Source organism: Streptomyces aureocirculatus (genome assembly GCF_000720475.1).
In the GTDB taxonomy this organism is placed as follows: Bacteria; Actinomycetota; Actinomycetes; order Streptomycetales; family Streptomycetaceae; genus Streptomyces; species Streptomyces aureocirculatus.
This window is the reverse complement of the sequence record NZ_JOAP01000001.1, coordinates 285,381-399,715: the sequence shown is the minus strand read 5'-3', so window position 1 is coordinate 399,715 and position 114,335 is coordinate 285,381. Positions and strand designations below refer to the sequence as shown.

The 114,335-nt window shown below is 72.7% G+C and carries 95 protein-coding genes and 5 pseudogenes (1 of these 100 only partly in view); 51 read left to right on the top strand and 49 right to left on the bottom strand.

Annotated elements, in window-relative coordinates:
• Positions 1-811 precede the first annotated feature (811 nt).
• From IG78_RS0101730 to IG78_RS0101720, 3 genes are all read left to right on the top strand, one after another.
• Positions 812-1,219 carry a hypothetical protein gene (locus IG78_RS0101730; RefSeq protein WP_030559169.1) on the top strand — a complete coding sequence of 136 codons (408 nt, stop codon included), beginning with the start codon at positions 812-814 and terminating at the stop codon, positions 1,217-1,219.
• A 454-nt stretch (positions 1,220-1,673) separates the two neighbouring features.
• Positions 1,674-3,047, top strand: a complete 1,374-nt coding sequence (locus IG78_RS0101725) for an integrase (RefSeq protein WP_157855735.1) — start codon at positions 1,674-1,676, stop codon at positions 3,045-3,047.
• A complete protein-coding gene (locus IG78_RS0101720) occupies positions 3,044-4,087 on the top strand; it encodes an NUDIX hydrolase (RefSeq protein WP_030559167.1) in 1,044 nt (347 codons plus the stop codon). Before IG78_RS0101725 ends, IG78_RS0101720 begins: the two co-directional genes overlap by 4 nt.
• A 12-nt stretch (positions 4,088-4,099) precedes the next feature.
• On the opposite strand, the gene IG78_RS0101715 is transcribed toward IG78_RS0101720, so the two are convergent.
• Both IG78_RS0101715 and IG78_RS0101710 read right to left on the bottom strand, forming a co-directional pair.
• Positions 4,100-5,095, bottom strand: a complete 996-nt coding sequence (locus tag IG78_RS0101715; protein ID WP_030559165.1) for an ArsR/SmtB family transcription factor — start codon at positions 5,093-5,095, stop codon at positions 4,100-4,102.
• A gap of 402 nt (positions 5,096-5,497) precedes the next feature.
• Complete coding sequence (locus IG78_RS0101710; RefSeq protein ID WP_030559164.1) at positions 5,498-6,853, bottom strand: dipeptidase; 1,356 nt, start codon at positions 6,851-6,853, stop codon at positions 5,498-5,500.
• A gap of 142 nt (positions 6,854-6,995) precedes the next feature.
• On the opposite strand from IG78_RS0101710, the gene IG78_RS0101705 reads away from it, so the two are divergent.
• From IG78_RS0101705 to IG78_RS0101695, 3 genes are all read left to right on the top strand, one after another.
• Positions 6,996-8,198, top strand: a complete 1,203-nt coding sequence (locus IG78_RS0101705) for a geranylgeranyl reductase family protein (protein ID WP_030559163.1) — start codon at positions 6,996-6,998, stop codon at positions 8,196-8,198.
• A gap of 812 nt (positions 8,199-9,010) precedes the next feature.
• The gene (locus IG78_RS0101700; RefSeq protein WP_037684700.1) at positions 9,011-10,222 is read left to right on the top strand and encodes a sensor histidine kinase; all 1,212 of its coding nucleotides are present in this window, start codon (positions 9,011-9,013) and stop codon (positions 10,220-10,222) included.
• Complete coding sequence (locus IG78_RS0101695) at positions 10,219-10,884, top strand: response regulator (RefSeq protein ID WP_030559159.1); 666 nt, start codon at positions 10,219-10,221, stop codon at positions 10,882-10,884. Before IG78_RS0101700 ends, IG78_RS0101695 begins: the two co-directional genes overlap by 4 nt.
• Here the strand turns inward: IG78_RS0101695 and IG78_RS50945 are convergent.
• Positions 10,845-11,231, bottom strand: a complete 387-nt coding sequence (locus tag IG78_RS50945) for a DUF6332 family protein (protein ID WP_037684697.1) — start codon at positions 11,229-11,231, stop codon at positions 10,845-10,847. The genes IG78_RS0101695 and IG78_RS50945 overlap by 40 nt on opposite strands.
• 101 nt (positions 11,232-11,332) lie before the next feature.
• A complete protein-coding gene (locus IG78_RS0101685; RefSeq protein ID WP_030559156.1) occupies positions 11,333-12,865 on the bottom strand; it encodes an MFS transporter in 1,533 nt (510 codons plus the stop codon).
• A gap of 86 nt (positions 12,866-12,951) precedes the next feature.
• Here IG78_RS0101685 and IG78_RS41550 point away from each other — a divergent pair, with 86 nt between their 5' ends.
• On the top strand, positions 12,952-13,401 hold the full coding sequence (locus IG78_RS41550; protein ID WP_051852277.1) for a MarR family winged helix-turn-helix transcriptional regulator: 450 nt from the start codon (positions 12,952-12,954) through the stop codon (positions 13,399-13,401).
• Between the two features lie 60 nt (positions 13,402-13,461).
• On the opposite strand, the gene IG78_RS0101675 is transcribed toward IG78_RS41550, so the two are convergent.
• Positions 13,462-14,190 carry a maleylpyruvate isomerase family mycothiol-dependent enzyme gene (locus tag IG78_RS0101675; RefSeq protein WP_030559153.1) on the bottom strand — a complete coding sequence of 243 codons (729 nt, stop codon included), beginning with the start codon at positions 14,188-14,190 and terminating at the stop codon, positions 13,462-13,464.
• Between the two features lie 139 nt (positions 14,191-14,329).
• A complete protein-coding gene (locus IG78_RS0101670) occupies positions 14,330-15,661 on the bottom strand; it encodes an MFS transporter (RefSeq protein WP_078964694.1) in 1,332 nt (443 codons plus the stop codon).
• Positions 15,662-15,885: 224 nt separating this feature from the next.
• Here IG78_RS0101670 and IG78_RS0101665 point away from each other — a divergent pair, with 224 nt between their 5' ends.
• Positions 15,886-17,118: an ROK family protein gene (locus tag IG78_RS0101665; protein ID WP_030559150.1), complete on the top strand. Its 1,233-nt coding sequence runs from the start codon at positions 15,886-15,888 to the stop codon at positions 17,116-17,118.
• Between the two features lie 33 nt (positions 17,119-17,151).
• Here IG78_RS0101665 and IG78_RS0101660 read toward each other — a convergent pair whose 3' ends face one another.
• Together IG78_RS0101660 and IG78_RS0101655 are read right to left on the bottom strand one after the other, a co-directional pair.
• Positions 17,152-18,351: an MFS transporter gene (locus IG78_RS0101660; protein ID WP_030559149.1), complete on the bottom strand. Its 1,200-nt coding sequence runs from the start codon at positions 18,349-18,351 to the stop codon at positions 17,152-17,154.
• 125 nt (positions 18,352-18,476) lie between these two features.
• Positions 18,477-19,076: a TetR/AcrR family transcriptional regulator gene (locus tag IG78_RS0101655; RefSeq protein ID WP_030559147.1), complete on the bottom strand. Its 600-nt coding sequence runs from the start codon at positions 19,074-19,076 to the stop codon at positions 18,477-18,479.
• A gap of 152 nt (positions 19,077-19,228) precedes the next feature.
• On the opposite strand from IG78_RS0101655, the gene IG78_RS0101650 reads away from it, so the two are divergent.
• A complete protein-coding gene (locus IG78_RS0101650) occupies positions 19,229-20,194 on the top strand; it encodes an NAD(P)/FAD-dependent oxidoreductase (RefSeq protein WP_030559146.1) in 966 nt (321 codons plus the stop codon).
• 256 nt (positions 20,195-20,450) lie between these two features.
• Here IG78_RS0101650 and IG78_RS0101645 read toward each other — a convergent pair whose 3' ends face one another.
• The 4 genes from IG78_RS0101645 to IG78_RS0101630 form a co-directional block, all read right to left on the bottom strand.
• Positions 20,451-21,431 (bottom strand): phosphotriesterase family protein, encoded by a 981-nt coding sequence (locus IG78_RS0101645; protein ID WP_030559144.1) that lies wholly within the window; start codon positions 21,429-21,431, stop codon positions 20,451-20,453.
• A 29-nt stretch (positions 21,432-21,460) separates the two neighbouring features.
• Positions 21,461-22,057: a DUF4865 family protein gene (locus IG78_RS0101640; RefSeq protein ID WP_030559143.1), complete on the bottom strand. Its 597-nt coding sequence runs from the start codon at positions 22,055-22,057 to the stop codon at positions 21,461-21,463.
• Between the two features lie 71 nt (positions 22,058-22,128).
• A complete protein-coding gene (locus IG78_RS0101635) occupies positions 22,129-22,527 on the bottom strand; it encodes a (R)-mandelonitrile lyase (protein WP_030559141.1) in 399 nt (132 codons plus the stop codon).
• A 134-nt stretch (positions 22,528-22,661) separates the two neighbouring features.
• The gene (locus IG78_RS0101630; protein ID WP_030559140.1) at positions 22,662-23,237 is read right to left on the bottom strand and encodes a TetR/AcrR family transcriptional regulator; all 576 of its coding nucleotides are present in this window, start codon (positions 23,235-23,237) and stop codon (positions 22,662-22,664) included.
• Between the two features lie 200 nt (positions 23,238-23,437).
• Here IG78_RS0101630 and IG78_RS0101625 point away from each other — a divergent pair, with 200 nt between their 5' ends.
• The 3 genes and pseudogenes from IG78_RS0101625 to IG78_RS0101615 all read left to right on the top strand — a co-directional run bounded on the left by IG78_RS0101625 (position 23,438) and on the right by IG78_RS0101615 (position 27,425).
• The gene (locus IG78_RS0101625) at positions 23,438-23,713 is read left to right on the top strand and encodes an SHOCT domain-containing protein (RefSeq protein WP_030559138.1); all 276 of its coding nucleotides are present in this window, start codon (positions 23,438-23,440) and stop codon (positions 23,711-23,713) included.
• A pseudogene (locus IG78_RS0101620) lies at positions 23,710-24,498 on the top strand (ABC transporter ATP-binding protein); the annotation flags it as partial. The gene IG78_RS0101625 and the pseudogene IG78_RS0101620, both read left to right, overlap by 4 nt.
• A gap of 239 nt (positions 24,499-24,737) precedes the next feature.
• Entirely contained in the window at positions 24,738-27,425 is a 2,688-nt protein-coding gene (locus IG78_RS0101615) for an ABC transporter permease (RefSeq protein ID WP_078968700.1), read from the top strand.
• 62 nt (positions 27,426-27,487) lie between these two features.
• Here IG78_RS0101615 and IG78_RS0101610 read toward each other — a convergent pair whose 3' ends face one another.
• Positions 27,488-28,012, bottom strand: coding sequence for an ATP-binding protein (locus IG78_RS0101610; RefSeq protein WP_030559134.1), 525 nt, complete (start codon positions 28,010-28,012; stop codon positions 27,488-27,490).
• Positions 28,013-28,205: 193 nt separating this feature from the next.
• Positions 28,206-28,532: a hypothetical protein gene (locus IG78_RS0101605; protein ID WP_030559133.1), complete on the bottom strand. Its 327-nt coding sequence runs from the start codon at positions 28,530-28,532 to the stop codon at positions 28,206-28,208.
• 366 nt (positions 28,533-28,898) lie between these two features.
• Between IG78_RS0101605 and cds1 the strand changes: the two genes are divergently transcribed.
• On the top strand, positions 28,899-30,020 hold the full coding sequence (cds1, locus tag IG78_RS0101600; protein ID WP_051852299.1) for an L-cysteine desulfhydrase Cds1: 1,122 nt from the start codon (positions 28,899-28,901) through the stop codon (positions 30,018-30,020).
• Here cds1 and IG78_RS0101595 read toward each other — a convergent pair.
• Positions 30,017-30,502 (bottom strand): SRPBCC family protein, encoded by a 486-nt coding sequence (locus IG78_RS0101595; protein WP_030559131.1) that lies wholly within the window; start codon positions 30,500-30,502, stop codon positions 30,017-30,019. The genes cds1 and IG78_RS0101595 overlap by 4 nt on opposite strands.
• A gap of 64 nt (positions 30,503-30,566) precedes the next feature.
• Positions 30,567-31,502, bottom strand: a complete 936-nt coding sequence (locus IG78_RS0101590) for a DeoR/GlpR family DNA-binding transcription regulator (protein ID WP_078964692.1) — start codon at positions 31,500-31,502, stop codon at positions 30,567-30,569.
• 223 nt (positions 31,503-31,725) lie between these two features.
• On the opposite strand from IG78_RS0101590, the gene IG78_RS0101585 reads away from it, so the two are divergent.
• Positions 31,726-34,110, top strand: a complete 2,385-nt coding sequence (locus IG78_RS0101585; RefSeq protein WP_051852274.1) for a hypothetical protein — start codon at positions 31,726-31,728, stop codon at positions 34,108-34,110.
• On the opposite strand, the gene IG78_RS0101580 is transcribed toward IG78_RS0101585, so the two are convergent.
• The 4 genes from IG78_RS0101580 to IG78_RS0101565 form a co-directional block, all read right to left on the bottom strand.
• Positions 34,070-36,472, bottom strand: coding sequence for a right-handed parallel beta-helix repeat-containing protein (locus tag IG78_RS0101580; protein ID WP_030559126.1), 2,403 nt, complete (start codon positions 36,470-36,472; stop codon positions 34,070-34,072). The two genes, IG78_RS0101585 and IG78_RS0101580, sit on opposite strands and share 41 nt — an antisense overlap.
• 144 nt (positions 36,473-36,616) lie before the next feature.
• On the bottom strand, positions 36,617-37,222 hold the full coding sequence (locus IG78_RS0101575; protein ID WP_030559125.1) for an Rv1733c family protein: 606 nt from the start codon (positions 37,220-37,222) through the stop codon (positions 36,617-36,619).
• 87 nt (positions 37,223-37,309) lie between these two features.
• Positions 37,310-38,134 carry an MOSC domain-containing protein gene (locus IG78_RS0101570; RefSeq protein WP_030559123.1) on the bottom strand — a complete coding sequence of 275 codons (825 nt, stop codon included), beginning with the start codon at positions 38,132-38,134 and terminating at the stop codon, positions 37,310-37,312.
• A 45-nt stretch (positions 38,135-38,179) separates the two neighbouring features.
• The gene (locus IG78_RS0101565; protein WP_030559122.1) at positions 38,180-38,677 is read right to left on the bottom strand and encodes a DUF6643 family protein; all 498 of its coding nucleotides are present in this window, start codon (positions 38,675-38,677) and stop codon (positions 38,180-38,182) included.
• A gap of 361 nt (positions 38,678-39,038) precedes the next feature.
• Between IG78_RS0101565 and IG78_RS0101560 the strand changes: the two genes are divergently transcribed.
• Entirely contained in the window at positions 39,039-40,376 is a 1,338-nt protein-coding gene (locus IG78_RS0101560; protein ID WP_078964691.1) for a TerD family protein, read from the top strand.
• Between the two features lie 42 nt (positions 40,377-40,418).
• Here IG78_RS0101560 and IG78_RS0101555 read toward each other — a convergent pair whose 3' ends face one another.
• Positions 40,419-41,603 (bottom strand): glycosyltransferase, encoded by a 1,185-nt coding sequence (locus tag IG78_RS0101555; RefSeq protein ID WP_030559119.1) that lies wholly within the window; start codon positions 41,601-41,603, stop codon positions 40,419-40,421.
• Positions 41,604-41,661: 58 nt separating this feature from the next.
• On the opposite strand from IG78_RS0101555, the gene IG78_RS0101550 reads away from it, so the two are divergent.
• Complete coding sequence (locus IG78_RS0101550) at positions 41,662-42,534, top strand: glutamate racemase (RefSeq protein ID WP_030559118.1); 873 nt, start codon at positions 41,662-41,664, stop codon at positions 42,532-42,534.
• Positions 42,535-42,726: 192 nt separating this feature from the next.
• Positions 42,727-43,275: a hypothetical protein gene (locus tag IG78_RS0101545; protein WP_030559116.1), complete on the top strand. Its 549-nt coding sequence runs from the start codon at positions 42,727-42,729 to the stop codon at positions 43,273-43,275.
• Here the strand turns inward: IG78_RS0101545 and IG78_RS0101540 are convergent.
• On the bottom strand, positions 43,232-44,233 hold the full coding sequence (locus IG78_RS0101540) for an O-antigen ligase family protein (RefSeq protein WP_030559115.1): 1,002 nt from the start codon (positions 44,231-44,233) through the stop codon (positions 43,232-43,234). The genes IG78_RS0101545 and IG78_RS0101540 overlap by 44 nt on opposite strands.
• A gap of 322 nt (positions 44,234-44,555) precedes the next feature.
• Here IG78_RS0101540 and lnt point away from each other — a divergent pair, with 322 nt between their 5' ends.
• The 8 genes from lnt to IG78_RS0101500 all read left to right on the top strand — a co-directional run bounded on the left by lnt (position 44,556) and on the right by IG78_RS0101500 (position 52,382).
• Positions 44,556-46,148 carry an apolipoprotein N-acyltransferase gene (lnt, locus tag IG78_RS0101535; protein WP_030559114.1) on the top strand — a complete coding sequence of 531 codons (1,593 nt, stop codon included), beginning with the start codon at positions 44,556-44,558 and terminating at the stop codon, positions 46,146-46,148.
• A gap of 9 nt (positions 46,149-46,157) precedes the next feature.
• Complete coding sequence (locus IG78_RS0101530; RefSeq protein ID WP_030559112.1) at positions 46,158-46,628, top strand: NUDIX hydrolase; 471 nt, start codon at positions 46,158-46,160, stop codon at positions 46,626-46,628.
• A 206-nt stretch (positions 46,629-46,834) separates the two neighbouring features.
• Positions 46,835-47,542 carry a hypothetical protein gene (locus IG78_RS0101525; protein ID WP_051852273.1) on the top strand — a complete coding sequence of 236 codons (708 nt, stop codon included), beginning with the start codon at positions 46,835-46,837 and terminating at the stop codon, positions 47,540-47,542.
• 10 nt (positions 47,543-47,552) lie between these two features.
• Positions 47,553-48,179, top strand: a complete 627-nt coding sequence (locus IG78_RS0101520; RefSeq protein WP_051852272.1) for a hypothetical protein — start codon at positions 47,553-47,555, stop codon at positions 48,177-48,179.
• 61 nt (positions 48,180-48,240) lie between these two features.
• The gene (locus IG78_RS0101515; protein ID WP_030559108.1) at positions 48,241-49,443 is read left to right on the top strand and encodes a methyltransferase; all 1,203 of its coding nucleotides are present in this window, start codon (positions 48,241-48,243) and stop codon (positions 49,441-49,443) included.
• Entirely contained in the window at positions 49,440-50,186 is a 747-nt protein-coding gene (locus IG78_RS0101510) for an alpha-ketoglutarate-dependent dioxygenase AlkB family protein (RefSeq protein ID WP_078968699.1), read from the top strand. The genes IG78_RS0101515 and IG78_RS0101510 overlap by 4 nt, the downstream gene beginning before the upstream one ends.
• Positions 50,187-50,232: 46 nt before the next feature.
• Positions 50,233-50,814: a heme-binding beta-barrel domain-containing protein gene (locus IG78_RS0101505; RefSeq protein WP_051852271.1), complete on the top strand. Its 582-nt coding sequence runs from the start codon at positions 50,233-50,235 to the stop codon at positions 50,812-50,814.
• A gap of 65 nt (positions 50,815-50,879) precedes the next feature.
• Positions 50,880-52,382 (top strand): FG-GAP-like repeat-containing protein, encoded by a 1,503-nt coding sequence (locus IG78_RS0101500; protein WP_030559104.1) that lies wholly within the window; start codon positions 50,880-50,882, stop codon positions 52,380-52,382.
• 40 nt (positions 52,383-52,422) lie between these two features.
• Here IG78_RS0101500 and IG78_RS0101495 read toward each other — a convergent pair whose 3' ends face one another.
• From IG78_RS0101495 to IG78_RS0101485, 3 genes are all read right to left on the bottom strand, one after another.
• Complete coding sequence (locus IG78_RS0101495; protein ID WP_030559103.1) at positions 52,423-53,160, bottom strand: 2OG-Fe(II) oxygenase; 738 nt, start codon at positions 53,158-53,160, stop codon at positions 52,423-52,425.
• Positions 53,161-53,387: 227 nt separating this feature from the next.
• A complete protein-coding gene (locus IG78_RS0101490) occupies positions 53,388-53,966 on the bottom strand; it encodes a methylated-DNA--[protein]-cysteine S-methyltransferase (protein WP_078964689.1) in 579 nt (192 codons plus the stop codon).
• A 149-nt stretch (positions 53,967-54,115) separates the two neighbouring features.
• Positions 54,116-54,730, bottom strand: a complete 615-nt coding sequence (locus IG78_RS0101485) for a LysE family translocator (protein WP_030559100.1) — start codon at positions 54,728-54,730, stop codon at positions 54,116-54,118.
• A 137-nt stretch (positions 54,731-54,867) separates the two neighbouring features.
• Between IG78_RS0101485 and IG78_RS0101480 the strand changes: the two genes are divergently transcribed.
• From IG78_RS0101480 to IG78_RS0101470, 3 genes are all read left to right on the top strand, one after another.
• Positions 54,868-55,320, top strand: a complete 453-nt coding sequence (locus IG78_RS0101480) for an Lrp/AsnC family transcriptional regulator (protein ID WP_030559098.1) — start codon at positions 54,868-54,870, stop codon at positions 55,318-55,320.
• Between the two features lie 154 nt (positions 55,321-55,474).
• On the top strand, positions 55,475-57,496 hold the full coding sequence (locus tag IG78_RS0101475) for an NADPH-dependent 2,4-dienoyl-CoA reductase (protein ID WP_030559097.1): 2,022 nt from the start codon (positions 55,475-55,477) through the stop codon (positions 57,494-57,496).
• A gap of 83 nt (positions 57,497-57,579) precedes the next feature.
• Positions 57,580-58,116 carry a PadR family transcriptional regulator gene (locus tag IG78_RS0101470; protein WP_037684690.1) on the top strand — a complete coding sequence of 179 codons (537 nt, stop codon included), beginning with the start codon at positions 57,580-57,582 and terminating at the stop codon, positions 58,114-58,116.
• 21 nt (positions 58,117-58,137) lie between these two features.
• On the opposite strand, the gene IG78_RS41545 is transcribed toward IG78_RS0101470, so the two are convergent.
• The 4 genes from IG78_RS41545 to IG78_RS0101450 all read right to left on the bottom strand — a co-directional run bounded on the left by IG78_RS41545 (position 58,138) and on the right by IG78_RS0101450 (position 62,195).
• Entirely contained in the window at positions 58,138-59,448 is a 1,311-nt protein-coding gene (locus IG78_RS41545) for a Gfo/Idh/MocA family protein (RefSeq protein ID WP_037684688.1), read from the bottom strand.
• Complete coding sequence (locus IG78_RS0101460) at positions 59,445-60,197, bottom strand: sugar phosphate isomerase/epimerase family protein (protein WP_030559093.1); 753 nt, start codon at positions 60,195-60,197, stop codon at positions 59,445-59,447. The genes IG78_RS41545 and IG78_RS0101460 overlap by 4 nt, the downstream gene beginning before the upstream one ends.
• 255 nt (positions 60,198-60,452) lie before the next feature.
• Positions 60,453-60,974, bottom strand: a complete 522-nt coding sequence (locus tag IG78_RS0101455) for a hypothetical protein (protein WP_030559092.1) — start codon at positions 60,972-60,974, stop codon at positions 60,453-60,455.
• Positions 60,975-61,241: 267 nt separating this feature from the next.
• Positions 61,242-62,195, bottom strand: coding sequence for a LysR family transcriptional regulator (locus IG78_RS0101450; protein WP_030559090.1), 954 nt, complete (start codon positions 62,193-62,195; stop codon positions 61,242-61,244).
• Between the two features lie 107 nt (positions 62,196-62,302).
• Between IG78_RS0101450 and IG78_RS0101445 the strand changes: the two genes are divergently transcribed.
• Entirely contained in the window at positions 62,303-62,881 is a 579-nt protein-coding gene (locus IG78_RS0101445; RefSeq protein ID WP_030559089.1) for a TetR/AcrR family transcriptional regulator, read from the top strand.
• A complete protein-coding gene (locus IG78_RS0101440; RefSeq protein WP_030559087.1) occupies positions 62,878-64,215 on the top strand; it encodes an aldehyde dehydrogenase family protein in 1,338 nt (445 codons plus the stop codon). The genes IG78_RS0101445 and IG78_RS0101440 overlap by 4 nt, the downstream gene beginning before the upstream one ends.
• A gap of 52 nt (positions 64,216-64,267) precedes the next feature.
• Here the strand turns inward: IG78_RS0101440 and IG78_RS0101435 are convergent, their stop codons facing one another.
• A complete protein-coding gene (locus tag IG78_RS0101435; RefSeq protein ID WP_030559086.1) occupies positions 64,268-64,720 on the bottom strand; it encodes a nuclear transport factor 2 family protein in 453 nt (150 codons plus the stop codon).
• Between the two features lie 177 nt (positions 64,721-64,897).
• Here IG78_RS0101435 and IG78_RS0101430 point away from each other — a divergent pair, with 177 nt between their 5' ends.
• Positions 64,898-65,470 (top strand): PadR family transcriptional regulator, encoded by a 573-nt coding sequence (locus tag IG78_RS0101430; RefSeq protein WP_030559085.1) that lies wholly within the window; start codon positions 64,898-64,900, stop codon positions 65,468-65,470.
• On the opposite strand, the gene IG78_RS0101425 is transcribed toward IG78_RS0101430, so the two are convergent.
• The 7 genes and pseudogenes from IG78_RS0101425 to IG78_RS52550 form a co-directional block, all read right to left on the bottom strand.
• The gene (locus IG78_RS0101425; protein WP_030559083.1) at positions 65,437-66,444 is read right to left on the bottom strand and encodes a fibronectin type III domain-containing protein; all 1,008 of its coding nucleotides are present in this window, start codon (positions 66,442-66,444) and stop codon (positions 65,437-65,439) included. The genes IG78_RS0101430 and IG78_RS0101425 overlap by 34 nt on opposite strands.
• Before the next feature lie 255 nt (positions 66,445-66,699).
• The gene (locus tag IG78_RS0101420; protein WP_030559082.1) at positions 66,700-66,882 is read right to left on the bottom strand and encodes a hypothetical protein; all 183 of its coding nucleotides are present in this window, start codon (positions 66,880-66,882) and stop codon (positions 66,700-66,702) included.
• 387 nt (positions 66,883-67,269) lie between these two features.
• A complete protein-coding gene (locus tag IG78_RS0101410) occupies positions 67,270-68,202 on the bottom strand; it encodes an anti-sigma factor RsbA family regulatory protein (RefSeq protein ID WP_030559080.1) in 933 nt (310 codons plus the stop codon).
• Positions 68,199-68,489 carry an STAS domain-containing protein gene (locus IG78_RS45145; protein WP_225881899.1) on the bottom strand — a complete coding sequence of 97 codons (291 nt, stop codon included), beginning with the start codon at positions 68,487-68,489 and terminating at the stop codon, positions 68,199-68,201. The genes IG78_RS0101410 and IG78_RS45145 overlap by 4 nt, the downstream gene beginning before the upstream one ends.
• Positions 68,490-68,706: 217 nt before the next feature.
• Positions 68,707-69,818, bottom strand: a pseudogene (locus IG78_RS52555) (ATP-binding cassette domain-containing protein); the annotation flags it as partial.
• A pseudogene (locus IG78_RS45135) lies at positions 69,803-70,520 on the bottom strand (ATP-binding cassette domain-containing protein); the annotation flags it as partial. The pseudogenes IG78_RS52555 and IG78_RS45135, both read right to left, overlap by 16 nt.
• Before the next feature lie 48 nt (positions 70,521-70,568).
• Positions 70,569-70,748, bottom strand: a pseudogene (locus IG78_RS52550) (cysteine peptidase family C39 domain-containing protein); the annotation flags it as partial.
• Between the two features lie 506 nt (positions 70,749-71,254).
• Here IG78_RS52550 and IG78_RS0101375 point away from each other — a divergent pair.
• Positions 71,255-72,880 carry an AMP-binding protein gene (locus IG78_RS0101375; protein WP_225881898.1) on the top strand — a complete coding sequence of 542 codons (1,626 nt, stop codon included), beginning with the start codon at positions 71,255-71,257 and terminating at the stop codon, positions 72,878-72,880.
• Positions 72,881-73,051: 171 nt separating this feature from the next.
• On the opposite strand, the gene IG78_RS0101370 is transcribed toward IG78_RS0101375, so the two are convergent.
• Positions 73,052-74,086, bottom strand: coding sequence for a hypothetical protein (locus IG78_RS0101370; RefSeq protein WP_157855734.1), 1,035 nt, complete (start codon positions 74,084-74,086; stop codon positions 73,052-73,054).
• Positions 74,087-74,393: 307 nt separating this feature from the next.
• On the bottom strand, positions 74,394-74,861 hold the full coding sequence (locus IG78_RS0101365) for a peptidase inhibitor family I36 protein (protein WP_030559071.1): 468 nt from the start codon (positions 74,859-74,861) through the stop codon (positions 74,394-74,396).
• Between the two features lie 279 nt (positions 74,862-75,140).
• Here IG78_RS0101365 and IG78_RS0101360 point away from each other — a divergent pair, with 279 nt between their 5' ends.
• The gene (locus IG78_RS0101360; protein ID WP_169749657.1) at positions 75,141-78,359 is read left to right on the top strand and encodes an AfsR/SARP family transcriptional regulator; all 3,219 of its coding nucleotides are present in this window, start codon (positions 75,141-75,143) and stop codon (positions 78,357-78,359) included.
• Positions 78,360-78,437: 78 nt separating this feature from the next.
• On the opposite strand, the gene IG78_RS0101355 is transcribed toward IG78_RS0101360, so the two are convergent.
• Positions 78,438-78,722: a hypothetical protein gene (locus IG78_RS0101355; RefSeq protein ID WP_030559068.1), complete on the bottom strand. Its 285-nt coding sequence runs from the start codon at positions 78,720-78,722 to the stop codon at positions 78,438-78,440.
• A gap of 349 nt (positions 78,723-79,071) precedes the next feature.
• Between IG78_RS0101355 and IG78_RS0101350 the strand changes: the two genes are divergently transcribed.
• Positions 79,072-82,767, top strand: a complete 3,696-nt coding sequence (locus tag IG78_RS0101350; RefSeq protein ID WP_030559067.1) for an nSTAND1 domain-containing NTPase — start codon at positions 79,072-79,074, stop codon at positions 82,765-82,767.
• 23 nt (positions 82,768-82,790) lie between these two features.
• On the opposite strand, the gene IG78_RS0101345 is transcribed toward IG78_RS0101350, so the two are convergent.
• Positions 82,791-83,942, bottom strand: a complete 1,152-nt coding sequence (locus IG78_RS0101345) for a CynX/NimT family MFS transporter (RefSeq protein WP_051852270.1) — start codon at positions 83,940-83,942, stop codon at positions 82,791-82,793.
• On the opposite strand from IG78_RS0101345, the gene IG78_RS49980 reads away from it, so the two are divergent.
• Positions 83,923-84,081 carry a hypothetical protein gene (locus tag IG78_RS49980; RefSeq protein WP_169749656.1) on the top strand — a complete coding sequence of 53 codons (159 nt, stop codon included), beginning with the start codon at positions 83,923-83,925 and terminating at the stop codon, positions 84,079-84,081. The two genes, IG78_RS0101345 and IG78_RS49980, sit on opposite strands and share 20 nt — an antisense overlap.
• A 25-nt stretch (positions 84,082-84,106) precedes the next feature.
• Here IG78_RS49980 and IG78_RS0101340 read toward each other — a convergent pair whose 3' ends face one another.
• The 3 genes from IG78_RS0101340 to IG78_RS0101330 form a co-directional block, all read right to left on the bottom strand.
• Positions 84,107-84,730 (bottom strand): FadR/GntR family transcriptional regulator, encoded by a 624-nt coding sequence (locus IG78_RS0101340; protein ID WP_051852269.1) that lies wholly within the window; start codon positions 84,728-84,730, stop codon positions 84,107-84,109.
• On the bottom strand, positions 84,727-85,137 hold the full coding sequence (locus IG78_RS50925; RefSeq protein ID WP_225881897.1) for an ABC transporter permease: 411 nt from the start codon (positions 85,135-85,137) through the stop codon (positions 84,727-84,729). Before IG78_RS50925 ends, IG78_RS0101340 begins: the two co-directional genes overlap by 4 nt.
• Positions 85,138-85,737: 600 nt before the next feature.
• Entirely contained in the window at positions 85,738-86,562 is an 825-nt protein-coding gene (locus tag IG78_RS0101330) for an ABC transporter ATP-binding protein (RefSeq protein ID WP_037684790.1), read from the bottom strand.
• A gap of 32 nt (positions 86,563-86,594) precedes the next feature.
• Here IG78_RS0101330 and IG78_RS50920 point away from each other — a divergent pair, with 32 nt between their 5' ends.
• The 5 genes from IG78_RS50920 to IG78_RS0101310 all read left to right on the top strand — a co-directional run bounded on the left by IG78_RS50920 (position 86,595) and on the right by IG78_RS0101310 (position 91,806).
• Complete coding sequence (locus IG78_RS50920; RefSeq protein WP_051852268.1) at positions 86,595-87,230, top strand: MarR family transcriptional regulator; 636 nt, start codon at positions 86,595-86,597, stop codon at positions 87,228-87,230.
• Between the two features lie 22 nt (positions 87,231-87,252).
• Positions 87,253-87,441, top strand: coding sequence for a hypothetical protein (locus tag IG78_RS50915; protein ID WP_051852267.1), 189 nt, complete (start codon positions 87,253-87,255; stop codon positions 87,439-87,441).
• 361 nt (positions 87,442-87,802) lie between these two features.
• Entirely contained in the window at positions 87,803-90,157 is a 2,355-nt protein-coding gene (locus tag IG78_RS0101320; RefSeq protein ID WP_030559063.1) for a phosphoketolase family protein, read from the top strand.
• 80 nt (positions 90,158-90,237) lie between these two features.
• A complete protein-coding gene (locus IG78_RS0101315; protein WP_051852266.1) occupies positions 90,238-91,194 on the top strand; it encodes a universal stress protein in 957 nt (318 codons plus the stop codon).
• Positions 91,195-91,329: 135 nt separating this feature from the next.
• Positions 91,330-91,806: a VOC family protein gene (locus IG78_RS0101310; protein ID WP_030559060.1), complete on the top strand. Its 477-nt coding sequence runs from the start codon at positions 91,330-91,332 to the stop codon at positions 91,804-91,806.
• Between the two features lie 159 nt (positions 91,807-91,965).
• On the opposite strand, the gene IG78_RS0101305 is transcribed toward IG78_RS0101310, so the two are convergent.
• Both IG78_RS0101305 and IG78_RS41520 read right to left on the bottom strand, forming a co-directional pair.
• Positions 91,966-92,559 (bottom strand): TetR/AcrR family transcriptional regulator, encoded by a 594-nt coding sequence (locus IG78_RS0101305; RefSeq protein ID WP_030559058.1) that lies wholly within the window; start codon positions 92,557-92,559, stop codon positions 91,966-91,968.
• Positions 92,560-92,641: 82 nt separating this feature from the next.
• On the bottom strand, positions 92,642-93,976 hold the full coding sequence (locus IG78_RS41520) for an MFS transporter (RefSeq protein ID WP_030559057.1): 1,335 nt from the start codon (positions 93,974-93,976) through the stop codon (positions 92,642-92,644).
• 295 nt (positions 93,977-94,271) lie between these two features.
• Here IG78_RS41520 and IG78_RS0101295 point away from each other — a divergent pair, with 295 nt between their 5' ends.
• From IG78_RS0101295 to IG78_RS52545, 4 genes are all read left to right on the top strand, one after another.
• Positions 94,272-95,462, top strand: a complete 1,191-nt coding sequence (locus tag IG78_RS0101295; RefSeq protein ID WP_030559055.1) for an acyl-CoA dehydrogenase family protein — start codon at positions 94,272-94,274, stop codon at positions 95,460-95,462.
• Positions 95,463-95,860: 398 nt separating this feature from the next.
• Positions 95,861-96,940 (top strand): radical SAM protein, encoded by a 1,080-nt coding sequence (locus IG78_RS0101290; RefSeq protein WP_051852265.1) that lies wholly within the window; start codon positions 95,861-95,863, stop codon positions 96,938-96,940.
• Entirely contained in the window at positions 96,937-99,750 is a 2,814-nt protein-coding gene (gene lanL, locus IG78_RS0101285) for a class IV lanthionine synthetase LanL (RefSeq protein ID WP_455430820.1), read from the top strand. The genes IG78_RS0101290 and lanL overlap by 4 nt, the downstream gene beginning before the upstream one ends.
• A gap of 6 nt (positions 99,751-99,756) precedes the next feature.
• Positions 99,757-99,858: an ALQxL family class IV lanthipeptide gene (locus IG78_RS52545; protein WP_199813208.1), complete on the top strand. Its 102-nt coding sequence runs from the start codon at positions 99,757-99,759 to the stop codon at positions 99,856-99,858.
• A gap of 128 nt (positions 99,859-99,986) precedes the next feature.
• Here IG78_RS52545 and IG78_RS0101275 read toward each other — a convergent pair whose 3' ends face one another.
• On the bottom strand, positions 99,987-100,637 hold the full coding sequence (locus tag IG78_RS0101275) for a class I SAM-dependent methyltransferase (RefSeq protein ID WP_030559051.1): 651 nt from the start codon (positions 100,635-100,637) through the stop codon (positions 99,987-99,989).
• A gap of 68 nt (positions 100,638-100,705) precedes the next feature.
• On the opposite strand from IG78_RS0101275, the gene IG78_RS0101270 reads away from it, so the two are divergent.
• From IG78_RS0101270 to IG78_RS0101250, 5 genes and pseudogenes are all read left to right on the top strand, one after another.
• On the top strand, positions 100,706-101,653 hold the full coding sequence (locus IG78_RS0101270; protein ID WP_030559049.1) for an oxygenase MpaB family protein: 948 nt from the start codon (positions 100,706-100,708) through the stop codon (positions 101,651-101,653).
• Positions 101,635-103,980: pseudogene (locus tag IG78_RS0101265) on the top strand (serine/threonine-protein kinase); the annotation flags it as partial. The gene IG78_RS0101270 and the pseudogene IG78_RS0101265, both read left to right, overlap by 19 nt.
• Positions 103,981-104,303: 323 nt before the next feature.
• Positions 104,304-105,860 (top strand): phytoene desaturase family protein, encoded by a 1,557-nt coding sequence (locus tag IG78_RS0101260; RefSeq protein WP_030559047.1) that lies wholly within the window; start codon positions 104,304-104,306, stop codon positions 105,858-105,860.
• Between the two features lie 78 nt (positions 105,861-105,938).
• A complete protein-coding gene (locus IG78_RS0101255) occupies positions 105,939-106,616 on the top strand; it encodes a TetR/AcrR family transcriptional regulator (RefSeq protein WP_037684684.1) in 678 nt (225 codons plus the stop codon).
• A 107-nt stretch (positions 106,617-106,723) separates the two neighbouring features.
• Positions 106,724-108,016: an amidohydrolase gene (locus tag IG78_RS0101250; RefSeq protein ID WP_078964685.1), complete on the top strand. Its 1,293-nt coding sequence runs from the start codon at positions 106,724-106,726 to the stop codon at positions 108,014-108,016.
• Here IG78_RS0101250 and IG78_RS0101245 read toward each other — a convergent pair.
• On the bottom strand, positions 108,009-109,316 hold the full coding sequence (locus IG78_RS0101245) for an FAD-dependent oxidoreductase (RefSeq protein WP_078964684.1): 1,308 nt from the start codon (positions 109,314-109,316) through the stop codon (positions 108,009-108,011). The two genes, IG78_RS0101250 and IG78_RS0101245, sit on opposite strands and share 8 nt — an antisense overlap.
• 181 nt (positions 109,317-109,497) lie before the next feature.
• Here IG78_RS0101245 and IG78_RS0101240 point away from each other — a divergent pair, with 181 nt between their 5' ends.
• Positions 109,498-110,616: an NAD(P)H-dependent flavin oxidoreductase gene (locus IG78_RS0101240; protein WP_030559041.1), complete on the top strand. Its 1,119-nt coding sequence runs from the start codon at positions 109,498-109,500 to the stop codon at positions 110,614-110,616.
• A gap of 15 nt (positions 110,617-110,631) precedes the next feature.
• Positions 110,632-112,299 carry an acyl-CoA synthetase gene (locus IG78_RS0101235; RefSeq protein WP_078964683.1) on the top strand — a complete coding sequence of 556 codons (1,668 nt, stop codon included), beginning with the start codon at positions 110,632-110,634 and terminating at the stop codon, positions 112,297-112,299.
• A gap of 24 nt (positions 112,300-112,323) precedes the next feature.
• Here IG78_RS0101235 and IG78_RS0101230 read toward each other — a convergent pair whose 3' ends face one another.
• On the bottom strand, positions 112,324-114,335 hold the 3' portion of the coding sequence (locus IG78_RS0101230) for a penicillin acylase family protein (protein WP_030559038.1). Its footprint extends 406 nt past the window's final position; only the last 2,012 of its 2,418 coding nucleotides appear in the window; its start codon lies off the right edge, out of view; it ends in the stop codon at positions 112,324-112,326.

Here is a 114,335-nt window from a genome sequence, read left to right as displayed (position 1 = left end):
ACTCGTGATGAGCCTCGCACCGCGTCAACGCCCCAGACCTGCTCGTCCAGCCGATACGCAAGAGGGTCATCCTCGCTCGTTGGCGCCCTCGCGCATCGCTCCCGAAGAGGAGGAGCGGATCTTCGCCCGAGCCGACGAGATCAACACCCACATCGCCAAAGCTCCTTCAGGAGCACGAATGGAGTCGCACCCATGGGAACAGACTGGGAGAGCATCCTCGGGGCCAGTGGCGCAGACCTCACTGATGCATATGACAGAGTCGCTTCCGAAGCCGTCTACGACGACGGGGACCTCGGGGTCGACCATCTGGCGCTACCCTTCGATCAGGACTGACCGGCGTGCCCCTTGAGTGACCGGCCCTGCCTATGCTCACCCGCCCTCCAGGCGGCGCACCAAGGCCGCCTGCGCAGACACCCCGAGGTTGCCAGCGCTGTGACGATCACCCGGCTCTACCCCCGAGACGATGGGCGAGCCCCACGACCGAGATCACAATGCCGCGCATGATGCCCACCACGGCCTGCCGATGCGGAGGCCGGGTGGATCTCCACCCAGGCCCGGTGCGTCGCCGGTCAAGCATCCGCCCGGCCGTAGCTCTGTGCGGGGGCGGTGGAAGCGGGGCGTTCCGCCGCGCCGGAGACCCGTCAGGGCCTCACCTCGTCTCACATTCGCCTTGGTTAGCCTCAAAGTCGCCGAAAAACGCCCAATAGCTAGCTAGCTCTAGTTAGCCTGACCCGGGGTTTTCTTTCTCAAGATTCAGCCGAACTGCAGGGTGGACCTAGCTGGTTCTAGCTGACCCTGCGAATATGTCGACATGGCAACCCGCGATCTCCGCCGCCTCGCCTCCCGCGTGAAGGCGCACCGGATGGAGCTGTACCCCTCGCGCCTCGCGGCGGCGAAGGCGGCCGGCATCTCCAAGGACACCTGGCAGCGGGTCGAGGAAGCGGAGTCGGTGCGAGAGTCGACCTATGCCAAGGTCGACCGTGCCCTGCGGTGGGAAAGGCGCAGCTCCATCGCGATTGCTGAGGGCGGGGAGCCCTTCCTCGTCGACGACGCCGAAGTGCCTGCGGTGAACAAGGAGCCCCTGCGCCCAGAGGTGCTGCGCAGTGCGGCGTTCAGTGCCGCGCGTGCGAAGCTGCCCACGGCGAGCATCGGAGATCTTGATGCGTTCACTGATGAGCTTGTCGAAGTGTTGCGTCGCTCCGGCAATGTGGCCGAGTAAGGAGGGAAAAGTCCACCGGTCGTACAACCTTTCGGCTGTTATCTGATCGTGACCGCAGAGGGTGACGAAACATCACCCGCCCCCTGCCGCGCACCCGTTCGGCGTGTAACTCTGACCAACACCCACCCGGGGAGGTCTCCGTTCGGAAGCATCAGGGGGACCGGTGAGTAATGTCATCTGCCTCGATCTTGGGCCGTCGTCCAACTTCCTTGGATACGCGACTCATGTAGCAGGTGAGACGGTGTGTGTCCTGTCGTCCCGAGTAGCCCGCGACAGCGCGCTCCAAGAGCGCGTCCAGCGGTACATGAAGGCGCAGGGCCGCGACTGCCCGTCCTGCCGTGGATGCCCGGTCGGGCAACGGCGGTAGGCTGCCAGCCGCCGTGGAGGGATCGACGGTAGAGGTACCCGTCATCCTCCCGCGACAGCTCACCTACACCATCCGGGGGGATGGAAGATGCCCAGCGTAGAGAGGCGCGGAAACTCAATCCGCGTCAAGTGGTGGGGCGGAGAGTACCTACTCGACGACGATGGAAATCCCACCAAGAAGAAGAAGTACGAGAGTGCCTCCGGCCCGGAGCCCGGAGTCCCCTTCGAGGACGAGGATGCAGCGTACGCGTACGGACTCGACCGAGAGTCCGATGTGCGCAACAAGCGGCACCGTCCGCGAAACGCAGACCGCACAATGATGAGCGATTACTGCGACCTCTGGTTCGAGAGCCTTGACCTGCGGGTGCGGTCCAACAAGACCTATAAGTCGCGACTCAATGCCGTCATCAAACCCTACTGGCGGCACTGCGCCGTTGACCAGGTCACCCCGATCGAGTACGCCGCCTTCGATAAATTCGTCACGGCGAAGTACTCCGACAGCTACCGTAAAGGGGTTCTTGCCGTCTTCAAGATGATGATGGACGACGCCATCGTTAAGTACCGTCTCCGCGAAAACAGCCCTATCGTCGAGCAGCATAGACGCGGGAAGTACAAGAAGGCCCAGGTTCGCAGGAAGAAGCGCACCCTTCCCATCGAGGCCATTCATCGGGTTGCGGTCAACGCGCATACGATCTGGGGGTACAGCGGGTGGGCGTACATTTGGACCCTCGCGTTCACCTGCATGCGACCGCCAGGAGAGACCTTCGGGTTGCAGCGCGGATTCTGTTCCACGCACTGGCCTGAATCGGAACCGGATGAAGAGCTCCGCGAAGAATCCATGACCCGTTACCGGGACTTGTCCGCGCTGCGCGTCCAATACCAGACTTACGTCGCCGACGGCCGACACGTACTTGCAGCACCGAAGTACGACAGTTGGAGAACACTGGTGATCCCACCATTCTTGGATGAGATGCACGCGACGGTTCTCGCATCCCATCGGAGTCCGTGGTTGTTCGTTTCAATGACGGGCAAACCGATGCTGTCGACCAACTTCAAGACGGACTACTGGTATCCGATGCGAGACGGTGCGGATGAGAGGCCGGCGCGGCTGCGCTACGACCGTTGGCAGCGGCCCGCGATCCCCGCAGTGCCCGAGCTGGCCGGCGCAGACATCTATCGACTGCGGCACTGGGCGAAGGCGAAGCTGGACGAGGCCGGGAACATCCCGAAGGTGGCGGTCGAGGCGCGGATGGGGCACGAACTGCCTGGTGTGGAGGGTACGTACAGTGAGGTGACGCTCGCGATGGAGGAGCGGATTGTGGAGTATCTCCAGTCTGTTTGGGAGAAGGAGGTAGTGGGGGCAGGGCTGTGGGTGCCACCATTTCCCACCCTTCCCCCAGATGATCTCCTCAATGAGACTCCGCTGCTGTTCAGCGGCCTTCCGGTCCTGGAGAACGAATGATCGTCTGGATCAACGGCGCGTTCGGTGCGGGCAAGTCCAGCGCCGCACGGGAACTGATCGAGCTGATCCCGAACAGCACACTCTTCGACCCTGAGGTCATCGGCGGCGCGCTCCCGCACCTGCTGCCCGCCAAGCACCTCGCCGAGGTGAGCGACATCCAGGACCTGCCGATCTGGCGGCGGCTGGTGGTCGACGCCGCCGCCGGGCTGCTCGCCGAGGTCGGCGGCGTCCTGGTGGTACCGATGACGCTGCTGCGCCAGGAGTACCGCGACGAGATATTCGGGGGCCTCGCCGCCCGCCGGATCGGCGTACGCCATGTTCTGCTCGCCCCGGACGAAACGATCCTGCGTGCGCGCATCGCCCGCCGCGAATTCCCCCTGGACGCCCCCGACGGTGAACTGCGCGTCCGGCAGTGGTCCTTCGACCACATCGAGCCCTACTCCGCCGCGCTCGCCGGCTGGCTCGGCGCGGACGCCCACCGGGTCGACACCAGCGCCCTGACACCGTACGAGACGGCCGAGCGCGTCGCCGAAGCCGTACGCACCGGAGCCGCCGCCGTCTGCGACATCGTGCAGACCCCCGAGCCCACCGCCGAGACGCTCGCCGCCGGGGTGCTGCTCTTCGACGAGCAGGACCGGGTGCTGCTCGTCGACCCGACGTACAAGGCGGGCTGGGAGTTCCCCGGCGGTGTGGTGGAGCCGGGCGAGGCCCCCGCGCGAGCGGGCGTGCGTGAGGTCGCCGAGGAGACCGGCATCCGGCTCCGCGGAACCCCCCGGCTCCTCGTCGCCGACTGGGAGGCACCGAAGCCGCCCGGGTACGGCGGCATGCGCTTCCTCTTCGACGGCGGCAGGCTCGCCGGCGCCGAGGTCGAGGACCTGCTCCTGCCCGGCCCCGAACTGCGCGACTGGCGCTTCGTCACGGAGGCCGAGGCCGAGCGGCTGCTGCCCCCGGTGCGCTACGCACGCCTGCGCTGGGCCCTGCGCGCACGGGAGCGGGGTGCGCCGCTGTACCTGGAGGCGGGCGAGCCGGTGGGCGGCTGAGCCGAAGGCGCGTCAGGCGGGCAGCAGCGGCTGCCGCCCGTTCAGGAGCGAGGCCCCCAGTGCGGTGACCCTGTGCAGTGTGGTGTTGCGGTGCCGGTGGCTGGAGATCAGCGCGGCCGCACGCAGCGCGGTGAGGTGCCTGCTGGCGTTGGACGGGGTCAGCCCGGTGTGCCGGGCCAGCTCGGTCGTGGTGAAGGTTCCGTCCGCCGCGGCGTTCAGGAGCAGGGCGCGGGCGCGGCCGAGGAGGTCGGTGAGGGCCGGGTGCCCCTGCGGGACGGGAGCGGGGCGCTCCCAGTTGGGGCGGTGCTCGATCGGATAGACCAGGACGGGCTCAAGGGCGGGGTCGAACAGGGCTGTCGGGCGGTAGCGGCAGAAGAACGACGGCTGCAGCAGCAGCCCGCGGCCTTCGAGGTGGAGGTCCTGGTCGACGGGGAAGTCCAGGGTGAGGACCGGGTAGTCCCAGCGCGCGGACGGGTGCAGCGTCGCGAACACCGCCGCCCACCCGTCGTGTACGAGGCCGCGCGTGCGCAGGGCGACGTCACGCTGCACCGCGCCGTGGACGGCCTGCCAGTGGGGTTGCAGGACGGCGTCGAAGTAGGCGTGCGTGGTGTCGGCGATGCGGCCGAGCACCGTGGCGGACCCGGCGGCGAGGTCCGCGGTCCACGAGGGCAGCCGGAGCCCCGGATTGCAGCGCCCGAAGGTTTCGAGCTCCGCCCGCAGCCTGCCGCGGGGCAGGGCACGCAGCGCGGTCGTCTGGGCCCGCAGTCCCGCCCCTGTCCGCGGGGTGAGGAAGTCGCAGGTGTAACCCCGGGCCGGGGACAGGGCGGTGAGGAGCCGGAGGCCGGCCGGGAGCCGGGGGGCCACCCACCGCCGCCAGGGGCCGAAGAGCACGGAGGCGTCGCGGCGTTGCAGCCGGTGCAGGCTGATGTTCACCTCCCACATCGGGTCGGGTGCGTCGGCGAAGCGTGTGCGCGCGAGATCGTCCGAGGTGAAGTGAATCCTGAGCATTCCGTTTCCCCCATGTTCGGTACCCGTGTTCGGTACCTCGAATTTCCATCCGATCGCACACTTCTAGCATTTGACCGGTAGGGGCAGGAGTCTCTTTTCGGCGCGAAAGAGCGAGGTGCTTGCCCGGCACGCACGGCAACGGGGAAACGTGTGGAGCAGCAGATGTAAGACGGTCGTATGCGAAATCCCGTGCTGAATTTGGAATTTCGCGAAATGCGAAGGCCCGGGACGTGCCGCCGCGCCTGGCGAGAATTCAGGCGTCGGTACGGGAGCTGCGGAGGCGCTCCCCGGCCACGGGGAAAAGCGGGATGCGTGGGGCAACTGTCGGGACCCGGCGGCCCGCGCACGCTGCCGTGGGCGAAGGGGGATCCGCCCACGGCAGCCGCGGCTTGCGAAAGACGGTCAGCTCGTCGCGTACCGCTGGAGGAACAGCGCCTCCGCCACCGACATCCGCTCCAGCTCCTCGGGCGACACGCTCTCGTTGACCGCGTGGATCTGCGCCTCGGGCTCGCTCAGGCCGATCAGCAGGATCTCCGCCTCCGGGTACAGGGCGGCCAGCGTGTTGCACAGCGGGATCGAGCCGCCCATGCCCGACGCCTGCATCTTCTCGCCGTCGTAGGCCTCGCTGAGCGCCGCGGCCATCGCCTCGTACGCGGGGCTCGTGGTGTCCGCGCGGAACGCCTGCCCCTGCCCTGTCTGCTCCGTCGTGACGCGCGCGCCCCACGGAGTGTGCGACTCCAGATGGGCCCGCAGCGCCTTCGTCGCCTCGGCCGCGTCCATGCCCGGCGGCACCCGCAGGCTGATCAGCGCCCGCGCGCTCGCCTGCACCGACGGCGTCGCGCCGACCACCGGCGGGCAGTCGATGCCGAGGACCGTGACGGCGGGGCGCGCCCAGATGCGGTCGGCGACCGAGCCCCGACCGATGAGCCCGACCCCGTCGAGGACCCTGGCGTCCTTGCGGAAGTCGTCCTCCGCGTACTGCAAGCCGTCCCACACGCCGTCGGCGGCAAGGCCTTCGACCGTCGTCGAGCCGTCCTCCGCCCGCAGCGAGTCAAGGACACGCACCAGCGCGGCAAGGGCGTCCGGCGCCGCGCCACCGAACTGCCCGGAGTGCAGATTGCCCGCCAGGGTGTCGATCCGTACGCGTACGAGGGTCATGCCGCGCAGCGTCGCGGTCACCGTCGGCAGCCCCACCCGGAAGTTGCCCGCGTCACCGACCACGATCGTGTCGGCCCGCAGCAGGTCCGGGTGCGCCTCCGCGTACCGCTCGAGGCCGCCCGTGCCCTGCTCCTCCGAGCCCTCGGCGATCAGCTTGACGTGCACGGGGACGCCGCCGTTCGCCTTCAGGGCGCGCAGCGCGAGCAGGTGCATGACGATGCCGCCCTTGCAGTCGGCGCTGCCCCGCCCGTACCAGCGGCCGTTCCGCTCGGTCAGCTCGAAGGGCGGTGTCGCCCAGCCCACCTCGTCGAGCGGCGGCTGCACGTCGTAGTGCGCGTACAGCAGGACGGTCGGGGCGCCCTCGGGGCCCGGCAGATACCCGTACACCGACTGTGTGCCGTCCGGGGTGTCGAGCAGCGCGACGTCCTGGAAGCCCTCCGTGCGCAGCGCGTCGGCCACCCAGTTCGCGGCGGCCTCGCTCTCGCTCCTCGGATACTGCTCGAAGTCCGCCACCGACCTGAACGCCACCAGTTCGGTGAGTTCGGCCTTCGCCCTCGGCATGAGAGAGGCGACGGTCTCGGCGACCGGATGCGGGGACATGGGCACGCTCCTCGTGGGTGCGACGTTGTACGGGGGTGTACGTGATCCTCCCACAGGAGGTTCGCGCGGACGTGCGCCGTAGGATGCCTCAGGAGAGCGCGGTCAGCGCGGCCAAGAGCGGGATCGGGAGCGGAAGACCAACGTGAGCAGCGAGAACTCAGCGGACGACGCGGCGCAGGTGTGGGACGTCGTCGTGGTCGGCGCGGGCCCCGCGGGCGCCTCGGCGGCCTATGCGACGGCCGTCGCGGGACGCAGCGTACTGATCCTGGAGAAGGCCGAACTGCCGCGGTACAAAACGTGCGGCGGCGGCATCATCGGCCCCTCGCGGGACGCGCTGCCGCCCGGGTTCGAGCTGCCCCTGCGGGACCGGGTGCACGCGGTGACGTTCTCCCTCGACGGGAAGTTCGCCCGCACCCGCCGCTCCCGCAGCATGCTGTTCGGCCTCATCAACCGCCCCGAGTTCGACCAGCAGCTCGTCGAGCACGCGCAGAAGGCGGGCGCCGAGCTGCGCACGGGTGCCACGGTGGTGCGCGTCGAGCAGCACGGCCCCGCGGTCCCCGACCGGCGCACCGTCGCCGTCGTCCTCCAGGGCGGCGAGACCGTCCTGGCCCGCGCGGTCGTCGGTGCCGACGGCAGCGCGAGCCGCATAGGGGCGCACGTCGGTGTGAAGCTGGACCAGGTCGACCTGGGTCTTGAGGCCGAGATCCCGGTGCCCTCGACTGTCGCCGAGGACTGGGCGGGCCGCGTCCTCATCGACTGGGGTCCGATGCCGGGCAGTTACGGCTGGGTGTTCCCCAAGGGCGAAACGCTCACCGTCGGTGTGATCTCCGCGCGCGGCGAAGGCGGCGCCACGAAGCGGTATCTGGAGGACTTCATCGCCCGCCTCGGCCTCGCGGGCTTCGAGCCGGACATCTCATCGGGCCACCTCACGCGCTGCCGCAGCGACGACTCGCCCCTGTCGCGCGGACGGGTCCTGGTCTGCGGGGACGCGGCGGGGCTCCTGGAGCCGTGGACCCGCGAGGGCATCTCCTTCGCGCTGCGCTCCGGGCGGCTCGCGGGGGAGTGGGCGGTGCGGATCGCGGAGGCGCACGACGCGGTGGACGCCCGCCGCCAGGCCCTGAACTACGCGTTCGCCGTCAAGGCGGGCCTCGGCGTCGAGATGAGCGTCGGCCGCCGCATGCTCACCGTCTTCGAGCGCCGCCCCGGTCTGCTGCACACGGCGATCACCGGATTCCGGCCCGCGTGGAACGCCTTCGCGAAGATCACCCGGGGTGCGACGACGCTGGCGGAGATCGTGCGGACGCACCCGGTGGCGGGGCGGGTCCTGAGCCGGATGGACAAGTAGCTCCTTCCCCTCCGGGGCGGGGTGCTCCGTGCGGCCTTCGTACTCCACCGGGAGTACGCCTGATCACCGCGCCCGGCGGACGCCCGGCAGCGGGCCCGCGGTCTAGCGTGACTGCCATGGAAGAGCAGCGTGGACGCAAGGCCGACGGCGGTCCGCCCCGGGACGGGGACGGGCCGCCGCCGTCGCGTTCCGCGGAGCCGCCGTCGAGCCCTGCGGAAGCGCCTGGGCCTGGTGCGGGGCCGTCGTGGCGGGGGGACGGGCCGGGGTGGTGGCAGGGGGCGCAGCGGCGGTGGAGGCAGGGTCCGCGGCGGGGGGCGCTGCCGGACCCGTCGCCGTCGTGTTCGGCGGAGCCGCCGTCGAGCCCTGCGGAAGCGCCTGGGCCTGGCGCGGGGCCGTCGTGGCGGGGGGACGGGCCGGGGTGGTGGCAGGGCGTGCAGCGGCGGTGGAGGCAGGGTCCGCGGCGGGGGGCGCTGCCGGACCCGTCGCCGTCGTGTTCGGCGAAGCCGCCGTCGAGCCCTGCGGAAGCGCCTGGGCCTGGTGCGGGGCCGCCGTGGCGGGGGCACGGGCCGGGGTGGTGGCTGGGCGTGCAGCGGCGGTGGGGGCAGGGCCCGCGGCGGGGGTCGCTGCCGGACCCGCCCCCGCTGCGACCGGACCCGTCGCAGCGGGGGCGACCAGGTCTGCCGCAGCGGTGGCGACCGGACCCGCTGGCGTCACGGCGGCAGGACCAGCCGGGGTTGCGGCGACCGAGCCCGTCGGGGTCGCGGCAACAGGGCCCAAAGAGGTCGCGGCGACCGAGCCCGCCGGGGCGGCCCATGGGGCCGCCCTGGTGGCGGGACGGCCCGCCGTGGTGGCGGCTCGGGGGTGCGGGGCCGCGGCGCCTGCCGTGGCCGACCACCGTGCTGCTCACCCTCTTCGTACAGGTCGGCACCACGTTCGCCGCGCACGGCCAGCCCGACAAGGTACCGGTCGACGGTTACGCGCGCGCCCTGCTCCTCGCGGGCACGGCCGCGCTCCTGCTGCGCCACCGGCACCCGGTGCCGGTGGCGTACTTCGCCGCCGGGACGGCCCTGGTGTACCTCGGCGCCGGATACCCGTACGGCCCGGTCTTCGTCACCGTCGCCGTGGCCTGCTTCGCGGCCGTCGTCGCCGGTCACCGCAAGGCGGCGTGGGGTGCCCTCGGGGCGCTCTGGGCCGGGCACGTCCTGATCGCGCACTGGCTGTACCGGGAGCTGCCGCCCGCGGGTGACGAGGCCGAGCCCTGGGCGCAGGAGATCGCCGTGGCGGTCTGGGTCGTGGCCATCGTCGCCGTCTCCGAACTGGCCCGCACCCGCCGCGAGCAGTGGATCAAGCAGCGCGAGGAACGCGAGCTGGCCGCCCGGCGCCGGGCCGACGAGGAACGCCTGCGCATCGCGCGGGAGCTGCACGACGTGCTCGCCCACAGCATCTCCGTCATCAACGTCCAGGCGGGCGTCGGCCTCGCCCTGCTCGACGCCGACCCCGAGCAGGCCCGCACGGCCCTGACCACCATCAAGGCCGCGAGCAAGGAGGCGCTCGGCGAGGTCCGCCAGGTTCTCGACACCCTGCGCGCCCCGGGCGCCGCACCTCGCGCCCCCGCCCCCGGCCTCGACCGCGTCCCCGAACTCGTCGAGCAGGCAAGGAGCGCCGGCCTGACGGTCACCGTCACCACGGAGGGCCGCGGCGAAGCCCTGCCGCCCGGCGCCGACCTGGCCGCGTTCCGCATCGTCCAGGAGGCCCTGACGAACGTCGTGCGCCACTCGGGCTCGCGCACCGCCCGCGTGACGGTGCACCATGCCCTCGACGCGGTGACCCTGCGGATCGACGACGAAGGGCCCGCCACCGGCGCCCGGGTTGGCGGAAGCGGCAACGGTCTCGCCGGGATGCGGGAGCGGGCCGCCGCCCTGAACGGCACCATCGAGGCCGGCCCGCGCCCGGACGGCGGTTTCCGGGTCACCGCGGTCCTGCCCACCCGCACCGGCCCCACGGCTCCCCAGGAGGACCAGTGATCCGCGTACTGCTCGCCGACGACCAGTCGTTGGTCCGCGCCGGGTTCAAGGCGCTGCTCGACGCGCAGGCCGACATCGAGGTCGCGGGCGAGGCGCCGGACGGCGAGGAGGCCGTGCGCCTGGTGCGCCAACTGCGCCCCGACGTCGTCCTGATGGACATCCGCATGCCGGTGCTCGACGGCCTGGCGGCCACCCGCCGCATCACCGGCGAGGCGGACCTCGACGGGGTGAAGGTGGTCATGCTCACCACCTTCGAGCTCGACGAGTACGTCTTCGAGGCCATCCGCTCCGGCGCCTCGGGCTTCCTGGTGAAGGACACCGAACCCGAGGAGCTGCTGCGCGCGGTACGGGCGGTGGTCGCCGGGGACGCGCTGCTGTCGCCGGGGGTGACGCGCCGTCTCATCGGGGAGTTCGCCGCGCGCTCCAAGGAGCCCACGGCCGCCGGGACGCTGAGCGAGCTCACCGAACGCGAGCGGGAGGTGATGGCGCTCGTAGGCATCGGCCTCTCCAACGAGGAGATCGCCCGCCGCCTCGTCGTCAGCCCGCTCACCGCGAAGACCCATGTGAGCCGCACCATGGTGAAGCTGAACGCCAGGGACCGGGCCCAGTTGGTCGTGCTCGCCTACGAGTCGGGCCTCGTCCGGCCCGGCTGGCTCGGCTGACCCGGTCCGCCGTCCCCGCGGTTCTCCAGGTACGTGGTGATGTCCATGCCCCCGTACGGCGCGCCGCCGTCGAGCGCCGCCCGCCGCGCGCGCTCACGCGTCGTGAACCGCCACAGCACCGTCACGAGCCGTACGACGAACGCCGTCACGGCCAGGGTGACGCCCACGCCGAGGAGGATGCGCTCCGCCGCGTCCGACAGGCCGAACGCCAGCGCGGGGCCTGCCACGACCACGCCGATCACGGCGAGCGCCACCACCGTCGCGCTCACGAGCGCGTACCCGATCTCGATCGTGACGGCGTCCCGCTCGGCCTGGCTGCGACGTGCGCGTCCCGTACCCCGCGCCATGGTTTCCCCCCCGGAGGTCGTTCCCGTACAGCGAGTGAAACAGCAGGACGCCCGGCGGGCAAGGAACCCGCCGGGCGTCCGGCACTCGGAAACAAGGTCGGTCAGTCGCCCACGGTCACCCGCTCGTCCTCGCGGGCGGCGCGCGGCGCGTCGGCGGCGAGCGGCGACTTGGCCACGACCGTCGACCTGCCCACGGCGACGGGCTGCTGCCTGCGCCGTGCCCGCAGCCCGGTGAGGTTGATGAGCAGACCCGCGAGCGCGAACGCGGTGACCAGGACCAGACCGGGACGGTAGCTGTCGAGGACGGCCTGCGGGGACGCGGTGCCCTCGGCGGAGCCGTGGTCGGACGCCGTGATGACCGCCGTGGTGATCGCGAGGATCACCGCGCCGCCCACCTGGATGGAGGTGTTGAGCAGGCCGGAGACCATGCCCTGCTCGTGATCTTCCACGCCGTTGGTGGCCTGGATGTTGAGCGAGGGGAACACCAGGGCGCAGGCGAGGCCGAGCAGGATCATCGACGGCAGGATGACGGCGGCGTACGAGGGCGAGAGGTCGATGCGCAGGAACAGCGCGTACGACGCCACGAGCAGCGTGAAGCCCGTCACGATCACACGGGTGGTGCCGAACCGGTCGATGACACCGGCGATCTTGGTGGCGGACAGGGCCACGATCACACCGGCGGGCAGGAAGGCGAGGGCCGTCTCCAGGGCCGACCAGCCCAGCAGCGACTGGAGGTACTGCGTGGCGATGAACTGGAACGACACATAGCCGCCGAAGAACGTCACCGCGCCGAGCTGGGCCCGGACCTGCGGTCCCGAGCGCAGCACACCGAGGCGGATCAGCGGACTCGCGGTGCGCAGTTCGATGCGGACGAACACGGTGAGCAGCACGGCCACCGCGAGGAAGGACAGCAGCGTGCGGGCGGAGGCCCAGCCGACCTCGGGGGCCTGTACGACGGTGAAGACGAGCAGCAGCATCGAGGCCGTGCCGGTGACGGCGCCCGGCACGTCGTAGCCGCCGCGCTTCTCCTCGCGCGGGGAACGCGGAATGAGCTTGAGCCCGGCGAGCAGGGCGAGCACGGCGATCGGCGCGGGCAGCAGCATGGTGAGGCGCCAGCTCACCTCGGTCAGTACGCCGGACAGGACGAGACCGAGGGAGAACCCGGCGGCGGCGCACGTGGTGTAGATGGACAGGGCGCGGTTGCGGACCGGGCCCTCGGCGAACGTGGTCGTGATGATGGACAGGCCCGCGGGCGCGGTGAAGGCGGCGCTGAGGCCCTTCACGAAACGGCTGGCGATCAGCAGCGGACCGGAGTCGACGAGCCCGCCGAACAGCGAGGTCAGGGCGAAGACGCCGAGGGCGATCAGGAACACCTCGCGGCGCCCGAGCAGGTCGGCCGCCCTGCCGCCGAGCAGCAGCAGACCGCCGTAACCCAGGATGTAGCCGCTGACGACCCATTGCAGGGACGAGGTGGACAGGTCGAGCTCGGAGCCGATGGAGGGCAGGGCCACACCGACCATCGACACGTCGAGCGCGTCCAGGAACATCGCTGCGCACAGCACGAGCAGCGTCCCCCACAGGCGCGGGGTCCAGCGCTCCGGGGACGTGGAGGCAGGAGGGAGCGGAGAAGTCATGCGGAGCAGAGTTCCATGCGCGTGCATTGAATGCAAGTGCATTTAATTCATGTGCAATAAACGGTGAACTTTGCTACCGTGCGTACATGGCGGTGACCAAGGCCGGGCCGGCGGAGACTGACGCCGAGCAGGCGCTCGTGAACCAGTGGCGGGACATCCTCGCGGTGCACGCGAGCACCCAGTGCGAGCTGGACCGTGAGCTGCATCCGCACGGTCTGGGCGCGAGCGACTTCGAGGTCCTCGACGTGCTCGCCACGGGACTCGCCGAGGACGGCACCGACGCCTTCCGCGTCCAGGACATCGCCTGCCAGGTGCACTTGAGCCAGAGCGCGCTGTCCCGCCTCATCGGCCGTCTGGAGAAGGACGGCCTGGTCGAGCGCGGGATGTGCAACGAGGACCGCCGCGGCGTGCGGGTCTGCCTCACCGACAAGGGCAGCAAGGTGCACGCCGAGGTGCGGCCCGTGCAGCGGGCCGTCCTCGCGCGGATGCTGCCGGGCGCGGTGGCCCAGGTCCAGGCGGCGGTGACCGAGGCCTAGGCGGCGGGGCCCACGGGGCAGGGCGCGAGGGCACCTGCCCCGTCCTCGGCTACCGACGGCTCAGACCCCCGCCCGCTCACGCCACCGCTTGGCCAGCTCCGCGTCCCCCGTGACCTGTGTGAACGGCTCCCTGTTCCACAGGGCCAGATAGAGCTGCCCGGCCGGTCCCGCGATCTCGCAGTCGGCGGGCGCGGTCCCGCCGGACTCGGTGACGGGAATGTCCGCGGAGAGACGCACCGTCCAGACGGCCCCCGCGTCCGTGGTCCGTACCCGCAGCACCCGCGGCGTATCCGTCCGCATGCGGCTCTTGGCGCGCCCGTGGAACCCGCGCAGCAGTTCGTCGATCCCGTCCGCCGCGAACTCCGTACCCACCGGCGTGCGGGCCCCGCCGCGCGCGGACTCGGCGTCGTAGCGGTGGACCGCCGTCTCGTTGGCCTGACGGCGTGCCCAGAAGGCGAGCGGTGACGGAGCGGGCAGGAACGACCAGCACTCCAGGTCGTCCGGTGCCTCGCGCAGGGCGGCGACCACACCGGCGTGCCCCTCGCGGAACCAGTCGAGGAGCGCGGTGCCGTCCAGGTCCGGCGCCTCCCGGATGGGACGGGGCGCGGTGTGGCCGCCCGTGACGAACCCCGCCGCCCAGCGGTGCACCGCGCCGGTGTGCCGCAGCAGATCGCGAACGCGCCAGTCGGGACAGGTGGGGACGGCCGCGTCGAGCCCCGCGTCCTGCGCGGCGCTCGCCAGCAACGTCCCCTCGCGGTCAAGGACTTCGATGTGCTCGGCAGTCTTCATGGGGGGATTGTGCAACACCGTACGGTCGCGGGGCGCGGGAGATTTCCCGCGTACGGGGACCCGCGGGCGCCCGCACGGACCTGCGCGACGCCGCGTACGGGCGGCGTCCGCAGTTCAGTGTGCGGGCGGCGTCCGCGGTTCAGCGTACGGGCGTGCGCTCCGGCCGCCGGGCGCTCGGCTCGGCGGTCCGGTCGCCCGGCGTCGGAGTACGACCCGTCGCCGCGCCGATGCACGCCGCCACCGCGGCGAGCACGGCCACGCTCGTCAGCGCCACCGGCAGCGAGAACCAGTCCGCCATGAACCCGATCGCGGGCGGCCCGAGCAGCATGCCGCCGTAGCCGAGGGTGGAGGCGGTGGCCACGCCGCTGGGGCCCGCGAGCGCCCCGGCCCGCTCGACCGCCACGGGGAAGATGTTCGCGAGCCCGAGGCCCGTGACGGCGAAACCGGCGAGCGCCACGCCGACCGAAGGGGCCAGCGCGCCCAGGAGCATCCCAGCCGTCGCGAGCAGCCCGCCGCCGACGACGGTGCGGGTACGGCCGAGACGTTCGAGGAGCGTCGTGCCGGAGAGGCGTCCGATCGTCATGGCGAACGCGAAGCACGAGTAGCCGGCGGCCGCGATCCCGGGATGGGCGTCCAGGTCCTGTTCCAGGTGCAGCGCGCCCCAGTCGGCGAGCGCCCCCTCGCCGTACGCCGTGCACAGCGCGATCAGGCCGAAGACCAGGACGAGCCCCCGGGTACGGCGCGCGGCGCGGCCGGGTGCGTCGTGCCGGGCCGACTCGGCGGAGCCACCGGAGCCACCGGAGCCACCGGAGCCACCGGAGGCCCCAGAGTCGCCGGAGCCTGCCGCGTCGTGGGCGCCCGGCACCGGCGGCACCTCGTACCGCAGCAGTGTGGGAGCCGTGGCCGCCGTGAGCAGCAGGCCGATCACGGTGAGCGCGAGCAGGTGCCGGGTCGGGGACAGATGCCCCGCGACCAGGCCGCCGAGACCGGCGCCGAGCATGCCGCCGAGGCTGAACGCGGCGTGGAAACTGGGCATCACGGGGCGCCGCAGCGCGCGCACCAGATCGACGGCGGCGCTGTTCATCGCCACATTGATCCCGCCGTACGCGGCACCGAAGAACAGCAGCACCAGGCCGAGCGCCGGCGCCGAGTGCGTCAGGGGCGGCAGCGCCACGCTCAGGGGCATCAGAACGCCGCAGACCACCGTCACCTGCCGGCTCCCGAAGCGGGAGCACAGCCGCCCGGTCAGCGTCATCGTGATCACGGCACCGGCCGAGACGCCGAGCAGGGCGAGCCCGAGCGTGCTCGCCGACGCCCCGGTCTGCTCCTTGATGGCCGGGATCCGCACCACCCACCCGGCGAAGATGAAGCCGTCGAGGGCGAAGAAGAGGGTGAGGGCGGCACGGAGCCGGGTCAATGCGGGGGAAGTGGCTCCACGCGCCCCGGACGTGGTTTTGTTTAGTAGCGGCACAAAGTCAGCGTAGAGGGGAACCGGGTCGTGGACAAGACGGATTGCTCGCGGAGCACGCGGGGTGGACGGGGTGTGCGGGGTGGGCGGGGTGCGAGGAACGCGCAAAGTGCGCGGGGCGTGCGAGGTGCACCGGGCGCGCCGAGCGCCCGCGGGCGTCGATACGGGGAAGCCGGGATGACGGCTGAACGGCGAGGCGGCGTACGGATCATGGGAGACTCGCCCTCATGAACGGGAAGGCTGCCACCCGGGGTGAGGCACATCTGTCGACGCGTACGCGACTCGAACGCGGGCGCACCGCGCTCGGCCCCGCCCTCGAACTCGTCCACACCGGGCGCGCCCCCACCCGAGCCGTCCTCACCGCCGAACTCGGCGTCACCCGTGCCACGGCCGGTGCCGTCGCGGCGGAGCTCGAGGCGCTCGGCCTGATCCGCATCGACGCCAAGCCGAGCGCTGCCGCCGGTTCGCAGGGCCGGCCCTCGCACCGGCTCGCGGTCGCCGAGGCGGGCCCCGTGGCCCTGGCGGCGCAGGTGCACGCCGACGGTTTCCGGGCGGCACTCGTCGGGCTCGGCGGTCACATCGTCGCCACCGCGCCCGGCTGCGAGACCATCGACGCCGACCCGGCGCAGGTGCTCGGCTCGGTCATCGAGGCGGGCGCGCAGCTCCTGCGGGAGACGGGAAGACGCTGTGTGGGGGCCGGGCTCGCGGTGCCTTCGGCCGTCGCCGAGCCCGAGGGCACCGCCCTCAATCCGCTGCACCTTGCCTGGCCCGCGGGCGCGCAGGTCCGGGAGATCTTCGCCGACTGCGTACGGGACGCGGGCATCGAGGGCCCCACGTTCACGGGCAACGACGTGAACCTCGCGGCGCTCGCCGAGCACCGGCACGGCGCGGGCCGCGGGGCACGGGACCTGCTGTGCGTGGCGACCGGGCACCGCGGGGTCGGCGGTGCCCTCGTCCTCGACGGCAAGCTGCACACGGGCAGTTCGGGGCTCGCCCTCGAAGTCGGTCACCTCACCGTGCGTCCGGAGGGCCGCCCCTGCTACTGCGGCAGCCGTGGCTGCCTGGACGTGGAGACGGACCCGCTCGCCTTCCTCACCGCCATGGGTGTCGAGCCGGGGCCCGAGGGCCTGCTCCAGCAGGCCCGCAGGCTGCTGGCCGAGCACTATGCGGAGCCGGTGGTGCGCACGGCCGCTGAGGAGCTGATCGACCGCCTGGGCCTCGGTCTCGCGGGCCTGGTGAACATCCTCAACCCCGACCGGATCATCCTCGGCGGGCTGCACCGCGCGCTCCTGGAGGCCGACCCGGAGCGGCTGCGCGCCGTCGTCGCCGACCGCAGCCTGTGGGGCCGCAGCGGCGGCGTCCCCATCCTCGCCTGCACCCTCGACCACAACAGCCTGGTGGGGGCCGCCGAGCTGGCGTGGCAGCCGGTGCTCGACGACCCCCTGGGGGCGCTGGGATAGCCGAAGGGGTTCAGCCGCTTCGGCGGAAGGGGCTCAGCCGACCTCGACGGGTTCCCGTACGGGGGAGCCGGTACCGATGGGAGCCGGGGCGTCCGCGACGGTGCGCCGCCGCAACTCCGGTACGAGGCTCAGCAGTCCGAGCACCGCGAGCCCGGCGCCTATCCACAGCGGCGCCCGCAGCCCGTAGGCGTCGATGGCCGGACCGCCGACGGACGTGGCGATGATGATGCCGCCCGTGATGAACGACGAGTGGACGCTGTTGACCAGCGGTCGGGTGTTGCCGACCCGCTGCACCCGGGTCACCATCGCCGGGTTCATGGTGACGCCGACGAGGCCGATGCCGAGCATCATGGCCACGGCGCCGACGGGCAGGTCGGCGAGCAGTGCGAAGCCGACCAGGAACCCGAAGTTCAGGAGAAGGCCGGTGACCAGGACCGGGAGCGTGTGCCGGTCGGCGAGGCGCCCCACGACGGTGTTGCCGATGACCGTGGCCGCGCCGTACGCGACGAGCAGCAGCGGCACCGTGCCGGTGGCGAACCCGGTGACCTCGGTGAGGATCGGGTTGAGATAGCTGAACGCCGAGAACGTCGCGCCGATCACGAAGGTGCTCGTGGTGAGCGTCAGCCAGAGGCGCGGGCTGCGGAAGGCGCTCAGTTCCGCACGGATCGAGCCCGCGTCCGCGGAGCGCTCGATACGCGGCACGCCGACGAAGGTGGCCACCGCGGCGAGCGCCGTCAGGACGGTGATGGCCCAGAACGCCGCGCGCCAGCCCAGGTGTTCACCGACGACGGTCGCGAGCGGCAGCCCGAGGAGGGTGCCGAGCATGAGGCCGTTGAGCGCCACGGCGACGGCACGGCCGCGTATCTCCGGGCGGGTGAGGCGGCTGGCCAGGGAGATGCCTACGCCGAAGAAGGCCTGGGAGGCGACGCCGGTGACGACACGGGCCACGAGCATGGTCCGGTAGTCGGGCGCGAGGGCGGCGAGGACGTTGCCCCCGAGGAAGATGCCGAACAGCACCATCAGCGCCCGCTTCTGCGGGAGTTTCAGGAGGGCGACCGTCAGGAACGGCCCGCCGAAGGCCATCGCCACGGCGAAGGCGGTGATCAGATAGCCGATCTCGGGGATCGTGGCGTCGAGCCCGGCGGCCATCTGCGGCATGAGTCCGGCGACGACGAACTCGCTGGTCACCATGGCGAAGATGCCTAGGGCCAGGACGTATACGGCGCGGGGCATGGGGCTGCTCCTTCGGGAGGGGAGTGCGGTGCGTGAGCGGATCACGAAGTATTGGACAGGTCAGTACAAAATTTGGGCGTGTGTGGCCGCGGGGTGCGTCCGGGAGAGGTGCGGGGGAGGCGGGGTCAGGGGCGGAGGGCGTCCAGGGCGGTGTCGGCGATGGACTCCAGGGTGGCGCGGTCCGCGCCCGCCTGTGCCGAGACGCGCATGCCGCCGATGGTCGCGTTGACGAACCGGGCCAGGGCGTCGGCGTCCCGCCTGTTGGTGATCGTGCCGTCCCTGCGGCCCGCGTCGAGTGCCACGCGCAGCAGGCCGAGCCGGATGTCGAGGTCGCGCTCGATCAGCGCGGCCGCCTCCGGGTCGCGCCGCGCCAGTTCCACGACGGTGTTGACGGTGAGGCAGCCGATGCTGGTCCCGTCGTCCTCGCGGTACTCGTACTCGGTGTCGACGATCCGGGTGAACAGGGCGCGGATCCGCTCCATGCCGGAGCGCCCGGCGTCCTCCAGGATCTCCGCCTGCGGCACGCTCATCAGGTCGATGTAGCGCGCGAGCGCGCGCCGGAACAGGTCGTGCTTGCTGGTGAACGTGTTGTAGATGCTGCTGCGGCCCAGTCCGGTGGCTTCGCACAGGTCCTGGGTCGAGGTGGCCTCGTAACCGTTCGCCCAGAAGGCGCGCATCGCCGCGTCCAGGGCCCGCTCCTCGTCGAAAGTCCGCGGTCGGGCCATGTCCGTACCGTAGCTGTTTTGGACTGCTCGATGCAATACGGCGGGAGCGGGCGTGAGTGGTGGGGGAGTGGTGGGACGCATATTTGCCGAACCGGCAAGAGTGTTTGTCGTAAGCGCAGGAGTGATGCAAGGTCGTCGTGGAGGTGTTCAACATGAACGATCAGCTTGTGGACGGTTACGACGTGGTGGTGATCGGTGGTGGCGCCGCCGGGCTGAGCGGGGCGCTGATGCTGGCCAGGGCCCGGCGCTCGGTGGTGGTGCTCGACGCGGGAGCCCCGCGCAACGCCCCTGCCGACGGGGTGCACGGACTGCTCGGCCGGGAGGGGATGCCGCCCGCCGAGCTCCTGGAGCGCGGTCGCGCCGAGGTGCGCGGATACGGCGGACAGGTGGTGTCGGCGGAGGTCGAGGGCGTGGAGCGGGCCGAGAACGGGTTCGGGGTCCGCCTCGCCGACGGCAGGGCCGTGCACGCCCGTCGCGTCCTGGTGGCCACCGGCCTGATCGACGAACTGCCCGACGTGCCAGGACTGCGCGAACGGTGGGGCAGGGACGTGCTGCACTGCCCCTACTGCCACGGCTGGGAGGTGCGGGACCAGGCCATCGGTGTCCTCGGCAGCGGCCCCCTCTCGGTGCACCAGGCGCTGCTCCTGCGCCAGTGGAGCGCCGACATCACCTTCTTCGCGCACACCATGGCGCCGCCGAGAGCCGAGGAGGCGGAGCAGCTCGCCGCGCGGGGCATCCGGGTCGTCGAGGGCGAGGTGGGCTCCCTGGAGATCGTCGACGACCGCGTCGTCGGCGTACGCCTCGCCGACGGGGAGCTGGTGCCCCGCGAGGCGGTGGCGGTGGCGCCGCGGATGGTCGCGCGTGTCGACTTCCTGAAGGCGCTCGGCCTGGCACCGGTGCCTCACTTGGCGGGGGAGTACGTGCCGAGCGAGGCCGGTCGTACGGAGGTGCCCGGGGTGTGGATCGCGGGCAACGTCACCGACCTCGCCGCGCAGGTCGGCGGGGCGGCGGCCGCGGGTGCGGCCGCGGCGGGACAGATCAACGCGGATCTGGTGGCCGAGGAGACCCGGGCGGCGGTGGCGGCGTACCGCGGTGGCGGGGCGGCGGTGGCGGTGTGACCGACCCGGCCCAGGGGCCCGCCCACTCCCCGCCCTTCACGCCGTCCCCGTCGCTGACGCGCCGCCCCGGGCCTTCACGCCGTCCCCGGCGCTGATGCGCCGCCCCGGGCCTTCATGCCGTCCCTGTCGCTGATGCGCCGCCCCGGGCCTTCACGCCGTCCCTGTCGCTCACGCGCCGCCCCGGGCCTTCACGCCGTCCCCGGCGCTCACGCGCCGCCCCCGCCCCTCACTCCGCCCCCGCCCCTCACTGCGCCGCTCACTCCGCCCACCGGACCGCGAACGCTCGCCCCGGGTTGACCGTCAGTATGCGGTCCACAAGATCCGTGCCCACCGCGCGGGCGAGCCGTGGGCGTACCCGGCGCAGCAGGTGCGGCATCCCCGGGCCGCCGTTCACGGAGCGCGCCGCGGCCGTCGTCGTGTCGCCGCCGAGGAGCAACCGGTCGCCGTGACCGGCCTCGGCAAGGGCGCGCACCGCGTCCGGCATCCGCCAGTCAGTGGCGTGCTGGGCGCGGGATGGCCCGTCGAAGGCCAGCCAGCAACCCGCCGCCGCGGCCTCCGCGTGCACCACCGGATCGGGGTCGCGGTTGAGGTGCCCGAGGATCACCTTGCCGGGCGGCACCCCCGCCTCGCCGCACAGCAGGTCGAGTACGTCGAGCGCGGCCGTGCCGAGCTCCAGGTGCACGGCGATCGGCGCACCCGTCGCGCGGTGCGCCGAGGCGGCGGCCGTCATCGTCCAGCGGGCGTGCGCGTCCAGACCGTGGAAACCGCCCGCCACCTTGATCAGCCCGGCTCGCACACCGCTGCCGCCGATGCCGCGGGTGAGCTCGCGGACGAACAGCGCCGCAAGGCGGCCCGTGGCGTCCGCGCCGTTCGCGCCGTCCGCGGCACCCTCGTCGTCCGGCGCCCGCAGCCCTGCCAGCAGCTCGGGCGTGTAGTGCACGGATTGGTGCAACCCCGTGGCCGCCACGACATGCACCCCCGCCGCGCGTGCGAGCCCGGGCAGTTCGGCGGCGCGCCGCCCCATGCCGTGCGGCGTCCACTGGATGACGCTCTGCCCGCCCGCCGCCCGGAAGGCGGCGAGTTCGGCCCCGGCGGAGGTCACGGAGTCCAGTTCCTGGCCCGGGAGTTGAGGGCTCGTCAGGAACAGGTGGTCATGGGCGTCACAGACCCCAAGACCGCCAGGTGCGATGTCTCCGAGGACGGTCCGCACGATGGCCGCGCCCTCGCCCGCGTTCACAGTCGCCCCCGCCCCCGGCGCCCCCGCCGTCACCACGCCCTGCCCCGGGCAAGGCGCCCCAGCTCGGGCGTGGAGCAGTGCAGCACCTGGAACAGCTCACCGTCCGCCGCCGCCACACCGCCCGCGCCGTCAGCGGCCCACAGTGAGAACGTCACCGCCTCCCAGTGCCGCGGGTCGACGGCGACCACCACGCCGACGGCCCCGTCCCGCTCCGTCAACGCCCGCGCCTCCGCCAGGAGTTCCGCGGCGAGGTCGGTGGTCCGTACGCCGTCGGGCACGGCTCTGCGGTGCCGCAGGGCCGCCACAGGCCGGGTACCGGCGGCGCCCCCGTCCTCGTACCCGAGCACCATCCAGTGCTGCACCACCGGACGCCCGAAGTCCTCGCAGAGCCCCTGGAACCCGGGGCCCCAGAGGAACGAGCCGAGGCCCTCCGCGGTGTTCCAGAGGTAGAACGGCGCGTACTGGTTGACCGGTGAGCCGTCGACGCCGCGCTCACGCATCAGGTACGCCTTGAACCCGAGCCCCGGGCAGGTGTCGAGGAGGTGTCCCTTGGTCGCCACCCGGTGGCGGACGACGTCCATGTCGTAGTCGGCGGGCAGGGTGATCTCGTACTGCTTGGCGTGCATGGTGCTCCAAGGGGATGCGGGCGCTGGCGCGGCGGAAGCGGCGGACGCGGTGGGCGGCGTGTCGTGCGGGGTCAGGCGCTCGGGTACGCCGTGTCCGCGACGAGCTCTTCCCATACGGCCGTGGTGCCGTCGTCCGCCGCCTCGACGACGGCGAGATGGGTCATGAACGTGCGTGGCGCGGCACCGTGCCAGTGGCGTTCGCCAGGCTCGATCCATACGGTGTCGCCCGCCCTGATCGGCTCCACGGGGCCGCCCTCGCGCTGCACGAACCCCTCGCCCTCGGTGACGTGCAGGACCTGGCCGTGCGGGTGGCGGTGCCAGGCGGTATGGGCGCCCGGACTGAAGTGGACGCTGAACATCCGCAGCCGGGAGGGAGGTGTGGGGTGCGCGATCTCGTCGAGCCAGACGGTGCCGGTGAAGTGCTCGGCGGGACCCTCCGCGCTGGCGGGGCGGGTGCGGGTGATGTGCACGGGGTGTTTCCTCGACTCGGTGGCGTCGGTGGCGTCGGTGGCGTCGGTGGCGTCGGTGGGATCGGTGGGATCGGTGGGATCGGTGGGGCGAGAGGGGGCGGTAGGGGCAGTGGGCTCGGTCGGGCCCGGGACGCTCAGGAACGCGGCGCGAGCAGTGCGAGCAGTCCCTTCACCCCCGCGTCGAACGCCGCGGGCGAACCCGTCGCCCGTGCCAGCACATAGCCGCCCTGCACGGTCGCGACGATCGCCGAAGCGACCTCGCCCGCGTCGAGCGCGGTGCTGAACTCGCCCCGATCCACACCCTCCTGGACGATTCCCGCGAGGCGCTCGCGCAGCCACTCCAGGGTCTCGGTGACCGGTGCCCGCAGCTCCTCGTCGGCGATCACGTCAGGGTCCATCGTCAGCCGTCCGACCGGGCAGCCGCGCAGGACGTCACGCTCGCGCAACAGGTACGACGCGACCCGGTCGTAGGCCGGACCGGCACCGGCGAGGGAGGCCTCCGCGGTGGCGCGCATCTCCTGCGCCGTACGCCGGATCGCCGCGAGCGCGAGATCGGGCTTGCCGGTGAAGTGGTGGTACATGCTGCCCTGACCGGCGCCCGCGTGCTGCTGGATCGCCTTCGGGCTGGTGCCGACGTAGCCGCGCTCCCACAGCAGCTCGCGCGTGGACTCGATCAGACGCTCCGGTGTGCTCATGCCCTGACTGTACATACTAATAGGTACAGAAATCCAGGTCAGGGTGGCACCAAGACATCCGAGCCCCTGAACCCGCCCCCAGGAAGCAGCCGTCACCCAGCCAGGTACTCCCAGGGAGGTATCAGCACGGCCGCTGGCCGTACGACGACTCGGGCCCGCCCGGCGAGGAGTCTCGGAAGCGACCCGAACCAGCGCGTACCGAGGAGATGGACACCATGCAGACCCTGGCTCTCGACGGTGGACCCGGCCCGTGGGTCCTGCTCTTCCCGCTGATCTGGGCGGCCGTCGCCATCGGCGTCGTCACGTTCGCGCGCCGCACGGTGGGCCGCGGTCGGCGGGGCCCCTGGCGGTTCGGCGGGGACGACACGTCGCCGATCGCGGTGCTCGGCCACCGCTTCGCCACCGGCGAGATCGACGAGGACGAGTACTGGCGCCGCCTATCCGTCCTCAAGGAGGAGTTCGGCCGTGCGGTGAAGGGGGGCCGGGCATGAACGCCGCGACTTCGCGACGGCGGTCCGGCGTCCCGTACGCCGCGCGCGTGGAGGCGGCCGTGAAGGTCTACGGCTCCTCCGCGACCGCGGTGACCGCACTGGACGACGTGAGCGTGGGCTTTCCGGCAGGTCGCTTCACCGCGATCATGGGGCCTTCGGGCTCGGGCAAGTCCACGCTGATGCACTGCGCCGCCGGGTTGGACACCCTGACGTCCGGCTCCGCGTACATCGGTGACACCGAGCTCGGCTCGCTCGACGACCGGCGTCTGACGCTGTTGCGCCGCGAGCGCGTCGGCTTCGTCTTCCAGGCCTTCAACCTGGTGCCGACGCTGACCGTGGCCGAGAACATCACCCTGCCCATGGACCTCGCCGGGCACCGGGGCCGCCGTGGCCGACAGGACCGCCGCGCCCGGCAGGAGCAGTTGGAGTGGACGGAGGCGCTCATCGACGTCGTCGGTCTGCACGACCGGCTGCACCACCGGCCCGCCGAGCTGTCCGGTGGACAGCAGCAACGCGTCGCGGTGGCGCGGGCGTTCGCCGGGCGCCCCGACGTCGTCTTCGCCGACGAACCCACCGGCAATCTCGACTCCCGCTCCGGCGAGGAGGTGCTCGGCCTGCTCGGCCGCGCGGTGCGCGGGATGGGCCGCACCGTCGTCATGGTCACCCACGACCCGGTGGCCGCCGCGCACGCCGACGAGGTGCTCTTCCTCGCCGACGGCCGCCTGGTCGACCGCATGGCGGCGCCGACGGCCGAGAAGGTCCTCGACCGCCTCAAGGCGTTCGACACGCGAACCACGTCCGACGGCGCTGCGGCGGACATCGCCGCGTCCGGCGACCAGTCCGACGTCCAGTCCGACGTCCAGTCCGACGTCCAGTCCGACGTCCAGTCCGACGTCCAGTCCGACGTCCAGTCCGACGTCCAGTCCGGCGTCCAAGCCGGTACCGCGTCCGGCACCGCCTCCGGCACCGCGTCCGGCGACCAGTCCGGTACCGCGTCCGGCACCGCGCCGGAAGGAGCCAGGCCATGAGCACCACACGTGCGGGAGCCGGTGCGGGAGCCGGTGCGGGAGCCGGTGCGGGAGCCGGAGCCGGTGCCGGAGCTGGAGCCGGAGACGGTGCGGGCGCGGGCCGTCCCACCCCCACCGGTCCGACCGGCCCCGCCCTGCGCCTCAGCCTCACCTCGCTGCGCGGCCACAAGCGCCGCTTCGCCGGTACGTTCTTCGCCGTGCTGCTCGGCGTTGCCTTCCTCGCGGGCACGCTCGTCATGGGTGACACCCTGCGGGCGAGCTTCGACACGATGTTCGGCGACGCGACGCGGGGCACCGACGCGGTCGTCCGCAGCGCGAGCACCATCACCGCTCCCGGCGAGAGCCAGGGCGTGCGGCGGTCCGTCGACACCGCGCTGGTCGGCCGGATCGAGAAGGTGCCGGGCGTCGCCGCCGCCGCGCCCGACATCCAGGGCGCGGGCCAGCTCATCGGCAAGGACGGTGATCCGATCGGTGGCCAGGGCCCGCCCACGCTCGCCGGGAACTGGATCGCCGACCCCGAACTCAACCCGTACCGCCTCGCCGAGGGCCGCGCCCCCGCCAGGTCCGGTGAGGTCGTCGTCAACCGGGGTGCCGCCGAGAGCGGTGACCTGGAGGTCGGCGACACCACGACGCTGCGCACGCCCGACCCCGTTGAGGTGACGATCGTGGGCCTCGCCACCTTCGGCGGCCAGGACGGCATGGCGCAGACCACGTTCGCGGGCCTGACCCAGGCCGACGCAGAGAGGTATCTGATGCCGGAGCCGGACCGTGCCGCGTCGGTGCAGGTGCGCGCGGAGCCGGGCATCGGTCAGCGGGAGCTGGTCGACCGCCTCGCACCCGCCCTGCCCGAGGGGACCGAGGCCCTCACGGGGCAGGAGTCGGCGGCGGAGAGCTCCGACATGATCTCCGGCCAGTTCCTGACGCTGTTCACGACGTTCCTGCTGGTCTTCTCCGGCATCGCGCTGCTCGTCGCGACGTTCTCCATCCACAACACCTTCGTCATCGTCGTCGCCCAGCGCACCCGCGAGAACGCCCTGCTGCGCGCGCTCGGCGCCTCGCGCGGGCAGGTCACCGCGGCGACGCTGACCGAGGCGGGCGCGGTGGCCGTGGTGGCGTCCGCGGCGGGGCTCGCGGGCGGCATCGGCATCGCAGTCGGCCTACAGGCGCTGTTCCCCGCCATCGGTTTCCCCTTCCCCGAGGGCGATCTGGTGCTCAGCGGCACGTCGATGCTGCTGCCCCTCGCGGTCGGCGTCGTCGTGTGCGTGGCCTCCGCGCTGCTGCCCGCCGTCCGGGCAGGGCGCACGGCCCCGTTGGCGGCGCTGCGGGAGGCGGCCGTCGACCAGTCCGCCGCCTCCCGCGCCCGCGTGGTCGTGGGAGCCGTCCTCGCGCCGACCGCCGTGGCCCTCGCCCTGACAGGCGTTCTGGTGTCGCCGTCCGTCCTGCTCGCGGGCGCCGGCGCGGTACTCGCCCTGGTGGCGTTCGTGGTCCTCGGCCCGGTCGCGTCCACGTGGGCGGTGCGGATCATCGGCGGGCCCCTCGACCAACTGCGCGGTGTCACCGGTTCGCTGGCCCGGCGCAACGCCCTGCGCAGCCCGAAGCGGACCGCCGCCACCGCGAGCGCCCTGATGATCGGCGTCGCCGTCGTCTCGCTGTTCACGGTCTTCGGCGCCTCGCTGAAGGCCACCATGGACCAGACGGTGTCGCGTTCGTTCGCGGGCGACGTCGCGGTGAGCACCCCGTCGTTCGGCGCGGGCGGGAGTGGCCTCAGCCCGCGCCTCGCACCAGCCGTCGCGGAGCGCCCGGAGGTCGCCACGGCCGTCGGCCTCGGCAGGGGAGTGGCCGAAGTCAACGGTGAGGGACGGGAGTTGACCGTCACCGACCCGGTAGCGCTCGCCAAGTCCTTCGACCTCGGCACGGTCGAGGGAAGCCTGAACGGCCTCGGCGACGACGGCATCGCCCTCACCCGCGGCGAGGCCGACGCACAGCACCTGACGGTCGGCGACCGGGCCGAACTCGCCTTCACCGACGGCAAGAAGGACACCTTCACCGTCCGCGCCGTGTACGGGCGGTCCGAACTCGTCGGTGACTACGTCATCACCCGTGACGCCTGGGCCCCGCACCGAGGCCAGGACTCCGACACGCTGGTGTCGGTGACCTTCAAGGACGGCGTGAGCGCGGCCGACGGCAAGCACGCCGTGTCCGCGGTGGCGAAGGCGTACGGGAACCCGGAGGTCCAGACCCGCGACGAGTACGCGCGGTCCGCGGCGGGCGGCATCGACATGATGCTGACCCTCGTCTACGCCCTGCTCGCGCTCGCCGTACTCATCGCGCTCCTCGGCATCGCCAACACCCTGACCCTCGCGATGCACGAACGCACCCGCGAACTGGGGCTGCTGCGGGCCGTCGGCCAGACCCGCGGGCAGTTGCGGGCCATGGTCCGCTGGGAGTCCGTCCTGGTCGCCGCGTTCGGCACGGCGGGCGGCCTCGCGCTCGGCGGCTTCCTCGGCTGGGTCCTCGTGAAGGCCTCCGACGGAGCGTCCGACACCGCCTTCGCCTTCGCGCTGCCACCGGCACAGCTCGCCGTGGTCACCCTGGTGGGCCTTGCGGCGGGAGCCCTCGCGGGACTGCGACCCGCCCGGCGCGCCGCCCGCCTCGACGTGCTGCGGGCCATCGCCGCCGAGTGAGCGCGAAGGGGAGCGGCGAACGAGCGAGCGCGCAGCGGAGCGGAGAAGACGTCACCGCCCGGTCAGCCGGCAACGGCCGACCGGGCGGGAGCGTGCGCACCGGCGTCGGCGGCGACGTCGGCGGCGACGTCGGCGAACGGTTCCGCGCCGGCGGTGCCGTACACGGGGTACGCGGGCGCCGTCAGGGGGGACGACGGGGCGCAGAGCGTGAACCAGACGACCTTGCCCGCCTCGCCCTGTGGCTGCACGCCCCAGCTCTCGCTGACCGCGGCGACCATGGCGAGCCCGCGCCCGCAGGTCTCGAACGGTTCGGCTTCGTTCACGACCGGAAGGCGCGGGTCGTGGTCGTGCACGGAGACCATGAGCCGTTCGAGCAGCAGCTCGATCTCCACGGTGCACATCTTGTCCGGCTCCGCGTGCCGGTGGACGTTGGTCAGGAGCTCGGTCACACCGAGCGCGGCCTGGTCGATGAGAGGGTCCAGATGCCAATAGCGCAACTGCGCCGATACGATTCTGCGGACTTGGCCGATCCGCGACGGCAGGGCTTGGAGCTCTACCGTGCAATGCCTGCTTGGCTGGCTGATCACGGTGCGACTCCCCGAATTGAGGTCCGGAAGAAGACGGCGTTCGGATCCAGCAGGGGCCGCTGTGCGGTACTGCCGCCTGCTGTGGTGGCCCGGCGGGCTGGTTCGCAGCGTAATCGCCGGTAAACCCAGAGTGATGTGAGACCAGCGTGACCCAGGGGGTGCGGGCGTGCAACTCGCGCCCGCCTCGCGCCCCTCAGCTCCGGCGTCCGCCCGCTGCCGTGCGCAGCGCCTCCAGGAAGGTACGGACCGTGGGGGGCCCGGTCTCTCCGGGCACGGGATCGTGTTCGCCCAGGGTGAGCAGGTACCGGGTGCCGTTCACATCGGCCAGGGCACGGTCGTGCGGGGCGAACCACGGCTTGCCCGCGCGCACCGTCCGCAGGGGCGCGCTGTCGATCTCCGTGCCGTAACTGGTGAGCAGTTCCAGCCTGCCGTCGCTGATCCGGACCTGGCCCGCGCGCGTCAGCGACCTGAGCCGCCGCCCGATCCGCACGCCCGTGGCCCTGAACTCCGGCTCTGCCATGAGTCTCCGCCCCTCGTGCGCCTGGTGATGGTGCGCCTGATTGCGCGTCCGGCGCGCTGCGCGCCGTCGTGCGCCTGCAGAAAACCTACCCCCGCCGCTGCGGTGCAGTGTGCACGCACGCGGCGCCGAGGACCAGTGTGCCCGGCTACGTCGCACATGCCACTTCGCGTGCGACGGCGCCGCCGTCCGGCGGTCCCGGCGGTGGGGAAGCGGCGCCTTTGAGGGGCCAAAAGGTGTGTTTATGCAGGTGAGCACGGTGTTTTGGGTGTTTATCATCAAGGGGTGAGGCCGGCTCGAACCGGCTCCGGCACGAGGCTGAGGAGCCATACGGTGCGCACCATCCAGCACGATCCGATCGACGAGCCGATGGCCACTCTCGACGTGGACCGCAGCGACGAGGGTTACCGCTCCTGGCTGAAAGAGGCCGTGCGCAAGGTCCAGGCCGACGCCAACCGGTCCGCGGACACCCATCTGCTGCGCTTCCCGCTGCCCGAGCACTGGGGCATCGACCTGTATCTGAAGGACGAGTCGACGCACCCGACCGGCAGCCTCAAGCACCGCCTCGCCCGCTCGCTGTTCCTCTACGGCCTGTGCAATGGCTGGATCCGTCCGGACCGCCCCGTGATCGAGGCCTCCAGCGGTTCGACGGCCGTCTCCGAGGCGTACTTCGCGAAACTCATCGGCGTGCCCTTCATCGCGGTGATGCCGCGCACGACGAGCGCCGAGAAGTGCCGCCTGATCGAGTTCCACGGCGGCCGGTGCCATTTCGTGGACGACTCCCGCACCATGTACGCGGAGTCGGCCCGGCTCGCCGTCGAGACCGGCGGCCACTACATGGACCAGTTCACCTACGCGGAACGGGCCACGGACTGGCGCGGCAACAACAACATCGCCGAGTCGATGTTCCAGCAACTGCGCCTCGAGCGTTATCCGGAACCCGCGTGGATCGTCGCCACGGCGGGTACCGGCGGTACCTCCGCGACCATCGCCCGCTATGTGCACTACATGCAGCACGACACCCGGATCTGTGTCGCCGACCCGGAGAACTCCTGCTTCTTCGACGGCTGGACGCACCACGACCCCGACGCCACCAGCGACTGTGGCTCCCGCATCGAGGGCATCGGCAGGCCGCGGATGGAGCCGAGCTTCGTGCCCGGCGCCGTCGACCGCATGATGAAGGTCCCGGACGCGGCGAGCGTGGCGGCCGTGCGCGCACTGGACCGCGCCATCGGCCGCAAGGCGGGCGGTTCGACAGGGACGGGGCTGTGGAGCGCCCTCCGGATCGTCGCGGAGATGGTGGCCGCGGGCCGCAAGGGCAGCGTCGTCACCCTCATCTGCGACCCGGGCGACCGGTATCTGGACAAGTACTACTCGGACACCTGGCTCGCCGGGCAGGGCCTCGACATCACACCGTACGAGCGGAGCATCGAGATCCTGCTCGCCACCGGCCGGTGGCCCGCCGCGGACCCGGCCGCCGGGGTGGTCTAGGAGGCGTCCTTCCGGGCCAGGCGGCGGTCGAGGTTGGTGACCGCGGTGGTGAAGCTCCGGTCGAGGCCGCGGCGCCCGTACGTGAGGGCAAGGCGCAGCGGCGCCACCGCCTCGGCCGCGAACGTCCACCGCACCCGCGTACTGGTGTCGGTGAGCGGGCTGAGCGACCACTCCTCCACAAGGGCGCGCAGCCCGGGAGCGTTGGTCACATCGACGCGATAGGCGTACGTGCGGGGCGGCTCCGCGGCGAGGATCGTCTCGCGGAAGCGGGTGCCGCCCCGGAGCCGGACCACCCGCCCCCGGCCACCGTCGACGGGCCCGGCGGACGTGACGGCCGTGAACCACTCGGGCCAGCCCTCGACGTCGTCCGCGAGCGCCGCGTACACCGTCCGCGCCGGGGCGAAGACTTCCCGGGCGAACACCAGACGCACCGGAGCGGTCTTCAGGAACTCCAGGCCCACGGGCCTCAGACGGCGTGCCATGGAACGCGACCCCCTGACGGAGTAGGGCGGCTGACCGGGCCCGGCCACCATAGCGGGCGTGCCGTCAGCCGTCTGCGGCGTCCACAGCCCCTTCGGCCCCGCGGCCCTCACCGGCCCCGGTGCCCTCGGCGCCGCCGGTGCCCTCGGCGCCGTCGGTGCTGGCAGTGCTGTCGGTGGGATCGCCGTCGCCCGGCGTACCCGCGACCAGGAGCCCGCGCAGGTGCTCGGAGATCTCCGCGCGCGCGTGCCCGGCAAGACCCGCGTCCGTGACGAGTGTGTCGACCTGGCCGAGGGTGGCGAACGAACTCAGGCCCACCGTGCCCCACTTGGTGTGGTCCGCCACCACGACCACGCGGCGCGCGGACTGCACCAGACGGCGGTTGGTCTCCGCCTCCGCCAGATTCGGTGTGGAGAGCCCCGCCTCCGCCGATATGCCGTGCACGCCGAGGAACAGCACGTCGAAGTGGAGCGCCGCGATGGCCTGGTCGGCGACCGGACCCACCAGCGAGTCCGACGGCGTGCGCACACCACCGGTGAGGACCACCGTGGCCGCGCCCTGCCGCTGGCCCGAGCTGCGCTGCGCGGAGTGGAAGACGTCCGCGACCCGCACCGAGTTCGTCACCACGGTCAGATCGGGGACGTCGAGCAGATGGTGGGCGAGCGCGTACGTCGTGGTGCCTCCGGAGAGCGCGATGGCCGTGCCCGGCGCCACCAGCGTCGCCGCGGTCCGCGCGATGTCCTCCTTGGCGCTGAGTTCGAGACCCGACTTCGCCTCGAAGCCCGGCTCGTGCGTGCTGGCCTCCGCCACCGGGACCGCGCCGCCGTGCACCTTCTCCAGGACACCCTGGCGGGCGAGGGTGTCCAGATCACGGCGGACGGTCATGTCGGACACGCCCAGTTTCCTGGTCAGTTCGTTGACCCGGACGCCGCCGCGCCTGCGGACCTCGTCCAGGATCAGGGCGCGACGCTGCTCCGCGAGGAGGTTCTGATTCTCGCTCACGTCAGGTCCATGCCCTTTCCACCCGCCGGCGCCCGTCACCAGGTCGCTTCATCCTCGCACGAGCCCTCGTTGCGCACGCCACCGACCGGGCGCGCCCGGCGGAAGCACGGAAGGGGGAGATTACGTGACGGATGCTGCGCACGGGGCGGGAAGCGGCGATCCTGGTTTCCTTGCGTGGCCGTACGCGACTCATGACAGCGCGCGACTCGGGGGATGCGGAACAGTGGAGCACGGGGAGCAGCACGAGCCGATCGCCCTAGAACTGCTCGTCCACGGCGTCGGCGGCACCACGCCGGAGCAGATGCTGGGCGACCCCCGCACCGTCTCCGTCTCCGGTGACAGGACCGCGGCCGTCTACCGCCGCACCGACGACGTGGACGCCGAGGAACACCCGCAGGACCACCGCGGACGCCCGGTCCCCGAGGCCTACGTCTGGTGCAATCTGACGTCCGGCAACGGCTCCCGAGCCCTGTGGCTGCTGCTCCTGCCGTTCATGGTGGTCAACCTCGCCCACTGGATGCGGCCCACGGCCCGCCGCGCGCACCGCGCCGTGCGCACCTACGGCCTCCTCGTGCGGCTGCTCGCCCTCACCCTCACCGTGCTCCTGGTCGCCGCCGCCTGCGAGATAGCGATCGATCTGACGGCCTGGCAGTGCGCGGGCACCGCCGCCTGCGCGAACGACCACTCCTGGCTCGGCTTCCTCGCGCCCCGGTCCGCCGGGGGCGGCGGCTGGTGGTCGCAGCCCGGCCGCCGCCTGGCCCTGGCCGCGACCCTGCCCGCCGCACTCACCGGCCTGCTCTGGTATCTGTCCCACCGCACCTGGAGCGCGTACGAGTCCCAGCAGCCGATGCCCCACCAACCGGACCCGGAGGAGGCCGCCCGCAACGCCCTCGGCAAGCCGGGATTCTGGTACGGGCGCCGGATCGTCGCCCGCCTGCGCGCCGCCCACACCGCCGCGGGCCTCCTGACGGTCGCCGCCGCCGTCGGCGCCTCGGCCGCCCGCCAGGACCGGCGGCCCGGCGGCCCGGCCCTCCTCGACATCGCCGGCTGGGCACTGATGTCGGCCCTGGTCGCCGGGGGCGCGTTCGTGGTGTGGGTGGTGTGCCGCAGGGGCCGCAGCGAGAACCGCCTCGACCGGCGCGTCGACCGCACCCTGGTGCGCAGGCTGCCGGTCGCCGCCCTGGCGCTGCTCGTCCTCGCCGTCGTGTACGCCGGGTGGTCACGGCCCGACTGGACCTCGGCGGGCCGACTGCCGGGCAACACCGTCTTCGGCGGCATCGCCCTCGTCCAGGGCGCCCTCGTCCTGGCCCTTGCCGTGGTCGCCACCCTCATCTTCCGCGGCGCGCCCGACGCCCGCACCGCCGTCCGCGGGCTCGGCGGCCCTGCCGTGGCCATGCTCGCGTGCGCCCTGGGCGGGGTGATGTCGGGCGGCGGGTCGCAGCGCGTCGCCGACTGGCTCGACGGGTCGGGGTCACCGGGCGCGGGCGGCTCCATCGACGGGCCGCCGGCGCTCCTCACCTGGCAGGCGTCCGTCATCCCGCCGCTCCTCGTGGTCGTCGCCGTGCTGTGCGGCTGGCTGGCCGTGCGCTCCGTGCGGCTGCTGCGGCGCGAACTGGTCCAAGTGCCGCTCGACTACCCGAAGGAGCGCAGGGACACCACCCGTACCCGACGCATCGCGCGCACCCGGGTGGGCGCGTCCCTCACCGACCGGGCGCCCAGGATCGTCGGCATCACATCGGGCACCACCCTGCTCCTCGGCGCGGTGGCCCTCATCGGCGCCTGGTCCACCGGCAACGTGCCCGGCCGGGCGGCGCGGGACACCCCGCCCTTCGTCCAGGGCTTCGCCGAGACCGCGCAGGCCCTCGGCTCCTGGCTGATCGGTTTCGGCTTCATACTCTTCGTCACCTGGGGCCGCCGCGCCTACCGCGACCCGTCGGCCCGCCGCACCATCGGCATCCTGTGGGACGTCGGCACATTCTGGCCGCGCGCCGCCCACCCCTTCGCGCCCCCCTGCTACGCCGAGCGCGCGGTGCCCGACCTGACCTGGCGCATGCACACCTGGACCCGCGCCACCGGGGGGCGTCTCGTCCTGTCGGGGCACTCCCAGGGCAGTGTGCTCGCCGCCGCCGCGGCCTGGCAGTTGCACCCCTCCGTACGCAAACGCGTCGCCCTGCTCACCTACGGCTCCCCCCTTGAACGCCTCTACGGCCGCTGGTTCCCCGCGCACTTCGGACCCGCGGCCCTCAGCTCCCTGCACCGCGAGGTCGACTGCTGGCGCAATCTGTACCGCCTCACCGACCCCATCGGCGGGCCCGTCCGACTGCACGGCGACTGCGGACCGCAGGTCGACCGCGCACCACTGCGCGACCCGCTCGCCTACGGCCGCACCGAGTCACACCCCTTGCCCGCGCCGATACTCGGGCACGGCGACTACCAGGCCGACCCGGCGTTCGCCGAGGAGCGCACCCGGCTGCTCGCCCGGCTCAGGCCCGCGGTGCCCGCACCGCGCCCGGCGGCGGGGGCGGACACGGACACGGGGGCATCGGCGGCCGCGACGGACACGGCGGCTACGGCAGATCCGGCAGATCCTCCGGATACAGCAGCGTGAGGTCGTCCGTGCTCGGCGTCGCCAGTTGGGCGACCCGGCCCGCGTGCCGTTCCACCATGGCCTCGAACGTCTGGCGTGCCGTGCGGCCGTTGCCGAACGCCGGGCCCTTGGGGATGGCCGTGAAGTACTTGAGCAGCGCCTCGCCCGTGCCCTGACCGAGGGTGTACTCGTGCTCCTCGGCCTGCTGCTCGACGATGCGCAGAAGCTCCTCGGGTGCGTAGTCGCTGAAGGTGATGGTGCGCGAGAACCGGGACGCCACACCGGGGTTGACGGACAGGAAGCGGTTCATCTCCGCCGTGTAGCCCGCGACGATCACGACCACGGCCTCCCGGTGGTCCTCCATCAGCTTCACGAGTGTGTCGATGGCCTCACGGCCGAAGTCGCGTCCGGAGTCCTCGGGGGAGAGCGCGTAGGCCTCGTCGATGAACAGCACCCCGCCGCGCGCCCGGTCGAAGGCCTCCTGGGTACGGATCGCCGTGGAGCCGATGTGCTCGCCCACCAGATCCACGCGGGACACCTCGACGAGATGGCCGCGCTCCAGGACGCCGAGCGCGGCCAGGATCTCGCCGTAGAGCCGGGCCACGGTCGTCTTGCCGGTGCCGGGGGAGCCGGTGAACACCAGATGACGGCGCACCGAGGCCGCCTTGAGCCCCGCCTCCTGGCGGCGGCGGCCCACCTCGATCATGTCGGTGAGCGCCCGCACCTCGCGCTTGACGCTCTCCAGACCCACCAGGGTGTCGAGTTCGCCGAGCACCGCCTTCGAGGAGCGGGACGCCTGTGCGGGCACGGTCGCGGCGGGCGGCTCCGCGGGGCGCGGGCCCGGCATCGCGCCGAGCAACCCCGCGCTCTGGGTGGCCGTCTGCGGGGCCGCCTCCGACGCGGCCGGCCGCACCCCCGCGCTCTCGTCGCTCGTGCAGTCCTCGACCAGCGGCCCGTCCTCCGCGAACTCGTACCCGCCGCGCGCGCACCGCTCCGTACGGCACCGGCGCAGCGTCGTACGGCAGCCGTCGATCACATGGAAGCCGTACCCGCCGCTGCCGGTGACCTTGCAGCGGTCCAGGCTGCCGCGGCCGCCCGCGGAGACGTAGAAACCCGCTTCGGCGGGCGAGGTGACCGTGCACCGCTCGATGGTGGGGTCGGCGCCCTTGGTGACGATGACGCCCGTCTGGGTGGCGTCGACCGTGCAGTTGGCGAGGACGCCGCCGCTGCCGTGGTCCCGGAACCACGCGCCGGTCGCGGCGTCCCTGATGCGTACGTCGTCGAGCTGCGCCGTAGCGCCGTCGCTGACCGACACCGCCGTGTTGCGGACCTGGGTGAGGTCGCTGTCGACGACGTCGACGCGCGAGCCGCGGTCGAGGACGAACAGCGCGTCCGGCACGTCGTGCACCCGGCACGACTCAAGGACGGCCGTCGCCCCGTCGCTGACCCAGACCGCCGGATAGTCGCCCGTACTGTCGTGGATCTCGCACTGGTTGGCGTCGACCCGGGTGCCGGGGTCCCACACCGAGAGGCCGTTGCGGCCGAACTCGCGCACGGTGGTGCGCGTCAGCGTCAGGACCGACCGGGAGCGCAGGTCGACGGCGTTCTCGGGGATGTCGTGGATGCGGCAGTCGGCGAGGGTGAGGACGGCGTCGGTGTCGAGGGTGACGCCGTCGGCCGTCGTACGGTGCACCCCGCAGTCCGTGAGATGCGCCGTGGCCCGCGCGGCGACGTGCACGCCCGAGCCCTTGATCTCGTACACCTCGCAGCCGACGGCTTCCAGGCCGCTGCCCTCGCCGGTGACCGACAGGCCCGCGCCCGAGGCGTGGTGCACCCGGCAGCGCTCCAGGCGCGGACGGCCGCCGCCGCGCACCGAGACGCCGGACTGGCCCGCGGCGACGACCTCGCACTCCTCGAACACACCGCCGCCGCCGTCGAGCACGCCGATGCCGATGCCGCCCGGGTTGTCGACCGTGCAGCGGCGCACCGTCGGGCGGGCGCCGCCGCGTACCTCGATGCCGCAGGCGGAACGCGTCATCACCCGTACGTCGTTGAGCTCCGGCGCGCCGTCCTCGACGAGCAGCGCGGGCGCCGCCGAGTCCTGACCCTCCACATGGAGGTCCTGTACGAGCGCGGACGCCCGCACCGTCAGCGGCACCCCGTCCACCGGCGCGATGCGCACGGAGCCGGCGGAGCCCTCGGGGCCGCGCAGCGTGACCGCCCGCTCGACGACGAGGTTCTCGCGGTACGTGCCCGGGGCCACCGTCAGGATGTCGCCGTCGCTCGCGGCCTCCAGGGCGGCTGCCAGCGATGCGTACTCGCCCGTGCGGCGCCGCCACCGCGACGTACCGGTGTGCGTCACCTGGACCGTGCCCTGTGCCATGGAGTTGCTCTGCCCCCACCTCGGATTACGCGGGCCTCGCGCCCGCGCGCAAGGAGGCCGAAGAGTTCGCCCGGTCCACCGTAGCGCGCGCGAGGAGGGCGAGTTGACCCGATGGCCGGGCCGGTGGCAACGGATCCCGCCTGCTCAGGCGCCCGTGCCCGCCCTGCCCCAGTCCGGGCCCGCCTTGTTCCAGGCCTGGTCCCAGTGGGCGTGACGGCGGCGGACCAGGTGCCGGACGACCACGCGCCTGCCGCCCTCGACGAGCCCGCCGCAGAACAGGGCCGCGCCGAAGCCGGCCAGGGCGGCGTGCGTCGACGCCGTGGCGGTGTCGAGGGGGCGGGCGACGATATGGCCCGCGGCGTCGGTCCAGACCCGGAACCGGTCGCCGGGGCGGGGGGACTTGAGGCCCGTGGCGACCGTGCCCGCGTGTCCGGAGCCGTCGGGGGCGGTCCAGCTCGCGAGGACCCTGCGGTGCGCGTCGCGGGCGGAGGAGGTCTCGGGGTCGGGGTCCAGGGGCGGCTGGTCGTAGCGCTCCAGGACGGTGGCGGTGACGCTGTGGCGGGCCTCGCGCTGGGCGGTGACCGCGCGCTGCAACGCGTCGTGCGTGAGCAGGCCCGTGACCGCTCCGGCGACGGGGGCGGCGATCAGGATCAGGAGGAGGGCGACGAGCGCCGTCCAGGCCTCGGCGATGTCGGTGGGACGCCGCAGCGGGTTGTGGCGCCAGCGCCAGAGTCCGGTGATCGCTCGCACAGTCCTGAACCCCTTCCGCGTCGACCCGACCGCGCCAGGTACGTCAACGTCCTCCCACCGACGTCGAGTTCCCCGGTTCCCGCCCGTTCATTCGAGGATCTCCACCGGGTCACCGATACGAATGGTTCCCGTCGATTCGGGCACGAGCTGCAGCCCGAAGAGCAACTGGTCACCGACGCGGCGGTGGCGGGCGAGGGTGCGCAGCGGCTCCTTGCCGCGCTCGGCGGTGCGCTGGTCGGTGGTGGTCACCACGCACCGCGCGCACTTCCTGGCCACCCGGAACACCACGTCACCGATGGCGAGGCGCGACCAGTCGTCCTCCGACCACGGCGGGGTGCCCGCCACCACCGCGTTCGGCCGGAAGCGGTCCATGGGCAGCGGGCCCTCGTCCGCGTGGTCGCCCTGCGCGATGAGCGAGTTCAGGGCGTCGAGGGAGGAGAGTGTGGTGAGCAGGAGCGGCAGAGCGTCGGCGAAGGAGAGGGTCTCGCCGGGCCTGCCGTACTCCGCGGCGATGGGGCGGCGCGTCGCCGGGTCGTCGAGGTGGCACAGGCGGACGTCCAGGCCGAGGAGCGCGCTGAACCACGCGTGCGCCGCGGGCCCCGCGGGAACGCCCTCGGCCTTGTCCCGCGGGAACTGCACGGGCACCGTCGCCCCGGGCTCCGGCACGGCGACGGCGAGCGGCCGGGCGCCGGGCGCGGACATGCGTATACCGCCGTCGGGCAGGAGCTCGACGGCGACTGTCGCGAGACGCGGATGGGGCCGCTGCGTCACGACCTTGCCCGCACTGTCGACCAACACCCATCTCCGGTCACCCGCAAGACCCCAGGGCTCGACGACGGCCTCACGCGGAGCGTGCCCCCCGGCCGCCTTCAGCGGGTGGATGTGCAGCGAGTGGAGCGCGGGAATCGGCATGCGGCCATCCTGCCAGCAGGCACTGACAGCGACGGCCGCAGCCGATCAGTAGCCGCGGTACTGCCGGTTGTACGGGTCCTCGTGCGGGGCCGGTGCCGGGCGGGGCGCCGCCGGGCGCATCGCCTCGTACCCAGTGTTGCCCACTGGGCGTTGGGGCTGCGCGTTGCCCATGGGGCGTTGCGGCTGCGGTCCCGGATAACCGCGCGGGCCCGCGGCCTGCTGCGGGATGTACGGCGCCGGGGCCTGTTGCAGCGGAGCGGGCTGCGGGGCGTGGGCGTAGCCGTACGCCGGGTTGGGGTGGGCCGCCGCGGGCATCGGCGCCGGGGCCATGGCGGCCGCCGGGTGCATCGAGGGGCCCGAGGGCAGGGCGGGCAGGGCAGGGAGAGCGGGGAGGTGACTGCCCGTGTCGTACGCGGAAGGGACCCGGATCGGGGCGATCTGCGGGGTGCCCCGCTCGGCGACCAGGGAGTCGTAGATCGGGGTGTCCGGGAAGGACGGCGCGGAGTAGTAGCCGCCGCCATAGGTGGAGCGGGGGGAGGTCATGCTCCATAAGTTAAGCCCTTGATGTGCTGGTTGGGGAGACCGATAAGAGGGTTGTTTTGCGTGTCGCCAGGGGCCGCCGTTCCCCAATGCGAGCGAACTTGGGAAAATCGGTCGTGCGGAGACGTAGGGATCGTGTAAATGCGGCGGTCTACGCGGGTTGCTCACGGTGGCGTCCACCGGGGTTACCCGCGGTCGACCGGCGCGGGTCCCGCGGCTGTCCCGCATCTGACCTTCCGGTGTTCCTCCGGCTTCCTTCGCCCGTCCGGAGGGCGCCGCGGGGACCGCCCGTGCACCGCTTCGAATGCCAGGTAATAGGTTGGGTCGGAACGCAACGGCGGCCCGGCCGACCCGGCAACTTGTGATGGGGGCAAACATGTCAATGGCCAAAGGTTCGAATGTTCCCGTGCAGGCACCCTCGGTGCGGGTCGAATTGGGGTGGGGCTCGGGTCCCGGGGTGCCGGACGCGGACGCCTCCGCGCTGTTGCTCGGCGCCACGGGGAAGGTGCGCTCGGACGCCGACTTCGTGTTCTACAACCAGGCGACGCACGCCTCCGGCGCGGTGCGTCACGAGGGCAAGCGGTCCGCGGGCGGCGGCGTGACCGACTCGCTCGTCATCGACCTCGCGCGCGTGGAGCCCGCGATCGAGACGGTGGTCCTCGCCGCCTCGTCGGACGGCGGTTCGTTCGGCAAGGTCCCCGGTCTGCACATCCGGGTCGTCGACGCGGCCGGCGGCGCGGAGATCGCCCGGTACGACAGCGCGGACGCCACCGTGGAGACGGCCTTCGTCCTCGGCGAGCTCTACCGCCGCCAGGGCGCCTGGAAGTTCCGTGCCGTCGGGCAGGGCTACAGCAGCGGACTCGAAGGCCTGGCCACCGACTACGGCATCTCGGTCGACGAGCCCCAGCAGGCGCCGCCCGCCCCGGCGTCCGCCCAGCCGTCCGTGCAGGCCCCCGCGCCCAGCCCTGCTCCCGCGCCGCCCGTCGCACCCCCCGCCGCGCCTCCGGTGGCGGCGCCCGCCCCCGTGTCCCCGCCGCCGCCCGCCGCGGCGCCCGCGCAGCCGGTGCGCCTCACCAAGGTCACGCTGACCAAGGAAGCGCCCTCGGTCTCGCTGACCAAGCAGGGCGGCACCTCCGGCGCGCTGCGCGTGAACCTCAACTGGGAGGTGCGCAAGCAGTTCAAGGGCTGGGCCAGCAAGCTCGGGCGCGCCGTCGCCATGCACGCCGACCTCGACCTCGACCTGTGCGCCCTGTTCGAACTCGCCGACGGCCGCAAGGGCGTCGTCCAGGCACTCGGCAACGCCTTCGGCGCCCTGCACCAGCCGCCGTACATCCTCCTCGACGGCGACGACCGCACCGGCGCCGTCTCCACCGGCGAGAACCTGACGGTCAACCTCGACCACTCCCAGGAGCTGAAGCGCCTGGTCATCTTCGTGACCATCTACGAGGGCGCGCGCAGCTTCGCCGACCTGAACGCCACGGTCACGCTGACCCCGCAGCACGGCGCGCCGATCGACTTCTCCCTCGACGAGTGCACGGTGCCGTCCACGGTCTGCGCCCTCGCCCTGATCACCAACAACGGCGGCGAACTCACCGTCAAGCGCGAGGCCCGCTACCTCGTGCCCGAGCGCGGCGTGAGCCCGCAGCGGACCATCGACTACGCCTACGGCTGGGGCATGAACTGGACGCCGGGCCGCAAGTGACCGCGCCCCGCGGGCGGGGGTCCAGCAAAGGACTGAGGGGAACTAGGGGCGGGACTCCTCCGGCGCCATCGTGTCGGGGCGGGCGTAGGTGCGGCCCTTCCAGGCCGCGCCCCGCCCCCGGTAGTGCTGCACGGCGGAGTCCACCGTCATCAGGAGATAGAGGAACGCGGTGGCGGGCAGCGTGAGGGCGAGCCACAGGGGCTGGCGGTAGTAGCGGAGCATCGGCAGATACGTCGCGGTCATCACCAACCACGCGAGCCCGCCGAGCACCGCGGCGCCCGCCCTGCCCGCGGCCAGGCCCGCGAACAGGGCGAGCGGCGGCGCCAGATACACCACCGCGAGCCCCGCCACCGTCCCCACGAGCACCGCGGGGTTGTGCCGAAGCTGGGCGTACGCGCTGCGCGCCACCATCCGCCACAGATGGACGAGACGCGGATAGGGGCGCACACTGTCGACCCGGTCGGCGAGGCCCAGCCAGATGTGGCCGCCCGCGCGCTTGACCGCCCGGGCGAGCGCCACGTCGTCGATGACCGCGTGCCGGATGGCGTCGGGGACCCGGGCCCGCTCGGCGGCGTCCGCGCGCAGCAGCACGCACCCGCCCGCCGCCGCCGCGGTCCGCCCGCCCTTCCGGCCGATCCAGCGGAACGGATAGAGCTGCGCGAAGAAGTACACGAACGCCGGGACGACCAGGCGCTCCCACCCGCTCACGACCCGCAGCCGCGCCATCTGCGAGACGAGGTCGTAGCCGCCGGTCCCCGCCGCGGCCACCAACGTCCGCAGGCTGTCCGGTTCATGGGCGATGTCCGCGTCGGTGAGCAGCAGATACTCCGGGTCACGCGCGCGTGCCCGGTCCATGCCGTGCCGCACCGCCCACAGCTTGCCGGTCCACCCGGCGGGCGGCTCACCCGGCGACGTCACCGTCAGCGCGAGCCCGCCGGTCCGCTCCGCGAGGGCCCGGGCCAGCTCGCCGGTGCCGTCGGTGCTGCCGTCGTCGACGAGATACACCTCGGCGTGGCCCGGATAGTCCTGCGCGAGCAGCGAAGGCAGGCTCGTCGGCAGCACCTCGGCCTCGTCCCGCGCGGGGACGACGACGGCGACCGACGGCCACTGCTCCGGCTCCTCGCGCGGCGGCAGGCGAAGATCCGTACGCCAGAAGAAGCCCTGCCCCACCAGCAGCCACAGCCAACCGGCGAACGAGGCGGCGGCGATCCACACAACGACGCTCATCCGCCGCAGTCTGCCCCACCCCGCCGGGCTTGTCCGACCGATCGTCTAAGGTGACCGGGTGAAGATCGCGCTGATGGACTCCGGCATCGGACTGCTCGCCGCGGCCGCTACGGTGCGCAGACTGCACCCGGAAGCGGACCTCGTCCTGTCGTCCGACCCGGACTCGATGCCCTGGGGCCCGCAGTCCCCGGCGGAAATCACCGAGCTGGCCCTCGCCGTCGCCGAGGCCGCCGCCGCGCACCGCCCCGACGCGCTGATCGTCGCCTGTAACACCGCGTCCGTGCACGCCCTGCCCGCCCTGCGCGCCCGCCTGGAGCCGGAGCTGCCCGTCATCGGCACGGTCCCGGCGATCAAGCCCGCGGCGGCCGGCGGGGGGCCCGTCGCCATCTGGGCCACGCCCGCCACCACCGGCAGTCCCTATCAGCGGGGTCTCATCGAGGACTTCGCCAGCGGTGTGTCCGTGACCGAGGTGCCCTGCCCCGGCCTCGCCGACGCCGTGCAGGAGGCCGACGAGGACGCCATCACGCGGGCCATCGAGGCCGCCGCGGCCCTCACCCCGCCCGATGTAAGGGCCGTCGTCCTGGGCTGCACCCATTACGAGCTGGTGGGGGAGCGCATCCGGGCCGCCGTGCAGCAGCCGGACCGGCCGCCGCTCGTCCTGTACGGCTCCGCCGGAGCCGTCGCCGCGCAGGCCCTGCGCAGGGCCCGCGAACGCGCCGCCGCCCCGCACGGGGACTCCGCCCAGGACGCCCCCGAGCGCACCGGAGGCACCGAAGGCACCGAAGGCACCGAAGGCACCGAAGGCACCGAAGGCACCGAAGGGACCCTCACGGTCCTCCTCGGCGGCCACGAGGCGCCCCTCCCGCGCGCGGCCCACATCTACGCGGAGGGACGCCTCCTCGCCGCCACCGACCCGGCCCTGAAGTCCTGACCGCGAAGTCCTGTACCGCGAGGGCGAACGTTCCCCCGCGCCCCCAGCCCCGCCCCACGCGTGTGGCGCAACGCACAGCACCCCGCCCCAGCACCCACGACGCCGGGTCACGGACCCCTCGTACCCCGTCGCCCACGGATGTGGTTACGCGACGTCGTGCCTTCGGGGCGGAACGTGCGTACTCTCGACTTCATGACGGACCACGCCCCCAGCGAGCGGGTCAGCTCGGAGCAGACCGAGATCTGGACCGGACGCGCGCGGAACCGAGGTCAGTGGTTGCTGGCCTGTGCCGGTGCCGCCTGTCTGGCCCTGGGCATCGACCTGGCCGTCGAGGCCCTGTGGCCCTCGGGCATCCTGCCGCTGATCATGTCGATCGTCGGCTGCATCGCGGTCGGCCTGCTCATCCTGTTCGGCACGCTCGCCTTCGTGCACGTCGCCGTGAAGGTCGACGAGGACTCCCTGGAGGTGCGCTGCGGCCACATCGGGGTGCCGCGTCGCCGCATCCTGCTCTCGCACATCGTCGGCGCGGAGTTCGCACCGGCCGTCACGCCCCGGCAGTGGGGCGGCTGGGGCTACCGCTGGCGGCCCGAGCAGGGCACCGCCGTCGTCGTCCGGCGCGGTGAGGGCGTCGTCCTGATGCTCGGTGACGGCCGCAAGTTCACCGTCACCGTCGACAACGCCGAGGCCGCCGTCCGCATCATCCGCGACCGGCTGCGGGCGGCCGGGAGCGCCCCGGCCTGACCTGGTCCCGCCCGTCCTCCAGGGGCCGTGCCGTGGCGATGCCCGCGAGCAGTCCCGCGCCCACCGACACGGACGTCACGCTCAGCGCGTTGCCGACCGTCGCCACCACCGCGAGTGCCGTGAGGGCCGCGCCCGCCGTCAGGACGACCTGGGTGGACCGCGGCGAGCGCCACAGGGCGAAGAGCATCCAGCAGAAGGCCGCCGCGAGCAGCGCGACGCCCACCAACCCCTGCTCGGCCGCCTGCTGCAACAGCGCCGAATGCGGCTTGGCGTCCGCCAGGAGGCCCTCGGTGACCGCGGGCGACGTCTCGCCGAACCGCCCCGGGCCCACACCGAGGGCCGGATGCGCCGCCGCGAGCCCCTCGGCGTCCTGCCACATCCGCACCCGGAAAGGGCCGAGCTGCCCCTCCAGGGACGTGGCGAGCCCCTCGGGCAGCGCCCCGCCCGCCACGGTCCAGGCCAGGCCCGCCACCACGGCCGTGGTCAGCGCGAACCCCGTGAGGACGAGCCCCCTGCGCCGCATCAGCGCCGTCGCGAGCGAACAGAGCACGATCCCCGCGGACGCGATCACCCCGGCCGTCGAACCGAGCAGTGCCGCCGCCACCACGACCCCCGCCGCGAGCAGCCGCAGCCAGGTCCGCAGCACCCCGTGCGCCGCCCACGCCGCGCAGCAGGCCGCACCCGCGGCGAGGGCGAGCAGCGCCGCCGTGGCGCCGACAGGGCCGAGCGGCGAGGAGCTGACGGGCCCCGGGGTGACGTGCGGGGCGGCCGCCGCGAGCGCGACCCCGCCGAGCGCACCGGCACACGGCGCGGCGACCGGCAGCAGCGCGCCCGTGATGCGCCCGCCCGCGTACCCGGCGGCCACCGCGAGGACCGCGAGCAGTATCCCGTCGGGCCTGCCGCCGCGCACACCGGTCGTGATCAGGACCCAGGCGGCACAGGCCGCGAGGATCGCCATGCCCACGGTGTCGGCGGTGGCCGCGGCCGTCGCGGAGCCCGCGGCCCCCCGCCGCTCGTGGGCCCCGGCGGCGGTCGCGGTCGCCGCAGTCGTCTTCCTCGACGTCACCCGTCGCCCCCCGATGTGTGACGGCCCCCGAGTGCATGGCTTGTTGTCGACGCACGTCAGGGACGTGGGCCCACGCTAGCGGCTGCGGACACCAGATGGGGACAACTTGCGCAGGAACGATCCGTCCGGGGCAGGGAACGGTCCTTCGGGGCAGGTGTGCGGGGCCCGCAGGCCGCGCTGTCGGTGCCCAGGTGACGCGCCGTACACTCCCCGGGTGACCGCCACCACCGTTCCCGCCGACGCGTCCGAGCAGACCGCACCGCAGCCCGGACCGGAAACGCGTGCCGAGCGGCTCAGACGACGGCTGATTCCGGCCGGGGCGGCCGTGCTCTCCGGAGTGCTCCTCTATCTGAGCTTCGCCCCGCGTGAGCTGTGGTGGCTCGCGCCCTTCGCGTTCGCGCTGCTCGCCTTCGTGCTGCACGGCCGGCGGCCCAAGGCGGGCTTCGGCCTCGGCATGCTCATGGGGCTCGGCTACTTCCTGCCCCTGCTGTCCTTCACGGGCGTCGACGTGGGTCCCGTGCCGTGGATCGCGCTCGCCGTGGCCGAAGCGGTGTTCCTCGGTCTGACCGGCCTGGGCATCGCCTTCGTGTCCCAACTGCCGGTGTGGCCGGTGTGGGCCGGTGGTGTGTGGATCGTGGGGGAGGCGGCGCGGGCGCGCTTCCCGTTCGAGGGCTTCCCCTGGGGCAAGGTCGCCTACAGCCAGCCCGACGGCCTGTTCCTGCCCCTCGCCGCGCTCGGCGGCACCCCGCTGCTCGGCTTCGCGGTGGTCCTCTGCGGCTTCGGCATCGGCGATGTCGTACGCCGTCTCGTGGCCGACCGCCGCACGCGCGACCGGGCCCTGGTGACGTCCGCGGCGCTCGCCCTCGGCCCCGTGCTGGCAGGAGCCGCCGCCACCCCGCTGGTGTCCACGGGCGCCGAGCACGGCACCGCCACCGTCGCGGTGATCCAGGGCAATGTGCCGCGCATGGGCCTGGACTTCAACGCCCAGCGCCGCGCGGTCCTCGACCACCACGTGCGGGAGACCCTGCGCCTCGCCGCCGAGGTCAAGGCGGGCAAGGCGAAGCAGCCCGATCTGGTCCTGTGGCCGGAGAACTCCTCGGACATCGACCCGTACACGAACGACGACGCCCACGCCGTGATCGACAAGGCCGTCAAGGCCATCGGCGCCCCCGTCTCGGTGGGCGCCGTCGTCACCGGGGAGGACGGCAAGCCGCGCAACCGGCAGATCCTGTGGGACCCGAAGACCGGCCCCGGCGCCGTCTACGACAAGCGGCACCTCCAGCCCTTCGGCGAGTACATGCCCTACCGCGGCTTCTTCCGCCTCTTCAGCTCCGACGTCGACCGCGCCGGTGTCTTCGAGCCCGGTGCGGACCCGGCCGTGTTCGACATGGCGGGCACCGGGGTCGGCCCGGTCACCTGCTACGAGGCCGCCTTCGACGACGTGGTCAGGGACCAGGTGCGCGAGGGCGCCGAGATCCTCTCCGTACCCAGCAACAACGCCACGTTCGAGCGCAGTCAGATGACGTACCAGCAACTGGCCATGGACCGGGTGCGGGCCGTCGAGCACGGCCGTGCCGTCATGGTCCCTGTGACCAGCGGTGTGAGCGCGGTGATCCGCCCGGACGGGACGATCGCGCAGCGCACCGGGATGTTCACGGCCGAGTCCCTGGTCGCGGAGGTGCCGAGGCGCAGCTCCCTGACGCCCGCCACCCGCGTCGGCGCCTGGCCCGAACTGGTCCTCGCACTGGTGGGCGCGGCGGGTGTCGGCTGGGTGATCGCCCGCCGCCGCGCGGGGACCGCCGGTTAGAGTCGCACCATGGCTACCCCTGACTTCATCCGCACCCTGCGCGCCGACGCGGGCCATCAGCTCCTGTGGCTCCCCGGGGTCACCGCGATCGTCTTCGACGACGAGGGCAGAGTCCTCCTCGGCCGCCGTGCCGACAACGGCAGGTGGTCGGTCGTCGGCGGCATCCCGGACCCGGGTGAGCAGCCCGCCGAGTGCGCCGTGCGCGAGGTCTACGAAGAGACGGCCGTGCGGTGCGTCGCCGAGCGGGTGGTCCTGGTGGAGGCCCTGAAGCCGGTCACCTTCCCCAACGGGGACGTCTGCCAGTTCATGGACATCACGATCCGCTGCCGGGCCGTGGGCGGCGAACCGCGCGTGAACGACGACGAGTCCTTGGAAGTCGGGTGGTTCGCGCTCGACGCGCTGCCCGACCTGCACGAGAACGGCCTGTTCCGGATCAAGCAGGCGATGGCGGACAGCCCCACCTGGTTCGACCGCGGCTGAGCGGGCCGGAGCCGGAGCCTGAGCCCGGACCGGAGAATCGAGCCGGGGAGAAGGGGCCGGGCAAGAGGACCGCGGAGCGTCCTGAAGCGGCCGAGAGCGACCGGAAGCGGCATGGTGACGGCCCCGGACAGCATGTAACCTGCACGGACATTGTTCGCTGCGGAGGCCTGCGCGCCGCCGCAGGACCAGCGAGACAGGGGCGGGAGTTGAGCCGGAAGACCTATGGACTGACGCTGCGCGGGTTCGCCTGTGCGCTGCTCGCCCTTCAGGTCTGGCTCGTGTGGCACCTCAGCACCTACGACGTCACGTCCGTCATGTGGGGGTGCGACGGCGAGGGTTGCGGCAGCGAACAGTTCGCGGTGATGGCGCCGGAGCTCGGCGTCGCGTCGACCGTGCTGCTCGGCTTCGTCTCCGCGCGGTTCCTGCACCGGGCCACGACGGGCGCGGTGATCGCCCTGAGCGCGTTCGGGGCCGCCTCGGGCTGGCACGACGCGGTGTCCGACGGCCGGGTCGACTACGGCACGGTCACCGACTTCATGCTCGTCGTGCCCGCGGGGCGGCACTCCGTGTCGTTCTGGCTGACGTTCCTCCTCGCGGTGGCCGCCGCGGGCTGTCTGGTCGCCCTGTGGGGCGGCGCCGTGAGCCTGCGCAGGACCGCCGCGCTGCGCAGGCTCCGCGCGGAGTTCAGCACGGCGGAGGCGCGCCTTGAGGGCTGGCGCCCGGTGCGCGGCAGGCGCGGCGAGGTCACGGTCGTCTTCCACGACACCCGGGGCGCCCGCCACGCCGTGCCCGTGGTCGTGGACCGCGCCGCCCTGAACCGTCCCGTGCTCGCCGTGTACGACCGCGGCCGCCCCGCCGACCCCGGGCGCACCCGGGTCGCGGTGCCCCGACGACGCATGCTGCGCTCACCGTGAGGACCCCGACGTGAGGCACTCCGTACGCCGCTTCCTCGCCCTGGACGTGCTGCTCGGTGCCGCCGTCGTGGGCCTGGCGTTCGCCGCGCTCGCCGAGGGGGTCATCGACGGTCCCTCCTGGCTCCTGTACGTCGGCCTGACCGCGACCTCGTTCGCGCTCGTCCTCCTGGGCGCGGTCGCCGAGCACGGGTACGGCGGTGCCGCGTCCGGGCTGCGCTCGGGCGGGCCGCGCGCCTACGCACCCGCCCTGGTGCACTCGGTGCGGTCCGTGCACCAGGGAACCGGGCGGCTCGTCCTCGCCCCGCGGGCCGCCCCCAGCGCCCTGTTCGCCTTCGACCTGACCGTCGTACCGGAGGGGCGCCGTCCGTTCCGCGTCGAGGTGCGTCACCCCCTCGACGTACAGGACCTGTCGCACCGCGGCCGCGCCGTCGTCGAGTACGACCCGCGTCGGCCCTGGCGCGTCGTCCTGCCGGACCGGCCGCCCCGCGAGTGGCTCGCGCGTGCCGAGCGACTCGACGAGGAGTCCGCGCGCACCGCCGGGGGGCCGCCGCGCGGGCTGCCGCCCGGGGCGCACGTCCTGGTCACCGGAGCGGTCGTCGCGGCGGGACTCGTGGGGGTCCTGCACCTGACGGGATGAGGGGCTGCCGGGCCGGTGGCCGACCGAGGCGCCGTCGGCGCTCCGTTAGCCTGAGGGCACGATGAACCGTTTGAGCACGTCATGGGGCGAGTACGACCTCACCCGCTTCCCCGAGGACCCGCGGGACCAACTGCGCGCCTGGTCCGCAGCCGACGCCTACCTGCTGCGGCACCTGGCCGGTGAGACCGGCGATACCGCTGAGCCCGGGGAGCCCGGGAAGGGGGTCGGCGAACCGGTGGCCCTGGACGGCACGGTCGCCGTCGTGGGGGACCGCTGGGGGGCCCTGACCACCGCCCTCGCCGCGCACCGGCCGGTGCAGATCACCGACTCCTACCTCACCCGGCAGGCGACCCTCGCCAACCTCGCCCGGGCCGGTCACCCCACGGACGGGGCCCGGCTGCTGACCACCCGGGAGGCCCCGCCGGACCGCGTCGACGTGCTCCTGGTCCGGGTGCCCAAGAGCCTGGCGCTCCTTGAGGACCAGTTGCACCGGATCGCCCCGGCCCTGCACGCGGACAGTGTGGTCGTCGGCACCGGCATGGTCACCGAGATCCACACCTCGACCCTGGAGCTCTTCGAGCGGATCGTCGGGCCGACCCGTACGTCCCTCGCCCGCCAGAAGGCACGCCTGATCTTCAGCACCCCGGACCCGGACCTCCGACCGGGCCCCAGCGCGTGGCCGCGCAGCTACGTCCTGCCCGCCGACGCCGGGGCGGGCGCGGGCCTGACGGCCGTCAACCACGCGGGGATCTTCTGCGCGGAGCGCCTCGACATCGGCACGCGCTTCCTCCTCGAGCACCTGCCGGCCGTACGCGGCGGAGCCCACGTCGTGGACCTGGGATGCGGCAACGGCGTGCTCGGCACGGCCGCGGCGGTCACGGAGCCGGAGGCCAGGCTCACCTTCGTCGACGAGTCGTACCAGGCCGTCGCCTCCGCCGAGGCCACCTTCCGCGCGAACACCGACGCCGAGGCCGAGGCCGAGTTCGTGGCCGGGGACGCCCTGACGGCGATGCCCGCAGACTCCGTCGACCTGGTCCTGAACAACCCGCCCTTCCACAGCCACCAGGCGACGACCGACGCCACCGCCCAGCGCATGTTCCGCGGGGCGCGCGCCGCCCTGCGCGTCGGCGGCGAGCTGTGGGTCGTCGGCAACCGGCACCTCGGTTACCACGTACGCCTCAAGCGTCTCTTCGGCAACGGCAACGTCGAAGTCGCCGCGAGCAACCGGAAGTTCGTGGTCCTGCGGGCGGTGCGCCGCCGGTGACCGGCGAGCTGTTCCCGCGCGAGCGCGCCGAGGTGGCGCCGGGCGCCGTCCACGTGCCGGACTGGCTCGACTCCGCACGGCAGCGCGAACTCGTCGCCGCGTGCCGGGAGTGGGCACGGCCCCCGGCCGGGCTGCGTACGGTCCACCTGCCCGGCGGCGGCACGATGACCGCCCGGCAGGTGTGCCTGGGGTGGCACTGGTACCCGTACGGCTATGCGCGCACCGTCGTCGACGGAGACGGCGCCCCGGTGAAACCCATGCCCGCGTGGCTCGCGGAGCTCGGGCGGACGGCGGTGCGCGCGGCACTCCCCGACCGCGATTCTGCTACGTACGACGGCAGCGATTCTGCTACGTACGACGGCGGCGACTCGGCTACGTACGACGGCGGCGACTCGGCCACGTACGAAGACAGCGACCAGGCCGCGTACGACATCGCGCTGATCAACTTCTATGGCGCCGACGCCCGCATGGGCATGCACCGGGACAGCGACGAGCAGTCCACGGCCCCCGTCGTCTCGCTGAGCCTCGGCGACACCTGTGTCTTCCGCTTCGGCACCACCGGGTCGCGCGGGCGGCCGTACACCGACATCGAGCTGCGCAGCGGCGACCTGATGGTGTTCGGCGGGCCCGCGCGGCTCGCCTACTGCCCTAGTAGCTCCGCTACGAGGACATCCCGGCGCCTTGCGATCGCACGCACCAGACGCCGCTCCTTGCTCCACGCCGACCCATCGGACACGCCCTAGGCTGCATCAGGCACCGCCCGCCACCCCCGACCTCAGGAGCCCCCGCGTGTTCTACGCCGTACCGGACAACCCGTACCCCGACGGCCTGCGCCCGGACGAGGCACCCGCGCCGCACGCGCTGCTCGCGCCGGTGCTCGGCCTCCTCGGCAGTTGGCACGGCCGGGGTCGCGGAACGTACCCGACCCTCGCCGAGGACTTCACGTACGCGCAGGAGGTGACGTTCAGCCATGACGGCCGCCCGTTCCTGCGCTACGACGCCCGGGCGTGGCTGGTGGACGCCGACGGGGCGGCGCTGCGTCCGTCCGCACGCGAGAGCGGGTGGTGGCGGCTCGGGCCCGAAGGCCGGGTGGAGGCGCTGATCACCCAGCCGACGGGCATCGCGGAGATCGCCGTGGGCCGTGCGACGGGCACCGCGGTCGAGCTGGCCACGGACCAGGTGGCCCGCACCCTCACCGCCAAGGTGGTCGACGCCACCCGGCGCCGCTACACCCTGGGCGACGACGGCCTGCTCACGTTCGTCCACGAACTCGCGGCTGTCGGGCAGCCGTTGCAGCACCATCTGCGGGCGGAGCTACGGCGCGGTTCGAGCGCACAACCATTGGTGCGGGTCGAGGGTCAAGTGACGTGAAGCGAGGGTGAATTCCGGATGGCGTTCACCCCAGCGATCTCCGAACGAAGGATCCACGAAGCCCTATGACGTCTGCAAGCCGTCGAGTCCGGCTCACCGCGCCCCTCATCGCCACGTTCCTGCTCACGGGAGGGCTCACCGCGTGGTCCCTCGGACAGGGCCAGGCCGAGGCCGCCACCCCCGCCGCCGAGAAGGCCGCCGCGAAGGCGGCGGACGACTTCAACGGTGACGGGCACGCCGACCTCGTCGTCGGCGCCCCCGGCGGCACGGTCTCCGGCAAGAAGCAGGCCGGGTACGTGGCGGTGACGTACGGCTCCAAGGACGGGCTCGACCCTGCCAAGAAGAAGATCATCAGCCGCTCCACCAGCGGTGTCCCCGGCTCGGCCACCGCCAAGCAGGAGTTCGGCCGCTTCGTCACCAAGGGCGACCTGGACCGCGACGGCTACACCGACCTGGTCATCGGCGCGGGCGCGAAGGGCGCCGCCGCGGGCGCGGTGATCCTCTGGGGTGCCAGGAGCGGCCTCACCGGCGGCACGAGGATCGCCACCTACGGCCACGCCCCGCAGGCCGGTGACTTCGACGGTGACGGCAAGACGGACCTGGCCCTCTTCGGCGCCGTGGGCTCCTACGGGGACGACCCGATCGCCCACCGCGCCCAACTGTGGAAGGGCCCGCTCGCCCGCACCGGCACCCCGGTGAAGAAGCTCGACTTCATGGAGAAGTCGCAGTGGTCGAGCTACGACGACGACGAGCGCCCGAGCCCGGCCTGCGTCCAGAACCACGACGTCTGCATCGACGGACCGGGATCCGTGAACGGTCCCGTCTTCCCCCAGGCCGTCGGCGACTTCAACGGCGACGGCCGCGCCGACATCGTCATGAACGACTACGCGGGCGACGGCATGTGGAGCAACAGCGTCCTGTACGGCAGCGCCGACGGCTTCGAGCGCGGCTCGGCGCCCGGCTCGCGCGGCGCCCTCGCCGTGGGTGACATCAACGGCGACCACGTCGACGACGTGGTGTCCGGCTCCAACGGCTACGAGGACAACAAGGTCACGGTCGCCTACGGCAGCGCGGACGGGCTGAAGGACGAGCAGTGGTTCGATCAGAACCTCCCCGGCGTCCCCGGTGCCGAGGAGGAGGGCGACGCCTTCGGTTCCTCCCTCGCCGTGGGTGACGTCACCGGCGACGGCCACGCCGATATCGCCGTGGGCGTGCCCGGCGAGGACGTGGGCAGCGTCGCCGACGCGGGCTCCGTCGTCCTGGTCCGCGGCAGCGCCGCCGGTGTCACCGGCACCGGAGCGCAGGCCTTCCACCAGAACACCGCGGGCGTGCCCGGCGTCGCCGAGCGTGGCGACGAGTTCGGTGCGGCCACGGCCCTGCTCGACGTCGACGGCGACGGCCGCAGCGACCTCGCCGCCTCCTCCGTCCACGAGAACGCCGACGCGGGCGCCGTGTGGTCCCTGCGCGGTACCGCGACTGGCCTGACCGCCACGAAGTCCGTGGCCTTCGGCCCCAAGGACCTCTCGGCCCCGAGCGTCGCGGCGCTCTTCGGCAGCACCCTGCGCTAGCCTCCGGCACGCGCCTCGGTATGCCACGGCGCCCGTGCGGCTAGGCGTCGTGGAACACCAGGCCGAGGGAGTGCCGCAGGCCGGAGCGCACGGTGCTCACGCCGTGCCGCACGGGGGCCGCCGACCAGCCGCGGCTGGAGCGCACGGGCCGGTCGCGGGTGGTGAAGACCAGGCCGTGGCCCCGCGGAAGCACCGTCACCGTGCCCCGCGACTGGGCCCGTGGCCGCTGTTCGACCAGCAGGAACTCGCCGCCGGTGTAATCCGTTCCCTGGGTGTCGAGGCCGATGACGACCTGGAGCGGGAAGACGAGGTCGCCGAACAGGTCGCGGTGCAGCGCGTTCCAGTCGCCGCTCTCGTACCGCAGCAGGATCTGCGAGGACTTGGCCTGACCCGCCGCGTGGCACTGCTCGATCCAGTCCTCCAGGCTCTCGGGCCAGGGCGCGGGGCGGCCGAGGCGGGCCGCCCAGTCCCGGGCGATCGGGAGCAGCCGCGGGTAGAGCGCGGCGCGCAACGCGGCGACCGGTGCGGGCAGTTCATGGCTGAAGTACCGGTACTGGCCGGAGCCGAAGCGGTGCCTGGCCATGTCGACCGTAGACCTGAACAGGGTCGTGTCCTCGTACAGGTCGGCAATCGCGCGGCACTGCGCCGGGTCGAGCAGCGGCGGGGTCAGGGCGCAGCCGTGGGTGTCGAGTTCGGCGGCGAGTGCGGTCCAGTCGGTGGCGGCGACGCGGGACCTGGCGGCCGCCGCGGGGTCGTGATCGTGGACGGGGCCGGGCATGGTGTCCGTGGCTCTCGGTCCGGGGTCGGGCATGGTGTCCGTGGCTCTCGGTCCGGGGTCGGGCATGGTGTCCGTGGCTCCCGGTCCCGGGTCGGTCACGGTCGCTGCGGCCCCCCGTCCCGGGGCGGTCACGGTCGCTGCGGCTCCCGGTCCCGGGGCGGTCACGGTCCCTGCGGCCCGCGGTTCAGGGGCGGACGCGATCCCCGCTGCCCCCGGCCCGCGGCCGCTCACGCCGACTCCAGGTCGAGCAGCCGGCGCTTGCGGTCGAGGCCGCCCGCGTACCCCGTCAGTGAGCCGTCCGCGCCGATGACGCGGTGGCAGGGGCGCACGACGAGGACCGGGTTGCGGCCGATGGCCGTGCCCAGGGCGCGGACCGCCGCCCGGGACAGGCCGAGCCGCGCAGCGAGCTGACCGTACGAGGTCGTGGTGCCGTAGGGCACGGAGTCGAGCGCGTGCCACACCCTGCGCTGGAAGTCGGTGCCCGCTCCCTCGGCGTACTCGATGTCGAAGTCCGTCAGCGTGCCCGCGAAGTAGGCGTCGAGCTGACGGGTGATCGCCGTGAACGCCGTGTCGTCGCGCACCCAGTTGTCCTGGACGACCGCGCCGCCCTTCTGGCCGGGCACCGACAGGGAGACGAGTGCCGTCCCGCCGGTCGCGGTGTCCGAGGCCCGGCCCACGAGCAGCAGCTCACCCAACGGGCTCTCGACCGTCGTGTGGACGAGGGCGCCGTCGGCTGTCGTGCGGGCCGTCGGGCCCTGGACCGCGGTGCGGGCCGCCGGGCTTTCGGTCGTGGTGTGGCCGGTCATCGCGCCTGTCCTCTCTCCTGGTGCGTCCGTCCTGCTCCGGGGCGTGGTCCCCGGTGGTGACAGTGCCCAGTCTGCGCCGGGACGGCAGGTGCGGCTGGCGGATTTCGGACGGGACGCTCGCGGCTGCTCGGAGGCCTCGACGGCACCGCTCAGGTGAGCTGCTCCACCGCGAGGACCACACCGATCACGATCATCGCGGCCCCCGAGACCCGGGTGACGGCACGCGCCGCTGCCGGGCGGGCCCGCAGGACCGTACGGGCGAGCACGCCCACGCACAAGTAGATCGCGCCGCAGCTCACTATGTGGACCAGGCCCAGGGTGCTGATCTGGAGGGCGAGCGGCCAGCCGGTGCCGGGCTGCGTGAACTGCGGCAGCAGGGCGAGGAAGAGCAGCAGCGCCTTGGGGTTGAGCCCGCTGATCCCGGCGCCCTGGAGCACCCGGGCCCGCCGCGTCCCCGCGGTCGCGGCCGGTGCCTCCTGCGGTGTGCTCGGCCTGCTCAGGGTCGTGGCGCCGAGCCAGATCAGATACAGCGCGCCGAGCAGGGTCAGGGAGGCGAGGACGGTCGGGTGGTCGGCGACGACGGCCGCGACGCCCGCCGCGACGACGGCGGTCAGCCCGACATAGCCGAGCAGGAGTCCGCCGACGGCGGGGGCCACCGAGCGGTCCCTGATCCCCGCGGAGATCGCGTAGGCCCAGTCCGCTCCGGGGACCAGGATGAGCAGGACGGACACCGCCCAGAACGCGGTGATGGAGCTGACGGCCATGGGGTGTTCGTTCTCCCGGATGTGGCGTGCGGACGGTGGTTTGCACGGCATGTGCCTGAGGGAGGTTAGTTCCGATCCGCCCAAAGGTGTTCCCAAGATCTGCTGCGGACGAGGGTGTGTGTGGAAGGATCTCCCTCATGGACACCGTTGACCGGCAGATCCTTGCCGAGCTGCAAAAAGACGGCCGTCTGACGGTCACCGAACTCGCCGCGCGGGTGCGGCTGAGCCTCTCGCCGTGCCACCGCAGACTGCGCGAACTCGAACGCCGCGGGGCGGTGCGCGGCTACCGCGCCGTCCTCGATCCCGAAGCCGTCGGCCTGACCTTCGAGTCCCTGGTCTTCGTCACCATGCGCCAGGAGGACCGGGACACGGTCGCCGCCTTCGAGGCCGCGGTCGCGGACATCCGACACGTCGTGCAGGCGCAGCGCCTGTTCGGCGACCCCGACTATCTGCTGCGCATCGTCAGCAAGGACCTGCGGGCCTTCCAGCGCCTGTACGACGAGGAGCTCGCCACGCTCCCGGGCGTCCAGCGGCTCAGCTCGACACTCGTCATGAAGCACGTCGTCCAGGAGCGCTCGCTGCCGCTGTGAGCTCGCCGCTGTGACCTCCGTCTCCGTACGCCACCCGATCTAGTGCAACTAGTTGCATAAAGGCGAGGGCTGCCCTAGAACTGTGCTGACGACACCCGCATCGCGCCGACGCCCCGGCGTACGCGTACGAGAGAGGGCCGCCCCCATGAGCTCCGTGAGCCGTTACCCGCACCTGCTCAGCCCGCTCGACCTGGGCTTCACGACCCTGCACAACCGGGTCCTGATGGGCTCGATGCACGTGGGCCTGGAGGAGGCGCCCGACGGGTTCGCGCGGATGGCCGAGTTCTACGCGGCCCGGGCGCGCGGCGGCGTCGGCCTCATCGTCACCGGCGGCATCGCCCCCAACGAGGCGGGCCGCCCGTGGGACGGCGGCGCCAAGCTGACGACCGAGGCGGAGGCCGAACAGCACGCGGGCGTCACCGCCGCGGTGCACAGCGAGGGCGGCAGGATCGCCCTGCAGATCCTGCACTTCGGCCGCTACGCCTACCACGAGAACCTGGTCGCGCCGAGCGCGATCAAGGCGCCGATCAGCCCGTTCCCACCCCGGGCCCTCGCGGACGACGAGGTCGAGCAGACCGTCGAGGACTTCGTGCGCACGGCCGAACTCGCGAAGCTCGCGGGCTACGACGGCGTCGAAGTCATGGGCTCCGAGGGCTATCTGATCAACGAGTTCATCGCGGCGCCCACCAACCACCGCACCGACCGGTGGGGCGGCTCGTACGAGAACCGCATCCGCTTCCCCGTCGAGATCGTCCGCCGCATACGCGCACGCCTCGGCCAGGACTTCATCATCATCTACCGGCTTTCGATGCTGGACCTGGTGCCCGGCGGCTCCACCCTCGACGAGGTCGTCCGCCTCGCCAAGGAGATCGAGGCGGCCGGCGCCACCATCATCAACACCGGCATCGGCTGGCACGAGGCACGCATTCCCACCATCGCGACGTCGGTGCCGCGCGGCGCGTACACCTTCGTGACCAAGAAGGTCATGGGCGAGGTCGCCGTGCCCCTGGTGACCACCAACCGCATCAACACCCCGGACATCGCCGAGCAGTTGCTCGCCGACGGCGCCGCCGACATGGTCTCGCTCGCGCGCCCGCTCCTCGCCGATCCGGACTTCGTCGCCAAGGCGCGGGCCGAGCAGCCCGAAGCCATCAACACCTGCATCGGCTGCAATCAGGCCTGCCTCGACCACACCTTCAGCCTGCAGATCACCTCCTGCCTGGTGAACCCGCGCGCCTGCCACGAGACGGAGCTCGTGCTCTCCCCGACCCGGCGCGCCAAGCGCGTCGGCGTCGTCGGCGCGGGCCCCGCAGGCCTCGCTTTCGCGGTCTCGGCGGCCGAGCGCGGCCACGAGGTGACCCTGTACGACGCCGCGCCCCACATCGGCGGCCAGCTCGACATCGCCCGCCGCATCCCCGGCAAGGAGGAGTTCGACGAGACGCTGCGCTACTTCCGCACCCAGCTCGAACGGCACGGCGTGACCGTCGAGTTGAACACGCGGGTGACGGCGGAGCAGCTCGCCGCCGCCGGTCACGACGAGGTGGTCATAGCCACCGGCGTCACCCCGCGCACCCCCGACATCCCCGGCGTCGACCACCCCAGCGTCGTCAGCTATCTGGACGTCCTGCGCGACGGAGCACCCGTCGGCGAGCGGGTCGCGATCGTCGGCGCGGGCGGTATCGGCTTCGACGTGGCGGAGTATCTGACCGACAGCGGCGACAAGGCCAGCCTGGACCCGGCGACGTACTTCAAGCAGTGGGGCGTCGACATGGACTACCGCGACCGCGGTGGTCTGACCGCTCCCGTGCGGCCGGTGCCGCCGCGCACCGTCCACCTCCTTCAGCGCAAGACGTCCAAGGTCGGCCAGGGCCTCGGCAAGACCACCGGCTGGATCCACCGCACCGAGCTGCGCCACCGGGGCGTGTCGATGGTCGCCGGTGTCCAGTACGACCGGATCGACGACGAGGGCCTGCACATCACCGTCGACGGTGAGTCGCGCACCATCCCCGTCGACACGGTGGTCCTGTGCACCGGCCAGGAGCCGCGCCGCGGTCTGTACGAGGAGCTGATCGCCGCGGGCGTCGACGCGCACCTCATCGGCGGCGCCGACGTGGCCGCCGAACTGGACGCCAAGCGCGCCATCAAGCAGGGTACGGAGCTGGCCGCCGCGCTGTGACACCCCCGCGGGCGCAGCCTCCCGGGGATGCGCCCCCGCGGCCGCTCCGGCGGCGGGCCGCGCGTCGTCCCTAGGATGCCGACATGTCACTCCCGCACGCGATCCTCACCGCCCTGCTCGAAAAGCCGTCCTCGGGTCTGGAGCTGACTCGCCGGTTCGACAGGTCGATCGGCTACTTCTGGTCGGCCACGCACCAGCAGATCTACCGCGAGCTTGGCAGGCTCGAACGCGACGGGCTCATCCGCGCGCTGCCGTCGGCGCGGACCGCGCGCGGACAGAAGAAGGAGTACGAGGTGCTGCCCGCGGGCCGGGACGAACTGGCCCGCTGGACGGCCGCGAGCCAGGACCCCAAACCGCTGCGCGACACCCTGCTGCTGCGCCTGCGGGCCGCCGCCGTCGTCGGCACGGACGGCATCCAGGACGACCTGCGCCGCCATCTCACCCTGCACAAGGCGCAGTTGGCGGAGTACGAGGAGATCGAGCGCCGCGACTTCCCGCCCGGCAGGGACACCATGGAGGACCGGCTGCGCCATGTGGTGCTGCGGGCGGGCATCGACCTGGAGACGTTCTGGACGCAGTGGCTCACACGGACCCTGGAGGAACTGGACGGAGCCGGGTGAGGGCAGGGCTCGGGGGCAGGCTCAGCCCGCCGTGAGTGTGGCCGCCGTCGGATCCCAGTCGTCGGGCAGTGGCGGTGGGGGCACGACCTGGGCGGACAGCGGCACGAACGTCCCGGTGGCGGCGGACTGGGTGATCGCCGTCATGGTCGCAAGGACATGGCAGGCCAGGGCGGCGGACGCCCGGTTGGCCGCCGCTTGGCCGGGCGGGCTGCCCTGGGCGGTGCGTGCGGCGCCTGCGGTCGGGTCCTCGTGTGCGGCGCGCCCGCCCGGGCCATCGTATGCGGCGCGGGCCGGGACCGGGTGCCCAGGGAGGGCCGCCGGGACCGGGTGTCCGGGGCGCGCGGCCGGGACCGAGTGCCCCGCAGGCGCAGGCGCAGGCCCGGCCTGGGCCTCGTGTGCGCGGACGGCCCGTGCCATGTCGACGACGCCGAGCCCGCGCCCGTCCGTGCGCCCCGTCACGGGCAGCTCGCGCCACTCCTCGCTGCCGTTGGCCCGCAGTCGCAGCGGGCCGCGGAAGGTGTTGGGGTCCGGCACGGCGAGGGTGCCCTCCGTGCCGGTGACCTCGAACCTGATGCGGGGATGAGCACTGTCGAAGCTGAACGTCGAGTTGGCGCTCACCCCCGAGGCGAAGTCGAGCAGCGCGCTCACATGCGTCGGCACGTCCACCGGGAACGTCCGACCGGCCCACGGGCCCGAACCGACCGTGCGCCGCTCGCGGGCCCGTACCGCCGTCGCCGCCACCCGCGCGACGCTTCCGAACAGGGCGACCAGAGCCGTCAGATAGTAGGGGCCGAGGTCGAACAGCGGTCCCGCGCCCGGCTGGTAGAAGAACCCCGGTTCCGGGTGCCAGGACTCGGGACCGAGGCTCTGCACCACCGTCGTCGCCGCGACGGGTACCCCGATGTGGCCCGCGCGGATCGCCCGCAGCGCCGACTGCAGGCCCGCGCCGAGGAAGGTGTCGGGGGCGCCGCCGAGCAGCAGGCCGCGCTCGGACGCCTCGGCGATCAGCTTCTCCGCCTCGGCGGGCGTCGGCGTGAACGGCTTCTCGCCGTACACGTGCTTCCCGGCCCGCAGCGCGGCCGCCGCCACCTGCGCGTGGGCCGCGGGCACGGTGAGATTGACGATCAGCTCGACATCCGGTTCGTCGAGGACCGTGGGCAGGTCCCCGGCGAGCGGGACGCCGTGCGCGCGGGCAGCGGCGGCCGCGCGCTCCGGGAGCAGATCCGCGACCGCGACCAGACGTATGTCGGGGAAGGTGCTCAGCGTGCGCAGATACTCGGCGCTGATGACGCCCGCGCCGACCACGGCGACGCCGAGGGGGCCGGTGTTCACACCGCCTCCAGCGCGCTGACGTAGGCGCGGCTCGCCTCGAGTTCACCGAGGAGGTCACCCGCGCACGCGTCGAACTCGACCACCCGCCACGCGTCGGGCGCGGCGGCGAGGACCTCGGGCACGGGCATGGTGCCGCCGCCCACGGCGACGTTCGGGTCCTCCTTCGTACCCGGACCGTCCTTCAGATGCAGGGCCTGCACCCGCTCGCCGAGGCGGCCGAGCAGCGCAGGTACGTCGGCGCCGCCGACCGCCGCCCAGTAGGTGTCGACCTCCAGGAACACGGCCGGGTCGAGGAGTTCGGCGAGGACCTCCAGGGCGTGCCGGGCGCCGTGTTCGGCGAGGCGGGGTTCGATCTCCCACCAGTGGTTGTGGTAACCGAGCCGGAGCCCGTGCCGGCCTGCCTGCTCCGCGAGGGAGTTGAGCCGTTCCGCGACCCGGGCCAGACCGTCGTACGCGGTGAAGTCCGCGTGCGGGAACCCGGCAGGGACGATCGCAAGGGGGGTGCCGAGCTCCGCGACCGCGTCGAAGACGGGCCCCGGCTCACCGGCCACTACCTGTACGACGTGCGCGCCGGACACGGCGAGGCCCAGGTCGTCGGCGACGCGCCGGAGCCCGGCGGCGTCGTCGGTGACGTCGAACGCCTCCACCGCGCCGTACCCCATCGCCGCGAGCCGCCCCAGCGTCCCCGCGCGGTCGGCCGCCAACTCCGCGCGCACGGAGTAGAGCTGAACGCTGAGCGGTCGTGACATGGAGGTCCCTCCCCGTCGGCTGGGAGGACCGTAAGTCGCGAACGGTGGGTGGACAAGGGGGCGTGGCACCGTCCCGGATCCGGCGGCCGGATCGCCACCGCTCTGCGGGCCCTCCCGGCCGCCGTGCACCGCGAAGGCCCGGGTCCGGACCCCGAGACGATGCCGGGGCCGGACACGGGCCGGTCGGTGGCCGGGGAACGGACCCCGGCCGGGGTGGGAGCCGGACCGTGCGGTCCGGCCGTGGGGGAAGCCGGGTCAGTACCGGCCGCGGGCCGTGCGGCGGCGCACGAACCAGACACCGCCCACCGCGGCCGCGGCCACCATGGCCCCGCCCGCCGCGAGCGTGATCGTGCCGTAGTCCTCGACCGCGCCGCCGACGCCGCCGCGCACACCGCGGGGCGCCGTCGTCGACGAGGCCGTCGGCGTCGACGTCGGCGTGGTGCCGACCGTCACGCTCTGCGAACCCGCCGCCGAGCCGTCCGTGCAGATGACCGCCACCGTATGGGTGCCGGGTGCGACGTTCGGCCAGGACGCGGTGCCGCCCGACAACTGGGCCTGCCGGCCCGACGCGAAGCTGGCGGTGCCGTTGCTCATCAGCGCCGCCTTGCCGCCACCGGTGCAGGCGGTCGTGCTGACCTGCACGGTCGACCCGTTGACGGTCACGGTGATCCCCGGACCCGCGACCGCCGCGGGCGCGGAGAGCGCCAGCGGAAGCGCGATGGCGGCGACGGCCAGTCCGGAGCGCGGAGACAGCAGCGATATCTGGGTGGTGCGCATGCTTCTTCCCTCCGGTGGCACGGGAGGCGGTACGTCCCATGCGCCGCCGGAGTTGGGAAACGCCCGTGCTACCTGACGTCGAGCCAACGCGGCGTCGGTCCGCGGCGCATGCGGACGGACGCCGGGCAGGTGACGGATTCCGTCGTCCGGCCGCAGGACGACCTCCCGTCGGGGCGGATCGCCCCGGTGGACGGCCGCGAACCGGGCGGCCGGGGACTGGGCGGCGCCGGGGACTGGGCGCGGTCAGGAACGCGGCGGCCGGGAACGTCACCAGGCCGGAGCGCACCGCAGAAGCCGGTCGCGGACGAGCTGTACGTGCGGATTCGCGGGCGCGCCCGGCCGCTGCGCGAGGTAGCTGGTGTTGATCGGCGGGTCCTCGGGCAGCAGCAGCGGCACCACCGCGCCCGAGGCCAGCTCGTCCAGGCACAGATAGCGAGGCAGGACGCTGACGCCCGCCCCGGCCACGACCGCCGCGAGCACCCCGCGGAGATCCGGCACCGTCATCGCGGGCTCCTCGGTGAGCCGCTCGCCGAAGACGTGCCACCAGTACCGGCGGGCGATGGGCAGGTCGTCGGCGTACGCGAGCAGCGGTACGTCGCGCAGCGCGGCGGGCCCCTCGGCGGCGACCCGCCCCGCGCCGACGCGCTCCGCCACGGCGGGCGCGGCGACGAGCACGAACTCCTCGTCCGCAAGCGGGACCGCGCTGAGCGTGCGCCCACGCAGCCGGATCGTGGAGATCACCAGGTCGAAGCGGCCACCGCGCAACCCGTCGAGCAGGTCGTCGGTCAGGCCCATGGTGACGCGCAGGCGCACGCCCTGTCCGGTGAGCGCCGCGAGCGAGGGCAGCACCCTGGTGCACAGGAGCTCGGCGGGACCTGCCAGGTGGACCGGGTCCGGGCGCTTCTCGGCGGCGAGCGGGCCCCGGTCGGCCACCACCGCGAGCGCGTCGATCGGGGCCGCCACCTGCGTGGCCAGCTCGTCGGCGACCGAGGTCGGAACGGCGCCGCGCGGTCTGCGCTCGAACAGCTCGCGCCCGAGCTGCTGCTCAAGGGAGCGGATCTGTGTCGTCACCGTCGGCTGCGAGAGGCCGAGCACCCGTGCGGCGGCGGTGAACGAGCCGGAGCGGTGCACGGCGAGGAACGTACGCAGCAGCGACAGATCGAGCGGTGCGCGCGACCGCCCCCGGCTCGCACCGAGGCCATTGGATTCTCTATGGGCCATGCAGAACATCCTATTGGCTCTCTATGGGACGGTCGCCTACCGTCGAGACCACGGCAAGCTGACACTCTGCGTACGAAACGTCAGCACGTACGGAAACGACTGGAGCCATGGCCACCGACCGACTCACCGACGTCCTGGACGCCACCTACACCTGCCTGACCAGATACGGCGTGCGGCGCACCACGGTGGACGACATCGCGAGCGAGATGGGCGTCTCGCGCTCGGCGGTCTACCAGTACGTACGCGGCAAGGACGACGCGGTCCGGCAGCTCGCCCGCCGCCTCCACGACCGCGCCCTGGAGCGGGCCGAGACCGCCGCGGTGTCCGACGCGCCGACCGCCGAGCGCGTCCACGGCATCCTGGCCGCCAAGCTCGACCTGGTCCTCGACCTCGTCGGCGGCTCCCCGCACACCGCCGAGCTCGTCGACACCAAGGCCCGGCTCTCCGGTGACATCTGCGACGCCTTCACCGAACGGGTACGGGCGCTGCTCACCGCGCAGTTCGCGGCGGCGGGCGTACGGGAGGCGTCCGATGTCACCCCCGCCCGTGCCGCCGACATCTGCCTGGCCCTCGTCATCGGCCTGGAATCCACGCCCGACGCGGCGAACCTGCTGCGTCCCGCCACGAACGCCCTGCTCACCGGGCTCCTGCCCGCCCCCACAGCGACACCCGTGAGGAACTCATGAACGACAGCACGACCCCCACGCCCGCCGAGGACCCCGCAGCCCTCGTGGCCCGGCTCCGCGCTACCTTCCGCGCCGGCCGCACCCGCCCCCTGGACTGGCGCAAGCAGCAGCTCACGCGCCTGCGCGACATGCTCACCGAGCACCGCGAGGACATCGCGGACGCCCTGCACGCGGACCTGGGCAAGCCCCGGGCCGAGGCCTACCGCTCCGAGATCGACTTCTCCGTACGGGAGATCGACCACACCCTGGACCATCTGGAGGAGTGGCTGCGCCCGGAGTCCGTCGACGTCAGCGGCGTCTTCGGGGAGCGGGCGAGCGCGGGCACGCAGTACGACCCGCTGGGTGTCGTCCTGGTCATCGCGCCGTGGAACTACCCCGCGCAGCTTCTGCTCGTACCCGTAGCGGGAGCGCTCGCCGCGGGCAACGCGGTGGTCGTCAAGCCCAGCGAGATGGCGCCCGCCACCTCCGCCGTGATCGCCCAACTGCTGCCGCGCCACCTGGACACGGACGCCGTGGCCGTCGTCGAAGGCGGCGTACCCGAGACCACCGAGCTGCTCGCCCAGCGCTTCGACCACATCTTCTACACCGGCAACGGCGCCGTCGGCCGCATCGTGATGCGCGCCGCCGCCGAGCACCTGACCCCGGTCACCCTCGAACTCGGCGGCAAGTCACCGGCGTTCGTCGACGCCGGCGTGAACACCACGGAGGTCGCCCGGCGCCTGGCCCGCACCAAGTTCGCCAACGCGGGCCAGACCTGCGTCGCCCCCGATTACGTCCTGACCGACCCCGCCACCGCCCGCGCCCTGGAGACGGCCCTCGCGGAGGCGATCGAGGAGCAGTACGGGGTGGACCCGGCGGTGTCGGACGCGTACGGCCGCATCGTCAACGAGCGGCACTTCGACCGGCTGTCGGGGCTGCTCGGCTCGGGCCGCGTGGTGACCGGCGGGCAGACCGACCGCGCCGCCAAGTACATCGCGCCCACCGTGCTCGCCGGGGTGCGCCCCGACGAACCCGTCATGCGGGAGGAGATCTTCGGCCCGGTCCTGCCGATCGTCGAGGTCGAAGGGCTCGACGAGGCCATCGGGTTCATCAACGACCGGGACAAGCCGCTCGCCCTGTACGCCTTCACCGACTCCGACCGCACCCGGGAGCGATTGGCCGCGGAGACGTCCTCGGGCGGACTCGGATTCGGGCTGCCGATGGCGCATCTCTCCGTGCCCGAGCTGCCGTTCGGCGGCGTCGGCGAAAGCGGGCTCGGCGCTTATCACGGCCCGCACTCCATCGCGACCTTCAGCCACCGCAAGGCACGCCTGGACGTGCCGCTGCCCGCCTGAGCGGACACCTGGGCCCGCCCCCGCCCGAGCGGGCACCCCCGACGGCCTGGCGTCACTGCTCCTCAGGAAGCGGTGGCACCAGGCCGTCGGCGACCAGGCCCGCGTACACGGCCTGACCGAGCGTCCGCACCGCCGACAGTGGCCGCACCATCACCGTGAACTCCTTGATCCGGCCGTCCTCGTCGAAGTGCAGCAGGTCGATGCCGTGGATCTCCTTGCCGTTCACCGTCGTCCGGAACGGCAGCACGGCCGACGCCGCCTCGCTGCCGTCGGCGCTGGTCTGCGCCGTGCCCTCGTAGGACCCGAGGTACCGGAAGTCCTCGAAGAGGCGCAGCAGCACCCCGAAAAGCCCCACGACCATCTCACGCCCCTCGAAGGGCTGGAACTTCACGGGGCTGTAGAAGCGGATGTCCGGCGTGAACAGGTCGTCGAGCGCGGCGAGTTCGCCCTTCTCGACGGCTTCGCGCAAGCGGGCGGCGGCGTCGACGACAGGTGCTGCGGCCATGGGAACCTCCCGGTCAAGAGCATGACTGCTCACGAAATGAGTACTCGGGGAAATGCGTACTCAGCGCATTGCATACTCAACAAAATGAGTACTCTGATTCTTGACTATGATGACGGAGCGGGGCGCGCAGCGGAAGCCCCCGGGCGGGGCGGACCGAGGCGGAGAAGGAGGGCGGCCATGGCCTTGCGGCATGCGGTGCTCGCGGCGCTGCTCGACGGCGAGTTCAGCGGCTATCAACTGGCCAAGGGCTTCGACATCGGCGTGGCCAACTTCTGGCACGCGCTGCCGCAGCAGTTGTACGCCGAACTGTCGCGACTGGAGGGCGAGGGGCTCGTCGCCGGGCGCGAAGTGGTGCAGGAGGGGCGGCCGAACAAGCGGATGTTCCATGTCACCGAGGCAGGCCTCGCGGAACTGGAGCGGTTCGCCGCGACGCCCGCCAAGCCGTCCTTCATCCGTGACGACCTGCTGGTCAAGGTGCAGGCCGTGGACGGCATCGACCCGGCCCCGGTGATCGCGCAGCTCCAGGAGCGTGCGGCGGTCGCCGAGGCCAAGGCCGAGGTCCTCGGCAAGCTCCTGGTGCGGCTGCGCGGGGAGGCCGACGAGGGGGAGTTCCTGCGGACGGGCAGACGGATCGGGCCCTATCTGACGTGTCGCCGCGGCCTCGCCTTCGAGCGGGAGACGTACGACTGGTGCCTGCGGACTGCGGAGATCCTGCGTCAGCGGGTGGTGACGGTCCGCTCGGGCGAGTAGCTCCCCCAGGTGCCGTCGGGCAGCTTGGCGCGCAGCTTCACGCGATGCGTCTCGCCCGCTTCCCGGCCCACATAGAAACTGTGCTTCGCCTTGTCCGTCGGTGCCTCGCCGCCGAAGACCAGCGATGTGGCGCTCCGGCCGTCCAGGTGGATCTGGTACTCCGTCACGGCGCCGCCGGTGCGCGGCGGCTTCCAGGTGAGGTCGATGTAGTATGCCTTGTCGTCGTCCGAGCGGTGTGTACGGGCCCGGAAGTCCGCCGGGGCCGTGGCGCGCCCGCTGTCCTTGCCCGCGGCCGTGGTGACGCGCAGGGTGGGGCTCGCGGCGGAGAAGTTGTCGGCGGCGTCGCGCGCCTTCACGGTGAACGTGTACGCGGTGCCCGGCCGCAGGCCGGTGATCAGGGTGTCCGTGGTGCCCCCGCCGACGCTGTGGATCTTCGAGCCGCCCTGGTAGATCTCGTACGAGGCGACGCCGCGGTCGTCCTTGGACCTGGCCCAGGCGAGGGTCGCCGCGTGGCTGCCCTCGGCCGCGCCGCGCAGGGTGCCGGGACGGGACGGGGCCTCGCGGTCGGCGGCCGTGGCCGCGGGCGTGCTGACCTTCAGCTTCCTGCTGTCCGGGCTCACGTTGCCGTCGGCGTCGCGGGCCCGTACGGAGAAGGTGTACGTGGCCGACGGCTTCAGCCCGGTGATGTCGACCATGTGCTGGTCGGCAGGGACGTCCTTGACCTTGTCGGCACCGCGGTAGATCTCGTAGCCGTCGATGTCCGACCCGTCGGTGGTGCTGTTCCACATCACGTGCACGGAGGTCGCGCTGCCCGCCTGGACGGTGAGCCCGCGCGGCGCCGAGGGCGTCCGGGTGCTCTTGCCGTCACCACCGCCCCAGGCGCAGGAACTCAGCCCGCAGACAGCCGCGGTGACAAGGAGACAGGCGGTCCTCAGGGGGAGCGGGTGGCGGGGCGGGTGGGGGGTCCGTCGCACGGTCGTGCCTTCCACTCGACGCAATTGGTCCGGACCAATTGGAACAGGGGTGACGGGGGCACATCAAGAGGGAAGGGCCATGGACATGGCCATGGGTACGGGCCGAGGTGCGTCTCGGCTGCGCGTTCGTCGCCGCGGCCCGCCAGCAGCCTCTCATCTCGGCAGGTCGGACCAGGTCTGCGGACGGGGCGGCGGTGCACTGTCCGCGCCGGTCAGATCAGCACCGGTCGAGTCTGTCGCCCTTAGGCCGGCCTGTCAGCTCAGTTCGAAAGAACTCGCCCGGTTGAAGCAGCCGATCTGGCTCAGGTCCCAGTGCTTGTCGATCCACCGGTTGCCGCACTCGCCGGAAGGCATGTCCGCGTAGCGGTAATCCTCATGCTTCACCACTGCCGAACAGTCGAAGGAGTACGGCGCCTCCGCCGGGGTCTTGGTCGCCACTCTGTACGACTGGGTGAACTACAACTCGCAGGGCTCCCACCTCGCCATCTTTGCCTCCAATCGCTGCACCGCAACGACCACCGACAACTGATCGGCATTTACGAAAAGACAGCAGCGGTCTTGGTGCCGCAGATATTGTGAGATCACCGGTGGGAAGATTTCGGACCGCCTTCACCGATGCTCCGTCTGCAGCCCACCGGCTACTCGCGCAACGCGGCCGAGCCGATGACGCTGTCCGCCGACTCCAGGTCGGGGACAGCCGGCTCGAACTCCTCCAAGGTCGGGAAGAACGCGGGCAAGAATCCCTCGGTCGGGTCCGGCTCGGCCCGTGTGGAATACCCGGCCGGAGAAACTCCGCCGGGTACGTGGGCTTCGCCGGGTGGCTCGTCAGCGTTCGAAGTAGCAGTGGATGGTTGTTCCTTCGGCCGGGGAGGTGTGCACGCGGACGAGGTCCGCGAGCACATGCACGAGCAGCAGCCCGCGCCCCCCGCGCTGGTCCCGGGACGCGGGGCGGCGGCCGGCGAGCGGGTCGGTGAGGAGGCCCGCGTCACGTACCTCGCAGACGACGTACTGGTCCTCGGACCAGATCCGCAGCGCGCCCACTCCGCCTCCGTGGACCACGCTGTTGGTCGTCAGCTCCGCCACCGCCAGCGCGAAGTCGCCCAGGCGGGACTCGGGGAGGCCGAGCTCGGCCGCCCGCCGAGCGGCCGCATGGCGGGCGTCGGGCAGCGACTCCTGCGCGTAGGGCATCGACGGCGCGTCACCGGGCGCTTTGAGGGGCTGGTTGTAGCGGGAGACCACCGCTTCGGGGGCATAGGCCGCGCTGGTGTCCTGCGTACCGGATTCGATGATCGTCGGGTGCGTGGCGAGGGCGTCGGCCAGGACCGTCTCTTCCAGGCTCAGCGCGTCGTAGGGGCAGAGAATCGTTGCTTCCCGGCCCCGGAACGCCAGGTTGATGAGCGCCTCGTGCTGAACACAGGCGGGGTACTCGGTTTCGGTGCGCCCGGCCCAGATCGGCTCACCGATGATCCGGACCCGTCGGGTGGGATGGGCGTCGGCGAAGGCCCGCAGGACGCGCGGGATGATCCGGCCGGGGTTGCGGCCCGCCTGTGTCATGTCGAGAAGCTGTACCTGCGAGGCCTGTTCGCCAAGGGCGGCGCGGATGAGTTCGAGGTTGGCCTCGGGAACCGCCACGGCCACCGCCTCGCCGGCGTCCAGGCCCGCACGGACGAACGGCACGGTGCCCGCCAAGTACTCCTGCTCGCCGCGGTAGAACAGCGCCGGGTGGACGAAGGGCTCGGTCTCGGTCATGGCATTCATGAGGTGGCCACCTCGATCGCGGACAGCTCGGGCCAGAACAGCTCCAGGAGGCGGCTCAGGGCGGGCGGCGGATGATCCAGCACGATTCGTTGCTCGTCGTCCAGGCTCTGGGCGGTCGTCGCCAACGCGGTCGCTCCGGCCACGTCGATGAAGGTCAGCGCCGAGAGCTCCAGCCAGTACGGTCCTTCCTGGCGCTGCCGCGGCACTTCTTCAAGGGCTCGCTCCCACACCGGGTAGGTGGGCAGGCAGACTTCTCCGGTCACCTTCAGACCAGCTCGGTCCGGCAACGTACAAATGCTCAACTGCCTGCTCCAGGGTGCCGCTTCGCCTGCTGCCGGATACCCGTCGTCCGGGTCGTTCACATCGTCCTCCCGCCGCCCCACGAGTTGTCGACGCCAGTATCCCTCACTGGCCGGAAGCGACGCTCAGGGCGGGTGGCTGATCGTAGCCCCGGTGCGGCGGGCCGAGCCGTGCCGAGCCGTGCCGACCGGTGTTCCGGCCGTCTCACCGCACCTGTCGCCGCACCAGTTCGTGCAACCGTCCCCCGTGTCCGCAAGCAACCGTGCCGGTGGTCCCTGTTGTACTACGCGGCCCTCCGACATGACGACGAGCCGGTCGGTACCCATGACGGTGGAGAGGCGGTGGTCGATCACCACGCCGGTGGCGTCAAGGGCGCGCGTGCTGTCCATGACCGTGCGCTGCGTCTCGTTGTCGAGGGCGCTCGTCGCATCGTCGTAGAAGAGGACGCGGGAGCGGCGGATCAGGGCCTGGCGATCATCAGGCGCTGGCGCTGGCCGCCGGAGACCGCCCCGCCGCCGGAGATCATCGTGTGCGGACCCATCGGCATGCGCTTGATGTCCTCGGCGAGGCCCGCCATCGCGGCGGCCTCCCATGCCTCTTCCCTCGATCCCGCCCCGGAGCTCGCCCAACTGGGTGCTTCCGGTACGCACCTCCGGCGCCGCGTCGAGCACCGGTTTGATCTGTTCGAACATCGGGAGCACCGCGGCCGCCGAGAGCAGTGCGCCGGTGAGCGGTGCGACGGCCGTCAGGAGCATGGTCACGGCGGTGCTGAAGGTGAGGAACTCACCCGCGGTAAGGCTGCCGCGGGCCGGCCTGCGAGCAGCATGAACATGATGAGCATGCAGAGCGGCAGATGGAAGCGGCCCAGCCAGGCGATCAGCGTACGGTCGGCCTGCTCGCGGACGTTCTCGCCCGCCTTGATCCCGGCGGCCGTACGGTCCTCGTGGGCGCGTTCCAGGAGTTCGATCCAGCGGTCGAGCGTCGAGAGCAGCCGGTGCTGCTGGTCGACCATCCGCTGCCACGTCGCCGCGTCGACCAGCAGGTCGCCCGTGGCCTGCTCGCTGTAGGCGGCGCCGTACCGCACGCTGCCCGGCGTGACCGGCATCGAAAGGATGTCGTCGTCGGCCACCACGTCGCCGCCCACCGTACGGCCGTCAAGCGGCGCCTCGAAGAGGACCCGGTGGCAGCGTCCGACGCCGAGCGCGAAGGCGTGCTCCAGGAGGCTCGGTGCCGCGTCGGCCGAGGTGGTGCCGGTGGCCCTGGTGCACGGCGTCCATGGCGAACAGGTCGACGGCGCCGGTTACCACGAGCAACAGTGGGCGTAGGGGCCGCCCGCGGCGACGAGGTCTTCGTGGCGTCCGCGCTCCACGACCTGGCCGTGGTCGAGCACGACGATCTCGTCGCTGTCGCGCACGGTGCTCAGACGGTGCGCGATGACGACGCGGGCACAGCCGCGGCGGCGCAGATTGTCGATGATGACCTTGATGACCTGTTCGGTCTCGGCGTCCAGGGCGCCGGTCACCTCGTCGAGTACGAGGACGCTCGGGCGGCGGACCAGGGCCCGTGCGATCTCCAGGCGCTGGCGCTGCCCGCCGGAGAAGTTCCGCCCGTCCTGCTAGACCCGGCCGTGGATGCCGCCGGGCCTGCGGGCCACGACCTCGTACACGCAGGCGTCCTTGAGGGCGGTGACGACGGCGTCGTCGGGGATCGAGGGGTCCCAGAGGGCGACGCTGTCGAGCCCGGACATCAGCCGGGACACCGTGGACTTGCCGCTGTCGCTGCCGCAGCCGCTGCCGGAGCCGCCGACGAGCGCGACCTGCTGCCCTGGACCGGCCGACAGGGAGAACCCCGCCAGAAGCGGCTTGCCGAGGGGCTGTAGCCGAAGGTGATGTCGTCGAGGGTGACGTGGCCTTGAGACGGCGCGTGCTCGCCGCCGGTTCGGGGCGGGAGTAGCGCGTGTCGACGGGGAAGTTCTCGACGTCCTTGAGGCGGGTGATGGGCCCCGTGCCGTCGTACACGACGTAGTGGTTGAACTCCCAGAAGAGGATCACGGGCGCGTCGACCTCGATGAGCGCGGCGGGCTCCATGTGCATGCCCTTGGCCGTCAGGCCGTAACTCCGCGCGGCCTTCAGGACGTTGCTGGCCCGGGAGCCGTCGCGGGAGACACCGCACGCGATGCGCAGCTCCTCCAGGGGACGTGCCGTCCGTGGTGCGCGAGGACCATGGCGAGCGCGGCGGCGCCGCACTCCATGCGATCGCGCGGACGACCTTGTCGCCCCGGTCCGTACGGACTTCGAGCACGGGGGCGCCTGCGGCGAGTCGCTTGCCCTCCTCGGCGAGGACGCGGGTCACCTGACCGGTGACGGGGCTCCGCAGGACGTAGCAGACGATCTCGTGAACGTCCCACGTAGCTGCCCTGGCCGTACGTGAGGATGGCGATGGAGTCAACGGTGTCGGTGACGTTGTTCGCGACACCGGAGACGAGGCCACCGGCGACGTTGTCGAGGTCGGCGTCGGAAATTTCGAGGGTCTCGACCTGGGGGGTGTTGTTCATGATGTGGCCTGCCCTTCTCGTAATCATAAATGGTGCAAAGGTCTTTCCCACCCGCGGAACCAGTGCTGCGAATGAGCAGGCGTGCGCGATCGGGGCCGAAGCGGACACCGGGGCCGGGGCAGGGTACTCCGTCACCCGATGGCTGAAGTCGCCCCCCTGTGGGGCAATGGCCCCTGAGCGGCGTGTTTGCATATGCCCATGATCGTTAACGCACAGGAGACTTCCGAGCAGCGGACGTACGTGGACCACGTCCTGGAGCACTGGTACCGGGACGAGGACACCGAGGCGCTCGTCCAGGGCGCGCAGCGGCTGACCCGCGGGGAGGCCAGGCGGCAACTGTTCAGGCTGGGGCACGCGCTGCGCCGCGAGGGGCTCGCGCCGGGCGACGGGGTGGGGTTGTTCCTGGCCAATCGCGTGGACTCCGTCCTGGTGCAGCTCGCCGTCCATCTCATCGGCTGCCGCGTCGTGTTCCTGCCGCCCGAGCCGGGGCCCGGCGAGCTCGCCGCCCTTGTCGAGCAGTCCAGGGCGCGCGCCGTGGTCACCGACCCGCTCTTCGCGGAGCGGGCCGCCGACGCGGCGGGCCGCAGCGTCCACGCACCCGCGCTGCTCAGCCTCGGCCCGTGCGAGCAGCAGTGCGCGGACCTCCTCGCCCTGGCGGCCGAGTGCCCCGACGAGCGCCCCGGCGACGTGCCCGCCCCGGGAGCCGACGAGGCCGTCACCGTCCTCTACACCGGCGGCACCCTGGGCCGCCCCAAGCTCGCCGCGCACAGCCACCGCCTCTACGACACGCTGGTGGACCTCGTACGGGACGACCAGCAGGAGTCGGGACCCGGGTTCTTCCCGGCCATGACCCCGGGCACGGACCGGGTGCTCGCCGCCACGCTGCTCACGCACGGCAGCGGCCATCTCACGTCGATCCAGGCCCTTGTGACAGGTTCGGCCCTGGTCGTCCTTCCCGAGTTCGAGCCGGGTGCGGCGCTCTCGGTGCTGCGCGAGGAGCGGATCACCGCCACCATGTTCGTACCGCCCATGCTGTACGGCCTCCTCGACCACCCGGAGTGCGTGCCGGGCGCCCTTCCCGCGCTGCGGCGGATCGTCGTCGGCGGCGCGGCCTGCTCGCCCGCCAGGCTGCGGCAGGCCGTCGAGGTCCTCGGGCCCGTGCTCAGCCAGGGCTACGGACAGTCGGAGGCGCTCGGCATCACCGCGTTCGGCGCCGATGACCTCGCCTCACAGGCCGCCCTGAGGCCCGGACTCTGGAGCAGTTGCGGTCGCGCGATAGCCGACGTCGAGATCGAGATCCGCGGTGCGGACAGCGCGGCCGCGCTGCCCGCCGGGCAGGTCGGCGAGGTGTGCGTCAAGGGCGAGACGGTGATGCTCGGCTACTACGAGGACCCGGAGCGCACGGCGGCCGCGCTGCACGACGGCTGGCTGCGCACCGGGGACGTGGGCTACCTCGACACCGAGGGGTACCTCTATCTCGTCGACCGGGCCAAGGACATCATCGTCACCGGCAGCACCAGCGACAACGTCTACTCCCGGGTCCTTGAGGACTTCCTGCTCACCCTGCCCGGCGTGCGCAACGCGGCGGCGCTCGGCGTGCCGGACGAGGAGTACGGGGAGGCCGTACAGATCTTCCTCGCCACGGCCGAGGACGCCGACGTCGACCCGGACGCGGTCGGCGTGGCGGTGACCGCCGAGCTGGGGGACCTGTACACACCCCGGAGGACCGTCCTGCTCGATCGACTGCCGATGACCAAGGTCGGCAAGGTGGACAAGAAGGCGCTGCGGGCGGCGTGGACGGGCACGGCCTCGGTGGCGCCGTAGGTCCGGTACCGCTGTAGGTGCGGTGCCGCCGTAGGTCCGGTACCGCTGTAGGCGCGGTGCCGTCGAAGGTGCGGGTGCCGTCGAAGGCGGGCGGGCCTTCCGGGTCCCCCCCCGGTCAGCCGTGGCGGGTACCGTCCTCCCGGTCAGCCGTGGCGGGTGCCGCGTCCTCGCTCAGCCGCGACGGCTGCCGTCCTCCTCGCCCGCCACCCTCAGCAACGCCTTCGCCCGCAGGGACTGGTAGGTGGCGATCTCCCGGCTGCGGTCGGCGGCGACCTGCTCGCGGTAGTGGTGGTCGAGGGAGCGGACGAGCCTGGCCCTGCCCACGGAAGCGTCACAGGTGGCGTCGGCGACGGCCACCGCCGTCTCGCGGCGCTTCGCCGTGGCCTCGCCGCGCGCGGACTTCTTCCGCAACGCCTTGTCGTATCCGTCGAAGACCGCCGACCGTGCCGCGGACGTGCTGCGGTAGCGGTGCCCGGCGGCGGCCATGCACCGGCTCCAAGGGGCGTCGAGTGCCTTGACCCGCTTGTCTTCGAGGATCCTGCGGTCGATCTCGGTGTCGAGGTTGGTCGCCACCATCTGCGCCCGCATCCACACCGCCAGATCCCCGTAAAGACGGTTCAGCGCCCGCGCGTTGCAGCCGTCGGCGTACATGTAGGTCTCGCTGCCGTCGGGCAGCTCGGCCTTGACCTTGTGCCCCAGCGTGCCGAAGAGCGCCGCTGTGTACGAGGTCCGCCTCGCCGCGGTGAGGGAGTTCACGTAGGCGGCGTTCGGGTCCGCGGGGAGCTGTGCCTTCCGCAGGTTCGCGGCGGCCTCGTATCCGTCCTCGCGGCGTCGTTCCACCTCATCGCCCCGGCGCGGGTCGTCCTCGCCCGGAGTACGGGGCACGAACCAGGGACTGGGCCGGTAACGGAAGCCGCGGACGGTCATGCAGCGGGCGACGAGCTGTTCCTGGGCGAGATGGAGCCGCTTCCGCTGCGCCTCGGTGCCTTTGACGCGGGCGAGAGCCGCCCGGTCGAGCACGGCCGGCGGCTCGGGCCGAGCGGGGCGGGGCGGGGCCCCTTTCTCCCGAGCGGGGTCCTGCCGTGCAGGGTCCTGCCGTGCAGGGTCCTCCCGTGCGGTGTTCTCCTGTGGGGAGCACGACGCCAGGAGCAGCAGCGCCAGGCATCCTGCGGCCGCCGCCCGGCGGGGTGTCGCGACTCGCTGCATGGGAACCTCCGGTCGGGTACGCCCTGGTGCTCGTCGGTGGGGGCGGAGGGCGGTTCGGGGAGGGCCGGGGATGACCGGGCGCGCGCCTGGTTCAGGGGCGCGCGCCCGGCTGCCCGGCCCCCGGGTGCCTGGTCCGGACTGCCCGGAAGCGGGGGCCTGGCCCCGGGCACCCGGTCGGGTCCGTACACCCGGGAACCGGGTCAGTTGTCCGCGCGCGGCCCCCCGTCACCGCACCCGGACGTCCCGAGGCGACGAGCCACGGGAGCTGTTCCCGAGGCGACGAGCCACGGGAGCTATGGGGACGCCCTCAGCACCGCATCCACTTGTTGCTCTCGCCGTCGTCGTTCGGCCGGTGCTGGGTCCAGCCCTGCCCCCTGGGCAGACAGCCCAGCTTGCGGCCGTAGTTCTCCTCGCCGTAGAGGGCCACACCCAGTCCTGTGGCGCCGTTGTTCCACGACGAGGAGTCGTTGTTGAAGATGGCCCAGCGCTTCCACGACGGGTTGTCGTCCTTGAAGAAGTAGTCCTCGCCCCGGTAGCTCGCGTGCAGATAGACGCAGTAGTACTCCCGCGGGCACCCGGCCGGAGCGGCGGCCCGCTCCGCCCCGGCGAGCGCGGAGGTCTTCGCCGACGTCTGTGCCGAGGGGTGTGCGGGGGCCTGGGGCGAGGCCGCTCCTGCCGCGGGGGCGACAGCGAGACCTCCGCCCAGCAGCGCCGCGCCCGATATCAGCGCCGCACGCGTGGACACGCGTGTCGTCAGTGTCGTCAGTGCCGTCATCTTCTCGTCCTCTCCTTCAGCTCTGCGCCGTTGTGCCGGACGAGAAAGAGTCAACACCGGCTCGCTCACCAGGCCGCCTCCGCGCGCTGTCCATCCGATGACCGCCCCCGAGAGGCGGCCCGGCCGTCGAAACAGCGTGGTCGGCACCGTTCCGTGGCCGTGCCGCAGCCGCGCCGTCGGACTTTCGGCCGGACTTTCGTCCGGTCCGACATCTGTGACCGCATCACGGCGGCCGCTAGGTTGAGCCGTCTGCCGGAAAGAGAGAGCCCGGAGGCGGACATGGCGACACGGCAGTCGGTCTTCGCCCGGCTGTGCGCCCGGCGCCAGTGGCAGCAGCCGGCGGTGTTCATGGCGGTGTACGACGCCACCGCACGGCGCATCGGCGAGCCGCCCCACATCACCGCACGGCAACTGCACCGCTGGCGGCAGCCCGATCCGCCCTGCCCGCGCCCCGCGAGCCAGCGGGTGCTCGAGGAGATGTTCGGCATGCCGCTGGAACAGCTCGGCTTCACCCTCCCCGCCCACCGCCGCCCACCGCCGGGCAGCGGCCGTACCCCCGAGCAGGGCACCGCCCCGGCCCGCGACGCCCTGCGGCCCGTGCCCCCGCTGCGCTTCCAGGTGCTCGGCCCCGTCCGGGTGTGGCGCGGTACGGAGGCCCTGCCCGAGGGCCGCCCCCAGGAACGGGCCCTGCTGACCGCGCTGTTGCTGCGCGCCGGGCGGACGGCGACGGCGAGCGAACTCATCGACGCCATCTGGGGGCAGGCGCCTCCAGCCCAGGCACTCCCCGCCCTGCGCACCTACGCCTCCCGATTACGCAAGGTGCTCGGCCGCCGCACCCTGGTCTCCGAGGCCGGGGGCTACGCGATCGCCCTGCCGGACGGGGCCCTTGACCTGGCCATGTGCGAGAAGTACGAGGCGCAGGCGGCCGAGGCCCGCACCGCGCACGACCCGCACCGCGCCCGGCGGGCACTGCGCGACGCGCTTGCGCTGTGGAACGGGGAACCGCTGGGGGGCGTCCCCGGCCCCTTCGCCGACGCCCAGCGCTCCCGCCTCACCGAACGGCGCCTGGCCCTGCTCGAACACCGCATCGCCCTCGACCTGGAACTCGGCGGACATCTCGACGCCGTCTCCGAACTGACCTCACTCACGGCCGAGCACCCGCTGCGCGAGGGCCTGCGCGCCCTGCTGATGCTGGCGCTCTACCGCGGCGGACGCCAGGGCGAGGCCCTTGGCGTGTACGCCGACACCCGCCGCATGCTCGACGAGGAACTCGGCGTCGGCCCAGGACCGGAACTGACGGCACTGCACCAGCGCGTGCTGCACGCGGACCCCGGTCTCGCCGCGCCCCCTGGCACCGGCGGCGAGGACCAGCCGCCGCCCCAGGTGGCGCGCCTCGCCCAACTCCCCGCCGACCTGGCCGACTTCACCGGACGGGCCGCCGCCGCGGCACAGTTGCGGCGCGAACTCCTTCGCGACCCGGGCCGGGTGATGGCCATCGCCTCGGTGCGCGGACTCGGCGGCGTCGGCAAGACCACCCTCGCGGTACGGGTCGCCCACACCGTCCACGGCCACTTCCCCGACGGACAGCTCTACGCCGACCTCCTCGGCCAGAGCCCTCGCCCTGCCAGGCCCCACGACGTACTCGGCGCCTTCCTGCGCGCCCTCGGCGTCCCCGACTCCGCCCTCCCCGACGAGCACGCGGAACGGGCGGCGCTCTACCGGTCCACCTTGGCGGGACGCCGGGTCCTCGTCCTGCTCGACAACGCGCACGGCGAGGCCCAGGTGCGCCCGCTCCTTCCCGGCGCCCCGGGCTGCGCCGTACTGATCACGAGCCGCGCCCGTCTCGTCGCGGCCCCCGGCGCCCAGGTGCTCGACCTCGACGTCATGAGCGAGCAGGAGGCCCTCGCCCTGTTCGGGCGCATCGTCGGCGCCCCGCGCGCCGATGCCGAGCCGACCGCCTGCCGCGAGACCGTCGCCGCCTGCGGGCATCTGCCCCTCGCGATCCGCATCGCCGCCGCGCGCCTGGTCGCCCGCCCCGCCTGGGCGGTCTCCACCCTGGCCGGGCGGCTCGCCGACGAACGCCGCCGACTCGACCAGTTGCGCCTGGGCGACCTCGCCGTGGACGCCACCTTCGAGCTGGGCTACGGACAACTGGAGCCCGCGCAGGCCCGCGCCTTCCGGCGGCTCGCGCTGCCGGACGGCCTGGACGTCTCCCTCGCCGCGGCCGCCGCCGTACTGGAGGAGGACGAGGACACCAGCGAGCGGCTCCTTGAGTCCCTGGTCGACACCGGCATGCTGGAGTCCGCGGCCCCGGGCCGCTACCACTACCACGACCTGCTGCGCCTCTTCGCCCGCGACCGCGCCGGACGCGAGGACCCGGCCGGGGACCGCAGGGCCGCGCTGTCCCGGCTGCTCGGCTTCTACCTGGCCACGGCCTGCCACGCGTACGTCCTTGAGAACCCGGGCGACCGCCTCGTGGAACACCTGGCGCCCACCGCCCGCCGTGCCCTGCCGTTCGACGGCCGCCAACAGGCCCTGGACTGGCTGTTCTCCGAGGGACCCGCGCTGCTCGCCACCGTACGCCAGTGCGCTGCGGAACCGGCCCTCGCGCCCATGGCCGCCGATGTCCTGCTGGTGACGCAGGACCTGATGGAGTCGGGCGCCTACCGGCAGACGTACGCCTCGGCGGCGTCGGCCGTGGCCGAGGAGGCCCGGCGCGGCGGCGATCCGCGCACCGAGGGCCGCGCACGGGTGGTTCTCGGCCAAGTGCACCACTTGGCGGGCCGCGTGGAGCGGGCACGGGAGGAGGCCGAACGCGCCCACGCCCTCGGCGCCGCCGCCGACGACGCGCTCACGCTCGGCTACGCGCCCAACCTCCTTGGCCTGCTCGCCATCTTCCACGGCCGCCACGAAGCCGCCGCCGCCTGTTTCACCCGGGCCCTCAGCGCCTTCCGCGCGGACGGCAACCGCTACGGCGAGACGGCCATGCTCATGAACCTCGGCCGGGCCCAGCTCGGCCTCGGGCAGACCGAGCGCGCGATCGCCGCGTCCGAGCAGTCGGTGGAACTGTGGCGCGGGCTCGGCGCCACCCTGCGGCTCGCGAACGGCTACTACGCCCTCGGTCTCACCCTGCACGAGGCGGGCCGCTACGACGAGGCGCTGCAACGGTTCCACCAGGGCCTCGTGATCTTCCAGGAGAGCCGGCAGCCGTACTGGATCGGGATGACCCACTTCCGTATGGCCACCGCCCAACTGGCCGCCTCGCGCGCCCGCGTGGCCGCCGCGCACGCCGAACGAGCCCTCGTCCTGCTCCGCGACATCGGCGGCGACCGGCGCCTCGCCGGTGTGCTGTCCCTGCTCGCCCGGACGCTGCGCCAACTCGGCCAGCAGGAGCGTGCGCACACCTGCTGGCAGGAGGCACTCTCCCTCTTCGAACGGATCGGCAGCCCCGAAGCCGCACACGTACGGGCCCTGCTCACCCCCGCAGGCAACCCCTGACCGAGACCGCTGCCCCCCGGCACGCCGGTGCCGCCCACCCACACGGGCGGACGGCACCGGCTCAGGAACACACCGGAGTCACACGCCGATCGCGACGACGAGCCGCGGCGGCGGCCAGTTGCCCGTGGCGCGGGGCGGCGGCCAGTTGCCCGCCTCGGCGGTGTACGGAGGCGGCCAGTTGCCCGCGTCCGTGGTGCGCGGCGGCGGCCAGTTGGCTGTGTCCCGTGCCGCCGAAGCCGCTGCACCGGGCGAGGCGCCCGCTTCTGCCGCCGCGGCAGCGGTGGTCGCGGTGGTCGCGGTGGTCAGGGCGACCGCTGCCGCGGCCGCGCCGACTGCCACGCGAATCGTTTGCTTGATGTGCATGGAGTATCTCCCCCGACTGAGCCCGGGCCGGGCTCGTCCGATCGCTGTCAATGAGTCGATGAATCGATGAGTCGGTGAATCGGTGAATCGGTACAACTGTGTGTCCGGCTTCCGGGGCGGCCGAGGCACCCGGGTGAGAACCCCCGTGGCGTCGGCCGACCCCTGGCCGATGACTCGATTGCAGCCGCCGCGGCGTTGTCAGGCAGCCCCCCGCGATCACTCCGAACAATGCGAACGCCGCCGGTCGCAGGGGGTGGCCTAAGAAAGCCCCCAACTGTCACGGCCCGTTGCCGTGCGCCACGGCCCCGCGTACCTTGACGCGATCTGCCGCGTGCCGGGGGAGGGAACTGTGGGGCGTCGGGAGAGTCCACTGGACCCGGACGCGGGACCCGTACAGCGCTTCGCGTACGAGCTGCGCGCGCTCCGCCGCGACGCGGGCGGCCCGACGTACCGGACGATGGCCGCGCGCGGCGGGTACTCGGTCACGACCCTGGCGCAGGCCGCCGCGGGCGAGCGGCTGCCGTCGCTGCCGGTACTCAAGGCGTACGTGGCGGCCTGCGGCGGCGACGAGACGGAGTGGGAGCACCGCTGGCGCGAGGCCGGAGCGGAGGCGGCCGCCGTGCCGTCGGACGCGGACGACGAGCCCGCGCCCTACCTCGGCCTCGCCCGGTTCGAGCCGGGCGACAGGGAGAGGTTCTTCGGCCGCGGGCAACTGACCGGGGAACTGCTCGCCGTCGTGGCGGAGAACCGGTTCGCCGCGCTCGTGGGAGCCTCCGGCAGCGGCAAGTCGTCCCTGCTGCGCGCGGGTCTCGTCCCCGCGCTCCAGCACGCCGAAGAGCCGCGCCGCCGCCCCGCGGCCATCCGCATCCTCACCCCCGGCGCGCACCCCCTGGCCGCGCACGCGGCACCGCTGTCCCCGGCGGACGGCGACCGCGACACGGTCGTCGTGATCGACCAGTTCGAGGAGGCCTTCACTCTGTGCCGGAGCCAGGAGGAGCGGACGGCGTTCATCGACCGGCTGCTCACCGCCCGGCAGCCGGACAGCAGGCTGCGCGTCGTCATCGCCGTACGCGCCGACTTCTACGGCCGCTGCGCCGAACACCGCGCGCTCGCCGCGGCGCTGCGGGGAACCAGTCTCCTGGTGGGGCCCATGAGCCAGGAGGAGCTGCGCCAGGCCATCGTCGGGCCCGCGGCGACCCGGGGAGCCCTCGTCGAACGGGCCCTGACCGCGCGGCTCGTCACGGAGGTCACCGACGAACCGGGCGGTCTGCCCCTGCTGTCGCACGCGCTGCTCGAAACATGGCGGCGGCGCAAGGGCAGGGCGCTGACCGAGTCGTCCTACGAGGCGGCAGGCGGACTGCGGGGTGCCATCGCCCGCACGGGAGAAGAGGTGTACGCACGGCTCACGCCGGGCGAAGCCGCTCTCGCGAGGCACCTCCTGCTGCGTCTGATCACGCCGGGCGAAGGGGCGCCGGACACCCGCCGCCCGGCCGACCGCGCCGAACTCCTCGCGGTGGGCCCCGGCGCCGCGCAGGTCCTGGAACAACTGGCACGCGCCCGGCTGATCACCCTGGAGGAGTCCTCGGCGGAGCTGGCCCACGAGGCGCTGATCACGGCCTGGCCCCGGCTGAACACCTGGGTGGAGGAGGACAGGGAGCGGTTGCGGCTGCACCGTCGCCTGACGGACGCGGCGAACGCGTGGGAGGAGAGCGGGCGCGACTCCGGGGCCCTGTACCGGGGCAACCGCCTGGCCGCCGTGGAGGAGGCGTTCGCAGGCAGGGACGGCGAGGCCGCGCTGACCGGGCACGAGCGTGCCTTCCTGGCCGCCGCCGTCGCCGCCCGCACCAGGGACCGCCGCCGCAGCCGGTCCCTGCTGGGGACGCTGTCCGTCCTCCTTGTCCTGGCGCTCGTGGCCGGCACGGTCGCCTGGCAGCAGAACCGTACGAGTGAGAAGCGCCGAACCGAAGCCGTCGCCCGCAAGGTCAGCGCCCTCGCGGACGGCATGCGCTTCTCCGACCCCGTCACGGCCATGCGCCTCAACGTCGCCGCCTGGCGGGTGGCCGACACACCGGAGACCCGCGCGGGACTCATGGGCGCCCACACCCAGTTGGAGGAGGACATGTTCTCGGTGCCCGAGAGCCTGGACTCCCAGCAGTTCCTGAGCCGGGACGGGCGCACGCTGGTCGTCGCCGACCGCGGTCACGTCACGAAGTGGGACGTGCGGACCGAACGCAGGACGGGGAGGTATCCGGGCCTCGGCCGCCACGTGGGTTCGGCCACGTATCTCAGCCCCGACGCGCGGGGGCTGCTCCTGGAGACGGACGACGGCGTCTTCGTCTGGGACATCGCCGCGGGCCGGATCGCCGGCCGCCGCCTCGGCTCGCCGGACGCGGTGAGCCTGGGGTTCGGCTCCAGCGCGCGCACCGTCGTCCTCGGCGACACCGCCGCCGTGCGGGCCCGCGTCTGGGACACGGTGCGTCGGCGTCTGCTCTTCACCGCTCCCGTCGGCCAGGTGGAGGCGGCCGTCGTCAGTCCCGACGAGCGCCTGGTGGCGCTCTGCCCGGCCAGGGGCCGGCTCCAGGTGTGGGACATGGCCGAGCGGCGGCGGCTTCCCGTACCCGCCTCCTTGCCGCGCGCGGGAAGCGACGCGTGCGCGGAGGTCCGGTTCGCACCCGACAGCCGCACGGTGGCGGCCGTCACGCCGGACGCCGTGCGGAGGTGGCGCGCGCGGACCGGCAGCACACTGCCTGGCGTCGACCAACCAGGTTTGTCCACCCTGGAGTTCGGCGCCGACGGGAAGTTCATCGTGACGTCGGACGCCCAGGAGATCAGTCTCTGGCGCCTTGCCGACGCCGAGAAGCCGGTGCTGCGGTACCCGGTCACCACGCAGTCCGTCGGGCAGCTCAGCCTCGATCTCGACGACCGCCGCATCCGCTATCTGTCACAGCGCCGGATGCGAGGGGGAGTCGTGCGCTCGCTCGCCCTGCGCGGTGCCGCCGCCGGGACCTGGCTGGAACGCGCCGTGTCCGGCGCCGCGTTCGGCGCGGACGGGCGCCTGCTCATCAGGTCGCGGCAGGAGACCGACGGGACGACCCGCTTCCAGTTGTTCGACGTGCCCACCGGGCGCCGCGGGAAAGAGCTGCCCCAACTGCGGTGCACCGAGGAGTACGTGGACGACTGCCTGGAGGACATGGCGATCAGCGCCGACGGAGGGACGTTGGCCCTGCGGACGGGCCCGGTGGACTCGGCGGCGGGGGAGCGGTTCGCCGTCTGGGACGTCGACGCGGGCCGGGACAGGACACCGAAGGCCCTGCGGGCTCCCGGCCGGGACACGGAGGGAGTCCTCAGGATGGCGCTGAGCCCGCAGGGAAGTTCCCTGTTCGTCTCCCGCGGGGACGAGGGGCCCACCGAGGTGTACGACGTACGCGGCGGAAGACGCACCAAGGTGCTGCGTGGCATGGGTGGCGCACTGGCCGTCCGGCCCGACGGGAGACTCCTGGTGGCCGCGAGCAGCCGGATGGCCGACCTGCGGGACGGCCGGGTGACCCGGGTGAGCCTGGGCCTCGACTCGGACTCGCTGACCGCGATCACGTTCAGCCCCGACGGCCGGCTGTTCGCCGCGGGTGACACCTCGGGGCGTGTCACCCTCTGGGACGGCGAACTGCGCCGCCGGGTGGGGGAGTTCGACGGTACGTTCACCAGTGAACGGCAGGACGCCGCCGAGCCGGTGAGCACCCTGGCCTTCTCCCCCGACGGCGAGACCCTCGCCGTGGGCGGCTCCGAGGGCACGCTGCGCCTGTGGGACGCCACCGCCAACCAGGCTCTTGGCGCCGCGCTTCCCACGCCCGGCGACCTTCAGCTCTCCCTCGCGTTCGGCCCGGACAGCGCCACCCTGTACGCCGCGGGCGAGCGCGTCCCGCTCCAGCGCTACCGCGTCGCTCCCCGGAAGGTGGCCTCCGACGTCTGTGTCCGTACGGACACCGGGCTCTCCCGGCGCGACTGGAAGGCGTACATCCCCGACGTCCCGTACCGGCCCACCTGCTGAGCCCGTCCCGGGCCACGGGCGGATCACCGCACTCGGCGGTTCCGTCCCGCACCGTACCCGGCACCCGCCATCGCGACGCTGAGGGCGATCAGGACCACGAGCGGGAGCGTCCAACTGCTCGTGGTGGTGTGCAGGATGCCGAGGAGGAGGGGTCCGGCGGCCGCCACGAGGTAGCCGATGGACTGCGCCATGCCCGCGAGCGCGGCGGCTTCGCCGGCGCTGCCCGCGCGTTCGCTCTGGAAGGTCAGCGCGAGGACGAGGCACACGCCGCCGCCGGCGCCGAGCAGGGTGCACGCGAGGACGGACAGCGCGGGCGCGGACACCAGTACGACGAAGCCACCGGCCACGACGACGGAGGCCCCGGCCGCGGTCCATCGCTGGTCGAGCCGGCCCCGGGTGAACAGCGGTAGAAGGCTGCTGGCTGCCAGGGCGATCACCTGGTAGTAGAAGAGCATCCATCCGGCCGCGGTACTGGTCGTGCCACGGTGGATCAGAATGCTGGGCAGCCAGGCGACGGCGGTGTAGAAGGCCAGGGACTGCAGGCCCATGAAGATGCTGACCTGCCAGGCAAGGCGCGACCGCCAGGGGACGGCACTGCGGGTCACGCCCGTGGCGGCCTGGGGCCTGTCGCCCCGCGTCCGGGGCAGCCAGGCGAGGAACGCCGCGACGGTGAAGGCGATGCCCCAGGCGAGGGCGGTGTGCCAGGAACCGGGCAAGGTGTGGGAGAGCGGCGCGGAGATCCCGGAGGAGACCGCGGCGGTGACGCCCATGACCGTGACATAGAGGGCACTGACGCCGTGGATGCGGTGTGCGGGGACGCTCCGCCTGATCAGGGCGGGCAGCAGCACATTGCCGAACGCGATGGCCGCGGAGAGGATCACGGTCCCGGTGAACAGGCAGATCACCGAGGGGATCGACCGGACCACCGTTCCGAGGGCCAGCGCGCCGAGCGCCGCCACCAGCAGGCGTGCGGTGCCGAACCGGTGGGAGGCACGGGCCACCAGCGGCGACGTCGCCGCGAACGTCAGCAGGGGCAGAGTGCTCAGCAGTCCGCCCCAGCTCGATGTCAGGCCGCTGCCCCGCTCGATCTCCGGCAGCAGCGTGCCGACGCCGGTGAGGCTGGTGCGCAGATTCGCCGCCACCAAGCAGATCGCGATGACGAGCCCGATGGACACGGCGGGCCGGGTGCGGTCGATGGCCGACGGCTCGGTGGTGGAGGACTGGGGGGACGGTGAACCGGCGGTGGCGGACGGAGGGGACGGCGGCTCGTCGGTGGCGGACCGATGGGACGGCTGCCCGGTGGTGGAGGACTGATGGGATGTCGTAGGCGGCTTCGGACTCACTGTTCCTCCGCTGCCTGCGGAGCCGTGGCCTCGTGGTCACGGGTGAGCCGCACGATCGCGGCGGCCGTGGCGCGGGCGCCGCTCTCGTCCCGCGCCTCGATCGCGTCGACGAGCCGCCTGTGCAGAGCGGAGTGCTCCTTGGCGCCGACGGCGTCCCAGGGCAGGCCGCCCAGGGACGAGCTGAGAGCCGTACCGAGATAGTCGTACACCTCGATCAGGAGGTCGTTTCCGCTGGCCCGGACGACGGCCCGGTGGAACAGCGCGTCGACGCCGCCGGCCGCGGCCATGTCCGCACCGGCGCAGGCCGCGTCGGCGTCGGCCACCAGCTCCCTGAGCTGACGCAGTTGCTCCTCGCTGCGGCGCAGGGCGGCGGCCCCCGAGGCGTACTCCTCCAGGACGGTGCGCAGTTCGAGTACGTTGTCCCGCTGCGCGGAACTCGCCCGCCGCACCATGACCGACTGGAGCTCGCTCGACGAGCGCACGTAGGTGCCGTCCCCGACCCGGGCCTCTAGCAGGCCCAGGTGCACGAGCGCGCCGATTGCCTCCCGCAGCGTGCTGCGTCCGACCCCGAGTTCCTCGATGAGGGCCTGCTCCGGCGGGATGCGCGTTCCCAGGCTCACCCCACCCGTTGCAACGCCTTCTCCCGCCGTGCCGCCACCCGCGAGCCCGACTCCCGCCGGGCCATCCGGCGCAGGACCACCGGCGCGAGGGCGAGGCCGAGTGCGGCCCAGACGCCGAGGGCGGCGGCGGTCTCCAGGGGGCGCCAGGAGTCGGCGATCTCCACGGCCGCCGCGGTGTCGGGCAGCAGGGCGGAGCGCATGCCGAGGCCGAGCCAGTAGATGGGGGTGGCCTGGGCGACGGCCTGGAGCCAGCCGGGGAGTGCGGTGACGGGGTAGAAGATGCCGGAGACCCCGATCATGGCGAGGACTGGCAACTGGACCAGACCCTGGCCGCGGGCGCTGGGGAACAGCCAACTGGACCAGACCCTGGCCGCGGGCGCTGGGGAACAGCGAGCCGAGGATCGCACCGATGGGCAGCGTCGCCAGCATGCCGAGGGCGAGCACCCACAGCAGCGTCAGCCAGGCGCCGGGGCCGTCCACCACAAGCCCGTCGATCAGGAGCACGCCGGGGACGAGCAGGATCGCCAGGTCGGCGAACAGCCCGCCCGCGACCGAGACCACCTTGCCGGTCAGATGGCTGCGCATGCCGCCCGGAGTCGCCTTGGCCCGCAGCAGCGTGCCGTCCTCCCGCTCGGCCGTGAGGACCTGACTCATCGTGAGCATGCCCATCGCGGCGTTCATCCCGAGGATGCTGGGCAGCGCCAGCGTGCCGAGCGACAGCCCGCTCGACCCGAACTCGCTGTCCCGCATGAAGTACAGCGCCGTCAGCATCAGCACCGGCCAGAGCAGGTGCGAGACCAGATCGCCGCCGTTGGTGAACGACTGCCGCAGCTCGACCGCCCCGCGGCTCAGGCCCGCCCGCAGCGCCGCGCCCGCAGGGCTCACCGAGGGCCCGAGCCTTTCCGCGGGCCCCGCCTTCCCGGCGCGCCCCGCCTTCCCGGCGCGCCCCGCCTTCCCGGCGCGCCCCGCCTTCGGGGCGTGCACCGCGTGCCCCGTGCCCGCCTCCTTCATCGGACCGTCTCCTTCGCCTCGCCGACCAGCGCCATGTACGTGTCCTCCAGTGAGGCCCTGCGGACCTCGAGTTCGCTGATCGCCGTACCGTGTTCGAGGAGCAACTCCCGTACGAACCTGGTCGATGCGGCGGTGGTCCGCGTGTGCCGTCGGCCGTCCTGCGTCCAGCGCACCTCGCCCGCGCCCGCGGTGCGGCGGGCCAGCTCGTCCGCCGAGCCGTCGGCGACGATCCGGCCGCCGGAAAGGATCATGATGCGGTCGGCGAGCTTGTCCGCCTCCGCGAGGTCCTGCGTGGTGAGCAGGATCGTGGTGCGGTGCTCGGCGGCGAGGCCGTGGACGAGGTCGTGGAACTCGTACCGGGCCTGTGGGTCCAGGCCCGCCGTGGGCTCGTCGAGGAAGAGGAGTTCGGGGCGGCCCACGAGCCCGATCGCCACGTCGAGGCGCCGCCGCTGCCCGCCGGACAGCGTCCTGACCTTGGCGCCCGCGTGCTCCGAAAGGCCGACCGCGGCGAGGAGTTCATCGGCGTCCCAGGGCCGCGGCACCGCGGCGGTGGTGTACGGGACGTAGTGCGCACCGAAGTGCGCGAGCACCTCACGCACCCGCCACTTGCCGTGGTCGCGCCAGGACTGCAGGACGACGCCCACGCGGGCCCGCCAGGCGTCGTCGCCACGCGCCGGATCCGTGCCGAGGACCTCGACCCGCCCGGCCGAGCGCGCCCGGAAGCCCTCCAGGATCTCGATCGTGGTCGTCTTGCCCGCGCCGTTCGGCCCGAGCAGGGCAAGCACCTCGCCGTGCCGGGCGCGGAACGTCACACCCCGCAGGACGTCGTGGGTGCCTCACCCATGAGGACCGGGTGCGGGTCGCGGAGGGGCTCGCCGACGGGCTCGGGTACGCGGAGATCGCGCGACGGCTGAGCAGGCCGACGTCCACCATCAGCAGGGAAGTGGCCCGCAACGGCGGCCCCCGCGGCTACCGCGCGGACCACGCCCACCACGCGACCGCGCGCCGGGCCCGCCGGGCCGCCACGGCCCCGTACGAGGAACCGGCGGCCGCGCACGGGACGGCCACCGGCACGGATGGCGACGTGGGCGCGGAAGCGGACCCGGGCGGGGAAGCGGACGCGGGCGGGGAAGCGGGCCCGGGCGGGGAAGCGGGCCCGGGCGGGGAAGGGGGCCCGGGCGGGGCAGGGGGCGGGCGCGACCCCGACGCGGTACGCGGCTTCGTGGAGCAGTTCGCGGAACTGATGGTGCACACCGGGCTGCCGCGCACCGCCGCGCGCGTGCTCGCCGCCCTCGTCACGACCGACGCGGGCGCCCTCACCGCCGCCGACCTCACACGGCGGCTGAGCGTCAGCCCCGCGTCGGTGTCCAAGGCGGTCGGCTATCTGGAGCGCCTTGAGCTGCTGCGGCGCGAACGCCGTGGCGGGCGGCACCACTGCCTCCGCGTTCGCCGACGCCCTGACCGTGCTTGCCGCCCTCGTACAGGCTGAAGCGCCCCTGCCCTTAGGCGCGTTGGCGGCCGCGCTCGGCTGGCCGGAGGAGCGCGTCGCCACGGCACTGCACGATGCCGAGCAGCATCCGGACATCGCCGACCCGCTGGCCGTGCACCGCTCGGCGCACGGAACGTACGGCGTCGTCGTGAGAGCAGGGCGGCTCAGCGCGGCACAGTGCGAGGTGCTGAACCGTGCGCGGGCCACCTGAACGGAACGGGTGCCGGGGCGGACCGCTTTTTCACCCCATGGGGTGGAGTGGGGGACGGGGGCGCCGGTGGTCGGGAGCAGGCGCGGGGCGGGAGCGGGTGGGGGCATAGTGCGATAAAAGGGGGGATGGGCGTGTTGGGCAGCGCTCCGTGCTTCCTGTCCGCCCTCCTAGTTCCGCCATGCGCCCCGTCTGAACCCCGCCACACGTGGAACCCGGCCCGCCACCGCACCGACAGGCGGCCACCGGGCACCGTCCGGTGACCGCACCCGCCAGACGGCCACCGCACCGTCCGGTGACCGCACCCGACAGGCAGCCGCACCCGGCAGCCACACCGACCGGACAGAAACGAGGTCCCCCGTCCATGGTCAAGGACTCCGTCACCTCCCTGGACGCCCATTGGCGTGCCGCGAACTACCTGGCAGCGGGCCAGATCTATCTGCTTGCCAACCCGCTCCTGACCGAGCCGCTGCGGCCCGAGCACATCAAGCCGCGCCTCCTCGGGCACTGGGGCACCTCACCCGGCCTCAACCTGGTCCACACCCACCTCAACCGCATCATCAAGGAGCGTGACCAGGACACCCTGTGCATCTGGGGCCCCGGCCACGGCGGCCCCGCCGTCCTCGCCAACTCCTGGCTCGAAGGCAGCTACACGGAGATCTATCCGGACGTGACCCGGGACGCCGAGGGCATGGGGCGCCTGTTCCGGCAGTTCTCCTTCCCGGGCGGCGTACCGAGCCACGTGGCCCCGGAGACGCCCGGCTCCATCCACGAGGGCGGCGAGCTCGGCTACTCCCTCGCGCACGCCTACGGCGCCGCCTTCGACAACCCGGACCTGCTCGTGGCCTGTGTGGTCGGCGACGGCGAGGCGGAGACCGGGCCGCTCGCCACAAGCTGGCACTCGACGAAGTTCCTCGACCCCGTGCACGACGGCGCGGTCCTGCCGGTCCTGCACCTCAACGGCTACAAGATCGCCAATCCGACGCTCCTGTCCCGTATCCCCGAGGCCGAGCTCGACGCGCTCCTGCGCGGCTACGGGCACGAGCCCCTGCATGTGTCGGGGGACGACCCCGCGACCGTCCACCGCGAGCTCGCCGCGGCCTTCGACCGGGCCGTCGACCGGATCACCGGGATCCAGCGCGAGGCACGCGCCGCGGGCTCCCGGGCGCACCGGCCGGCCTGGCCCATGATCGTCCTGCGCACCCCCAAGGGCTGGACAGGGCCGAAGAGCGTGGACGGCGAGCCCGTCGAGGGCACCTGGCGCTCCCACCAGGTACCGCTGTCCGGAGTGCGCGAGAACCCCGAGCACCTGCGGCAGTTGGAGGCGTGGCTGCGGTCCTACCGCCCGGAGGAGCTCTTCGACTCCGAAGGACGCCCCGCCGACGAGGTCCTGTCGTGCGTACCCGCCGGCGACCGCCGCCTCGGCGCCACCCCGCACGCCAACGGCGGCCTGCTCACCCGCGCCCTGCCGCTTCGCCCCCTTGAGGACTTCGCTGTCACCGTCGACAAGCCCGGCACGGCCCAGCACGAGCCGACCAAGGTGCTCGGCACGATGCTCGCCAAGGTCATGGCCGACACCGCGGGGCGCCGTGACTTCCGGGTGATGGGCGCCGACGAGACGGAGTCGAACCGGCTCGGCGCGCTGTACTCGGCGACCGGCAAGGCCTGGCAGGCCGAGACACTGCCCACCGACGAGCACCTGGCCACCGACGGCCGTGTCATGGAGGTCCTGTCCGAACATCTCTGCCAGGGCTGGCTGGAGGGCTATCTCCTCACCGGCCGCCACGGCCTGTTCTCCTCGTACGAGGCGTTCGTGCACATCGTCGACTCCATGGTCAACCAGCACATCAAATGGCTGCGGACGGCCCGCGCGCTGCCGTGGCGCGCGCCCATCCCCTCGCTGAACTACCTGCTGACCTCGCACGTCTGGCGCCAGGACCACAACGGGTTCTCGCACCAGGACCCGGGATTCGTCGACCACGTCCTGAACAAGAGCCCCGAAGCCGTCCGCGTCTATCTGCCGCCGGACGCCAACACCCTGCTGTCCGTCGCCGAACACGCCCTGCTCAGCAGGGACTACGTGAACGTCATCGTGGCCGGCAAACAGCCCTGCTTCGACTGGCTGGACCTGGACGCGGCCCGCGCCCACTGCGCGCGCGGCGCGGGGGTGTGGGACTGGGCCGGCACCGACGACGGCCTGCGCGACCCCGACGTGGTCCTCGCGGGCGCGGGCGACGTGCCCACCCAGGAAGCCCTCGCCGCCGCGGCCCTGCTGCGCGAGCACCTGCCCGAACTCGCCGTGCGGGTCGTGAACGTCGTCGACCTCGCCCGGCTCCTGCCGCGCGAGGAACACCCGCACGGCATGGCCGACTCCGAGTACGACGCGCTGTTCACCACCGACAAGCCGGTGATCTTCGCCTACCACGGCTACCCGTGGCTGATCCACCGCCTTGCCTACCGCCGCACCGGCCACGGCCACCTCCATGTGCGCGGCTACAAGGAAGCGGGCACGACCACCACCCCCTTCGACATGGTCGTACGCAACGACCTCGACCGGTACCGCCTGGTCATGGACGTCATCGACCGCGTCCCCGGCCTCTCCGTACGCGCCACGGCCCTGCGCCAGGAGATGACCGACCAGCGCACCCGCCACCACGCCTGGATCCGCGAGCACGGCACCGACCTGCCCGAAGTCGCGGACTGGTCCTGGCCCTACTGAGCCGCACCACGGCGGGGCCCGGGTCCCGCGGGACCCGCCGGACCCCGCACCCGACCGATCACCCACCGCTGGGGCACGCCATGAACCACCGCCGCACCACGACCCGACAGCAACACCACGCACGCCCCCGTCCACCCCGGACCGACGGCGCCCGCGTCGTCACCGCAGGCATCGACGGCTCCACGGCGAGCATGGCCGCCGCGGACTGGGCGGCCAGGGAAGCCCTGCTGCACGGGGTCCCGCTCCGCCTGCTGCACGCGGGCACCACCACCCCCGCGCCGCCCGCCCGGGTGCGCAGGCCGCACGGCGACGAGCGCGGCCGGGGCGTCCTCGACCGGGCCGCCGTCACCCTGTCGTACGTACACCCCGCGCTGGAGATCCACGCCCAGCACCGCGCGGGACCCACGGTGGCCGCGCTGATCGCCGCCGCCGCGGAGGCCGGGGCCCTTGTCCTCGGCTCCCGCGGGCGCGCCGGGGCCTGTGGACTCGCGGTCGGTTCGGTCGCCGCCGCGGTGAGCGCCCGCGCGAGCGGCCCGGTGGTGCTCGTGCGCGCCGGTGAGCGCCCGAAGGACGCGCACACCCCCGCCGCCGCCAGCAAGCCCTCGCAGCTCACGCCGCACCGGCCCGTCGTCCTCGGCCTCGACCCGTGGCGCTCCGGTGACGCGCCGATCGCGTACGCCTTCGACGCGGCCTCCGCGCGCCGCGCGCCGCTGCACGTGGTGCACGCCTGGACGATGGCGCCCCTCGACGCCTGCGCGCCCGATCGGGTACTCCCCTCCGACCTCACCGGCCTCGAACGGAAGAGCCGGGAGGCGCTCACCGCCGCCCTCGCGCCGTGGCGGCGCGCCCATCCGCACGTCACCGTCGTCGAGCGCGTCGGCTTCGGGCGCGCGGGGCACCAGTTGCTGATGGCGGCCACCGGGGCGTCGCTCCTGGTCATCGGGCGCAGTAGCGGCTACGGCGCACATCTCGGCCGGACCGCGCACTCGGCGCTGCGCCATGTGACGTGCCCGCTCGCGGTGGTGCCGCACGGTTGACGCGTACGGCCGCGCGCGAGCGATGAGTTTCGCCCCGGGCGAGGGTCATTACAGAGCACAGAGCACAGAGCACAGAAGCCATACGGACAAGCGGCACGGACGCGCGGCGTTCCGTGGCCAGGACAGGAGAGTGCCATGCCCAGGATCACACCCAACCTCTGGTTCGACACCCAGGCGGAGGAGGCAGCCCAGTTCTATGTCTCCGTGTTCCCGAACTCGGAGATCACGAGGGTGTCGTACTACGGGGAGGCAGGACCCCGCCCGGCCGGCACGGTCCTCACCGTCGAGTTCTCGCTGGACGGGCAGCCCTGCACGGCGATCAACGGCGGCCCCGAGTTCACCTTCGACGAGGCCGTGTCCTTCGCGATCGACTGTGCCGACCAGAAGGAGGTCGACCACTACTGGGAGCGGCTCACCGCGGACGGCGGCCAGGAGAGCCAGTGCGGCTGGCTGAAGGACAAGTACGGCCTGTCCTGGCAGGTCGTCCCCGCCGAGCTCGGCCGCCTGCTGGCCGACCCCGACCCGGCGCGGGCGCAGCGGGCCATGGCGGCGATGCTCAAGATGCAGAAGATCGACGTGGCCGCGCTGCGGAACGCGGCGGACAGCCTCTAGACGACCAATACCAAGGGGTCAGTGGTCGTAGGCGGTCAGTGAGCGCAGGACGGGCTGCCGGGTGGTCGTTGCCCAGGGCGCTCTACCGACGCCGCGTCAGTATCCCTGGCGCACCGCGTGGTTCGCGCTCGCGGGCCCGACCCGCGTGCCGAGCGCCGCTCACGCCTCGGCGGATGCTCCCGTCGCCGCCGCGATCAGGGCGGTCGCCGCCGCGCGGGAGGTCGCGGCCACCGTGGAGTCGTGGTCCATCAGGGCGGAGATGCCGGCGCCGTCGTAGAGGAGTTGGAGCTGCTGGCCCAGGGCGTCGGGGTCGGCGGCGCCGGCCTCGGCGGCGAGGCGGGTGAAGAGTTCGCGCATCCAGCCACGGAAGGCGTCCGCCGCCTCCTGGACCAGCCCGCCGGAGCCGGCCTCGGCGCCGGCGCGGATGAAGGCGCAGCCGCGGAAGTCGGGCCGGTCGAACTGCCGCCCCTGGGCCTCGAAGACCGCCAGCATCTGCTCGCGGGGCGTGTCGTGCTCCGCGACGGCCCGGGTGAGCCGGTCAACGGTGCCCGCGTGCCGGGCGTCGAGGTACGCCCGGACGAGCTGCTCCTTGCCGCCGAAGGTGTTGTACAGCGACGCCTTGGCCACGCCCGCGTGCTCGATGACCCGGTCGATCCCGACGCTCTGCACGCCCTCGGCGTAGAACAGCTCGTTCGCGGCGGCGAGCAGGCGCTCACGCGCCGACGGCTTCGCGGTGCTCTGGACACTCGCCATGACGGTCACTCCTTCAGACAGACCTGTCTGCATTATGCCCCGGCTGCGCCCCTCTGGCCGCGTCCCGGCCCGAGGCCGCCCCTCAGGCGTTGCCGCTGGCCCGCTCGCCCGGCAGGACCGCCGCCCCGTTCCGGCCGCCGCGCTCCAGCCTGAGCAGCGCGAACGCCGCGAGGACGATCACGGCGACGCCGTACTCCTGCGCGGTGGCGGTCAGTCCGCCCCCGTGGACGACGAGGAACCCGGCGATCACGGCGGGCACCCCCATGCCCAGGTAGGAGACGATGAAGAGCAGCGACAGCACCCCGGAACTCTCGTGCGGCCGGGCCAGCGGCATCACCGTACGGATGCCGCCCTGGAACCCGCTGCCGAAGCCGACGCCCGCGATGGCGGTGCCGACGAAGAAGCCGGTGGGGGAGGAGCCGCGGATCGAGACGAGGGTGAGGGCCACCCCGGCGATCAGCGCGAGGATGCCGGTGAGCATCACCGTCCGGGTCACCGCCTTCCGCAGGACAAGCACCGAGACGGCGGCCACCCCGGCGAGCACGAACAGACTCATCCCGCCGAGGAGTTCGGACCTGGAATGGGTCAACTGCCGTGCGAGGGACGGTCCGAGCGACCCGTACAGCCCGGCCAGAGCCCAGACGGCGAACAGCACCGGCGCGGCCACCAGCATCGGGCGGCGTACGGCGCGCGGCAGTTTGATCTCCGGCGCCAGGCTGGCCAGTGCCCCCGGCTTGCGGATCACCGTCTCCGCTATCAGCGCGACGGCGACGGCCTGGAGGACGAAGACCGCCAGCAGCCCGAGGTAGACCAGATGCGTGGGGGCGGGCAGGAACTGGACGACGAGGCCGGAGACCAGCGCGCCGGTCGCCGTGCCGATGCCCGGGACGACCGCGTTGGTGATCGTGCCGCGTGGCCGGTCGATGTCCATCATCCCCGCCCCGATCGCGCCGAGCGCGGCGCCGGTCGACAGTCCCTGGACGATCCGGGCCGTCATCAGCCCCGACACGCCGTCGGCGGTGGCGAACACGACCATCGAGGTGGCCTGCGCCGCGAGCGCGGCCAGCAGCACCGGCCGCCTGCCGACGTGGTCGGAGAGCTTGCCCATGGTGAGCAACCCGAGCAGCACGGCTACCGCGTAGACGCCGAAGACCACGGTGGTGGTGATCGGGTCGAAGCCCCATTCAGCCTGGTAAACCGCGTAGAGCGGGGTCGGCGCGCTGGAGGCCGCCAGCAACGAGACGGTGATCGAGGCGAGTACGTACAGCGCCACGTTCGGCGGCAGCCGCAGGCCCCGCGCGGATACGCCGGCGGAGTCGGATCCGGAACTGGATCCGGAACTGGATCCGGCGTCGGCGGGTGCCGCATCCGAGGTGCGCGCCGGTTCGGACGCCGGGACGACCGAGCGATTCGTCATGACCATTCCCGTCCGCAGTATGAGTAGACCTGTCTGTATAATCGCGGAAAACACATTAGACAGACAGGTCTACTCAGGTCAAGTGGGAGGGGCGGGCGTCGCCCGGGGCGGTACACGCAGGCAGCCGGCGCCACTGCCTCAGTGCCTCAGCGGGGTGCGGAGGTCGCCGTCATGACGGTGCCGGTATCAACGCCGGTGTCATCGCCCTTCCGCCTTACTGGAACACGTTCTACCGTGTGCGCCGTCAAGCCGCAGCGCCACGACAGGGGCGGGCGCAGGGACGACAGGAGGGGTCGTGCACCTCGAATACACGCCCGATCAGCAGCGGTTGCGCGCCGAACTGCGCACGTACTTCGCCGGGCTCGTGCCCGACCACGCGTACACCCGCCACGCCGAGCCCGCCGCCCGGAAGCGGTTCTACCGCGAGACGATCCGCCGCCTCGGCGCCGACGGCTGGCTCGGCGTGGGCTGGCCCGAGGAGTACGGCGGGCGCGGGCTCACGCCCATGGAGCAGTTCATCTTCTTCGACGAGGCGGCCCAGGCCGGTGTGCCGCTGCCGCTGATGGCCCTCAACACCGTCGGCCCGACACTCATGCGGTACGGCACCGACGAGCAGAAGGCGTACTTCCTGCCCCGGATCCTGTCCGGCGAGATCGACTTCGCGATCGGCTACAGCGAGCCCGACGCGGGCACCGACCTCGCCTCGCTCAAGACCCGCGCGGTGCGCGAGGGCGACGCGGACACCGGCCACTACACCGTGAACGGGCAGAAGATCTGGACGACCAACGGCGACACCGCGGACTGGGTGTGGCTCGCCGTCCGCACCGACCCCGAGGCCCCGCCGCACCAAGGCATCACCATGCTGCTCGTGCCGACGTCCGACCCCGGCTACTCCTGCACCCTCATCAACACCCTCGCCTCGCACGACACCACGGCCAGCTACTACGAGAACATCCGTGTGCCCGTCAGCCGCCGCGTCGGCGAGGAGAACAAGGGCTGGCGCCTGATCACCAACCAGCTCAACCACGAACGCGTCACCCTCGCCGCCCACGGCACCATGGCCGTCCGCGCCCTGCACGACGTCCAGCGCTGGGCCGCCGGGACCAAGCTGGCCGACGGCCGCCGCGTCATCGACCTGCCGTGGGTACGCCGCCGCCTCGCGCAGACCCACACCCGGCTCGACGCCATGAAGCTCCTCAACTGGCAGATGGTGAACGCCGTCCAGGACGGCACCCTCACCCCGCAGGACGCCTCCGCCGTCAAGGTGTACGGCTCCGAGGCCCGCCGCGACGCCTACGCCTGGCTGATGGAGGTCGTCGGCTCGGCAGGCGCCCTGAAGGAGAGCTCCGCGGGCGCCGTCCTCCACGGCGACCTGGAACGCGGCTACCGGTCCGCCGTCATCTTCACCTTCGGCGGCGGCAACAACGAGATCCAGCGGGAAATCATCTCGTGGATAGGCCTCGGCATGCCACGGGTCCGACGCTGAGCAGCGTCCGGCTCCCTCAGCAGTACCTGGTAACGCTCAGTGGGTGCAGCGGGACGATGTCCGCGGCCCGGTCAATCCTGAGTGATCCGGCCGTTTCGCTTTCCTCGGTCGAGATCCTCCATCACGCCGTCAAGCGTAGAGCGGCTACCCCATACCTTTCCTTCGAGGGCGCGTGAGAGGGCCCGCGCGGGCCAAGTGCGCCGGGGGCGCGCTCTGGTGGGTACGGGACTCGGGGGCCGTGCGCCCCCCTAATTCGTGGGATACCCCTCCGCCGCTCGCCGCATCACTGTTGTGTCACGAAGCCTAGGGACGCCGGGCCCGTCTTGACGCGACCTGGTTTGAACGCGCGGCCGGCGAGGCCGGGCATATGGGCGGAATTCGCATAAGGGGGACATTCCATGAGCAAGGGTGTGAACGACCTCGCCGATGGTCCCAACGTCGTCATCTGGGACATCACTTACGCTTGCCCGCTGCGCTGCATGCACTGCTACTCCGAATCCGGCAGACGCGGGTCACGCCAGGTCGGCCCCGACGACCTGCTCCGGATCACCGACGCGATCATTTCCCTGCGGCCGCGCCTGGTCACCCTGGCCGGGGGTGAACCGCTCCTTGTGAAGGGCGTCTTCGAGGTCGCGGACCGGATGTCGCGGGCGGGAATCTCGGTGATTGTTTACACCGGTGGATGGACGTTCCGGCCGTGGATGGTCGATGAACTTGCCCGCGTCTGCCGACGGGTCACCGTCAGCCTCGACGGCCCGGCGCCCGAGGTGCACGACCGGATCCGTGGCAGGGCCGGTTCCTTCGAGCGGGCGCTGCGTGCCTTGGAGCTGCTCGACGCGGGCGCTCACAGGCAGCGCGAACGGGGCGAAAAGGCCGTCGAGTTCGGCATCGACTGCACGGTCGTACGCGGCAACGCCGACCATCTGGAGGCATTCTGTACGGACATCGCGCCGCGGTTTCCCGAACTGAACAGCGTCGAGTTCTGCGCGGCCGTGCCGTCCGGCCTCGCCAGCCGGGTCGGGTTCGTCGAGCGGGAGTTGCTCTCCGACGAGCAGGTTGCCTGGCTGGAGAGCGACGGGCTGCGCCGGCGTCTCCGGTCGCTCACACCGTCCTCCGTCCGGGTCGCCACCACCGGCAACCTCGAGTTGCGGATGAGCCCCGCGCAACTGGCGCACGGGCCCGCCTTCCGGGCCGTGCAGATCGAGCCGGACGGACAGCTCCGCGCCATGCCCATCTACGAGGGCACCGTCGGGAGCCTCCTCGACGAGCCGCCGCAGGTGCTCTGGGAGCGTGCGGTGGCCCGGTGGAGCGACCCCTTCGTCACCGAGGCGCTCTCCACCGCGGAGACGATGCAGGGCTGGGCCGATGCGGCCCGGCGCATCGACTACCGCTTCGGATCCGACGCGGACCGCGACCGTATCGACCGCCGTGAGGCATTTCCCGCAGTTCCTGTGGCCTCGGCGCGGGCCGTCCGGTGAAGGGCGGGGTCCCCCGGATAAATTCGGTACCGGTCGGGAGCGCGGCCCAGGTCGGCGACACGTTCCTCGTCGACTGTGTGCGCGCGGCTCTGTCGCACCGCGCGGGGGAGGAGGGGGCGGCGTGGGTGGTAAGGCCAGGGGACTTCTGGTGCCATGTCCTTCCGCCCGGCGGGACCCCCCGTCTCCAGGGCTGGAAGCTGCATGTCTCGGCGGTTCCGCTGTCCGCGCCGCAGGTGCTCGCGAAGTCGGCCGAGGTACTGATTCGCGGCGGTTGCGCGTTCAAGTTCGCCTCGTCCGTGGCGCGGGTGGCAGAGCTGGTCTCGCAGCGCTTCGATCGCAGTGGTGGCGGCAAGTTCATCACCGCCTATCCGGACGGCGATGAGGAGCAACTGGTCGCTCTGGCCCAGGAGTTGCACCGGGTGACGCGCGGCCTTCCCGGTCCGGGCATTCTCAGCGACCGCCCGTGTTTCCCTGGGAGCCTGGTGCACTACCGGTTCGGCGCCTTCAGCGGAGTGCGCGTACTCGACAACGACGGCACCCGGTCCGCGATGCTCGTCGCACCAGACGGCACGCTCGTTCCCGACCGGCGCGCTCCCTGGTTCAGCCCGCCTTCGTGGGCGCCACGCGATCCGTTCTCCCGCGGCTCTGGTGGCACGCGCCCGGCGGCCGCGGGGCCCAAACCCGTACTCCTTGACGGGCGTTATCTCGTACACGAGGTGATCCGGCACTCGTTCGCGGGTGGGGTGTACCGGGCGACGGACGAGACCACCGGGGCCGCCGTGGTCATCAAGCAGGCGCGGCCGCATGCCGCCGCCACCCTGCTCGGCACCGACATACGCGATGCCCGGCGCCACGAGGCGGCGATGCTCGAACGCTTCGCCGCCTCGGGGCTCACCCCCCGCCACCACGGCATGTTCGAGCAGCAGGGCGAGGTCTTCCTCGTCCAGGAGGCGGTCTCGGGCTCCTCGTTGCGGGATTGGGTACGGGAGAACATCCGCCTCGACGACACGGACGCCTGGGGTCTGCCGCCGGAAACCGTCGAGCGGATGGCTCTGGACCTGATCGGCCTGGTGGACCTTGTGCATGCCGAAGGACTGGTGCTGCGCGACTTCAACCCCAGCAACGTGATGGTCACCGATGACGGCGAACTGCGCCTGATCGACCTGGAAATGATTGTGCGTCCGGGGCAGCAGGTCCCGCGCGTCCACACTCCCGGCTACGGGGCTCCGGAGCAGGTCGCCGCGCCGGGACTCGGTGCCGCTCCCGGCCTCGAAGCCGATCTCTTCAGCCTGGGGGCCGCCCTGCTCTACCTCGTGAGCGGATGTGACGCGCTGCGGGGCGAGGACGAGGGCGCCACCCGGACCGCGCGCGAGCGGGCCGAGCACTGGTTCCGGTTCCTCGCTGTCGGCAACGCGGCCGCGGCCCGCTGCGCCCCGGTCATCCTCGCACTCCTCGACGACGAGCCCGGGCGGCGCCCCTCGCTTGCCGCCGTACGGGAGTCGCTGGCCGCCGTGGCGGGCGAGGGCGGTGCGGGCGGCTCTGGCGAGGAGCCGGTGGAGCCGGCGCACTTGGTCGACGGCGGCCTGACGCGGCTGTTCGCGGACGCCGTCGAGCACCTCCTTGTCACCATGGACCCGGACAGCCCCGACCGGCTCTGGCCCTCCGCGCGATACGCCGCGACGGCCGATCCGTTCGGCGTCCAGCACGGTGCCGCCGGTGTCCTGGGGGTTCTCAGCCGTGTCTACGAGGCGCAGCACGAACCAAGGCTGATCGAGGCGGTACGGACCACGGCCGACTGGATCGACCGCAGGGTCGAGCGAGAACCGCGGTTCCTGCCCGGCCTGCACTTCGGGCGCTCCGGCACGGCATGGGCCCTCCTTGAGGCGGGCCGGGTCCTCGGCGACGACCAACTCCTCGGCCGCGCCGCCGCGTTGGCGCGGAAGGTCCCCGTCACCTCAGGCATCCCGGATGTCTGCCACGGCGTGGCCGGGGCCGGGCTGACCCAGCTCCGCTTCTGGGAGGTGACCGGTGAGGGCGACTTCCTCGACCGGGCACGACAGCAGGCGCAGGCCCTGGCCGCGGCGGCGGTCCGGCGGGACGGCCGCCATCTCTGGCCGATCCCGAGGGGATCCCTGGCCGCCACGCACGAACTCTCCCACTACGGCTTCGCACACGGTGTCGCCGGAGTCGGCGCCTTCCTCCTCGCCGCGGGCCGGGCCACCGGTGACGGCTCCTGTCTGGACCTCGCGACACGGGCCGCCGAGACCTTGGTGTCGGTGGCTGAGGTAGAGCGCGGCGCCGCGTACTGGCGCGTGGACGAGGCCGGTGGCCGGCGGCGTGCGCACTGGTGCAGCGGCTCATCGGGGGTGGGTACGTTCCTCGTGCGGTTCTGGCGCGAAACCGGTGCGGAGGCGTGCCGCGAACTCGCTCACCAGGCCGCCGTCGCGGTCCGTCGTTCCCGCTGGCACGCCGGAACCACCCAGTGCCACGGGCTCGCCGGCGACGGGGACTTCCTGCTCGACATGGCCGAGGCCACCGGCGACGAACGGTACCGCGACTGGGCCGGGGAACTCGCGGCGAGCCTGTACATGCGCCATGTCCTGCGCGACGGCCGCGTGGTCGTCCCGGACGAGTCGGGCGCCGCCGTGCTCGCCGACTTCGGCACCGGTCTGTCGGGGGTCCTTGCCTTCCTGCTGAGGTTGCGGGCGGGCGGCCCGCGGCTCTGGCTGCCCGAGACGTTCACCACGTCACAAAGACTCGTCACCGCCGCTCCTGACGGTGATGTGGCCGACGGAATCACGAGGAGGTGAATTCGCATGGAACTCGGTGTCGATGCCCTGCAACTGCTGGAGGAGTCAGAGCCTGAGGTGAGCGCTTGGCCGCCCACCACGATCTGCCTCTGCTGTGTTCAGGACTGAACCCGCGCCGGAACCCGGCCACTACAGTGAGTAGATCGCAAGGCGAGCGGGAGCGGTGCCGTCGGAGATCGGCATCGCTCCCGCTTTCGTGCGACCGCGGCCGTGCCCGGGAATCGACCACTCCCTGTTCAGCTTGACGGGGCGTCGTACACCAGGGAGTACCGCCAGAACAGGCGCCTGCGTACTCGGGCACCCGGCAGTTCCCGTGCGGCAGCGGCCCGGATGTCCCGCAGCGTCTCCCCGGGGGCGGTAGTGGGTGCCGTCATGTGCGGGGGCGGTGCCGCTGCCCGGGACGGGTGTTTGAGCAGTCCCATGACCGGGTTCGCCAGTGCCGCCGGGAGGGTGGCGAGCAGGTCGGCCGGGCCGGACTCCCGGTAGCAGCCCACGATCACTAGGCGTCCTCCCGGCGTCAGGCAGGCGCGCAGGTCGCGCAGCGCGGCCACCAGGGGGAGGTGGTGCAGGACCGCCACCAGAGTGACGGCGTCCCAGCGCCGCTCCTTGTCCCGGCTCTCGAAGTCGCCGTGGACGATGGCGACCGCGGTGTCCCCGGTGAATCGCTTCGCCGCGGTGTGGGCAGCCGCCGGGTCCGGTTCGAGTCCGGTGACGGTGCCGACGCTGTGGCGGAGCAGCGCGACCAGGTTTCCCGTTCCGCATCCGACGTCCAGCACGTCACGAGCGCCGACCTCCGCCACCCGATCGGCGATCCACGGGCCGTAGTGGTCGTTGTGGCTCCAGGGGTGTCGCTCATTGAAACGGTGGAGGCGGGACAGGAGGGACATGGCATCACGGTAGCCGGGCGTACCCGCCCGCAACGGTACGGACTAACCTGCCTCAAGGAGGTGGTGGCATGGGGGAGACGGGCGGGGTGGACGTCGGGCTCTTCGGGCCCTCTTCGGTTACCTGGCAGTTGCACAGTGATCCCATGATGTGGGTGGCCGGGGTGCGGGCCCTCTACTTGCAGGCGCTGCACCCGCGGGCCGTGCGGGGAGTCATGCAGAACTCCGATTTCCGCGAGGACGCCTGGGGGCGGCTGCGGCGCACCGCCAACTTCGTGGGCACGACCACGTACGGCACCACGGCCGCCGCCGAGAAGGCCGGTGCCCGGGTCCGGAAGATCCACACGATGCTGTCGGCCACCGTCCCCGACACCGGTGAGCGCTACGGCGTCGACGAGCCCGGACTTCTGCTGTGGGTGCACTGCGCGGAGATAGACTCCTATCTCCATGTCGTCCGTCGTTCCGGCATCCGGCTGAGCGATGCCGCCGCCGACCGGTACATCGCCGAACACCGGGAGAGCGCCCGCCTCGTCGGCCTCGACCCCGCCACCGTGCCGGGGTCGACAGCCGAACTCGCCCGCTACTTCGAGACCGTACGGTCCCAGCTCGCCGCCGGACCCGAAGCGCGTACCGTCGACGACTTCCTGCGGCGGCCGCCCACTCCGGCCCTCCTCGTCCCCGCACGCACCCTGCTGTGGCAGCGCGTGGCCGGACTCGCGTACGCGTCGCTGCCCCCCTACGCCCACGCCCTGTACGGCAGGCCCGCCCCGCCGCCGCCCGCCGTCACCCGCGGCCTCGTCACCACCGGCACCCTGCTTCGCCGCATCCCCACCCGTGTGCGCTGGCAACTCCCGCCCAAGCACATCCTGCGCGCCATGGCCAGGATCGGCCCCGGCAGCCGTCCCGACCCGCGCCGAGTCCCGTACGAACTCGACACCCGGGACGCCATACTGGACGGGCCGGGGAGGGCGCAGCGAGGCAACGGGGGCGACGGCACGCGATGGCGGACACCAGGCTGATCCAGAGCCGGTACCGACTGCTCGATCTGATCGGGCGCGGCGGCATGGGCGAGGTGTGGCGGGCGCACGACGAGTCGCTCGGCCGCAAGGTCGCCGTCAAATGCCTCAAGCCCCTCGGGCCCCAGCACGACCAGTCCTTCACCCGCGTCCTGCGGGAGCGCTTCCGCCGTGAGGCGCGGGTCGCCGCCGCCCTCCAGCACCGCGGGGTCACCGTCGTACACGACTTCGGCGAGCACGACGGCCTGCTGTTCCTCGTGATGGAATTCCTCGAAGGGCGCAATCTGAGTGAGCTGTTGGAGGACAACAAGCAGCATCCCCTTCCCGTCGCCGACGTCGTCGACATCGCCGACCAAGTCGCCTCCGCCCTCGCCTACACCCATGAACAAGGCATCGTCCACCGCGACCTGAAGCCCGCCAACATCATGCGGCTCAGCGACGGCACCGTGAAGATCTGCGACTTCGGCATCGCGCGGCTCGGCCACGACATCGGCCTCACCTCCCGCCTCACCGGCACCGGAATCGCCATGGGCACCCCGCACTACATGTCGCCCGAGCAGATCAGCGGCGCCGAGGTCGACCGGCGCAGTGACCTCTACTCCTTCGGCTGCGTGCTGTACGAACTCGCCACCGGCGCGCCGCCGTTCGACATGGACGACGCCTGGGCCGTCCTCGTCGGCCACCGCGACACCGTGCCCGAGTCGCCGCGCCGCCGCCGCGGCGAGCTTCCCCTCTACTTCGACCGCATCGTCCTCGACCTCCTCGCCAAGAAGCCCGCCGACCGGCCCGGTGACGCCCGCGAGCTCGCGCGGCGTATCACCGCCGGGCGCAGTGGGGCCGGTGCCTATGTGCCCACCGTCGTCTCGCCTCAGGTGCGGCGTGGTCCATCCGCCCCTCCCGGGGGCGGTGGGGCTGTCTCTGCCGCGCCTGTTGTGCCTGTGGTTCCCGTTGTGCCTGATGTACCTGTTGCTTCCACTGTGGCTTCCTCGGGCTCTGCCGCGCCCCTTCCCTCGTGGACGCGCGGCATGACCACCGGCCACAAAGCCACCGGCGCCACCTTGCGCAGCGTGCCCCCGGACGCTTCCGCCGGTCTGACCGGCGAATGGATTCCGCGGCCTGCCGACGGCCGCCACACCGTCGTGCCCCGGCCCGCGTCCGAGCGGCCCGCGTCCGGGTGGCCCGCGCCCGAGCGGCCCGTGTCCGTGCGGGCCGCCCCCGCTCCTGCCGTCGTCGCCGCCCTCGTCAGTCGGCACAACGCCGGGCTCAACCTCGGGCGGCTCGGCCGTTGGACCGAGGCGGGCGAGGTGCACCGTGCCGTCGCCGCCGAGCGCGAGCGCCTCCTCGGGCCCGACCATCCCGACACCCTCGCCAGTTGGTACGAGGTCGGCTTCACCCTCAGCCGCACCGGGCGTCCCGCGGACGCCCTGCGCGAGTACGGCCGCGTCGCCGAAGGCCGCGCACGCGCCCTCGGCGCCGGGCATCTGGACACCCTCGCCGCCCGCCAGGAGATGGCCTACGTCCTCGGCCGGCTCGGGCGGCACTTCGAGGCCCATCAGGTGTACACCCAGGTACTCGCCGTGCGGGAGCGGGCCGCCGGGCCCGACCACCCCGACACCCTGCGCTGCCGGCACAACCTGGCGTTCAACCTCAGCCGCCTCGGGCGCCTTGAGGACTCCTACCGGCTGGCCCGTGAGGTGGCCGCCGCCCGGACCCGCGTCCTTGGGCCCACCCATCCCGACACGCTGGTCACAAGGTACGAAGTCGCCTACGCGCTCGGGCAGTTGGGGCGTTGGCCCGAAGCCCTCCAGACCTACCGCGAGGTCGCCGACGCGCGGGCCCGGGCGCTGGGAGGTGACCACCCGGACACCTTCGCCGCGCGCTACGAGGTCGGCATCAGTCTGGGGCGGCTCGGGCGCAGCGCCGAAGCCCTTGAGCTCTATCGCGCCCTCATCGATGACCGCACCCGCGTGAACGGTCCCGCCGACCCCGAGACTCTGCGCGCCCGGCACGGGCTCGGGGTGAACCTCGGGCGGCTCGGGCGGTGGGAGGAGGCGCTGGCTGAGGCCCGTGACGTGTGCGCGATCCGCGAGCGGGTCCTTGGTGCCGACCACCCCGACACCCTGGTCAGCCGTCGTGAGGTCGCCGTCGGGCTCGGGTGGCTCGGTCGGTGGGCGGACGCCCTCACCGAGTACCGCGGGGTGGCGGCCGCCCGCGAGCAGGTCCTCGGCGTCGGCCACCCCGACAGCCTCGCGAGCCGCAACGACGAAGCCCACTGCCTGGAGCAACTCGGGCGGGGGGTCGAAGCCGTGGAGTTGTACCGGCGGGTTGCGGGTCGTGGTGCACTGACCGGTTGTGGGGGGTGGCGATGGCCGTGCTCGCGTAGTGGACACTGCCTGGTTTCATCGCGCCGTAAGTGTGTTGCTTGGCACGCTGCGCTCGGTCATACCGCCACGACCCCTCCGGTCGGTTCGGCGTCTGCGGGCCGGTGCTTCTTGCGGCTTCCGCCGCTCCCTCGCCCCCCTCTGTGGGCAACTGGTCCGCCAGGGGCGAGGGGGGTACCTCCCTGCTGGGACCCCACGCCGACGGCAACTGTGATGGGGGGAGAGTGGGACGCGACCGGCGCCCGTAAGGCGGAAACGTGTTACCAAGGATCATGCGAAGCTACGACGCAGTGGTGGTCGGCGGCGGCCACAACGCCTTGGTGGCCTCCGCCTACCTGGCCAGGTCGGGCCACTCGGTCCTCCTCCTGGAGCGCCTTCCGGCCCCGGGCGGGGCCACCGTATCCACCCGCCCCTTCCCCGGCGTGGACGCCCACCTCTCCCGCTACTCCTACCTCGTAAGCCTCCTGCCAAGGAAAATCGTGCGAGACCTGGACCTGGACTTCCGCGTCCGCAGCCGCACAGTCTCCTCGTACACACCGACAACCCGCGACGGCCACCCCACCGGCCTCCTCGTCGGCGGCGGAGAGGCCCGCACCCGGGAGTCCTTCGCCCGCCTCACCGGTGACGACCGTGAGTACACCGCCTGGCGGGACTTCTACGCGCTCACCGCCCACGTCGCGACCCGCGTCTTCCCCACCCTCACCGAACCCCTGCCCACCAAGGCCGAGCTGCGCCACCTCGTCGACGACGACACCGCCTGGCGCACCCTCTTCGAAGAGCCGCTCGGCAAGGCCGTCGAAGCGCGGTTCGCGGACGACCTGGTACGCGGCGTGGTCCTCACGGACGCCCTCATCGGCACCTTCGCCGACGCCCACGACCCCTCCCTGCGCCAGAACCGCTGCTTCCTCTACCACGTGATCGGCGGCGGCACCGGAGACTGGAACGTCCCCGTGGGCGGCATGGGCGCCCTGACCCGCGCCCTCGTCGACGCCGCCCGCGCGGCCGGCGCCGAACTGCGCACCGGACACGAAGTCACCCGCATCGAGACCGACGGCCGCCGCGCCGAAGTCACGTACCGCACCGAGGACGGCGAAGGCACGGTCGCCGCCCGCCACGTCCTGGTCGGCGCCGCACCGCAGGAACTCGCCGTCCTGACCGGCGACACCCCGCCGCCCCCCGCCGAAGGCGCCCAGCTCAAGGTCAACATGCTCGTGAAGCGGCTGCCCCAACTGCGCGACCCAGGCGTCGACCCCCGGGAGGCCTTCGCCGGGACCTTCCACATCGCTGAGGGGTACGAGGCGCTGGCTGCCGCCCACGGCCAGGCCGCCGCGGGCGGGCTGCCCTCCGCACCGCCGTCGGAGATCTACTGCCACTCGCTCACCGACCCGACCATCCTGAGCCAGGATCTGGTTGGTCGTGGTTTCCACACCCTGACCCTCTTCGGCCTGCACACCCCCGCCCGGCTCTTCTCCGACGCCACCAACGACACCCTGCGTGCCGCCCTCCTCACCGGCGCCCTCGCCCAGCTCGACGAGTATCTCGCCGAGCCGATCGCCGACTGCCTCGCCACCGACGCCGACGGCAACCCGTGCATCGAGGCCAAGACCCCGCTCGACCTGGAACGCGACCTGCGGCTGCTCGGCGGCAACATCTTCCACGGCGACCTGTCCTTCCCGTACGCCGACGAGCAGGACCCGCGCAGGACCGGCCGCTGGGGCGTCGAGACCCCGTACCCGAACATCCTCCTGTGCGGCGCGGGCGCCCTGCGCGGCGGCGGCGTCAGCGGCATCCCCGGACACAACGCCGCCATGGCCGTCCTGGGGCGGTGAGCTGGGCGCACGCGCTCGTGTACGGTCGGACACCGTTCGATGCGCGGGTTTCCCCCGCGTGCACGATGGAGACGAGAGGTGCTCACCTTGGCTTCCCGGTCCACGGCCTCGGGTCGCGGCGGGCGCGGTGCCGATGCCCGTACCCCCGCCGAATCCGCCGCCACTCTCACCTTCACCGAACAAGCCCGTCGTCGCCAGCTCGTCGAGTGCACGATCGACCTGATCTCCACCCAGGGCCTCCCCGCCACCTCCCTGTCCGCGATCGCTTCGGCCGCCGGCCTCTCCAAGGCCGCCGTTCTCTACCACTTCTCGTCCAAGGACAACCTCACCCGGGCCGCCCTCGATCACGTCCTGGAAGAGTTCACCGCGTACGTCAACGAACGCGTCGCGGCCGCGCCCGGACCCCGCGACGCCGTCATCGCCTACGTCCGCGCCATGATCGGGTACCAGCGCGAGCACCGCCGCCACGTCCGCGTCATCACGGAGATGCTTCTCGACGACCACGGCGGCACCCGGCTGAAGAACCCCGGCGGCCACGACACCGCCAGCCGCTGGCAGGCACTCGCCGGTCTTCTGGCCGAGGGGCAGCGCGCCGGTTGCTTTCGCGACTTCGATGTCCGGACCGTCTCCCTCGCTGTCGGCGGTGCCATCGACGGTGTGATCGGGCACTGGCTCGCCCACCCCGAGTTCGATCTCGACGTGGCTGCGGGTGAGGTGGAGACGTTCACCCTCAATGCCATCGGGGCGGCCAGGTAGGGCCCGGGCCCGAGAGGTGTGCGGTGCCCGGGGGCCGGGAAGCAGTTGCACCTGTGGGGCGCTTGTGCCGTCCGCCGGAACCGCGTGAGTGAGGAGCTGAGTTTCATATGGGGGGTCGTCGGGCATCGTCCGGTTCGGTTGGTTTCCCCGGCCCGTCCGGCCCGTCCGGCCCGTCCGGTTCTCCGGAGGTCGGCGGTGACCTCCTCGCCGACCTCGTTGAGCTGTATCAGGACCTGCACGCGTACCCCGAGCTCTCCTTCGCCGAGCACCGCACCGCCGCCGAGATCGCCCGGCGAGCCGCCGCCTACGGGTACGACGTCACCCCCGGCGTCGGCCGTACCGGCGTCGTCGCCGTCCTCGGCCACGGCGAAGGCCCCACCGTGCTGCTGCGCGCCGACTTCGACGCCCTGCCCGTCACCGAACGCACCGGCCTGCCCTACGCCTCCCGCACCGAAGGCGTCATGCACGCCTGCGGCCACGACATGCACGTCACCTGTCTGCTGGGCGCCCTGAAGCTCCTCGCGGACGCGCGTGCGCGCTGGCGCGGGCGGATCGTCGCCGTTTTCCAGCCCGCCGAGGAGATCGGCGAGGGCGCGCAGGCGATGATCGACGACGGTCTCTTCGAACGGTTCGGTACGCCTGACGTCGTGCTCGGCCAGCATGTCGCCCCCCTGCCCACCGGTATGGTCGCCTGTCACGCGGGGCCCGCCTTCGCGGCCACCGACTCGCTCAAGGTCGTCATGTACGGCAAGGGGGCCCACGGCTCCCGGCCGGAGACCTCCGTCGATCCCGTGGTGATGGCCGCCGCCACCGTCATGCGGCTGCAGACCGTCGTCTCCCGTGAGGTGCCCGCGGGGGAGACCGCCGTGGTCACGGTGGGGTCGCTGCGGGCGGGCACCGTCGACAACATCATTCCCGACGAGGCCGAACTGCGGCTGAGCATCCGTACGTACGACGAGGACATCCGCACCCGGGTGCGGGCCGCGGTCGAGCGGATCGTACGCGGCGAAGCACTGGTCGCCGGGGCCGAGCGCGAGCCGGAGTTCACCGCGCTCGACGCTTTCCCCGTGCTCGTCAACGACGAGGCCGCGGTGGCCCGCACCATGGGAGCCGTCGCCGTGGCCCTGGGCGACGGCCAGGTCGTCGACCCCGGCCCGGTGACCGGCAGCGAGGACGCCGGGCTCTTCGGCACCGCGGCCGAGGCCCCCGTCTGCTACTGGCTGTTCGGCGGCTGCGACCCCGAGGCGTACGCCACCGCGGCCGCCGCGGGCACCCTGGACCGTGACATCCCCTCCAATCACTCGCCCCGCTTCGCACCCGAAGCCGCGCCCGCCGTCACCACGGGGGTGACAGCCATGACCGCCGCCGCGCTGGAGTGGCTGGGGCGGCCTGTCACCTGATCCGCAGCGGGCGGTCAGGTCGCCGCGCGAACGCGGGCGCGTGTTCCGGCCGCAGCCCCACCCCGCCCACGTACCCGGCCACCATGCGCAGCGGCGGCAGTCCGCGCAGGAGCCGGAGCGGCAGGGGCAGTCGGCCGGGGACCAGCGTTCCGTCGAGCGCGGGTCGCAACAGTGCCTCGTGCTCGGCCAGTTGGGACTTCTGTGTGAACGCCGCGGGAAAGTGGCGGCGCCGTTGTACCCGGCGCAGCCGCGCCGTGTCGACGTGGCCCCGGCGCAGCGGCTCCGCCAGGTAGCGGGCCGCCGCGACCGCGTCCTGCACCGCCAGATTGACGCCGACCCCGCCCACCGGCGACATCGTGTGCGCGGCATCGCCGATGCACAGCAGCCCGTCCCGGTACCAGCGGCGCAGCCTGCCCATCGTGACGTCCAGGAGCTTCACGTCGTCCCAGGACTCGATCGCGGCCAGGGGCTGTCGGTCCCATCCGAGCAGACCGGCAAGGCGGTCGCGGAACCAGTCGATGCCGTGGGCGCGCAACTGCGCGTCCGTCCCCTTCTTGATGAGGTAGGACGTCTGGTAGTAGTCGCCCCGGTCCATCGTCGCCGCCACCTGACCGTCACGGATGCTCAGGAACACGCGGCCGCGCCTGGTGTCGTCGTCCGGTACGGGGGCGCGGACCTGCCAGACGTCCATCGGCACCTCGAAGGGCTCGGGCGTCAGTCCGGCCGCCGCGCGCACCACGGAGTCCCGGCCGTCGCAGGCCACGGTCAGGTCGGCGGCGAGCTCGCCGGGGCTGCCGTGTTCGTCGGTGTACGTCACACCTGTGACCCGGCCCGCCGCGTCGGTGCGCAGCCCCGTCACCGCCGTCCGCATCCGCAGCGTGAACGACGGCTCCTCGGCGGCCGCGGTCGCGAGCAGGTCGAGGAAGTCCCACTGCGGGACCATCGCGATGTACTTGTGGCGACCGGGTACGCGGCTGAGGTCGGCGGCCACGAACGTCTCACCCTCGACATGCATCCGCATCTCCGTCAGACGGTGCGCGGGCAACCGGGCGAACCGCTCGCCGAGGCCCAGCTCGTCGAGGAGCCGCAGCGTCGACGGGTGCACCGTGTCGCCCCGGAAGTCGCGCAGGAAGTCCGCGTGCTTCTCCAGGACGGTGACCCGGACACCGGCCCTGGCGAGCAACAGCCCCAGCATCATCCCCGCGGGGCCGCCTCCCACCACGCAACAGGTGGTGCCTTCCGTCTTTGGCTCGTTGTCCGTCGTGCCTGTCGTCTTCGCTGTGTTTGCCGTGTGCTCCATGTGTGCCACTTCCCCTTGTGTCTATGGTTCCAGAGGGGTGCGGCTGTCGGGTCCGTCCCCCTCTGACGAAGCGACTCTAACCGATCGGTCAGTGCTTTGACCGACCGGTTAGGTGCGATGAATCTGACGAGGCGTCAGCAAGAGGCTTCCTTCGTTCGGGGTGCTGCGGCATCCTGCGCCCATGCAGACGGAGCTGAGCAAGCAACTCGGGATCGAGTACGCCGTCTTCGGCTTCACGCCGTTCCCCGCGGTGGCCGCCGCGATCAGCAGGGCGGGCGGGCTCGGTGTGCTCGGCGCGGTCCGCTACACCGCGCCCGACGACCTCGCGCGCGACCTCGACTGGATGCAGCAGCACGTGGACGGGCGCCCGTACGGCCTCGACGTCGTGATGCCCGCCAAGAAGGCCGAGGCCCCGGAGGGCCGGAGGCTGACCGAGGCCGATGTGGAGGCGATGATCCCCGAAGGGCACCGGCGGTTCGTCGAGGAGACCCTGGCCAAGCACGGGGTGCCCGCGCTCGCCGACGGCGAGGCGTCCGGCTGGCGCATCACCGGGTGGCTGGAGCAGGTGGCGCGCGGTCAGCTCGACGTCGCCTTCGGCTACCCCATCAAGCTGCTCGCCAACGCGCTCGGCTCGCCGCCCGCCGACGTCGTCGCCCGCGCCCACGACCACGGCGTCCTCGTGGCCGCCCTCGCGGGCAGCGCCCGGCACGCCCGCAAGCACGCCGACGCCGGTATCGACATCGTCGTCGCGCAGGGATACGAGGCCGGAGGGCACACCGGGGAGATCGCCTCCATGGTGCTCACGCCCGAGGTCACCGAGGCCGTCGCACCGTTGCCCGTCCTGGCCGCGGGCGGCATCGGCAGCGGAGAGCAGGTCGCCGCTGCCTTCGCGCTCGGCGCGCAGGGCGTGTGGCTCGGATCGGTCTGGCTCACCACGACGGAGGCCGACCTGCACTCACCCGCGCTGACGCGGAAGCTGCTCGCGGCGGAGTCCGGCGACACGGTCCGCTCCCGCGCGCTGACGGGCAAACCCGCCCGCCAACTGCGGACCGAGTGGACCGACGCGTGGGACGACCCCGCGGGGCCGGGGACGCTGCCGATGCCGCTGCAGGGGCTGCTCGTCGCCGAGGCCGTGTCCCGCATCCAGAGGTACGAGGTGGAGCCGCTGCTCGGCACGCCCGTCGGGCAGATCGTGGGCCGGATGCGCAGCGAACGCAGCGTGCGGGCCGTGTTCGACGACCTCACCCGCGGCTTCGAGCGCGCCGTCGACCGGATGAACCGCATCGCAGGACGAGCCTGAGGAGACCGGAGACCCATGAGCACCCCGGAGCAAGGAGTGGCGCAGGACGCGGGGCAAGGTGCCGGGGAGGGGGGAGTGGGTGGCGCGGGGCAGGGCGTGCACGGGGTGGCGTCCGGCGGGGGCCAGGCCGCGAACGCCGGGCCGCCCGTCGGGTTCTGGGCCCAGGCCGCCGCAGACCCCGGGCGCGCCGTCCTCGTCGCCCCCGACGGCGAGGAGTGGACGGCCGGACAACTGCACGCCGCCGCCAACCGGCTCGTGCACGGGCTGCGCGCGGCAGGCCTCGATCGCGGCGACGCGTTCGCCGTCGTGCTGCCCAACGGTGTGGAGTTCTTCGCCGCCTACCTCGCCGCCACGCAGGCCGGTTTCTACCTCGTACCGGTCAACCATCATCTGGTGGGTCCTGAGATCGCGTGGATCGTGGCCGACTCGGGCGCGAAGGCCCTGGTGGCGCACGAGCGGTTCGGCGCCGCGGCGTCCGCGGCGGCCGACGAGGCGCGGCTGCCCGTGCGCCGGCGCTATGCGGTGGGCGACGTGCCGGGCTTTCGTCCGTACGCCGAACTCGTCGCCGGACAGTTGGATTCGGCGCCTGCCGAGCGCACCCTCGGCTGGGTGATGAACTACACGTCGGGCACCACCGGGCGGCCCCGCGGCATCCGGCGCCCGCTGCCCGGCAGGCTGCCCGAGGAGTCCCCTCTGGGCGGCTTCCTCGGCATCTTCGGCATCAAGCCCTTCGACGACAATGTCCACCTGGTGTGTTCGCCGCTCTACCACACCGCCGTCCTCCAGTTCGCGGGCGCGTCCCTGCATATCGGCCACCGGCTCGTCCTCATGGACAAATGGACGCCCGAGGACATGCTCCGGCTGATCGACCGGCACGCGTGCACCCACACCCACATGGTCCCCACCCAGTTCCACCGTCTGCTCGCCCTGCCCGAGGAGACCAGGGGCGCGTACGACGTGTCGTCGATGCGGCACGCCATCCACGGGGCGGCGCCCTGTCCCGACCATGTGAAGCGGGCGATGATCGAGTGGTGGGGCGAGTGCGTCGAGGAGTACTACGCGGCCAGCGAGGGCGGTGGCGCGTTCGCCACGGCGCGGGAGTGGCTGAAGAAGCCAGGTACGGTCGGCAGGGCGTGGCCGATCAGTGAGCTGGCCGTCTTCGACGACGACGGGCACCGGCTGCCGCCCGGTGAACTCGGCACCGTCTACATGAAGATGAGCACCGGCGGCTTCTCGTACCACAAGGACGCGTCGAAGACGGAGCGGAACCGCGTCGGGGACTTCTTCACGGTCGGGGACCTCGGCTACCTGGACGAGGACGGCTGTCTGTTCCTGCGCGACCGCAAGATCGACATGATCATCTCGGGCGGCGTCAACATCTACCCGGCCGAGATCGAGTCGGTCCTGCTCAGCCATCCCGCGGTCGCGGACGCCGCCGTGTTCGGCGTGCCGCACGACGACTGGGGCGAGGAGGTCAAGGCCGTCGTGGAGGCCGCCGAAGGGCATGTCGCGGACGATACGCTCGCCGCCGAAATCCTTCGCCACTGCGAACATCTGCTCGCCCGCTACAAGCGGCCCCAAAGTGTCGACTTCATCGCCTCCATGCCGCGCGACCCGAACGGCAAGCTGTACAAGCGGCGGCTGCGGGAGCCGTACTGGGAGGGGCGGGAACGGGCCGTGTGACACCGCCCCCGCCCCTCGCGGCGGTCAGCGCTGGCGGACCTTCACCACCTTCAGGCCGGGTGCACTGCGGATGTCCTTCTCGCAGAACCGCGAGGTCACCCAGCGCCCGGCCGAGTACAGTCGGGTCTGGTCCCGGTAGTGCGGCGAGTTCGGATTCGACGACTGGGAGTACGTCAGAAGGGTGCGGGCCTTCGGGCACGCCGACTTGTCCCAGCCGACGGCCTGGATGTGGCTCGATCCGTGCGCGACCTCCGTGTAGCCGCCGCCCCGCGCGTCCCACCGCGGCTCGATCTTGTTCCAGACGCCGAGGGACTCGGTGCCGCCGTGGATCGGCAGCCGTTTGCCGTTGCGTACGACGAACTGGTGGTCGCCCAGGCGCGAGTCGAGCGGGATGCCCGCCGCGTCGAGCTCCGCCACGGCCTCGGCGAGGGCCGTCGCGAAGCCGGGGGCCGCGGTGTCGAGGGTGTGCGGCGTGCGCACCGGGTCCGCGGCGGAGAACGGCACCCGCCACAGCTTCGCGGCCGGGATCCGGGCGGTCAGCGCGCGCCAGAACCGGTCGAAGAGCAGCGCGCCCCTGCTCGACGTGTTCATGGTGCGGTCCCAGGACTTGATGACCGGGCAGGCCTCGCGTACGTCGACGACCTTGCCGTCGCCGGTCCGGGCCGCCCCGAACGGCAGCGCGGCGCAGGCCCGGGCCACGTCCGCCGCGGCCAGGTCACCCGCGGGCGCGCGGTTCGCGAACTGCTGGCGTTGCAGGTCCTCGACGGTCAGCCCGCCGCGGTCGGCCATCGCCGCCACGTCCTGGAGCGCGCCGCGGGTGCGCATCGACCGCGGGGTGCCGACGGTGCCGAAGATCCGCTCGTAGTCGGTCAGCGGCCGGTCGGCGTTGCTCAGCCAGGCGCTGTCGTTGGAGTTCTCCGCGTACGGGGCGTTCTTGAGGGTCGGCATCCGGGAAGGGCCGAAGATGCCCCGCTGGAGCGCGTCCTTGTCCGAACCGAGTGCGCAGTCGCGGCGCGCGCCGTCCAGGACCGCGACGCCCGCCGCGGGATACGTGGCCCTGCCGAGCGCGGTGGAGCAGCGCCCGGCCAGGTCGTCGGTGATGCGGGGCAGCACCTGCGACTGGGTGAGGAGGGAGTTTCCGTGCCGGTCGGCGGCGACGGTGTTGACCCACGGCAGGCCCTGGGTGTCCCGCAGGGAGCGCAGGATGCCCGCCGTCGAACGGGCCTGCCCGAAGCGGAGGTTGGTGTCACCAGCGCGCAGGTTGCGGGCGTTGGGGTCGTTGAGGGCGTACGCCGTCCTCGTCGTCCACGGCAGCGGGAGCTGGTTGCCGAGCTTGGTGACGACCGGGCCGTAGCGCGTCCACCACTGGGTCCGGGCCACCGGGGCACCCCCGCGCACCGGGACGGTCACCGTGCGCTTCGTCATGCGTTCGCGCTTGCCGTCGACCACGTACACGGTCGGGTCGTCCGGCGCGAGGGTCAGCTCGTGCACGTTGAAGGGGACACCCGTCGCGACCGTGTGGCTCCAGGCCACGTGCCCGTTGAAGCCGATGTTGACCACCGGGGTGCCGAGCAGGGAGCCGCCGGAGACATTGAGTTCGCCCGGGATGGTCTGCTGCGACTGCCAGAAGCGGCGACCGCCCTGCCAGGGGTAGTGCGGGTTGCCGAGGAGCAGGCCGCGGCCGTTCGCCGTGGTGCGGCCGCTGAAGGCGACGGCGTTGGAGCCCATGTCGGCGGATTCGGCGGCGGTCAGCTCGCGCGCCGCTCGTGCCGCGGCGGCCGGATCCGGTGCCCGGCGGCTGTCACCGGCGCCCGGGGGCCGGGCCGCCGTGATGCCGTCGACGGCACGGCCCTCGCCGCCGAGCACCGAGACGGCGTAGGCGAGTCGGGCCTGGTCGAGGGCGGACACCGGGCGCACCCAGGCGGCCTTCGCGCACGCCGGGTCCGTGATCCGGTTCTGCTTCAGCCAGGCGTTGTAGCCCGCGGCGAAACCGCGCATCAACTCCTTGGCGGCGCGGCTCGGGCCGCGGGGCGCGG

Excerpts from the sequence above, each read along its gene's own strand:
- IG78_RS0101730 (WP_030559169.1), top strand. The coding sequence starts at position 812 with ATGGCAACCCGCGATCTCCGCCGCCTCGCCTCCCGCGTGAAGGCGCAC.
- IG78_RS0101725 (WP_157855735.1), top strand. The coding sequence starts at position 1,674 with ATGCCCAGCGTAGAGAGGCGCGGAAACTCAATCCGCGTCAAGTGGTGG.
- IG78_RS0101720 (WP_030559167.1), top strand. The coding sequence starts at position 3,044 with ATGATCGTCTGGATCAACGGCGCGTTCGGTGCGGGCAAGTCCAGCGCC.
- IG78_RS0101715 (WP_030559165.1), bottom strand. The coding sequence starts at position 5,095 with ATGCTCAGGATTCACTTCACCTCGGACGATCTCGCGCGCACACGCTTC.
- IG78_RS0101710 (WP_030559164.1), bottom strand. The coding sequence starts at position 6,853 with ATGTCCCCGCATCCGGTCGCCGAGACCGTCGCCTCTCTCATGCCGAGG.
- IG78_RS0101700 (WP_037684700.1), top strand. The coding sequence starts at position 9,011 with ATGGGGCCGCCCTGGTGGCGGGACGGCCCGCCGTGGTGGCGGCTCGGG.
- IG78_RS50945 (WP_037684697.1), bottom strand. The coding sequence starts at position 11,231 with ATGGCGCGGGGTACGGGACGCGCACGTCGCAGCCAGGCCGAGCGGGAC.
- IG78_RS0101685 (WP_030559156.1), bottom strand. The coding sequence starts at position 12,865 with ATGACTTCTCCGCTCCCTCCTGCCTCCACGTCCCCGGAGCGCTGGACC.
- IG78_RS41550 (WP_051852277.1), top strand. The coding sequence starts at position 12,952 with ATGGCGGTGACCAAGGCCGGGCCGGCGGAGACTGACGCCGAGCAGGCG.
- IG78_RS0101675 (WP_030559153.1), bottom strand. The coding sequence starts at position 14,190 with ATGAAGACTGCCGAGCACATCGAAGTCCTTGACCGCGAGGGGACGTTG.
- IG78_RS0101665 (WP_030559150.1), top strand. The coding sequence starts at position 15,886 with ATGAACGGGAAGGCTGCCACCCGGGGTGAGGCACATCTGTCGACGCGT.
- IG78_RS0101660 (WP_030559149.1), bottom strand. The coding sequence starts at position 18,351 with ATGCCCCGCGCCGTATACGTCCTGGCCCTAGGCATCTTCGCCATGGTG.
- IG78_RS0101655 (WP_030559147.1), bottom strand. The coding sequence starts at position 19,076 with ATGGCCCGACCGCGGACTTTCGACGAGGAGCGGGCCCTGGACGCGGCG.
- IG78_RS0101650 (WP_030559146.1), top strand. The coding sequence starts at position 19,229 with ATGAACGATCAGCTTGTGGACGGTTACGACGTGGTGGTGATCGGTGGT.
- IG78_RS0101640 (WP_030559143.1), bottom strand. The coding sequence starts at position 22,057 with ATGCACGCCAAGCAGTACGAGATCACCCTGCCCGCCGACTACGACATG.
- IG78_RS0101630 (WP_030559140.1), bottom strand. The coding sequence starts at position 23,237 with ATGTACAGTCAGGGCATGAGCACACCGGAGCGTCTGATCGAGTCCACG.
- IG78_RS0101625 (WP_030559138.1), top strand. The coding sequence starts at position 23,438 with ATGCAGACCCTGGCTCTCGACGGTGGACCCGGCCCGTGGGTCCTGCTC.
- IG78_RS0101615 (WP_078968700.1), top strand. The coding sequence starts at position 24,738 with ATGAGCACCACACGTGCGGGAGCCGGTGCGGGAGCCGGTGCGGGAGCC.
- IG78_RS0101605 (WP_030559133.1), bottom strand. The coding sequence starts at position 28,532 with ATGGCAGAGCCGGAGTTCAGGGCCACGGGCGTGCGGATCGGGCGGCGG.
- cds1 (WP_051852299.1), top strand. The coding sequence starts at position 28,899 with ATGGCCACTCTCGACGTGGACCGCAGCGACGAGGGTTACCGCTCCTGG.
- IG78_RS0101595 (WP_030559131.1), bottom strand. The coding sequence starts at position 30,502 with ATGGCACGCCGTCTGAGGCCCGTGGGCCTGGAGTTCCTGAAGACCGCT.
- IG78_RS0101580 (WP_030559126.1), bottom strand. The coding sequence starts at position 36,472 with ATGGCACAGGGCACGGTCCAGGTGACGCACACCGGTACGTCGCGGTGG.
- IG78_RS0101570 (WP_030559123.1), bottom strand. The coding sequence starts at position 38,134 with ATGCCGATTCCCGCGCTCCACTCGCTGCACATCCACCCGCTGAAGGCG.
- IG78_RS0101565 (WP_030559122.1), bottom strand. The coding sequence starts at position 38,677 with ATGACCTCCCCCCGCTCCACCTATGGCGGCGGCTACTACTCCGCGCCG.
- IG78_RS0101560 (WP_078964691.1), top strand. The coding sequence starts at position 39,039 with ATGGGGGCAAACATGTCAATGGCCAAAGGTTCGAATGTTCCCGTGCAG.
- IG78_RS0101555 (WP_030559119.1), bottom strand. The coding sequence starts at position 41,603 with ATGAGCGTCGTTGTGTGGATCGCCGCCGCCTCGTTCGCCGGTTGGCTG.
- IG78_RS0101545 (WP_030559116.1), top strand. The coding sequence starts at position 42,727 with ATGACGGACCACGCCCCCAGCGAGCGGGTCAGCTCGGAGCAGACCGAG.
- IG78_RS0101540 (WP_030559115.1), bottom strand. The coding sequence starts at position 44,233 with ATGGCGATCCTCGCGGCCTGTGCCGCCTGGGTCCTGATCACGACCGGT.
- IG78_RS0101530 (WP_030559112.1), top strand. The coding sequence starts at position 46,158 with ATGGCTACCCCTGACTTCATCCGCACCCTGCGCGCCGACGCGGGCCAT.
- IG78_RS0101515 (WP_030559108.1), top strand. The coding sequence starts at position 48,241 with ATGAACCGTTTGAGCACGTCATGGGGCGAGTACGACCTCACCCGCTTC.
- IG78_RS0101500 (WP_030559104.1), top strand. The coding sequence starts at position 50,880 with ATGACGTCTGCAAGCCGTCGAGTCCGGCTCACCGCGCCCCTCATCGCC.
- IG78_RS0101495 (WP_030559103.1), bottom strand. The coding sequence starts at position 53,160 with ATGCCCGGCCCCGTCCACGATCACGACCCCGCGGCGGCCGCCAGGTCC.
- IG78_RS0101490 (WP_078964689.1), bottom strand. The coding sequence starts at position 53,966 with ATGACCGGCCACACCACGACCGAAAGCCCGGCGGCCCGCACCGCGGTC.
- IG78_RS0101485 (WP_030559100.1), bottom strand. The coding sequence starts at position 54,730 with ATGGCCGTCAGCTCCATCACCGCGTTCTGGGCGGTGTCCGTCCTGCTC.
- IG78_RS0101480 (WP_030559098.1), top strand. The coding sequence starts at position 54,868 with ATGGACACCGTTGACCGGCAGATCCTTGCCGAGCTGCAAAAAGACGGC.
- IG78_RS0101470 (WP_037684690.1), top strand. The coding sequence starts at position 57,580 with ATGTCACTCCCGCACGCGATCCTCACCGCCCTGCTCGAAAAGCCGTCC.
- IG78_RS0101460 (WP_030559093.1), bottom strand. The coding sequence starts at position 60,197 with ATGTCACGACCGCTCAGCGTTCAGCTCTACTCCGTGCGCGCGGAGTTG.
- IG78_RS0101455 (WP_030559092.1), bottom strand. The coding sequence starts at position 60,974 with ATGCGCACCACCCAGATATCGCTGCTGTCTCCGCGCTCCGGACTGGCC.
- IG78_RS0101450 (WP_030559090.1), bottom strand. The coding sequence starts at position 62,195 with ATGGCCCATAGAGAATCCAATGGCCTCGGTGCGAGCCGGGGGCGGTCG.
- IG78_RS0101445 (WP_030559089.1), top strand. The coding sequence starts at position 62,303 with ATGGCCACCGACCGACTCACCGACGTCCTGGACGCCACCTACACCTGC.
- IG78_RS0101440 (WP_030559087.1), top strand. The coding sequence starts at position 62,878 with ATGAACGACAGCACGACCCCCACGCCCGCCGAGGACCCCGCAGCCCTC.
- IG78_RS0101435 (WP_030559086.1), bottom strand. The coding sequence starts at position 64,720 with ATGGCCGCAGCACCTGTCGTCGACGCCGCCGCCCGCTTGCGCGAAGCC.
- IG78_RS0101430 (WP_030559085.1), top strand. The coding sequence starts at position 64,898 with ATGGCCTTGCGGCATGCGGTGCTCGCGGCGCTGCTCGACGGCGAGTTC.
- IG78_RS0101410 (WP_030559080.1), bottom strand. The coding sequence starts at position 68,202 with ATGAATGCCATGACCGAGACCGAGCCCTTCGTCCACCCGGCGCTGTTC.
- IG78_RS0101375 (WP_225881898.1), top strand. The coding sequence starts at position 71,255 with ATGATCGTTAACGCACAGGAGACTTCCGAGCAGCGGACGTACGTGGAC.
- IG78_RS0101370 (WP_157855734.1), bottom strand. The coding sequence starts at position 74,086 with ATGCAGCGAGTCGCGACACCCCGCCGGGCGGCGGCCGCAGGATGCCTG.
- IG78_RS0101365 (WP_030559071.1), bottom strand. The coding sequence starts at position 74,861 with ATGACGGCACTGACGACACTGACGACACGCGTGTCCACGCGTGCGGCG.
- IG78_RS0101360 (WP_169749657.1), top strand. The coding sequence starts at position 75,141 with ATGGCGACACGGCAGTCGGTCTTCGCCCGGCTGTGCGCCCGGCGCCAG.
- IG78_RS0101355 (WP_030559068.1), bottom strand. The coding sequence starts at position 78,722 with ATGCACATCAAGCAAACGATTCGCGTGGCAGTCGGCGCGGCCGCGGCA.
- IG78_RS49980 (WP_169749656.1), top strand. The coding sequence starts at position 83,923 with ATGACGAGCCCGATGGACACGGCGGGCCGGGTGCGGTCGATGGCCGAC.
- IG78_RS0101320 (WP_030559063.1), top strand. The coding sequence starts at position 87,803 with ATGGTCAAGGACTCCGTCACCTCCCTGGACGCCCATTGGCGTGCCGCG.
- IG78_RS0101315 (WP_051852266.1), top strand. The coding sequence starts at position 90,238 with ATGAACCACCGCCGCACCACGACCCGACAGCAACACCACGCACGCCCC.
- IG78_RS0101310 (WP_030559060.1), top strand. The coding sequence starts at position 91,330 with ATGCCCAGGATCACACCCAACCTCTGGTTCGACACCCAGGCGGAGGAG.
- IG78_RS0101305 (WP_030559058.1), bottom strand. The coding sequence starts at position 92,559 with ATGGCGAGTGTCCAGAGCACCGCGAAGCCGTCGGCGCGTGAGCGCCTG.
- IG78_RS41520 (WP_030559057.1), bottom strand. The coding sequence starts at position 93,976 with ATGACGAATCGCTCGGTCGTCCCGGCGTCCGAACCGGCGCGCACCTCG.
- IG78_RS0101290 (WP_051852265.1), top strand. The coding sequence starts at position 95,861 with ATGAGCAAGGGTGTGAACGACCTCGCCGATGGTCCCAACGTCGTCATC.
- IG78_RS52545 (WP_199813208.1), top strand. The coding sequence starts at position 99,757 with ATGGAACTCGGTGTCGATGCCCTGCAACTGCTGGAGGAGTCAGAGCCT.
- IG78_RS0101275 (WP_030559051.1), bottom strand. The coding sequence starts at position 100,637 with ATGTCCCTCCTGTCCCGCCTCCACCGTTTCAATGAGCGACACCCCTGG.
- IG78_RS0101270 (WP_030559049.1), top strand. The coding sequence starts at position 100,706 with ATGGGGGAGACGGGCGGGGTGGACGTCGGGCTCTTCGGGCCCTCTTCG.
- IG78_RS0101260 (WP_030559047.1), top strand. The coding sequence starts at position 104,304 with ATGCGAAGCTACGACGCAGTGGTGGTCGGCGGCGGCCACAACGCCTTG.
- IG78_RS0101250 (WP_078964685.1), top strand. The coding sequence starts at position 106,724 with ATGGGGGGTCGTCGGGCATCGTCCGGTTCGGTTGGTTTCCCCGGCCCG.
- IG78_RS0101245 (WP_078964684.1), bottom strand. The coding sequence starts at position 109,316 with ATGGAGCACACGGCAAACACAGCGAAGACGACAGGCACGACGGACAAC.
- IG78_RS0101240 (WP_030559041.1), top strand. The coding sequence starts at position 109,498 with ATGCAGACGGAGCTGAGCAAGCAACTCGGGATCGAGTACGCCGTCTTC.
- IG78_RS0101235 (WP_078964683.1), top strand. The coding sequence starts at position 110,632 with ATGAGCACCCCGGAGCAAGGAGTGGCGCAGGACGCGGGGCAAGGTGCC.